The sequence below is a fragment of the Chromobacterium phragmitis genome, from assembly GCF_003325475.1.
GTDB lineage: Bacteria > Pseudomonadota > Gammaproteobacteria > Burkholderiales > Chromobacteriaceae > Chromobacterium > Chromobacterium phragmitis.
The window spans coordinates 1,293,766-1,406,877 of record NZ_CP029495.1; the positions used below are offsets into that span (position 1 = coordinate 1,293,766).

General features: G+C 63.1%; 110 protein-coding genes, 1 other RNA gene and 2 pseudogenes (1 of these 113 only partly in view). 38 read left to right on the top strand and 75 right to left on the bottom strand.

The genetic code is table 11. From position 1 onward, the window contains the following. The 4 genes in view from DK842_RS06130 to DK842_RS06145 are tightly spaced (at most 35 nt apart) and all read left to right on the top strand, a layout consistent with a single transcriptional unit that may run on beyond the window. Positions 1–1,225, top strand: the 3' portion of a protein-coding gene (locus DK842_RS06130) for an ABC transporter ATP-binding protein (RefSeq protein ID WP_114060670.1). The gene continues 536 nt to the left of window position 1, outside the view; only the last 1,225 of its 1,761 coding nucleotides appear in the window; the start codon falls outside the window, past its left edge; the stop codon is at positions 1,223–1,225. Next, positions 1,222–1,761, top strand: a complete 540-nt coding sequence (locus DK842_RS06135) for an NUDIX domain-containing protein (RefSeq protein ID WP_198414643.1) — start codon at positions 1,222–1,224, stop codon at positions 1,759–1,761. Before DK842_RS06130 ends, DK842_RS06135 begins: the two co-directional genes overlap by 4 nt. A gap of 35 nt (positions 1,762–1,796) precedes the next feature. Then, positions 1,797–2,480 carry a hypothetical protein gene (locus tag DK842_RS06140; protein WP_114060671.1) on the top strand — a complete coding sequence of 228 codons (684 nt, stop codon included), beginning with the start codon at positions 1,797–1,799 and terminating at the stop codon, positions 2,478–2,480. After that, positions 2,468–3,268, top strand: a complete 801-nt coding sequence (locus DK842_RS06145; protein WP_114060672.1) for a TatD family hydrolase — start codon at positions 2,468–2,470, stop codon at positions 3,266–3,268. The genes DK842_RS06140 and DK842_RS06145 overlap by 13 nt, the downstream gene beginning before the upstream one ends. A 61-nt stretch (positions 3,269–3,329) precedes the next feature. Here the strand turns inward: DK842_RS06145 and DK842_RS06150 are convergent, their stop codons facing one another. From DK842_RS06150 to DK842_RS06255, 22 genes are all read right to left on the bottom strand, one after another. Beyond that, positions 3,330–4,961 (bottom strand): methyl-accepting chemotaxis protein, encoded by a 1,632-nt coding sequence (locus DK842_RS06150; protein ID WP_114060673.1) that lies wholly within the window; start codon positions 4,959–4,961, stop codon positions 3,330–3,332. 201 nt (positions 4,962–5,162) lie between these two features. Then, the gene (locus DK842_RS06155; RefSeq protein WP_114060674.1) at positions 5,163–5,510 is read right to left on the bottom strand and encodes a DUF2069 domain-containing protein; all 348 of its coding nucleotides are present in this window, start codon (positions 5,508–5,510) and stop codon (positions 5,163–5,165) included. Further along, positions 5,507–6,250, bottom strand: coding sequence for a twin-arginine translocase subunit TatC (gene tatC / locus DK842_RS06160; protein WP_114060675.1), 744 nt, complete (start codon positions 6,248–6,250; stop codon positions 5,507–5,509). The genes DK842_RS06155 and tatC overlap by 4 nt, the downstream gene beginning before the upstream one ends. Next, the gene (gene tatB / locus DK842_RS23565) at positions 6,247–6,771 is read right to left on the bottom strand and encodes a Sec-independent protein translocase protein TatB (RefSeq protein WP_198414644.1); all 525 of its coding nucleotides are present in this window, start codon (positions 6,769–6,771) and stop codon (positions 6,247–6,249) included. The genes tatC and tatB overlap by 4 nt, the downstream gene beginning before the upstream one ends. Positions 6,772–6,786: 15 nt before the next feature. Then, positions 6,787–6,993: a Sec-independent protein translocase subunit TatA gene (gene tatA / locus DK842_RS06170; protein WP_114060676.1), complete on the bottom strand. Its 207-nt coding sequence runs from the start codon at positions 6,991–6,993 to the stop codon at positions 6,787–6,789. Between the two features lie 35 nt (positions 6,994–7,028). Then, positions 7,029–7,352 carry a histidine triad nucleotide-binding protein gene (locus DK842_RS06175; RefSeq protein ID WP_114060677.1) on the bottom strand — a complete coding sequence of 108 codons (324 nt, stop codon included), beginning with the start codon at positions 7,350–7,352 and terminating at the stop codon, positions 7,029–7,031. 16 nt (positions 7,353–7,368) lie between these two features. Beyond that, positions 7,369–7,695: a phosphoribosyl-ATP diphosphatase gene (locus DK842_RS06180; protein ID WP_021478414.1), complete on the bottom strand. Its 327-nt coding sequence runs from the start codon at positions 7,693–7,695 to the stop codon at positions 7,369–7,371. Positions 7,696–7,808: 113 nt separating this feature from the next. Continuing rightward, positions 7,809–8,192 carry a phosphoribosyl-AMP cyclohydrolase gene (gene hisI, locus DK842_RS06185; protein ID WP_114060678.1) on the bottom strand — a complete coding sequence of 128 codons (384 nt, stop codon included), beginning with the start codon at positions 8,190–8,192 and terminating at the stop codon, positions 7,809–7,811. Further along, positions 8,189–8,953, bottom strand: coding sequence for an imidazole glycerol phosphate synthase subunit HisF (gene hisF, locus DK842_RS06190; RefSeq protein WP_114060679.1), 765 nt, complete (start codon positions 8,951–8,953; stop codon positions 8,189–8,191). The genes hisI and hisF overlap by 4 nt, the downstream gene beginning before the upstream one ends. 69 nt (positions 8,954–9,022) lie before the next feature. Further along, positions 9,023–9,763, bottom strand: a complete 741-nt coding sequence (hisA, locus tag DK842_RS06195) for a 1-(5-phosphoribosyl)-5-[(5-phosphoribosylamino)methylideneamino]imidazole-4-carboxamide isomerase (RefSeq protein WP_114060680.1) — start codon at positions 9,761–9,763, stop codon at positions 9,023–9,025. A 21-nt stretch (positions 9,764–9,784) separates the two neighbouring features. Further along, complete coding sequence (gene hisH / locus DK842_RS06200; protein ID WP_114060681.1) at positions 9,785–10,423, bottom strand: imidazole glycerol phosphate synthase subunit HisH; 639 nt, start codon at positions 10,421–10,423, stop codon at positions 9,785–9,787. Next, complete coding sequence (gene hisB / locus DK842_RS06205) at positions 10,420–11,013, bottom strand: imidazoleglycerol-phosphate dehydratase HisB (protein WP_114060682.1); 594 nt, start codon at positions 11,011–11,013, stop codon at positions 10,420–10,422. The genes hisH and hisB overlap by 4 nt, the downstream gene beginning before the upstream one ends. Positions 11,014–11,017: 4 nt before the next feature. Then, on the bottom strand, positions 11,018–12,088 hold the full coding sequence (hisC, locus tag DK842_RS06210) for a histidinol-phosphate transaminase (RefSeq protein ID WP_114060683.1): 1,071 nt from the start codon (positions 12,086–12,088) through the stop codon (positions 11,018–11,020). 79 nt (positions 12,089–12,167) lie between these two features. Continuing rightward, on the bottom strand, positions 12,168–13,154 hold the full coding sequence (locus DK842_RS06215) for an ABC transporter substrate-binding protein (RefSeq protein ID WP_114060684.1): 987 nt from the start codon (positions 13,152–13,154) through the stop codon (positions 12,168–12,170). A gap of 88 nt (positions 13,155–13,242) precedes the next feature. Further along, a complete protein-coding gene (hisD, locus tag DK842_RS06220) occupies positions 13,243–14,535 on the bottom strand; it encodes a histidinol dehydrogenase (protein ID WP_114060685.1) in 1,293 nt (430 codons plus the stop codon). A gap of 87 nt (positions 14,536–14,622) precedes the next feature. Further along, a complete protein-coding gene (gene hisG, locus DK842_RS06225) occupies positions 14,623–15,264 on the bottom strand; it encodes an ATP phosphoribosyltransferase (RefSeq protein WP_114060686.1) in 642 nt (213 codons plus the stop codon). Positions 15,265–15,301: 37 nt separating this feature from the next. Beyond that, on the bottom strand, positions 15,302–16,069 hold the full coding sequence (locus tag DK842_RS06230) for a flagellar brake protein (RefSeq protein WP_232538607.1): 768 nt from the start codon (positions 16,067–16,069) through the stop codon (positions 15,302–15,304). Positions 16,070–16,114: 45 nt separating this feature from the next. After that, positions 16,115–16,693: an SCO family protein gene (locus DK842_RS06235; protein ID WP_114060687.1), complete on the bottom strand. Its 579-nt coding sequence runs from the start codon at positions 16,691–16,693 to the stop codon at positions 16,115–16,117. Continuing rightward, positions 16,693–17,592, bottom strand: coding sequence for a heme o synthase (locus DK842_RS06240; RefSeq protein ID WP_114060688.1), 900 nt, complete (start codon positions 17,590–17,592; stop codon positions 16,693–16,695). Before DK842_RS06240 ends, DK842_RS06235 begins: the two co-directional genes overlap by 1 nt. Further along, entirely contained in the window at positions 17,589–18,623 is a 1,035-nt protein-coding gene (locus DK842_RS06245; protein ID WP_114060689.1) for a COX15/CtaA family protein, read from the bottom strand. The genes DK842_RS06240 and DK842_RS06245 overlap by 4 nt, the downstream gene beginning before the upstream one ends. A 48-nt stretch (positions 18,624–18,671) precedes the next feature. Continuing rightward, positions 18,672–19,181 carry a hypothetical protein gene (locus DK842_RS06250; RefSeq protein WP_114060690.1) on the bottom strand — a complete coding sequence of 170 codons (510 nt, stop codon included), beginning with the start codon at positions 19,179–19,181 and terminating at the stop codon, positions 18,672–18,674. Continuing rightward, complete coding sequence (locus DK842_RS06255; protein ID WP_168194824.1) at positions 19,168–19,887, bottom strand: SURF1 family protein; 720 nt, start codon at positions 19,885–19,887, stop codon at positions 19,168–19,170. The genes DK842_RS06250 and DK842_RS06255 overlap by 14 nt, the downstream gene beginning before the upstream one ends. On the opposite strand from DK842_RS06255, the gene DK842_RS06260 reads away from it, so the two are divergent. Then, complete coding sequence (locus tag DK842_RS06260; protein ID WP_114060692.1) at positions 19,886–20,083, top strand: DUF2909 family protein; 198 nt, start codon at positions 19,886–19,888, stop codon at positions 20,081–20,083. The two genes, DK842_RS06255 and DK842_RS06260, sit on opposite strands and share 2 nt — an antisense overlap. 9 nt (positions 20,084–20,092) lie before the next feature. Here the strand turns inward: DK842_RS06260 and DK842_RS06265 are convergent, their stop codons facing one another. From DK842_RS06265 to DK842_RS24065, 7 genes are all read right to left on the bottom strand, one after another. Beyond that, positions 20,093–20,950 carry a cytochrome c oxidase subunit 3 gene (locus DK842_RS06265; protein WP_114060693.1) on the bottom strand — a complete coding sequence of 286 codons (858 nt, stop codon included), beginning with the start codon at positions 20,948–20,950 and terminating at the stop codon, positions 20,093–20,095. 10 nt (positions 20,951–20,960) lie between these two features. Continuing rightward, positions 20,961–21,137: a DUF2970 domain-containing protein gene (locus tag DK842_RS06270; protein WP_114060694.1), complete on the bottom strand. Its 177-nt coding sequence runs from the start codon at positions 21,135–21,137 to the stop codon at positions 20,961–20,963. Next, positions 21,134–21,700, bottom strand: a complete 567-nt coding sequence (locus DK842_RS06275; protein WP_232538608.1) for a cytochrome c oxidase assembly protein — start codon at positions 21,698–21,700, stop codon at positions 21,134–21,136. Before DK842_RS06275 ends, DK842_RS06270 begins: the two co-directional genes overlap by 4 nt. Continuing rightward, a complete protein-coding gene (gene ctaD / locus DK842_RS06280; protein WP_114060696.1) occupies positions 21,681–23,327 on the bottom strand; it encodes a cytochrome c oxidase subunit I in 1,647 nt (548 codons plus the stop codon). The genes DK842_RS06275 and ctaD overlap by 20 nt, the downstream gene beginning before the upstream one ends. Positions 23,328–23,339: 12 nt before the next feature. After that, entirely contained in the window at positions 23,340–24,455 is a 1,116-nt protein-coding gene (gene coxB / locus DK842_RS06285) for a cytochrome c oxidase subunit II (protein WP_114063642.1), read from the bottom strand. A 176-nt stretch (positions 24,456–24,631) separates the two neighbouring features. Continuing rightward, positions 24,632–25,264 carry a dethiobiotin synthase gene (gene bioD / locus DK842_RS06290; protein WP_114060697.1) on the bottom strand — a complete coding sequence of 211 codons (633 nt, stop codon included), beginning with the start codon at positions 25,262–25,264 and terminating at the stop codon, positions 24,632–24,634. A 4-nt stretch (positions 25,265–25,268) separates the two neighbouring features. Further along, a complete protein-coding gene (locus DK842_RS24065; protein WP_114060698.1) occupies positions 25,269–25,916 on the bottom strand; it encodes a CatB-related O-acetyltransferase in 648 nt (215 codons plus the stop codon). A gap of 206 nt (positions 25,917–26,122) precedes the next feature. Here DK842_RS24065 and DK842_RS06300 point away from each other — a divergent pair, with 206 nt between their 5' ends. Together DK842_RS06300 and DK842_RS06305 are read left to right on the top strand one after the other, a co-directional pair. Beyond that, positions 26,123–26,566: a hypothetical protein gene (locus DK842_RS06300; protein ID WP_114060699.1), complete on the top strand. Its 444-nt coding sequence runs from the start codon at positions 26,123–26,125 to the stop codon at positions 26,564–26,566. Between the two features lie 132 nt (positions 26,567–26,698). Next, positions 26,699–27,142 carry a hypothetical protein gene (locus tag DK842_RS06305; protein WP_114060700.1) on the top strand — a complete coding sequence of 148 codons (444 nt, stop codon included), beginning with the start codon at positions 26,699–26,701 and terminating at the stop codon, positions 27,140–27,142. Positions 27,143–27,384: 242 nt separating this feature from the next. On the opposite strand, the gene DK842_RS06310 is transcribed toward DK842_RS06305, so the two are convergent. The 3 genes from DK842_RS06310 to DK842_RS06320 form a co-directional block, all read right to left on the bottom strand. Next, positions 27,385–29,172, bottom strand: coding sequence for a 2-isopropylmalate synthase (locus tag DK842_RS06310; RefSeq protein WP_114060701.1), 1,788 nt, complete (start codon positions 29,170–29,172; stop codon positions 27,385–27,387). Positions 29,173–29,357: 185 nt separating this feature from the next. After that, entirely contained in the window at positions 29,358–30,674 is a 1,317-nt protein-coding gene (locus DK842_RS06315) for a sensor histidine kinase (RefSeq protein ID WP_168194825.1), read from the bottom strand. Positions 30,675–30,717: 43 nt separating this feature from the next. Continuing rightward, a complete protein-coding gene (locus DK842_RS06320) occupies positions 30,718–31,374 on the bottom strand; it encodes a response regulator (RefSeq protein ID WP_046156262.1) in 657 nt (218 codons plus the stop codon). Between the two features lie 205 nt (positions 31,375–31,579). Between DK842_RS06320 and DK842_RS23350 the strand changes: the two genes are divergently transcribed. From DK842_RS23350 to asd, 3 genes are all read left to right on the top strand, one after another. Further along, positions 31,580–31,747, top strand: coding sequence for a hypothetical protein (locus DK842_RS23350; protein ID WP_168194826.1), 168 nt, complete (start codon positions 31,580–31,582; stop codon positions 31,745–31,747). A 35-nt stretch (positions 31,748–31,782) separates the two neighbouring features. After that, entirely contained in the window at positions 31,783–32,565 is a 783-nt protein-coding gene (locus tag DK842_RS06325) for a DUF2860 family protein (protein ID WP_232538663.1), read from the top strand. A gap of 216 nt (positions 32,566–32,781) precedes the next feature. Next, positions 32,782–33,624 carry an archaetidylserine decarboxylase gene (asd, locus tag DK842_RS06330; protein WP_114060704.1) on the top strand — a complete coding sequence of 281 codons (843 nt, stop codon included), beginning with the start codon at positions 32,782–32,784 and terminating at the stop codon, positions 33,622–33,624. Between the two features lie 132 nt (positions 33,625–33,756). On the opposite strand, the gene DK842_RS06335 is transcribed toward asd, so the two are convergent. The 4 genes from DK842_RS06335 to ilvB form a co-directional block, all read right to left on the bottom strand. Then, complete coding sequence (locus tag DK842_RS06335) at positions 33,757–34,119, bottom strand: hypothetical protein (protein ID WP_114060705.1); 363 nt, start codon at positions 34,117–34,119, stop codon at positions 33,757–33,759. A 178-nt stretch (positions 34,120–34,297) separates the two neighbouring features. Beyond that, positions 34,298–35,314 carry a ketol-acid reductoisomerase gene (gene ilvC, locus DK842_RS06340; RefSeq protein WP_114060706.1) on the bottom strand — a complete coding sequence of 339 codons (1,017 nt, stop codon included), beginning with the start codon at positions 35,312–35,314 and terminating at the stop codon, positions 34,298–34,300. A 45-nt stretch (positions 35,315–35,359) separates the two neighbouring features. After that, positions 35,360–35,851: an acetolactate synthase small subunit gene (ilvN, locus tag DK842_RS06345; RefSeq protein WP_114060707.1), complete on the bottom strand. Its 492-nt coding sequence runs from the start codon at positions 35,849–35,851 to the stop codon at positions 35,360–35,362. 10 nt (positions 35,852–35,861) lie between these two features. Continuing rightward, the gene (ilvB, locus tag DK842_RS06350) at positions 35,862–37,628 is read right to left on the bottom strand and encodes a biosynthetic-type acetolactate synthase large subunit (RefSeq protein ID WP_114060708.1); all 1,767 of its coding nucleotides are present in this window, start codon (positions 37,626–37,628) and stop codon (positions 35,862–35,864) included. 193 nt (positions 37,629–37,821) lie between these two features. Here ilvB and DK842_RS06355 point away from each other — a divergent pair, with 193 nt between their 5' ends. The 4 genes from DK842_RS06355 to DK842_RS06370 are packed head-to-tail and all read left to right on the top strand — an operon-like array spanning position 37,822 to position 39,668. Beyond that, positions 37,822–38,388 carry an RNA polymerase sigma factor gene (locus tag DK842_RS06355; protein ID WP_114060709.1) on the top strand — a complete coding sequence of 189 codons (567 nt, stop codon included), beginning with the start codon at positions 37,822–37,824 and terminating at the stop codon, positions 38,386–38,388. Then, positions 38,385–38,765 carry a DUF3619 family protein gene (locus tag DK842_RS06360; protein ID WP_114060710.1) on the top strand — a complete coding sequence of 127 codons (381 nt, stop codon included), beginning with the start codon at positions 38,385–38,387 and terminating at the stop codon, positions 38,763–38,765. The genes DK842_RS06355 and DK842_RS06360 overlap by 4 nt, the downstream gene beginning before the upstream one ends. Continuing rightward, the gene (locus DK842_RS06365; protein ID WP_114060711.1) at positions 38,758–39,156 is read left to right on the top strand and encodes a DUF3106 domain-containing protein; all 399 of its coding nucleotides are present in this window, start codon (positions 38,758–38,760) and stop codon (positions 39,154–39,156) included. Before DK842_RS06360 ends, DK842_RS06365 begins: the two co-directional genes overlap by 8 nt. After that, complete coding sequence (locus DK842_RS06370) at positions 39,153–39,668, top strand: RDD family protein (protein WP_114060712.1); 516 nt, start codon at positions 39,153–39,155, stop codon at positions 39,666–39,668. Before DK842_RS06365 ends, DK842_RS06370 begins: the two co-directional genes overlap by 4 nt. A gap of 1 nt (position 39,669) precedes the next feature. Here DK842_RS06370 and DK842_RS06375 read toward each other — a convergent pair whose 3' ends face one another. After that, positions 39,670–40,563 (bottom strand): LysR family transcriptional regulator, encoded by an 894-nt coding sequence (locus DK842_RS06375; protein WP_114060713.1) that lies wholly within the window; start codon positions 40,561–40,563, stop codon positions 39,670–39,672. Positions 40,564–40,661: 98 nt separating this feature from the next. Here DK842_RS06375 and DK842_RS06380 point away from each other — a divergent pair, with 98 nt between their 5' ends. Beyond that, entirely contained in the window at positions 40,662–40,928 is a 267-nt protein-coding gene (locus tag DK842_RS06380) for a DUF2798 domain-containing protein (protein WP_114060714.1), read from the top strand. Between the two features lie 4 nt (positions 40,929–40,932). Then, positions 40,933–41,361 carry a carboxymuconolactone decarboxylase family protein gene (locus DK842_RS06385; protein ID WP_114060715.1) on the top strand — a complete coding sequence of 143 codons (429 nt, stop codon included), beginning with the start codon at positions 40,933–40,935 and terminating at the stop codon, positions 41,359–41,361. Positions 41,362–41,894: 533 nt separating this feature from the next. On the opposite strand, the gene guaD is transcribed toward DK842_RS06385, so the two are convergent. Beyond that, positions 41,895–43,205 carry a guanine deaminase gene (guaD, locus tag DK842_RS06390; RefSeq protein WP_114060716.1) on the bottom strand — a complete coding sequence of 437 codons (1,311 nt, stop codon included), beginning with the start codon at positions 43,203–43,205 and terminating at the stop codon, positions 41,895–41,897. Positions 43,206–43,442: 237 nt separating this feature from the next. Here guaD and DK842_RS06395 point away from each other — a divergent pair, with 237 nt between their 5' ends. Continuing rightward, a complete protein-coding gene (locus tag DK842_RS06395) occupies positions 43,443–43,940 on the top strand; it encodes a MarR family winged helix-turn-helix transcriptional regulator (RefSeq protein WP_114060717.1) in 498 nt (165 codons plus the stop codon). A 141-nt stretch (positions 43,941–44,081) separates the two neighbouring features. Here DK842_RS06395 and DK842_RS06400 read toward each other — a convergent pair whose 3' ends face one another. Continuing rightward, positions 44,082–44,723, bottom strand: a complete 642-nt coding sequence (locus tag DK842_RS06400) for a lytic transglycosylase domain-containing protein (protein ID WP_114060718.1) — start codon at positions 44,721–44,723, stop codon at positions 44,082–44,084. Then, on the bottom strand, positions 44,723–46,429 hold the full coding sequence (locus DK842_RS06405) for a proline--tRNA ligase (RefSeq protein WP_114060719.1): 1,707 nt from the start codon (positions 46,427–46,429) through the stop codon (positions 44,723–44,725). The genes DK842_RS06400 and DK842_RS06405 overlap by 1 nt, the downstream gene beginning before the upstream one ends. A gap of 303 nt (positions 46,430–46,732) precedes the next feature. Between DK842_RS06405 and kup the strand changes: the two genes are divergently transcribed. After that, a complete protein-coding gene (gene kup, locus DK842_RS06410; protein ID WP_114060720.1) occupies positions 46,733–48,598 on the top strand; it encodes a low affinity potassium transporter Kup in 1,866 nt (621 codons plus the stop codon). A gap of 68 nt (positions 48,599–48,666) precedes the next feature. Here kup and DK842_RS06415 read toward each other — a convergent pair whose 3' ends face one another. Beyond that, complete coding sequence (locus DK842_RS06415) at positions 48,667–49,236, bottom strand: phosphohydrolase (RefSeq protein ID WP_114063643.1); 570 nt, start codon at positions 49,234–49,236, stop codon at positions 48,667–48,669. A gap of 449 nt (positions 49,237–49,685) precedes the next feature. Between DK842_RS06415 and DK842_RS06420 the strand changes: the two genes are divergently transcribed. From DK842_RS06420 to DK842_RS06435, 4 genes are read left to right on the top strand one after another with little or no spacing between them, the layout of a single operon-like run. Further along, on the top strand, positions 49,686–50,177 hold the full coding sequence (locus DK842_RS06420) for a helix-turn-helix domain-containing protein (RefSeq protein WP_114060721.1): 492 nt from the start codon (positions 49,686–49,688) through the stop codon (positions 50,175–50,177). Continuing rightward, a complete protein-coding gene (locus DK842_RS06425; protein WP_114060722.1) occupies positions 50,174–50,917 on the top strand; it encodes a VUT family protein in 744 nt (247 codons plus the stop codon). The genes DK842_RS06420 and DK842_RS06425 overlap by 4 nt, the downstream gene beginning before the upstream one ends. After that, positions 50,914–52,233 (top strand): chorismate-binding protein, encoded by a 1,320-nt coding sequence (locus DK842_RS06430; RefSeq protein WP_114060723.1) that lies wholly within the window; start codon positions 50,914–50,916, stop codon positions 52,231–52,233. Before DK842_RS06425 ends, DK842_RS06430 begins: the two co-directional genes overlap by 4 nt. Next, entirely contained in the window at positions 52,230–52,685 is a 456-nt protein-coding gene (locus tag DK842_RS06435) for a hypothetical protein (protein WP_114060724.1), read from the top strand. The genes DK842_RS06430 and DK842_RS06435 overlap by 4 nt, the downstream gene beginning before the upstream one ends. Before the next feature lie 2 nt (positions 52,686–52,687). Here the strand turns inward: DK842_RS06435 and ampD are convergent, their stop codons facing one another. Further along, positions 52,688–53,233, bottom strand: coding sequence for a 1,6-anhydro-N-acetylmuramyl-L-alanine amidase AmpD (gene ampD / locus DK842_RS23840; RefSeq protein WP_232538664.1), 546 nt, complete (start codon positions 53,231–53,233; stop codon positions 52,688–52,690). 54 nt (positions 53,234–53,287) lie between these two features. Then, positions 53,288–53,707, bottom strand: a pseudogene (locus tag DK842_RS23845) (GNAT family N-acetyltransferase); the annotation flags it as partial. A 157-nt stretch (positions 53,708–53,864) separates the two neighbouring features. On the opposite strand from DK842_RS23845, the gene DK842_RS06445 reads away from it, so the two are divergent. Further along, positions 53,865–54,422, top strand: a complete 558-nt coding sequence (locus DK842_RS06445; protein ID WP_232538611.1) for a hemerythrin domain-containing protein — start codon at positions 53,865–53,867, stop codon at positions 54,420–54,422. Positions 54,423–54,541: 119 nt separating this feature from the next. On the opposite strand, the gene tal is transcribed toward DK842_RS06445, so the two are convergent. From tal to phoB, 3 genes are all read right to left on the bottom strand, one after another. After that, positions 54,542–55,603 (bottom strand): transaldolase, encoded by a 1,062-nt coding sequence (tal, locus tag DK842_RS06450; RefSeq protein WP_114060727.1) that lies wholly within the window; start codon positions 55,601–55,603, stop codon positions 54,542–54,544. Between the two features lie 94 nt (positions 55,604–55,697). Beyond that, a complete protein-coding gene (gene phoR / locus DK842_RS06455; RefSeq protein WP_114060728.1) occupies positions 55,698–57,005 on the bottom strand; it encodes a phosphate regulon sensor histidine kinase PhoR in 1,308 nt (435 codons plus the stop codon). Continuing rightward, positions 57,005–57,694, bottom strand: coding sequence for a phosphate regulon transcriptional regulator PhoB (gene phoB, locus DK842_RS06460; protein WP_114060729.1), 690 nt, complete (start codon positions 57,692–57,694; stop codon positions 57,005–57,007). Before phoB ends, phoR begins: the two co-directional genes overlap by 1 nt. A gap of 418 nt (positions 57,695–58,112) precedes the next feature. Between phoB and DK842_RS06465 the strand changes: the two genes are divergently transcribed. Next, entirely contained in the window at positions 58,113–58,556 is a 444-nt protein-coding gene (locus DK842_RS06465) for an Lrp/AsnC family transcriptional regulator (protein WP_114060730.1), read from the top strand. A gap of 68 nt (positions 58,557–58,624) precedes the next feature. Here the strand turns inward: DK842_RS06465 and gap are convergent, their stop codons facing one another. The 6 genes from gap to DK842_RS06495 all read right to left on the bottom strand — a co-directional run bounded on the left by gap (position 58,625) and on the right by DK842_RS06495 (position 67,043). Further along, the gene (gene gap, locus DK842_RS06470) at positions 58,625–59,623 is read right to left on the bottom strand and encodes a type I glyceraldehyde-3-phosphate dehydrogenase (protein WP_114060731.1); all 999 of its coding nucleotides are present in this window, start codon (positions 59,621–59,623) and stop codon (positions 58,625–58,627) included. Positions 59,624–59,851: 228 nt separating this feature from the next. Continuing rightward, positions 59,852–61,525, bottom strand: coding sequence for an N-acetylglucosamine-specific PTS transporter subunit IIBC (gene nagE / locus DK842_RS06475; RefSeq protein WP_114060732.1), 1,674 nt, complete (start codon positions 61,523–61,525; stop codon positions 59,852–59,854). A 76-nt stretch (positions 61,526–61,601) separates the two neighbouring features. Further along, complete coding sequence (gene ptsP / locus DK842_RS06480; protein WP_114060733.1) at positions 61,602–64,097, bottom strand: phosphoenolpyruvate--protein phosphotransferase; 2,496 nt, start codon at positions 64,095–64,097, stop codon at positions 61,602–61,604. Between the two features lie 90 nt (positions 64,098–64,187). After that, positions 64,188–65,210, bottom strand: a complete 1,023-nt coding sequence (locus DK842_RS06485; RefSeq protein WP_232538612.1) for an SIS domain-containing protein — start codon at positions 65,208–65,210, stop codon at positions 64,188–64,190. Next, the gene (gene nagA, locus DK842_RS06490; RefSeq protein WP_114060735.1) at positions 65,191–66,312 is read right to left on the bottom strand and encodes an N-acetylglucosamine-6-phosphate deacetylase; all 1,122 of its coding nucleotides are present in this window, start codon (positions 66,310–66,312) and stop codon (positions 65,191–65,193) included. Before nagA ends, DK842_RS06485 begins: the two co-directional genes overlap by 20 nt. Then, entirely contained in the window at positions 66,309–67,043 is a 735-nt protein-coding gene (locus DK842_RS06495; RefSeq protein WP_114060736.1) for a GntR family transcriptional regulator, read from the bottom strand. Before DK842_RS06495 ends, nagA begins: the two co-directional genes overlap by 4 nt. Before the next feature lie 440 nt (positions 67,044–67,483). Here DK842_RS06495 and DK842_RS06500 point away from each other — a divergent pair, with 440 nt between their 5' ends. Further along, positions 67,484–68,626: a lytic polysaccharide monooxygenase gene (locus tag DK842_RS06500; protein WP_114060737.1), complete on the top strand. Its 1,143-nt coding sequence runs from the start codon at positions 67,484–67,486 to the stop codon at positions 68,624–68,626. A gap of 52 nt (positions 68,627–68,678) precedes the next feature. Here the strand turns inward: DK842_RS06500 and yedA are convergent, their stop codons facing one another. The 4 genes from yedA to DK842_RS06520 form a co-directional block, all read right to left on the bottom strand. Further along, positions 68,679–69,542 carry a drug/metabolite exporter YedA gene (gene yedA, locus DK842_RS06505; RefSeq protein ID WP_114060738.1) on the bottom strand — a complete coding sequence of 288 codons (864 nt, stop codon included), beginning with the start codon at positions 69,540–69,542 and terminating at the stop codon, positions 68,679–68,681. A gap of 61 nt (positions 69,543–69,603) precedes the next feature. Beyond that, positions 69,604–70,272: a protein TolQ gene (tolQ, locus tag DK842_RS06510; RefSeq protein ID WP_114060739.1), complete on the bottom strand. Its 669-nt coding sequence runs from the start codon at positions 70,270–70,272 to the stop codon at positions 69,604–69,606. 26 nt (positions 70,273–70,298) lie between these two features. Further along, on the bottom strand, positions 70,299–70,880 hold the full coding sequence (locus DK842_RS06515; protein ID WP_198414645.1) for an L-threonylcarbamoyladenylate synthase: 582 nt from the start codon (positions 70,878–70,880) through the stop codon (positions 70,299–70,301). Positions 70,881–71,015: 135 nt separating this feature from the next. Further along, entirely contained in the window at positions 71,016–71,234 is a 219-nt protein-coding gene (locus DK842_RS06520) for a hypothetical protein (RefSeq protein WP_145963980.1), read from the bottom strand. A gap of 438 nt (positions 71,235–71,672) precedes the next feature. On the opposite strand from DK842_RS06520, the gene DK842_RS06525 reads away from it, so the two are divergent. The 10 genes from DK842_RS06525 (at position 71,673) to DK842_RS06565 (ending at position 84,161) form a co-directional block, all read left to right on the top strand. Further along, entirely contained in the window at positions 71,673–72,509 is an 837-nt protein-coding gene (locus tag DK842_RS06525) for a KpsF/GutQ family sugar-phosphate isomerase (RefSeq protein WP_232538613.1), read from the top strand. Further along, positions 72,506–73,285: an ABC transporter permease gene (locus DK842_RS06530; RefSeq protein ID WP_198414646.1), complete on the top strand. Its 780-nt coding sequence runs from the start codon at positions 72,506–72,508 to the stop codon at positions 73,283–73,285. The genes DK842_RS06525 and DK842_RS06530 overlap by 4 nt, the downstream gene beginning before the upstream one ends. Continuing rightward, on the top strand, positions 73,282–73,953 hold the full coding sequence (locus DK842_RS06535; protein WP_114060742.1) for an ABC transporter ATP-binding protein: 672 nt from the start codon (positions 73,282–73,284) through the stop codon (positions 73,951–73,953). The genes DK842_RS06530 and DK842_RS06535 overlap by 4 nt, the downstream gene beginning before the upstream one ends. Further along, entirely contained in the window at positions 73,937–75,100 is a 1,164-nt protein-coding gene (locus tag DK842_RS06540) for a hypothetical protein (protein WP_198414647.1), read from the top strand. Before DK842_RS06535 ends, DK842_RS06540 begins: the two co-directional genes overlap by 17 nt. A 1-nt stretch (position 75,101) precedes the next feature. Next, on the top strand, positions 75,102–76,763 hold the full coding sequence (locus tag DK842_RS06545) for a polysaccharide biosynthesis/export family protein (protein WP_114060743.1): 1,662 nt from the start codon (positions 75,102–75,104) through the stop codon (positions 76,761–76,763). 15 nt (positions 76,764–76,778) lie between these two features. Then, entirely contained in the window at positions 76,779–78,965 is a 2,187-nt protein-coding gene (locus DK842_RS06550; RefSeq protein WP_168194827.1) for a capsular polysaccharide export protein, LipB/KpsS family, read from the top strand. Then, positions 78,965–79,576 carry an acyltransferase gene (locus DK842_RS22905; RefSeq protein ID WP_145963981.1) on the top strand — a complete coding sequence of 204 codons (612 nt, stop codon included), beginning with the start codon at positions 78,965–78,967 and terminating at the stop codon, positions 79,574–79,576. Before DK842_RS06550 ends, DK842_RS22905 begins: the two co-directional genes overlap by 1 nt. Positions 79,577–80,141: 565 nt before the next feature. Then, positions 80,142–82,178, top strand: coding sequence for a capsular polysaccharide biosynthesis protein (locus DK842_RS06555; protein WP_198414648.1), 2,037 nt, complete (start codon positions 80,142–80,144; stop codon positions 82,176–82,178). A gap of 20 nt (positions 82,179–82,198) precedes the next feature. Continuing rightward, entirely contained in the window at positions 82,199–83,521 is a 1,323-nt protein-coding gene (locus DK842_RS06560; RefSeq protein WP_114063647.1) for a capsule biosynthesis protein, read from the top strand. A gap of 154 nt (positions 83,522–83,675) precedes the next feature. After that, complete coding sequence (locus DK842_RS06565; RefSeq protein WP_145963982.1) at positions 83,676–84,161, top strand: hypothetical protein; 486 nt, start codon at positions 83,676–83,678, stop codon at positions 84,159–84,161. A 47-nt stretch (positions 84,162–84,208) separates the two neighbouring features. Here the strand turns inward: DK842_RS06565 and galE are convergent, their stop codons facing one another. The 6 genes from galE to rnpB all read right to left on the bottom strand — a co-directional run bounded on the left by galE (position 84,209) and on the right by rnpB (position 90,347). Continuing rightward, the gene (gene galE, locus DK842_RS06570) at positions 84,209–85,216 is read right to left on the bottom strand and encodes a UDP-glucose 4-epimerase GalE (RefSeq protein WP_114060746.1); all 1,008 of its coding nucleotides are present in this window, start codon (positions 85,214–85,216) and stop codon (positions 84,209–84,211) included. 108 nt (positions 85,217–85,324) lie between these two features. Beyond that, positions 85,325–86,602, bottom strand: a complete 1,278-nt coding sequence (gene purD, locus DK842_RS06575) for a phosphoribosylamine--glycine ligase (protein WP_114060747.1) — start codon at positions 86,600–86,602, stop codon at positions 85,325–85,327. Positions 86,603–86,763: 161 nt separating this feature from the next. Beyond that, positions 86,764–88,341 (bottom strand): bifunctional phosphoribosylaminoimidazolecarboxamide formyltransferase/IMP cyclohydrolase, encoded by a 1,578-nt coding sequence (purH, locus tag DK842_RS06580; RefSeq protein ID WP_114060748.1) that lies wholly within the window; start codon positions 88,339–88,341, stop codon positions 86,764–86,766. 72 nt (positions 88,342–88,413) lie between these two features. Continuing rightward, the gene (locus DK842_RS06585) at positions 88,414–88,650 is read right to left on the bottom strand and encodes a helix-turn-helix domain-containing protein (RefSeq protein ID WP_011134100.1); all 237 of its coding nucleotides are present in this window, start codon (positions 88,648–88,650) and stop codon (positions 88,414–88,416) included. A gap of 46 nt (positions 88,651–88,696) precedes the next feature. Then, a complete protein-coding gene (gene dusB / locus DK842_RS06590) occupies positions 88,697–89,755 on the bottom strand; it encodes a tRNA dihydrouridine synthase DusB (protein ID WP_114060749.1) in 1,059 nt (352 codons plus the stop codon). 132 nt (positions 89,756–89,887) lie between these two features. Beyond that, positions 89,888–90,347: RNase P RNA component class A (rnpB, locus tag DK842_RS06595), an RNA gene on the bottom strand. Positions 90,348–90,452: 105 nt separating this feature from the next. Between rnpB and DK842_RS06600 the strand changes: the two genes are divergently transcribed. After that, a complete protein-coding gene (locus tag DK842_RS06600; RefSeq protein WP_114063648.1) occupies positions 90,453–93,614 on the top strand; it encodes a bifunctional diguanylate cyclase/phosphodiesterase in 3,162 nt (1,053 codons plus the stop codon). On the opposite strand, the gene DK842_RS06605 is transcribed toward DK842_RS06600, so the two are convergent. From DK842_RS06605 to DK842_RS06630, 6 genes are all read right to left on the bottom strand, one after another. Next, positions 93,611–94,564: a hypothetical protein gene (locus DK842_RS06605; RefSeq protein WP_114060750.1), complete on the bottom strand. Its 954-nt coding sequence runs from the start codon at positions 94,562–94,564 to the stop codon at positions 93,611–93,613. The two genes, DK842_RS06600 and DK842_RS06605, sit on opposite strands and share 4 nt — an antisense overlap. Beyond that, complete coding sequence (locus DK842_RS06610) at positions 94,564–95,136, bottom strand: cysteine hydrolase family protein (RefSeq protein ID WP_114060751.1); 573 nt, start codon at positions 95,134–95,136, stop codon at positions 94,564–94,566. Before DK842_RS06610 ends, DK842_RS06605 begins: the two co-directional genes overlap by 1 nt. Before the next feature lie 31 nt (positions 95,137–95,167). Next, entirely contained in the window at positions 95,168–95,590 is a 423-nt protein-coding gene (locus tag DK842_RS06615) for a MarR family winged helix-turn-helix transcriptional regulator (protein ID WP_232538615.1), read from the bottom strand. Between the two features lie 124 nt (positions 95,591–95,714). Further along, positions 95,715–99,530: a translocation/assembly module TamB domain-containing protein gene (locus DK842_RS06620; protein ID WP_114060753.1), complete on the bottom strand. Its 3,816-nt coding sequence runs from the start codon at positions 99,528–99,530 to the stop codon at positions 95,715–95,717. Between the two features lie 5 nt (positions 99,531–99,535). After that, positions 99,536–101,302: an autotransporter assembly complex protein TamA gene (locus tag DK842_RS06625; RefSeq protein WP_168194828.1), complete on the bottom strand. Its 1,767-nt coding sequence runs from the start codon at positions 101,300–101,302 to the stop codon at positions 99,536–99,538. 235 nt (positions 101,303–101,537) lie between these two features. Continuing rightward, entirely contained in the window at positions 101,538–102,206 is a 669-nt protein-coding gene (locus DK842_RS06630) for a TetR/AcrR family transcriptional regulator (RefSeq protein WP_198414649.1), read from the bottom strand. Between the two features lie 32 nt (positions 102,207–102,238). Here DK842_RS06630 and DK842_RS06635 point away from each other — a divergent pair, with 32 nt between their 5' ends. Continuing rightward, entirely contained in the window at positions 102,239–102,781 is a 543-nt protein-coding gene (locus DK842_RS06635) for a DinB family protein (protein WP_114063650.1), read from the top strand. On the opposite strand, the gene DK842_RS06640 is transcribed toward DK842_RS06635, so the two are convergent. Then, positions 102,769–103,278: a GNAT family N-acetyltransferase gene (locus DK842_RS06640; protein WP_114060754.1), complete on the bottom strand. Its 510-nt coding sequence runs from the start codon at positions 103,276–103,278 to the stop codon at positions 102,769–102,771. The two genes, DK842_RS06635 and DK842_RS06640, sit on opposite strands and share 13 nt — an antisense overlap. A gap of 235 nt (positions 103,279–103,513) precedes the next feature. Between DK842_RS06640 and DK842_RS06645 the strand changes: the two genes are divergently transcribed. Continuing rightward, positions 103,514–104,707 carry a GGDEF domain-containing protein gene (locus DK842_RS06645; protein WP_168191833.1) on the top strand — a complete coding sequence of 398 codons (1,194 nt, stop codon included), beginning with the start codon at positions 103,514–103,516 and terminating at the stop codon, positions 104,705–104,707. A gap of 9 nt (positions 104,708–104,716) precedes the next feature. Here DK842_RS06645 and DK842_RS06650 read toward each other — a convergent pair whose 3' ends face one another. The 6 genes and pseudogenes from DK842_RS06650 to aceF all read right to left on the bottom strand — a co-directional run bounded on the left by DK842_RS06650 (position 104,717) and on the right by aceF (position 113,068). Then, complete coding sequence (locus DK842_RS06650) at positions 104,717–105,412, bottom strand: HAD family hydrolase (protein WP_114060756.1); 696 nt, start codon at positions 105,410–105,412, stop codon at positions 104,717–104,719. Between the two features lie 243 nt (positions 105,413–105,655). Beyond that, the gene (locus DK842_RS06655) at positions 105,656–106,504 is read right to left on the bottom strand and encodes a type 2 periplasmic-binding domain-containing protein (protein WP_114060757.1); all 849 of its coding nucleotides are present in this window, start codon (positions 106,502–106,504) and stop codon (positions 105,656–105,658) included. Positions 106,505–106,848: 344 nt separating this feature from the next. Beyond that, positions 106,849–107,073: pseudogene (locus tag DK842_RS06660) on the bottom strand (dihydrolipoyl dehydrogenase); the annotation flags it as partial. Positions 107,074–107,720: 647 nt separating this feature from the next. Then, on the bottom strand, positions 107,721–108,467 hold the full coding sequence (locus DK842_RS22910; protein ID WP_145963983.1) for a hypothetical protein: 747 nt from the start codon (positions 108,465–108,467) through the stop codon (positions 107,721–107,723). A gap of 996 nt (positions 108,468–109,463) precedes the next feature. Beyond that, entirely contained in the window at positions 109,464–111,263 is a 1,800-nt protein-coding gene (lpdA, locus tag DK842_RS06665) for a dihydrolipoyl dehydrogenase (protein ID WP_114060758.1), read from the bottom strand. 158 nt (positions 111,264–111,421) lie between these two features. Next, a complete protein-coding gene (gene aceF / locus DK842_RS06670) occupies positions 111,422–113,068 on the bottom strand; it encodes a dihydrolipoyllysine-residue acetyltransferase (protein ID WP_114060759.1) in 1,647 nt (548 codons plus the stop codon). Between the last annotated feature and the right edge of the window lie 44 nt (positions 113,069–113,112).

Sequence of the window (113,112 nt, forward strand, 5' to 3'; positions counted from 1 at the left end):
CGCCACCTTCGCCATCGTCTGGCTGTACCAACGGCTGAGCGCGCCGTCGGTGGCCCGCGCCCGCGCGCTGCGCAGCGACATCAACGCCCAAATGGCGGAATCCATTTCCGGCATCGCCGTGCTGCAGGCCAGCAATGCCGAGAGCCGCTTCGTCGGCCGCTTCGACGACACCAACCAGCGCTACTACCAGGCGCGGCTGCGCGAGCTGCGCGCCAATGCCTGGCTGCTGCGTCCGGCGCTGGACCTGCTCAATGTGCTGCTGCTGGTGGCGGTGATCCACAGCTACGGCCAGCGCCCGCTGGACGGGCTGGAGATCGGCGTGCTGTACGCCTTCGTCGGCTACATCGGCCGGGTGGTGGAGCCGCTGATCCAGATCACGCTGCAATTCGGCCAGCTACAGCAGGCGGTGGTGGCCGCCAGCCGCGTCAGCCAGCTGCTGGCCGAGCCGGCCGCGCCGCAAGCCTTGGAAGCCGGCCATATCGCTGACGGCGCGGTCAGCTTCCGCGGCCTACGCTTCGGCTACCAGGCCGAGCATCCGGTGCTGCACGATCTGAGCCTGGAGATTCCAGCCGGCGGCTTCATCGGCATCGTCGGCCACACCGGTAGCGGCAAATCCACGCTGCTGTCGCTGCTGCTGCGCTTCTACCGGCCGCAGCAAGGCGAAATCCTGGTCGACGGCCAGCCGCTCTACGCCATCGGCGACGCCGCCTTCCGCGCCGGCGTCGGCCTGGTGCCGCAGGACCCCTTCCTGTTGGCCGCCAGCGCGCGCGAGAACATCGACATGGGCCGCGGCCTGCCGCAAGCTCGGATAGAGGACGCGGCCCGTGCCGCCGGCGTGCACGAGCTGATCCTGTCGCTGGAAAACGGCTACGACAGCGATATGGGCGAAAGCGGCGCGCGGCTGTCCAGCGGCCAAAAGCAGCTGATCGCCATCGCCCGCGCGCTGGCCGGCCAGCCGCGCATCCTGCTGCTGGACGAAGCCACCTCGCACATCGACAGCGAAACCGAGCAGTTGGTGCAGCAGGCGCTGGCCAAGCTTGCCGGCCAGATCACCCTGATCTCCATCGCCCACCGCCTGTCCACCATCCGCGACGCCGACACCATCGTCGTGCTCAACCATGGCCGCATCGCCGAATCCGGCAACCATGACGCGCTGATGCGGCAGGGCGGCATCTACCACAAGCTCTACCTGCTGCAACAACTGCAGCCGGAGGAGCAGGATTGAGCCGAGCGCTGCGCGCCGCCATTCGCGCCGAAATATCCTCCATCATCCCGCTGGACGCGCTGGAAGCGGAGCACCTCCAGGCCACGCTGGCCTGGATAGATTCCGGCGCAGAACTATGGCGGCGGGAAAAGCCGGCCACGCCGCCGGAGCATCTATCGACCTACTTCGCGCTGGTAGATGGATCCAGCCTGCTGCTGGTGGACCACAAAAACGCCGGCCTGTGGCTGCCCACCGGCGGCCATGTCGATCCCGGGGAGCACCCGCGCGATGCTGTCGCGCGCGAGCTGCTTGAGGAGCTTGGCGTAAGCGGCTTGCCCGTGCCCGCCGCCTCATTTCTCACTCGCACCGAAGTCGCTGGCCATCATCTGGACGTGACGCTGTGGTACGCGCTGTCGGTTTCACGGACCTTGCCGCTGCGCTACGACCAGACGGAGTTCAATGAAGCGCGCTGGTTCGATTTCGACCAGTTGCCTTATTCTGATAGCGATCCACACCTGGCCCGCTTCATCGCCAAGTTGGCTAAGATGAGCGCTTGAAACGGGCCGCGCGCCCAGATCCTACCGGAGCCCCGATGCCACGCCCTTTCCTCCTCTCCGGCCTGTGCGGCCTGCTGCTCGCCGTCCCGCCCTGCCATGCCGACGACGGCCAGGCTCTCGACCTGTCCATCAGCACCGAACTGATGACGCGGCAGACGTCCTACGGCAACTCCTCGCGGCTGCAACCCAGCGTGGACCTGCAATACCGCACCCGTTTCGGCGCCCTGTACGTGCAGGACGGCGAAGGCGGCTGGGCGCTGCCGGCGCCGGGCGGCTGGGTGTCGCTGGGCGTGGCCTCGGAGCCAGCCTGGAGCCTGGGCGGCGGCGTGTCGCAGAGCCTAGCGCTGGCGCGCTACGGCTTCGACCTGCCGCGCGACGGCAGCCTGTCCTTCGGCTACGCCAGCCGCATCGGCGACAGCCATCCCGGCCAGTTGCTGGTAGCCACGCTGAACGCGCCGCTGGGCGACTGGATGGGCCAGAAGTTTTCAGTGCTGGGCTGGGCCAGCCTGGCCAACCAGAAACGGCGGCGGGGTTTGAACCATCATGACGGCGGTTCCGGCTGGCAGTTGGAGCAGAGCAACCTCTTGCTGGTGATGTCGCATCCGCTCTCCCGCCGCTGGACACTGGACGTCGGCGCGGGCAGCCGCTGGGCGGCGGAGAACACCGGCGAACACACTGCCGGCTGGCAAACGCTGCTGGGGTTCACATGGAAGCTGTGACGCGCTTCGATCCGCTGCCGGCGGAAGATTGCCTGATCGACAGCCACTGCCACCTGGACGCGCCGGAGCTGGCGGCGGACGTGGACGGCGTGGCGGCGCGCGCGCGCGCGGCCGGCGTCGGCCAGTTGCTGGTGCCGGCGGTGACGGCCGGCGCCTTCGCCGACGTGCTGGCGATGCGCGAGCGCTATGGCTGCTGGATCGCCCTGGGGCTGCATCCCATCTATCTGGACCGGCACCTGGACGATCACCTGGGGCTGCTGGACGCGGCGCTGGCCGCGCACGCGCCGGCGGCCGTCGGCGAGATCGGCCTGGATTTCTACCTGCCGGAACTGGACCCGGCGCGGCAGGAGGCGCTGTTAGCGGAACAGCTGAAGCTGGCGCGCAAGCACGGCCTGCCGGCGGTGCTGCACGTCCGGCGCTCGGTGGACCGCGTGCTCAAGCACTTGCGCGAGCAGAAAGTGGAATGCGGCATCGCCCACGCCTTCAACGGCAGCGAGCAGCAGGCCCAGGCCTTCATTCGCCAGGGCTTCAAGCTGGGCTTCGGCGGCGCGATGACCTACAGCGGCTCTCGCCGCATCCGCGCGTTGGCGGCCAGCCTGCCGCTGTCCAGCCTGGTGCTGGAAACCGACGCGCCGGACATCCGGCCGGAATACGCGCGGGACATGCCCAACGAGCCGTTCCAGCTGGCCCGCTTCGTCGAGCTATTGGCCGAGTTGCGCGGCATGGAGGTCGCCCCGCTGCGCCGCGCGCTGCGCGACAACACGCTGGCGGCGCTGGCCCTAAGCTGAGCGCCGGAAAAACGAAAACCCCGGCGCACCGCCGGGGCTTTCGTCTCGCCGCGAGCCGGCCTCAGGTGCGGAAACGCTGCAGACAGGCGTCCAGTTCCTCTGACAGCGCGCTCAGCTCGGTGGCCAGCTTGCTGGCCTCGCCGGCCGCCTCGGTGGTCTGGCCGTTCAACTGCGCGATCTGCTCGACATTGCGCGCCACCGACTGGCTAGCCTGGCTCTGCTCCTTGATCGCGTTGGCGATATCGGCGATGCGCTGCACCGACTGCGCCGCCAGGTCGCGGATCTGCAGCAGCGCGTCCGCCACGCTTGAGGCGCTGACCACGCCGCTCTCGATCCGGCTGTTGGCCTGCTGCATGCTCTGGTAAGCGCGCTGGGTGTCGGCCAACACGCCGTCGATATGGCTGGAGATTTCAGTGGTGGCCTGGCTGGTGCGCTCGGCCAATTTTCTCACCTCGTCCGCCACCACCGCGAAGCCGCGGCCCATCTCGCCGGCGCGCGCCGCCTCGATGGCGGCGTTCAAGGCCAGCAGATTGGTCTGATCGGCGATGTCGTGAATTACCCGCACAATGTCGCCGATGTCGGCCGAACGCTGGTTGAGCCCGTCCATCATCGTCGAGGTTTCGGTGATGCTGGTGGCGATCTGGCGGATCTCGCCGGCCGCCTTCTGCGCCAGCTCGCTGCCGGCGGTCGCCTGCTCCATGGTCAACCGCGCCTGGCGCTCCACATCCTGGGTGCTGTCGGCCACCAGGTTGATGCTGACCGACATTTGCTCGATCGCCGCCGCGCCGCTGGAGGCGGATTCGGACTGGTGCGCCGACGCCGACGACACATGCTCGCTGACGCCGGACAGTTGATTGGCCGCCCGCGCCAAGCTGGAGGAGTGCTGCTGCGACTCCACCACCACCGAACGCACGCTGTCCACCAGCTTGCCCAGCGAGCCGGCCACGCTGCCCAGCTCGTTCTGGCCGAAGTCAGGCAGCCGCAGCTGCAGATTGCGCTGGTCGGCCAGCTCCTGGCTGGCGTCGCGCATTTTCAGCAGCGGCTGGCGGATCGACGAGATCACGTACCAGGCGAACAGGGTGGCGACCACCAGCGCCAACAGGATCTCGGTCAACAGCTGGGAACGCACCGCCGACGAGGTGGCGTCGATCTGGTCGTTCAACTGGCTCACCGCGTCGGCGGCCGCCTTGGCCAGCTCTTCGGACGCGCCCTCCATCTGGTGGATATTGTCCTTGTACTTGTCCAGCTCGTGGTTGGCGTCGGCAGTCGCGGTGACCTGCCTGGCCTCCACCATCGCCGACACCTTGCCGAAGCCGTCGGCATAGCCGGACAGCAGCGTGGACAGTTTGCCCAGCTTCTGGTTGGCGCCGTCGTCCAGCGGATGCGTCGTCGCCTGCTGGATGGACTTCTGAGCGCCGGCCAGCGCGCCCTTCCACTTGGTCTGGTATTCGGCGCGCTTGCCGTCGTTGGCGATATTGATGAAATAGTCTTTCTCGAAGCGGCGCAGGTTGCCCATGTTCCGCTGCAATTCGACGATGTCGGTATAGAACACCAGCTCGTGCGAGCTGACTTCCGCCACCCGCGTGGCGATCTTGCTCAAGCCCAGCTGCGTAAGCAGCCCGGTGAGCACCAGGGCCGCCAACAGCAGCCCGAAGCCTAGGGTAATCCTGGCCGCGATGGACAAATTCCGCATTGTCACTTCCCCACACCCGATGAGATAGATAGTGGCCGGGCTGAGCCCGATCCGTTGTGTGCTGCGATTCTAGATGAGCGCCTTCCCGCCCCGCCAGAGGCGGCATTCTGAACGGTTAAATTCACGCCGAACCAGTGGCAAAAAGCTCAAAAAAAGACCGGCATCATGGGATGCCGGTCTTTTCCTCAAGCTCTAGCCGTCTCAAACCTTGAGCTTTTTGAAGCTCCTGGCGTACCCCAATACACAGATGAAGAATAGTGTACTGATCAGCACTTCACACCATGCCAATCGCTGCGACAGGCCATGGTCGCCCCAGCCTCGCATCACGCCCTCGATGAAGAAGCCCAGGATGAACATGCTGGACCACTGGTAGGTGTAAAGCCGTCCAGCCAGGATGCCACGCAGCGGCAACAACAACAGCAAGGCCTTGAATGCCAGGAAAGAGCCGCCCGGCCGCAGCGGCGCCAGCCACAGCTCCCAGGCCAGGGTCAGCGCGATCAGCGATATCAGCGCGGCGGACGCGCCGGCGCGGCAGGCTTCGCGGCTCATGGCGCGGACTCCGCATGCTCCCGGGCGCGGGCTTTGCGCTCCATCAGGCTGGCCACCAGCACCCCGACTTCGAACAATAGCCACAGCGGCACCGCCAGCAGCGTCTGCGACAGCACATCCGGCGGCGTGACGATGGCGGCGATGACAAAGGCGCCGACAATCACGTAAGGCCGCGCCTCGCGCAGCTTGGCCACCGTCACCACGCCCATCCGCGTCAGCACCACCACCAGCACCGGCACCTCGAAAGTGGTGCCGAAGGCCATGAACATGCCGAGGACGAAAGACAGGTATTTGTCGATGTCGGTCATCATGCTGACGCCGGCCGGCGTCACCGCCGACATGAAGTGGAACACCACCGGGAACACCAGGAAATAGGCGAAAGCCATGCCGACCAGGAACAGCAGCAGGCTGCACAGCACCAAGGGCAGCACCAGCTTCTTCTCGTGGCTGTACAGCCCGGGCGCGACGAAGGCCCAAACCTGGTACAAGGTGTTGGGCAACGACACCAGGAAGGCCACCAGCATGGTCACCTTCATCGGCACGAAGAAGGTGGAAGTCACCTCGGTGGCGATCATGCTGCCGCCCTGCGGCAGCGCGTCCAACAAGGGCTTGGCCAGCAGGTGGTAGATGTCGGACGACCAGTGGAACAGGCCTAGAAAGACCAGGGCGATGCCCAGGAGAGCGCGCACCAGCCGGGTGCGCAGCTCGATCAGGTGCGCGAGCAGCGGTTGTTCGTTCATTCGCGAGCTTGTGATGCGGTAGGTTGGGAAACGGGCGCGCTCGGCGGCAAGTCGTCGAACAGATCCAGCTGGTTCTCGTCGCGGGCGGGCGGCGCGCTGTCTGGCGCGGCCGGCGCGTCAGGCAGCGGACGGTTTTCCTCGGCCAGCGCCTGCGCTTCCGCGTCGGGCTCCCGCGCGCCGTGTATCGTTCGATCGGCCTCCTGGAACGGCTCCGCCGCCTGCTCGGCCAGCGCGCGCGCGTCGGCGGCGTTCTGGTCTATCGCGTCGCGCACTTGCCGCACCTCGGATTCCAACTGGCCGCGAAAGCTGTGCGCGGCGTCCTGGATGTCCTGGCGCAGGCTGTCCAGCCCTTGCAGATTGGCCTGCTGCTGCATGTCCGCCTTCATGGTGGCGACGAAGCGCTGCGCGCGCGCCAGCAGCGCGCCGACGGTGCGCGCCACCGTCGGCAGCCGCTCTGGGCCCAGCACCACCAGCGCCACCGCGCCGATCAGGACGAATTCGCCGAAACTGATGTCAAGCACGCCGCGTCACCGTGTTTATTTCTTGTCGGCTTCGCCGTCGATGATGCGGCCGGCGTCCTTGGCCGGCGGCTGGCCGTCCTTGGCGCCTTCGTTCATGCCTTCCTTGAAGCCCTTGACCGCGTTGCCGAGGTCCTTGCCGATGTTCGGCAGCTTCTTGGTGCCGAACACCAGTACCACGATCAGCAGCACGATCAGCCAGTGCCAGATGCTCAGAGAACCCATTGTGACTCTTCCTTATGAAAAAACGGTAGCCGCGCTCAGCCCTTGTGGCCAAACACGTGCACATGCAGGTGGAACACTTCCTGGCCGCCGCCGCGGCCGGTGTTGATGCCGGTCTTGAAACCGGACGCCAGGCCCTGCTCCTTGGCCAGCCGCGGAGCCAGCGTCAGGATCTTGCCCAGCACCGCCTCGTGTTCGGGGCCGCAATGGGCCAGCGAGTCGACGTGCAGCTTGGGAATGATCATGAAGTGCACCGGCGCGATCGGACGGATGTCGTGGAAAGCCAGCACATCGTCGTCTTCGTAAACCTTGTTGGCGGGAATCTGGCCCGCCACGATCTTGCAGAAAAGGCAGTCGCTCATCGTGTTGTTCCGTTGTTCAGGCTGTGGGTTTGCGCGCGGCCTTCTCGTCCAGGCCGGAAATGCCCTCGCGGCGGTGCAGCTCCATCACCACGTCTTCCGGGCGCAAGCCATGATATGTCAACAGCACCATGGTGTGGAACCACAGATCGGCCACTTCGCGCACCAGGTGCAGCTTGTCCTTGTCCTTTGAGGCCATCAGCGTCTCCGCCGCCTCTTCCGCCACCTTCTTCAGGATGGCGTCCTCGCCCTTGTGGAACAGCGAGGCCACGTAGGAAGACTGCGGCGCCGCTTCGCGCCGGGCTTCCAGCGTATCGGCGATGTTCTTCAACACATCCGGTGTCATAGCGTTATCCTTTGGCCCGCCAGCCTTGCAGTATAAGGCGCGGGCATGACATTCTGGCAAAGCCGGCCGCCATTGTAACCCGGCCGGCCGCGGCGGCGTTGACCGGCCGCAATTCAGGGATGGTAGATGGTGCTCGGGTCTTTCAGCACGGCGTCCACCGTCGTCCAGCCGCCGTTCTCGAAGCGGCGGTAAAAACAGCTCTCCCGCCCTGTGTGACAAGCGATGCCGCCGATTTGTTCGATCTGCATCACGATGACGTCGCCGTCGCAGTCCAGCCTCAGCTCCTTCACCGTCTGCAGATGGCCGGACTCCTCGCCCTTCTTCCACAGTTTTTGCCGCGAGCGGCTGAAGTAGTGGGCGATGCCGGTGTCGGCGGTCAATTGCAGGCTCTCGCGGTTCATCCACGCCACCATCAACACGCGGCCGCTGGCCGCGTCCTGGGCGATGGCGGCCACCAGGCCTTTGTCGTCCCACTTCACTTCGTCCAGCCAGCTCATAGCCTCACCTCGATGCCGGCGTCGCGCATGGCCTGTTTGGCCTCTGCCACCGTGTATTCGCCAAAATGGAAGATGCTGGCGGCCAGCACCGCGTCGGCATGGCCTTCTTTGACGCCATCCACCAGATGCTGCAGATTGCCGACGCCGCCGGAGGCTATGACGGGAATGCTCACGGCGTCGGACACCGCTCGCGTCAGCGGCAGATTGAAGCCGGCCTTGGTGCCGTCGCGGTCCATGCTGGTCAGCAGGATTTCGCCGGCGCCCAGCTCCTGCATCTTGCGCGCCCATTCAACGGCGTCCAGCCCGGTGCGGTTGCGGCCGCCATGGGTGAAGATCTCCCAGCGGTCGTTCTCCGGCGTCACCGCCTTGGCGTCCAGCGCGACGACGATGCACTGGTTGCCGAAGTGCTCGGATGCCTCGCGCACGAACTCGGGGTGGGTGACGGCCGCCGTGTTGATGCTGACCTTGTCCGCGCCGGCGTTGAGCAGGCGGCGGATGTCGGCGACGCTGCGCACGCCGCCGCCCACCGTCAGCGGAATGAATACCTGGTCCGCCACCGCCTCGATCACATGCAGGATGATGTCGCGCTGGTCGGAACTGGCTGTGATGTCGAGAAAAGTCAGCTCGTCGGCGCCCTGCTCGTTGTAGCGGCGGGCGATCTCCACCGGATCGCCGGCATCGCGCAGGCCCAGGAAGTTGACGCCCTTGACCACGCGGCCGGCGGTCACGTCCAGACAGGGGATGATGCGTTTGGCAAGCATGTGCGTTTCCAGAATGCTACAGGCGCGGCGAGCGGCGGGCTTGCCCGCCGTTCGCCGCAGTCAGCCGGCTCAGCCGGCCAGTTCGTCCGCCAGATTCTGCGCGGCGGCGAAATCGATGCTGCCTTCGTAGATCGCGCGGCCGGTGATGGCGCCCTCGATGCCCTCGTCTTCCACCGCGCACAGGGCGCGGATGTCGTCGAGATTGGTCAATCCGCCGGAGGCGATCACCGGAATGGTCAGCGCCTGCGCCAGCTTGACGGTGGCTTCGATGTTGACGCCGGTCATCATGCCGTCGCGGCCGATGTCGGTGTAGATCACCGAGTTGACGCCGTAGTCTTCGAAACGCTTGGCCAGATCGATCACGTTATGGTTGGTGATCTTGGCCCAGCCGTCGATCGCCACCATGCCGTCCTTGGCGTCCAGTCCGACGATGACCTGGCCGGGAAAGGCGTCGCAGGCATCGTGCAGAAAGCCCGGCGTCTTGACCGCGGCGGTGCCGATGATCACGTAGGACAGGCCCATGTCGAGGTAGGCCTCGATGGTGTCCAGGTCGCGGATGCCGCCGCCCAACTGCACCGGCATGTCGTCGCCGACTTCGCCTAGGATGTCGCGGATCACCGACAGGTTTTTGGGTTTGCCGGCGAAAGCGCCGTTGAGGTCCACCAAATGCAGGCGTCGCGCGCCCTGGTCGCGCCAGTGGGCGGCAACCTTGACCGGATCGTCGGAGAAGATGGTGGCGTCGTCCATCGCGCCCTGTCTCAGGCGCACGCATTGACCGTCTTTCAGGTCTATCGCGGGTATCAGCAGCATGGTGCTAAATCGAAACGTGAGTTAAACATTGCCGTCCCAGGCCAGGAAGTTCTTCATCATCTGAAGTCCGGCCCGGTGGCTCTTTTCGGTGTGGAACTGCGTGGCGAATATATTGCCACGCCCGACGATGCAGGCAAACCGCTCGGGATAATCTGTTTCCGCGAGCGTCAGCGCCGCGTCGGCCGGCGCGAAATGGTAGCTGTGGACGAAATAGAAGCGCTCGCCGTCGGCGATGCCGGCGAACAAGGGATGGGACCGGCGCTGGTAAACCTGGTTCCAACCCATGTGCGGCACTTTGAGCCGCTCGCCCGCGGCGGCGAGATCGTCCGCGAAACGCACCACCTGGCCCGGGAACAGCCCCAAGCCGGCGGTATCGCCCTCTTCGCTATGTTCGAACAATAGTTGCGCGCCGACGCAGATTCCAAAAAACGGCTTGTTCTGCGTAGTTTCACGCACCGCGTCGGCCAGGCCGTGGCGGTTCAGCTCGCGCATGCAATCGGGCATCGCGCCCTGGCCGGGGAAGACCACCTTGTCGGCCTTCACCACGGCTTCCGGATCGCGGGTCAGGAAAATATCGGCGCCGTTTTCGTTGACGGCCTGCAGGGACTTCAGCACCGAGTGCAGATTGCCCATGCCGTAATCAATCACTGCGACTTTCATGCGGAGAGCGTCCCCTTGGTGGACGGCGTGATGCCGGCCATCCGTTCGTCGCGCTCGCAAGCCATCCGCAGCGCGCGGCCGAAAGCCTTGAAGATGGTCTCGGCCTGGTGATGGCTGTTGTGGCCGCGCAAATTGTCGATATGCAGCGTCGCCATGCTGTGGTTGACGAAGCCGTGGAAAAATTCGGAGAACAAATCCACGTCGAACTGGCCGATGCTGGCGCGAGTGTAATCGACGTTGTAAACCAGGCCGGGACGGCCGGACAGGTCGATCACCACCCGGCTCAAAGCCTCGTCCAGCGGCACGTAGGCGTGGCCGTAGCGGCGGATGCCCTTCTTGTCGCCGATGGCTTTGGCGAAAGCCTGGCCCAGCGTGATGCCGATGTCTTCCACTGTGTGGTGGGCGTCGATATGCAGGTCGCCCGCCGCCTGGACATCGAGGTCGATCAGGCCATGGCGGGCGATCTGGTCCATCATGTGGTCGAGAAAGGGCACGCCGGTTTCAAAACGGCCGACGCCGGTGCCGTCCAGATTCAAGGACACCGTGATCTGGGTTTCCAGCGTGTTGCGGGTGACGGTTGCGGTTCTCATGGCTTCAAGCGAAAAAACGTTGGATGGCGGACAGCAGCGCGGCGTTTTCATCCGGACTGCCCACGGTCAGGCGCAAGCAGTTTTCCAACAGCGGGTGGCTGCCATGCAACTGCTTGATCAGAATGCCGGACGCCTTCAGATGCTGGAACAGCGCCGGCGCGTCCGGCGCGCGGACGGTGACGAAGTTGGCTTCGGACGGGAACGTCGTCAAGGCAGGCAAGGCGGCCAGCGCCTCGAACAGCCGCGCGCGCTCGGCGCGCAGTTCGGCGGCCTGGCTATTGAACACCCCCAGGTGCCTGAGCGCGAAACGGGCGGCAGCCAGCGTCAGCACATTGACGTTGTAAGGCGGCCGCACCTTGTTGAGCTCCGCGATCCAGGCCGGACTGGCGGCGGCGTACCCCAGGCGGATGCCGGCCAGGCCCAGCTTGGACAGCGTGCGCATCACCAGCAGGTTGTCCAGCTCGCCGGCCAGGTCCATGAAACTGTCGGAAGAAAAGCTCTGATACGCTTCGTCCACCACCACCAGGCCCGGCGCGGCGCGGCAGATGGCCATCACCTCGTCGCGGGCGTAGCGCGGCCCGGTGGGATTGTTGGGGTAGGACACGAACACCGTCGCCGGCCGTTCCCGCTCGATGGCGGCGAGCGTGGCCGGCAAATCCAGCGTGAAGTCCTCGCGCAGCGGCACGCCGACGTACTGCAGGCCGGAGAACAGCGCGTTCATCTTGTACATCACGAACGAGGGCTCCAGCGCCAGCAGCTTGGCGCCGGGGCGCGCCAGCGCCTGGGCGATCAGCGTGATCAACTCGTCCGAACCGTTGCCTAGGAGGATGTCGGCGGCGGCGGGGATGGAGAACGCGGCGCGCAGATCGTCCTTCAGGCCGCCGCCGTTGGCGTCCGGATAGCGGTTCAGCGCCACCTGGGCCAGTTCGGCGGCCAGCTCGTGCTGCAGCTCGATCGGCAGCGGCCACGGGTTTTCCATCGCGTCCAGCTTGATCAGGCCCTGGGCGTCGGCAACGTGATAGGCGCCGATGGCGGCGATTTCCGGCCGCACCAGTTGTTGCACAGTCAGTTTCATTTCTCTTTCTCGTCCCATGCCGATCGCGCGGCGCGCGCCAAGCCGGAACGTCCATCCTACAAGTTTCGCCGGCTTTGGGCTACTCGACCCAATGCGCCTTGCGCGCCACCGGCGGCGGCAGCGTCAGACCGGCGCGCGACAGCTCGCTGCGGCTGAACAGGTATTCGCCCTCCGACGGCGTGACCGGAAACAGAGAGGATAGGTTGCGATTCTCGAACAACACCGCCTTGGCCATCCGCGCGGCCTCCAGGCCCTGCTCGCGCCCGGTCAGCACTCTGCCGCCTATGGTCTTGCCCTTGCCCACCGCGAAGTTCCAGAACGCGAACATCGGCAGCTTGCTGTTGGCCGCGGTCCAGCGCATCACCTCGTCGCTGGGCACCACCTTGCCGCTGTCGTCGCGCAGGGTGAAATACAGGCCCACCCAGATCGCCTGGTAGCGTTGCGGCGCTTGCAGGATGCGCTGCTGCCACTCGGCGAAAGTGGCGGGCTGGGCGATGTCGACATCGATGTTTCCCAGACGGATGCTGTCTCGGCCGATGAAGGTTTCGTCGCGGATGATGCGCGAGGTCAGATCGCTGTCGAACATGGCCAGCGCGCGCTTCAGGCCGGGGACGATATGCCCCAGCTCGAAGATGTTGCGCAAGATCAGCGGCCGCTCCAGCACCCCGCTGAGATTGCTGGGCGTGGACTGGAAATAATTGCGCGGATTGTTGTTGATGCCGAGGTAAATCACGGGCATGCCGGACTCTGCCAGCTTGCTGCCTACCAGTTGTAACGCGGCGTCGTCGCCTACGATGACAAGATCCGGCTGAAACGCCGCGATCCGCTTGCGCGCCTCGTCGGCGCGGACCAGCACCTGCTCGCGCGGCAGGCGCTTGCTGTCCAGCGTGTATACCGCCAGCTCGCAGCGCGGCGACAACTTCTCGAACAAGGCGGCGCGGTAATCGTGATCCCATTGGTAGTCGCTGTGGTAACTCTCCAGCAGAAACACCTTCTTTTCCGCGCCGAACGCCGCCGCGGCCAGGCACAGCAGGCCTGCCGCCAACCAGACCAGTCCTTTTGCCATCTCCACCCCTCCGCCGGTTCATCCAGCTTTCAGGGTAGAAGACCGGCGGCGAAACCGTCAGCCTGAGCGCTACGCCGTCAGCGGCGGCTCAATCCTCTAGCCGCAGCTCCGCGGCGCGGGCATGGGCGCTCAGCCCTTCGCCGCGCGCCAGCAGGCTGGCGATGCGGCCCAGCTTCTGCGCGCCGGCCTGCGACACGCGAATCAGGCTGCTGCGCTTCTGGAAGTCGTACACGCCCAGCGGACTGGCGAAGCGCGCGGTGCGGCTGGTCGGCAGCACGTGGTTGGGACCGGCGCAGTAGTCGCCCAGGCTTTCCGAGGTGAAGCGGCCCATGAAAATGGCGCCGGCGTGGCGCAATCGCGGCAGCAGGGCAGCGGGATCGGCCACCGACAATTCCAGGTGCTCCGGCGCGATATAGTTGCTGATCTCGCAGGCCTCGGCCAAATCGCGCACTTGGATCAGCGCGCCGCGGTTGCCCAGGCTGGCCTCGATGATGGCGCGGCGCGGCATGGACGGCAGCAGCCTGGCGATGCTGGCCTCCACCTGGGCAATGTAGTCCGCCGACGGACACAGCAGGATGGCCTGGGCGATCTCATCGTGTTCGGCCTGGCTGAACAGGTCCATCGCCACCCAGTCCGGATCGGTGTCGCCGTCGCAGATCACCAGGATCTCGGACGGGCCGGCCACCATGTCGATGCCCACCACGCCGAACACGCGGCGCTTGGCGGCGGCGACGTAGGTGTTGCCCGGCCCGGTGATCTTGTCCACCTGCGGCACGGTCTCCGTGCCATAGGCCAGCGCGGCCACCGCCTGAGCGCCGCCGACAGTGAACACCTTGTCCACGCCGGCGATATAGGCCGCGGCCAATACCAAGTCGTTGCGCTCGCCTCCCGGCGTCGGCACCACCATGATGATTTCGCCCACGCCTGCCACCTTGGCCGGCATCGCGTTCATCAGCACAGAACTGGGATAGGCGGCCTTGCCGCCCGGCACGTAGATGCCGACGCGGTCCAGCGGCGTGACTTGCTGGCCCAGCAGGGTGCCGTCTTCGTCCTCATAACTCCAGCTGTGCGCCAGCTGCTTCTCGTGGTAGCGGCGCACGCGCTCGGCGGCGGCGGACAGCGCGTCGCGCACATCGGCCGGCAGACGCCCCCAGGCGGCTTCCAACTGCTCGCGGCTGAGCGTCAAATCGGCCATGCCGGCCGCCTGCATGCGGTCGAAACGGTTGGTGTGCTCCACCAGCGCCGCGTCGCCGCGATGATGGACATCGGCGCAGATGGACGCCACGGCGGCGTCCACGGCAGGGTCCTGCGCGGTTTCAAAAGCCAGCAGCGCGTGCAGGCGCTCAGCGAAGTCGGGCTGGGAGGAGGACAGTTTCAACATGGTGGTTCTCTGACGTAAAGCCTGGATATTGGCCAACGCCGGCCGCCCTATCCTGGTTGACCGGCATGTCGGGCCACGGGAGAGCGATCAGGCTGGCACCGCGCCGGCGAAAGCGTCCAGCACCGGCTGGATCGCGTCGTACTTGAGCTTCAACGCGGCCTGGTTCACCACCAGACGCGAACTGATGTCGATAATGTGTTCGACCGCCGCCAGCTTGTTGGCGCGCAGCGTGCCGCCGGTGGACACCAGATCGACGATGGCGTCGGCCAGGCCGACCAGCGGCGCCAGCTCCATCGAGCCGTACAGCTTGATGATGTCGACGTGCACGCCCTTCTTGGCGAAGTGTTCGCGCGCGATCTGCGGATATTTGGTGGCGATTTTCAGCCGCGCGCCGCGCCGCACCGCCGCGTCGTAGTCGAATCCTTCCTGCACCGCCACCATCATCTTGCACTTGGCGATGTTCAGATCCAGCGGCTGATACAGGCCCGCGCCGCCGTGCTCGATCAGCACATCGCGGCCGGCGATGCCGAGGTCGGCCGCGCCGTATTGCACATAGGTGGGCACGTCGGACGCGCGCACGATCACCAGCTGCACCTCGGGGTGGTTGGTGCCGATGATCAGCTTGCGCGACGACTCGGGATTTTCCGCCGGAACGATGCCGGCCGCCGCCAGCAAGGGCAGCGTTTCTTCAAAAATGCGGCCCTTGGACAGGGCGATGGTCAGCTTCATGATGTTCAACTGCTAAAAGAATTCTGTTAAGACGGGATCAACCCACCATTGCGCGGCGCTCGCGCTCAAGGAAGCCGACATAGCGCTGGATCATGGTTTCCATCGGCGCGGTCAGGTTCAGATAAGAGCAACCGATACGCATCGCGTCGTTGCCGTTGCGCATGCGGGCGGTCAGCCTGTGCCTCACTTCCAGACCCAAGCTGAGCGTGCCGTAAGACTTCAGGTCTATCGAGCATTGCCGGTACTGTTGGCCGATATCGAAGCCAGGCGTGTCCAGTCCAGGCAACCACAGGCTCATCCCGCCTAAGCTGATGTCGAACAGCGCCAAGTCGATCGCTCGCTGGCCGTAATCGCCGAAGTGGCAGAATACCGGCGAGCTGAGCGGCGTCTGGATGCGGAAGAATTCGCGCCGCTGCAGCTTGATCACCTGTTCCGGCAGCTTGCACTGAAAAGCCGGCCGTCCCTCCAGCATCACTTTGCCAACCTGGCCGGTGACGAACTGGGTCTTGACGCCCTCAGGCGAACAAACGAATACATTGCGCTCGCTGTTCAGCAGTTGGGCGTTGGTTTCCTCTTCCGAGCCCCAATCGAAGGTGAACAGACCCATCTGGTAGTCCACCTCCAGCAGCCGGGTCAGGATGAAATTCTTCCCCTTATTGGCGAACACCGTCACCATGTGGCCGTGTTTGGCGATACCGGACAAGTGCTGCGCGATTTCGGCCGGCGAACTCAGGGTGAACTTGGCCAGATCCAGCGGCTGGTGCGAGCTTGCCGGCGCGCCGCCAGGCATATTGTCGTTGCTCACGATATTCCGGCTTTCATGTCTGCGAGGTTGAGTGATACGCCAAGTTTAGCGTAACAACTGCCGGATATCATAAGCAAGGTTGGCCGCTGGCGTGCCGTACGCCTCATACACTCGCAGCTTGCCTTCCTTGTCCAGCAGATAAGAGCCGGCGCTATGATCGACAGTGTAGCCGCCCTCCTCATTCTTCACCTTCTGCGCCACCACTTTATACTGTTTCATCACCTTCTCGACCTCCGCCTCGCCGCCGCTCATACCGATGAATCGCTTGTCGAAGTGGGGCACGTAGCCGGCCAATACCTGCGGCGTGTCGCGTTCAGGATCCACGCTGACGAAAAGCACCTGCACCTTGTCGCCATCGGTCCCAAGTTGCTTCATCACCGACGCGTACTCCAGCATCGTGGTCGGACACACATCCGGACAGTTGGTGTAGCCGAAGAACAGGGCCACCACTTTGCCGCGGAACTCAGCCAGGCTGCGCGGCTTGCCATGGAAGTCCGTCAGCGTGAAATCCCCGCCCATCGAAGCGTCTTCGATGGAGGTGCCCTTGAAATCGATTTTCTGCGCGCAGGCGGACAGGACCAACGCGGCGAACAAACCTAGCAAACACTTCAGGAATCGGGACATCAGCTCAATGGAATCAGATAGTAATGGTCGAATAAAAGCGCCGCGAACAACCAGGTCAGATACCAGATAGACCAAGCGAACAGGCGGCGCGCCAATGCGTCAGCATACTGGCGATGCAACCGCGCAGCAAGAAACAGCATCCTGCCGTCCAGCAGCAAAACAGCGGCCAGATATATTGCACCCGCCTTGCCCAACGCCACAGGCAACAAGGTGATCCCGCTCAGCAACAGGCTATACAGCACGATGGACAGCGTGGTGTAACGCTGCCCATGCGTAACTGGAAGCATGGGCAGGCCGGACCTGGCGTAATCGTCTCTTCGATACAGCGCCAGCGCCCAGAAATGCGGCGGCGTCCAGGTATAGATGATCAGAAACAGCACCAGCGCAAACGCGCCGATCTCGCCATTCACCGCCGCCCATCCCAACACCGGCGGCATCGCGCCGCTGGCGCCGCCGATCACGATGTTCTGCGGAGTATTCGGCTTCAGCAACAAGGTGTAGACAACCGCGTAGCCTACAAAAGTTCCCAGCGTCAGCCACGCGGTCAGCGCGTTGCAGCAAGCCAGCAGCAAGGCCAGCCCCATTCCGCCGATGGCCAGCGCCACCAGTAGCGTCTCCCAAAAGCCGACTTGGCCGGTGGCCGTTGCGCGCCATGCGGTGCGCCTCATCCGGATATCAACGCCGCGCTCGACCAGGCAGTTGACCATCGCCGCCGCGCCCGCCACCAAAGCGATGCCCAGCGTGGCAGGCACCACCACCACGGCATCCGGAATGCCCGGACTCGCGAGAAACATGCCTATCACCGCGCAAAACACGATCAGCGCGACCACCCTGGGCTTGGACAGCTGCCACAACGCGTGCGCGTGTTGTCTCCAATGCGGCAGGCCGACGGCGCTCATCGTCCCTCTCCCGGCCGCCTGAAACGCTCCGGAGGAAGATAGCCAAACCTCGCCCAAGCCCCGCTCGGTCCCAACTGCGTCTCTCCCGTTCGCAGCCTGGCCCGCAACAGCAGCGACACCGCCATCAGCAGGGCCGCTCCGGCATTGTGAGCCACCGCCAATGGCAAAGGCAGCTGCAATAGCACGTTGGCGACGCCAAGCGATGCCTGCAGCGCCCAGACAGCCACCAAACATGACAAATGCCCGCGCAACGCGCGTTCCGCCCATCCTCGCGACACGACTGCCAACAGAAGCAGCGACACCAGCAAAGCGCCCAGACGATGCAGCCAGTGGATGGTCACCAAGCTGGCGAAATCCAGCAGGCTGCCATCCGGAGCCTCGCCCAAGTCGCGAGACAGGTGAAAAGCGTGATCGAAGCGCAGCGCCGGCCATGCCTCGCCGTTGCAGCCTGGAAAACCCTGGCAGGCCAAAGCGGCGTAATTGCTGGACACCCAGCCGCCCAGCGCCAGTTGCAGGCCCGTCGCCGCCGCCAGCAGGCCGGCCAGCCAGCCGATACTGCCGGACGCGGAAATCTGCACCAACCTCGGAGACAACGCCATCCAGACCAATATTTGCAGCACGGCCATGCCGCCGAGCAAATGGGACGTGACGATGACGGGTTTGAGCAGCTGCGTGACGGTCAGCATGCCCAGCATGCCCTGCATGCCGACCACGGCCACAAGCAGGGAGGCTGGCAGCCTCTGGCGGCGCTCTCGCCAAGCCCGCCATGCGATCAACGCGATCAGCGCGCCCAGGCCTCCGGCCAGATAGCGATGCGCCATCTCGCGCCATGCCTTGCCCAGACTGACCGGACCATCCGGCGACATCGCCTGCGCCTCGCGTATGCTGTCGGCCGCGTGAGCCGGCGACAACTGGCCATAGCACCCTGGCCAATCCGGGCACCCCAACCCGGCGTGTGACAGCCTGACATAGGCGCCGAAAGGCACCACGATCGCGGCCAACAGCAAGGCCAGCCAAACCAGTCTTCGCATGGCAAGCTCCCCCTTCTGCGCACATCGCGTCCGCCGGCCTGCGCCGGCTCAGCCCAATCCGTTGTTCACCTTCAATACTTTGGCCACTTCGTCGATCACCTGGCGCGGATCGGCGCCATCGCGATAGAACATAACCTGATTACCCAGGGGGTCGATTAGATAAAACCCCTGGTTTCCGGCCGGCAACTCCGTTTCCGCCTCATGCGGCAGGCTGTGAGGCACCTCCAGCGGCGCAGATCGATCCGCGACCTGTAGTGCCACTCTGGTCATCCTCGCGGTAGCCTCGCCCTGCGCTCTCTCAATCTGGCGCATAGCATGCCAGCGTTGCTGGCAACGGCCGTGGCATTCCGCGCCCAGCACCGCTGTCAACACCCATTTACCGCGCGGCCACCCCGGCTGCACCGCGGCGGTGAACGGGCGGGTGGGCAGCAACTGGCCGTAACTGCGCCCGCCTTGCGGCGGTAGCAACCAATAGGCCAGCCAAGCGGCCAATACCGGAGCCAAACACAGCAAGCCCATCGCCAGCAAGGCCGCGCGTCCGCGATTAATGGATTTCATGCCTACGCCTCCAGATCAGCCAGCTTGCGCCGCTGATGCATATGCCCAGCAACAGCCATTGCAACGCATAGGCGTAGTGGCGGTCTGGCATGAACTCGGGTACCACTGGCCAGTGCAGCAAAGGCGCTGGGGAGTTTTCCAAGACCACCACCCCCTGGAACCAATGGCCTGGGTAGCGCTTGCGCAATGCGTCTTCGTCCACCTGGTCTACGGGCCCCTCTGCGCCTTTTGTCGCGTCGGAAAGTACGAAATGGCGAGGCGTCGGCATCCGGTACCCCTGCGCGACAATCTGGTCTGACCGAAAGTCAGGCAAACTTGCGCCATCGACTAGCCAGCCCAAATCCAGCAGCACCATAGAGTGGTCCGCTCCCTGCCGCCACGGCTGCAGAATTCGACGCCCGCTCTGCCCCGCCAAATAACTGTTGCGCAGCTCGATCACCGGCCCCACTGGCTCGCCATGATCCAGTCTGACCCGGGTAAATTCAGGAGGCGGCTCGGCATCCCGGAACACCAGCTCCACCGGCGCGGTACTCATCGCGCTGGTCAACGAGCGCAGCAGCACTTCCTTGTCTTGCCCCCTTTGCCACTGCCATACTCCCAGTACATATGGTAATAAGTTGATTACCAATAGAAACAGCCATAGCAGCCGCCGCCATCTAGACTGTGGCTTATGTTCCGGATCAGTATGCGTGGAGGATACGGTCATGAAACTCGTCATCCTGTTGTTGCTCGTCTGTATCGTACTGGCCCTGTTCTGGGGGCTAACTGGGCTGATGAAGGCCGAACACGGCTCTCAGCGCCTGGTCCGCTCGCTGACTCTGCGGGTTGGGTTGTCCATAGGATTATTCCTGCTGCTGCTACTGGGAGCGCTATTCGGCTGGTGGCGCCCGCACCATGTCTGAACGCCCGTCTCATAACCAGTAAACGAAGATGAATAGCAAAAGCCACACCACATCCACAAAGTGCCAATACCAGCTGGCCGCCTCAAAAGCGAAATGATGCTTGGGATCGAAGTGGCCGCTCATGCTGCGCAGCCATACCACGAACAAGATGATGGAACCCAGCAGCACATGCAGGCCATGGAAGCCGGTCAGCATGAAAAAGGTCATGCCGTAAGCGCCCGAAGCCAAGGTCAAATTCAATTTGCTGAAAGCGTGGCCGTATTCATGCATCTGTAAGCTCAGGAAAGTGCAGCCCAACAGCACGGTCAATAGTAGCCCCAGCTTGAACTGGCGCCGTTTTCCCTGCAGCAGCCCCCAATGCGCCCATGTGACGGTGGCGCCCGAGCTGAGCAGAATCAGCGTATTCAGCGATGGCAGGCCCCAAGCTTCCATCGCCTGGTAAGCCTGGGAAATGCCGGGGCCGGTGGATAATGGCCATGACGCTTCGAAATCCGGATACAACATTTTGTAGTCCAACGACCCCAGTTCCGGCACCGATACCATCCTCACCCAGAACAGCGCGCCGAAAAAGGCACCGAAGAACATCACTTCGGAAAAAATGAACCAGCCCATGCCCCAGCGAAACGACATGTCCTCCCGTCCCAGATAGACGCCCAAGCGGCTCTCGCGTATCACGTCGCCGAACCACCCGACCAGCATCACCACCAGGATAAGCGCGCCCACCCCCAGCGACACCTTGCCCAACAACATGCCGTTGACCGCGAACGCGGCGCCCAAGCCGATGCAGAACAGCGCCAGCGACCCCACCATTGGCCAGCGCGACGGCGACGGCACGAAATAACGGTTCTGCTCTTCCACGCTTGCCATGTCACTCCTCCTAACGGGTCACCCAGGACACCAGCAATAACAGGGCGACGATCAGCCCTCCCGCCAGCGCCAGCGCGGTCACGATCAACTGCCACGGTTTGAGCGCCTGATCCGCCTGCGAGGCGGTGCCCCTGCGCACGCCGATGAAAGCGCCCAACACCGCCTTCATGCCTTGTCCCCAACTCATGACGCTCCTCCCTGGCCCGGCACGTCGAACACGGTGTACGCCAAAGTGATGCTGGTGATCGAGGCCGGCAGCTTGCGGTCTATCACGAACACCACCGGGAAGGTTCGGGTCTCCCCCGGCTGAAAACGCTGCTGGGTAAAGCAGAAACACTCCAGTTTCTTCACGTACTCGCCGGCCTCCGCCGGCAAATAGCGCGGCAGCGCCTGCCCCACCACCGCATGCGGGCTGGCATTGGTGATGCGATACTGCACCTGGACGAAAGTGCCGGGTTTGACTTTCAGATGCGTGGTGAGGGGCTGCACCTGCCAAGGCAAGCCGGCCTGCACCGTGGAGTCGAAAGTCATCCGAACCTCACCATCGCCGGCAATCAGATCGCCATGCTGCAAAGCATCCGCCTTGACGATGTCGTTGAGGCCGATCTGATCGCAGACGATGCGGTACAGCGGAATCATCGCCCAGGCAAAGGCGAACATCAGCGCGACAATCAGCGTCAGCCGCCTCACCAGCCTCAGATTACGCCGCCGCATCGCCATCGCGTCCATGTCATTCCCCCGGGTGGGCATGCCCCGATCCGGTGTCTTGGCAGGACAGGATCACGCCGTTCTCACCGACCTCAAGCTTCGGAGCCTGCTCGAAACTGTGATAAGGAGCAGGCGTAGGCAGCTCCCATTCCAGCGTGTTGGCCCCCTCCCAAGGCTTGTGCGGCGCCTTCTCGCCATGCCGCAACGAATGCAGGATGTTGTACAAGAAGATCAATTGCCCCAAGCCGAACATGAAGGCGCCCACGCTGGCGATGCGGTTGAAATCTGTGAACTGCAACGCGTAATCGGGAATCCGCCGCGGCATGCCGGCCAGGCCCAAGAAATGCATGGGGAAGAAGGTGACGTTGAACCAGATCATCGACCACCAGAAGTGCAGCTTGCCAAGCTTCTCGTCGTACATCCGGCCGCTCATCTTGGGGAACCAGTAGTAAATGGCGGAGAACAGGCTGAACAGCGCGCCGGCCACCAGCACGTAATGGAAATGCGCGACCACGTAGTAACTGGCATGCAGCTGGATATCCACAGCCGCCACGCTGAGCGTGATGCCGGACAGGCCCCCGATGGTGAACAGCAGGATAAAGCCGATGGAGAACAGCATCGGCGTTTCGAAGCTCATCGCCCCCTCCCACATGGTGGCGATCCAGTTGAACACCTTCACGCCGGTAGGCACCGCGATCAGCATCGTCGCGTACATGAAGAACAACTGGGCGGAGGCCGGCATGCCGGTGGCGAACATGTGGTGCGCCCACACCATGAAAGACAGGATGCCGATGGAGCTGGTGGCGTACACCATCGAGGTGTAGCCGAACAAGGGCTTGCGTGAGAAGGTGGGAATCACTTGGCTGACGATGCCGAAGGCCGGCAACGCCATGATGTAGACCTCGGGGTGGCCGAAGAACCAGAACACGTGCTGGTAAAGGATGGGGTCGCCGCCGCCGGCCGCGTTGAAAAAGTGGGTGCCGAAGTGGCGGTCGGTCAACACCATGGTCACCGCGCCGGCCAGCACCGGCATCACCGCGATGATCAGATAGGCAGTGATCAGCGACGCCCAGGCGAACATCGGCATCTTCATCATCGTCATGCCTGGCGCGCGCAGATTGAGTATGGTGACGATGATGTTGATCGAGCCCATGATGGAGCTGATGCCCAGGATATGGATGGCGAAGATGGTCAGATCCATTCCCACGCCCAATTGAGTGGACAGCGGCGCGTAAAGCGTCCATCCCGCCGCCGCCGCGCCGCCGGGCACCGCGAAGGACAGCAGCAACAGCGCCGCCGCCGGCGGCAACAACCAAAAACTCCAGTTGTTCATCCGGGCGAAAGCCATGTCCGGCGCGCCTATCATCATGGGCAGCATCCAGTTGGCCATGCCGGTGAAGGCTGGCATGATGGCACCGAACACCATGATCAGGCCATGCAGCGTGGTCAGCTGATTGAACAGCTCCGGCTCGAAAAAGCGCAACCCGGGGCTGAACAATTCTGCGCGTATGCACAGCGCCAACACGCCGCCAGTCAAAAACATCGTGAACGAGAACCACAGGTACATCGTGCCGATGTCCTTGTGATTGGTGGCCATCAGCCAGCGAGCCAAGCCATGGGGCTTGCCGTGATGCGCCCCCCCGGCGTGGGTGGTTTCCGCGATTGCCATGAGTCCGACTCCTTATGCCGCCTTGCCGCGCGCAGCCTTCACTTCCCTGGGCTGCACGACCTGGCCGGTATGGTTGCCCCAGCTGTTGCGCTCATAGGTGATCACCGCCGCGATGTCGGTATCGGACAATTGCTTGCCCCAAGCCGCCATCGCCGGATTCTTCTTGCTGCCGAACAGCACGATCTGGATATGGCCTGCCTTGTCGCCGGTGACGATGGGAGATCCGTCCAACGCGGGGAAGGCGCCTGGCAAGCCCTTGCCATTCGCCTGGTGACAGGGTACGCAGTTCTGCGCATACACCTTTTCGCCTCGCGCTTTCAAATCCTCCAGTTTCCAGAGCTTGCTGGGGTCGTCGGCGGCGGCGGCCATCTGCTTGAGCTTGGCGGCTCGCCACTTGTCGTATTCCGCCGGCGACTTCGCCTCCACCACGATGGGCATGAAGCCATGATCCTTGCCGCACAGTTCCGAACACTGGCCGCGATAGACGCCGGGTTTTTCGATCAGCATCCAGCTATCGCGCAGGAAGCCGGGAATGGCATCCTGCTTGACGCCGAGCTGCGGCACCCACCATGAGTGGATCACGTCGTTAGCTGTCAGGAGCAGCCGTATCTTGCGTTCGGTCGGCACCACCAGCGGCTCATCCACTTCCAACAGATAGTTCGCGGGCTTCTGGGCCGCGCCCTCTATCGCCTCGCGCGGGGTGGCGAGGTGGCTGACAAAGCCGAAATTGTCGTCAAGGTAGTCGTAGCGCCATTTCCATTGATAACCGGTGATCTTGATGGTCATGTCCTCGCTGCGCGTGCTTTTCTGTGCCAGCACTGCCCGCGTGGCGGGCACCGCGATGATTACCAAAATCAACAGCGGCACCACGGTCCAGATGATTTCCACCGTGGTGTTTTCGTGAAATTGCTTGGCCTCGTTGCCGACCGATTTCCGGTGGTGGAAGATGGAGTAGAGCATCACCAGAAACACCACGGCGAAGATCACGCCGGTCACGATCAACAGCATGGTGTGAAGGTGATATTCGGTGCGCGCGAGTGGAGTGACTGGCGGCTGCAGGTTGAACTCGGCCGCGGCCGCGCCCTGAGCGGCCAGCAGCAGGCATAGCGGAATGCGCAAACAAGACATGTTGCCCCCTAAGGTCGGAACGACCGACACAATGCACTGCATGCACAAGCACCGGCTTGCCGCCGGCATGCTTTCATCGTAGGAGCAATGTCAAGAAAAACAAGAAGACGTCATGACGCGCCGCAATGCGCGGAGACATGAGCATGGAGGGCCGGCGCCGTCCGCCCGGAGGGCGCTCAAGCCGCCGGTTGGTAGGGAATTTCCAGCAGCAGCGGAGCCGGAATGTGGCGCTTCAGCGTATCCAGATTTGCCGTGTAGGCCGCCTGCGGCGGCTGCGCGCAATTGGCCACCCAGCCCGCCAGCTCCAGCCCGCTGTCGCACACAGCCTTCGCCGTCAGCAAGGCGTGGTTGATGCAGCCTAACCGCATCCCAACGACAAGGATCACCGGCAATCCCAAAGAACGCGCCATGTCAGACATGAATAGGCTATCGGACAATGGAGCCAGCCAGCCGCCCGCGCCCTCCACCAACACGATGTCGGCTTGTGTTTGCAAACGCCGATAATGATCGACGATACGCGGCAGTTCGATTTCCACTCCGGCTTCGCGCGCGGCGATATGCGGCGACACCGGCGGCAGAAAACGGTAGGGATTCATCCATTCCAGATCGGTCTGTCCCGTGGCGGCGGTCAGCCTTGCCACATCGTCGTTCCACCAACTTCCGTCTGGCAAGATCTCGCAACCCGACGCCACCGGCTTCATCGCCAGCACCCGCTTGCCTTGCTCCTGGTACAACCGTATCAGCGCGACCGCAGAATGGGTTTTGCCTATTTCGGTATCGGTGCCTGTGATGAAAAATCCTTGGCTCATCTGATTACCCATGCCTTTGATCATAAGCGAGGCTGGCCGCCTCCAGCTTTTCGATATCCGCGGCGCACACCGCATCGCGCAACGCCTCGAACTTGCCTTCCGGCCATGCGTAAATGTCCAGCGCCCGCAGTCGGGAGACCACCTCGGGAGCGAACCGATGGCGGATCAGCCCCGCCGGATTGCCGCCGACGATGGCATAGGGTTCGACATCTTGGACCACCACGCTGCCAGCGGCGACAATCGCGCCCTCGCCTATCGTGACGCCGGGCATGATCATGGCTCGCATACCTATCCAGGCCCCGTCTCCAATCACGGTATCGCCCTTGCCCTTATATGCTTCCACGATGCGGTCCGCAAAAGGATAGAGGCTGAACCAGTCGGCTCTATGAGTATGATTGCCGCCCATCAGGATCACCGCCTCGGCGCCGATGCAAACATAGTCGCCGATATGCAGTTGATCGATCGGCCATTGCGGCTGCCAGGTTCGCAGGCTGTAGCCGTCGCCATAGAGATAGCGGACCACTGAAGCTTCGAAACCCTCATCCCAGGCGCCGCTGTAGTAGCTGTGCGTCCCTTTGACCTGGATATTGGGATTGCGAACAGCCTGATGAAGCAGTTCCATCTTGGACCAATGTTTATCTTGCTGCGCCATCTGCCTGACCCAAACTGAAGAACAGCCTGATGTTCTACACCAGCCCGCGCCATTCTTCCAGCCTAACCCTTTGCCTCAGGCCGAACGCCGGCGCGAGGCGAAAATCGAACAGGCGGATTTAGTCATAAAGATCAGTCGCTTTCGCGATAAACCATGCCGCAGGCATGGCAAAATCGAGATTCCACAATTCTGCTTGGGAACTCGCCATGAAAGAAAGCGAAGCTTTGGCCGCGCTGGCCGGCATGGGCATCATGGTACTGGTAGTGGTAGGCGCGTTGATGCTGGCGGTCAGCATCTTTTACTTCATCACCCTGCATCAAACGATGAACGCCATCGGCGAAACGCGCCGCCCCTTCGCCGGGGGCTTGATCTGGCTGGCGCTGATCCCAGGATTGGGCCTGTTCTGGTATATGGCCTACATTCTGCTGCTGTCCAGCGCGCTGAAAAAAGAGCTGGCGGAACGGAGGCTGACCGGCGACGGCGCGTTCGGCATCAGCCTCGCCCTAGTGATCCTGCAAGCGCTGTGCCTCATTCCCTACGTCAATCTTCTGGCCGCCATCCCGGCCTTGATACTCTGGATCGTCCACTGGGTGAAGATGGCCGGCTATCGCAGGCTGCTGCAACCCAGCCAAGCGGCGTTGGCTGCATAAGGCCGCGCGCGTTTCTCAAGCGGGGCGCCTGCGCCCCGCCGGGAAAATGCCAAAAACAACCACAAACAAACATTTAAAAACCATTGCCATGGTAAACTGAAAAGTTTTTGCGACCTCATCTGGAGACTACACATGGCAGAGGACGATATCCTCACCCTCATCGCTGGCATGGGCATCATGGCGATGTTGATGATCGGCATCCTGGCGCTGATCGCCCAAGTATTCTATTTCCTCACTTTGCACAAGACCATGGACGCGGTCAGCGAACAGAACCGTCCCTTCACAGGCGCACTGATCTGGCTGGGCCTGATTCCGCTCCTTGGACTGGTCTGGTGGATGGTCTACATCCTGCTGCTGTCGACCTCCATCAAAAAAGATCTGAGCGCCCGCCAGATCCCCGGCGACGGCGGCTTCGGCATCACGCTGGCGCTGGTGATCCTGCAGGGACTGTGTTTCATTCCTTATCTCAACCTGCTGGTCTTCATCCCCATGATCGTGCTGTGGATCATCCACTGGACCAAGATGGCCGCATTGCGCAAGCAGCTGCAGCCGCCGCAATCTTTCCAGTTTTCCTGACCGTGGGAGCCGCGCCCTCGACGTGCCAACGCCGACCTTGTGGGTCGGCGTCGTGCCGTCGGCCTTGTGGGCTTGGGCGCGATAAGTTCGGCCGGGTAGGCCTGCGCAGGATTTCACGCGGGATGGGGTGAAAGCCTTTTGGCTTGGCGGCCCAAGCCGCGGGGCGCAACGACAAGAACGGGATGGAAAACCTTGCCGCCTCCCCGCGGCGATGGGCTGCCGCACCGGGAACTTCAGATGGATCAGACCACGGCCTGGGCGCTCACTTTCTCTTCAACCGTCAGTTTGTTCAACGCCGACAGATAAGCTTTGGCGCTGGCGACGATGATGTCGGTATCGGCGCCCTGCCCGTTGACGATGCGGCCGTCGATGGACAGCCGCACGGTCACCTCGCCCTGAGACTCGGTGCCCTTGGTGATGGCGTTGACCGAATACAGCTCCAATTCGGCTCCGCTGGCGGCGACAGCCTCGATCGCCTTGAAGGCCGCATCCACCGGACCAGAGCCGCTGGACTCGCCGTGGCGCTCTTCGCCGTGCTCGACGAACACGATGCTGGCCAACGGCGGCTCGCCGGTCTCGCTGACGACTTTCAACGACACCAGCTTGTAATCCTCGCGCTCGATGGTGACCATCTCGTCGGACACCAGCGCGTGCAGGTCTTCATCGAAGATTTCGCGCTTCTTGTCGGCCAGCTCCTTGAAACGGGCGAAGGCGGCGTTCAACGCTTCCTCGCTGTCCAGCACGATGCCCAGCTCGGCCAACTTGGTCTTGAAGGCGTTGCGGCCGGACAACTTGCCCAGAGTCAGGCGGTTGGCGCTCCAACCCACGGACTCCGCCGACATGATCTCGTAGGTTTCGCGGTGCTTGAGCACGCCATCCTGATGAATGCCGGACTCGTGGGCGAAGGCGTTGGCGCCGACGATGGCCTTGTTCGGCTGCACCGGGTAGCCGGTGACGGTGGACACCAGTTTGGACGCCGGCACGATCTGGGTGGCGTCGACGCGACTGTCCACGCCGAACACGTCGCGGCGGGTCTTCACCGCCATCACGATCTCTTCCAGGCTGGCGTTGCCGGCTCGCTCGCCCAGGCCGTTGATGGTGCACTCCACCTGGCGCGCGCCGCCCAGCACCGCCGCCAGGCTATTGGCCACCGCCATGCCCAGGTCGTTGTGGCAGTGGGCCGACCAAACCACCTTGTCGCCGCCCGGCGTGCGGGCGATCAGTTCGCGGAAGAAGGCTTCGGTCAAACGCGGCACCGCGTAGCCGACGGTGTCCGGCACGTTCAGCGTGGTGGCGCCGGCCTCGATCACCGCGCCGAAGATGCGGGCCAGGAAGTCGATGTCTGAGCGCAGCGCGTCCTCGGCGGAAAATTCGACATCGTCGGTGTATTCGCGGGCAATCTTCACCGCTTTCACCGCCGCGTCGACCACCTCGTCCGGGCTCATCCGCAGCTTCTTCTCCATATGGATGGGGCTGGTGGCGATGAAAGTGTGGATGCGGCCGCGCGCGGCCGGCTTGATCGCTTCGCCGGCGGCGCGCACATCGCGCTCGTTGGCGCGCGCCAGGCTACAGACGGTGGAGTCCTTGATCGTTTCGGCGATGGCGTGGATGGCGTCGAAATCGCCTGGGCTGGCAGCGGCGAAACCGGCTTCGATGATGTCCACGCCCAGCCGCTCCAACTGGCGCGCGATGCGGATTTTCTCTTCCTTGCTCATCGAAGCGCCCGGCGATTGCTCGCCGTCGCGCAAGGTGGTGTCGAATATGTAGAGGCGGTCGCCCATGTCGATAGTTCTCCCAGCTCCCTGTGCCGGCTCGCCGACCAGATAGTCGTTGAAATCAAAGCGCCGGCCTTGTCCAGCGGCTAGTTGCGCCAACCGGCTCAATTGGGTCAGCGGCAGGCTGCCGCGCTCTCTCCATTTGTATATCGCTGCCCGGCTCACCGGCTCGTCGGGGAACAGACGGTTCAGTTCGTCGGCCAGATGGCTCGGCCCGCCGAAGTCCGCGACCAGTCGTTCAATATCCACTTGCATCAATGTGCTCCTGCAGCATGTTTCGAACCAGACTACTCAAACATGAGACACAAGGTCAAATTTGATAGAAAAAATCTGTATCAAATTCGTCACACCGCATGTCTAACTTTATTTTTTAGACAAATTGTAGAATTCAATCGCAAAAAAAGACGCCCCCAGGCGCCCGCACAACCGCGGTAAAGCATCTAACTTGGCGACAGCCAGGGCAGACTGACATGAAACGCCACGCCCCGGCCCTCCAACCCCTCCGTCATCCGGATGCGGCCGCCCTGCGCTCGCACCGCCTGCCAAACAATGGCGAGACCCAGGCCGGAACCCGGAGCAGACGTCGCCTTGCCCCGGTAAAAACGCTCGAACAGATGTGGTTTGTCCTCGACGGCAATGCCAGGCCCATCATCCGTCACCGCCAACTCTATCCGTCCATCGACGGCGGCAAGGCGCACCCGGACGCGACCGCCGGCTCGGCCATACGCCACCGCATTGGACAGCAAGTTATCCACAATGGAGAGGAAGGAAACCAAGGCCAGGCTAGCCAGCAAGCCATCTGGCGACTCCAGTTCCAGCTCCATGCCCTTTTCTTCCGCTCGCGGCAACAAGCCGATCAAGGCATTGCGCGTCACCTCGACCAGATCGACCTGTTGCCGGCGCTCGCTCTCCACGCCTTCCAGCGCCGCCAGTCGCAACAGCTGCTGCACCAAATGGGAATGGCGGGCCACCGCCTGCTCCAAAGCGGCCAGGTTTTGCTGCCTGGCCTCGGCATCCTCCTCGCGGGCCAAGGCATGCGCCTGCGTGGAAATCACAGCCAACGGCGTGCGCATCTCATGGGCGGCATCCTGCACGATGGTGCGCTCGCGAGCGATGCTGTCGCGGCTGCGCCTCAGCAACTGGTCCAGCGCCTGGACAATGGGCTTCAACTCCCGGTAGGGCAAGCGCATGGACAAGGGAGAGAAATCATCGGAAGCGCGACGGTTCAGATAATCCGCCAAGCGCCTCAGCGGCAGCAGGACTAATGAAAAAGAGATGGCCAGGGGCACAATATATCGCTTAGTGAGAAAAGGCAGCACTTCCTCGTCTGGAATCAGCGGCTCGAACACGGTCAAATATCCAGCAGGATAGAGACGCCCGGCCACCCGATACGCTTTTCCTTTCAGCTGAACCACGCCCTTATTCAAATCGCGCGCAGGTAGCGCGGTGGCCGGGACGCCCGGCGAAGCGTAGATCCGCTCGCCTTGCCGCGTGCGCGCGGAAATCAACAAATCGCCCGGGTGATCGATCTCGACCTTGGCAGCCACGTTGATGCGCCGCGATGTGTTGAACAAACGATCCGCTGTCTGCAAGGCTTGCCGATTTTGCTCCATACGGCCAGGCGACAGCACCTCGGAAAGCAGATCGGTCACGTTCCACAAAACTTGGCGGCGGGATTCCGACGACCTGGACTCCTTGTATTCCCACCCGACCAGCGCCAGCCATATCAAGGCGAAAGCCAGCAACAAAACTAGCAACACCCGCTTCGTCAGCGACGGCGCCAAACCGTCCGCCAGCCGCTTAAACCACATACTGATAGCCCACGCCGCGCACGGTGCGGATGCGTTCGGCGCCTATCTTACGGCGCAGATTGGACAAGTGCACCTCTATCGTCGCGCCGTCGACAATATCGCCAAGCGGCTCCAGACGTTGCCCCAGCACCGTTTTCGACACGATGCGGCCAGGATCGCGCGCCAGCTCCACCAATAATCGGAATTCGCGAGGCGACAAGTCCAACGCCAGACCGTCTAGCCAAGCCAAGTGCACGCGGGGCTTGAGGCTCAGCGCGCCCAAACTCCAGACTTCGCTGGCCTGGCGGGCGCTGCGGCGGCATACCGCCCGCACTCTCGACACCATTTCCGACACCGCGAACGGCTTGCACAGATAATCATCGGCACCATCATCCAGACCCGCCAATTTATCGTTCAAATCGGCGCTGGCCGTGATCATGATCACCGGCACGGCGATCTGTCTGGCCCGCCAGGCGCGCAATAACGCCAAGCCGCTGCCGTCCGGCAGGCCCAAGTCCAACAATACGCAATCGAACCGGTCCGGCTCGAACAGGGCGTCCGCATCCGCCAGCTGGCGCACCCATTCGGTCGTCACCGCTTCGGCTTTCAACGCGGCTTGCAAAGCCCGGCCCAGATCCAAGTCATCCTCAACGATCAATAGATGCATTTTCGTTTTCACCGCAACAATCTTTGGCTTAGCAAAAGGTTGGCATACGCATACTTGCGCCATGCGAACGGGATGCCCTCTCTTTGCGCTTGCCATGGAGTATATGGTCGCGCGCTCAAGACAGACAATCGGCTGGCCATCCAAACCCAGGATGAATTGCCCGCCCGGCGACCCGCCCTTTTCACTCCACCCAAAGGAATATCCGATGAAACAGCATGCCGTATTGATACTGCTCGCACCTTTGCTGGCAAACGCCGCAGAGAATGAACAAGACGGTTTTGCCGGAACCCTCCAGCTAGGCGTCAGCCACTATCAACTGGCCAGCAATTTCCTCAAGGCGCCGAACGGCGTCCCCCCAGCGCCGCCAGCCTGACGCAATCGCCGGCCTCGCAATCCGGCACCGCCCCCCTGTTCGAAGGCGAATGGAGCTATCGCTTCGCCGGCACAGGCACCCAGCTCTTCATCTCGCCTTCCAATACCAGCACTTTCGCTACGGGAGGCGGCATGCAGTTCGGCGCGCGCCAGAAGCTGCCGCAAGCCGGCTCGGTGTCGGCGGCGCTGACGTATGGCGAAAGCGAGGTCTGGCTGGACCCCTATGCTTTGAATGCCTCGCGCCAGGACGGCAAGCTGAAAAGCGCGGGTCTGGCGCTGGGCTGGTCGAACATCCTGAATACGCCATTCAGCGCCGACCTCAGTTACGCCAGGCAAAAGCTGGGCAATGAGCGAAGCGGAGAGGCTCAAGGCTTGACGCTGGCCGATCAAGCCCTGCTGCAACGCAATGGCAACAACTACGGCGTCCAAGCAGCTTATGCCTGGAAATTGGACAAACAGGGCGCGCATACGCTGACCCCCGGCCTGATATACGCGCGCGCGGATCTGGACGGCAAGGCGATGAGCACCCGACGCTACGGGATGCAATTGGCTTACGCCTACCAAGGCGCTGACTGGGGCGCGACGACCTCGCTCGTCGCGCTCCGCACCCGCTATCAAACCGGCAATCCGATCTTCGCCGGCCAGAAAGCGGATAGCCGCAACACTTTGCTCAGCCTGGGCCTGACCCGGAAAAACCTGTTCGGCGCCAAGGCCTGGTCTGCCTTTATCAGCGGCAACTATGGCCGCTCCGACTCGGACATCGCTTATTTCAACGAGCATATCCGGGAGGTTTCCATCGGCATGGGCTACCATTTCTGATCCAGCCGAAACGCGCGGCGATCGTCGCCAAGGCGCACGCTGGCGGCCCGCCATTCAGCGCGGCGCCAGATGGCTGCGACGCCTCCTGTCGCGCGCTCGGCCACTAAGGGAAACCGGCGGGGCGCGCGCGAAAGCGCCGCGTCATCGGCAGACGGCGGGCCAGCTGCGCTTAGCTGCGATATAATGGGCGGTTAAACTCATCATCAGGAAATGCCCGTGTCCGAACGCCTGTTCGTGCTGTTGCAGCACGCGATGCCCAAGCTGGCGCTGACCCGGTTCGCCGGCTGCTTCGCCAGTTGGAAGGGCGGCAGCATCACCACGGCCGCCATCCGCCGCTTCATCGCGCGCTACCACGTCGACATGAGCGAAGCCGCCAGCAGCGATCCGGCCGACTACGCCACCTTCAACGACTTCTTCACCCGCGCGTTGCGTCCCGGCGCGCGGCCGCTGGCCGACGCCCGCCTGGTTTGCCCGGTGGACGGCGCGGTCAGCCAGCTGGGCCCGATAGACAGCGGCCGTATTTTCCAGGCCAAGGGGCGCGACTACAGCGCCACGGCGCTGCTGGCAGGCGATGCCGAACTGGCAGCCCGCTTCGCAGACGGCCATTTCGCCACCATCTATCTCAGCCCGCGCGACTACCACCGCATCCACATGCCCTGCGCCGGCAAACTGCTGGAAATGACCTACGTGCCCGGCGAGCTGTACTCGGTGAACCCCGCCACCGCCCGCGGCGTGGAGCGGCTGTTCGCGCGCAACGAGCGCGTGGTGTGCGTATTCGAAGACGAGCAGGGACAACCGTTCGTGATGGTGCTGGTGGGTGCCACCATCGTCGGCAGCATGGCCACCGTCTGGCATGGCGTGGTCAATCCGCCGCGCCGGCCGGCAGTGGAAAAATGGGATTACCGCGGCCAGAACATCCGCCTGGCCAAGGGCGAGGAGATGGGCCGCTTCCTGCTCGGCTCCACGGTGGTGCTGCTGTATCCTGCCGGCCCGCTGAAGTTCAATCCGCAGTGGCAAGCCGCCAGCCCGGTGCGGATGGGCGAGGCGATGGCATCGTAGAGCCGCGCCTGGGATCGGAACGCAAAACGGCTGTCCCTTGCACGCAGCTCCCACTGCGAGACGGACAGCCGTTTTTCCAATCCGCGGCAGCGGGCCAAGGCCGACAGGACATACGCGAAGCGATGCCTTAGCTTACTCGCACTTGCATTGCAGCGTGACCTTGTAATCTTCATCGCCGCCGCGGGAGACGATACCCAGCGTGCCCAGCTTGAGCATGATGTCGGTGGCGGTTTTCGCCGCCTTCATCACCTCGCCGTCCCCCTGGTCTTTGGACTCTTCCTTCCGATCCAGGATGACCAGCTTCTTGTCTTGCTTCTTGCAAACCTCGCCGGCCTTGCCGACTGCGTTTTCTACCGCATCCTTGTACGAAGCCGCGGTAGCCACCGCGGTAAAGCTGCCTTCCTGCTGCGGCAGGATCGTGGCTTTAAAAGAAGAGCATGCCGACAACCCTGCGACGACACCCAGCAACAACGGCAAACAGATTTTGTGTTTCATGAATTTATCTTGGTTTTCAACAGCTTTTCAGCAGTAGATCAATTACTCGGAATCTACAATATTAATGAAAACTAACATTTACTACAAAGTTTATTTCTAAGCTTATTTCTTTATGTTATTTACGTAAAAAAGCCGGGCTTGCGCCCGGCTTCGTCATCAACAACCAACCGTTGATCGATCAGTTCTTGGACTGGTCCACCAGCTTGTTCTTGGCGATCCACGGCATCATCGCGCGCAGCTCGGCGCCGACCTTCTCGATCGGGTGGGCGGCGGTCAGGCGGCGGCGGGCGGTCATGGATGGGTAGTTGGTCTTGCCTTCCAGGATGAACATCTTGGCGTACTCTCCGCTCTGGATGCGGTACAGCGCCTTCTTCATCGCTTCCTTGGTGGCGGAGGTCACCACTTCCGGGCCGGTCACGTACTCGCCGTACTCCGCGTTATTGGAGATGGAGTAGTTCATATTGGCGATGCCGCCTTCGTACATCAGGTCGACGATCAGCTTCAGCTCGTGCAGGCACTCGAAATAAGCCATTTCCGGCGCGTAGCCGGCTTCCACCAGCGTTTCAAAACCGGCCTTCACCAGCTCCACGGCGCCGCCGCACAGCACGGCCTGCTCGCCGAACAGGTCGGTCTCGGTTTCCTCGCGGAAGTTGGTCTCGATCACGCCGCCCTTGGTGCCGCCGTTGGCCGCGGCGTAGGACAGCGCCACGTCGCGCGCCTTGCCGGACTTGTCCTGGTAGACGGCGATCAGGGTCGGCACGCCGCCGCCCTTCAGGTATTCGGAGCGCACGGTGTGGCCCGGACCCTTCGGCGCCACCATGATCACGTCGACATCGGCCGACGGCACGATCTGGTTGTAATGAATGTTGAAGCCGTGGGCGAAGGCCAGCGCCGCGCCCTTCTTCAGATTGGGCGCGATGTCCTTGTGGTAGACATCCGGCTGGGATTCGTCCGGCAGCAGGATCATCACCACGTCGGCCTTCTTCACCGCCTCGGCCACTTCCTTGACCTTGTGGCCGGCCGCTTCGGCCTTCTTCCACGACGCGCCGTCCTTGCGCAGGCCGACGATGACATCGACGCCCGATTCCTTCAGGTTCTGCGCGTGCGCATGGCCTTGCGAGCCGTAGCCGATGATGGCTACCTTCTTGCCCTTGATGATGGAGAGGTCGGCGTCTTTGTCGTAATAAACTTTCATTTCTTTATCCTTGGTATTGGTTTGCTAAGGGACTTGCAGCCCTGCTCAGATTTTCAGAACCCGCTCGCCTCGACCGATGCCGGATGCGCCGGTACGGACCGTTTCCAGGATCACTGTGCGGTCCACCGCCTCGATAAAGGCGCCGAGCTTCTCGCTCGTACCAGTCAGCTCGATGGTGTAAGTCTTTTCCGTCACGTCGATGATGCGTCCGCGGAAGATGTCGGCCATCCGCTTCATCTCCTCGCGGTCCTTGCCTACGGCGCGGACCTTGATCAGCATCAGCTCGCGTTCGATGTGTTCGGATTCATTGAGGTCTATCACCTTGACCACCTCGATCAGCTTGTTGAGCTGCTTGGTGATCTGCTCGATGACTTCGTCGGAACCGTGGGTGACGATGGTCATCCGCGACAGCGTCGGGTCCTCGGTGGTGGACACTGTCAGCGAATCGATGTTGTAGGCGCGGGCCGAAAACAGCCCCACCACGCGGGACAAGGCGCCCGCTTCATTTTCCAGCAAAATGGATAGGATATGTCGCATACCGGCCGCCTCAGCACATATTGCCGTAATCACGGTTGTTCTCGAAAGGCACCTGCTGGATGTCGCGCATGTGCGGCGGCAGGTCCATCTGATCCAGCCCCTTGCCGTTCTGGATCATCGGGAACACGTTTTCCGACTGGTCGGTGCGGAAGTCCAGGAACACCAGACGCTCCTTCAGCTTGTCGCTGAAAGCCTCCCGCAGCGCCGGCTCCACGTCTGCCGGGCTCTCCACCTTGAGGCCGACATGGCCATAGGCTTCGGCGATCTTGACGAAATCCGGCAGCGCGTCCATGTAGGACTCGGAATAACGGGTGCCGTAGAAGAACTCCTGCCACTGGCGCACCATGCCCAGATAGCGGTTGTTCAGCGCCAGCACCTTGACCGGCGTATGGTACTGCTTGGCGGTGGACAGTTCCTGGATGTTCATCTGGATCGAGCCCTCGCCGGTGATGCAGGCCACCTGCGCGTGCGGATTGGCCAGCTGCGCGCCGATCGCCGCCGGCAGGCCGAAGCCCATGGTGCCGAGGCCGCCGGAGTTCAGCCATTGCTTGGGCCGGTCGAACTTGTAGTACTGCGCCGCCCACATCTGGTGCTGGCCGACGTCCGAAGTGACGATAGCCTGGCCGCCGGTGATGTCGTACAACGTCTGCACCACCATCTGCGGCTTGATCAGCTCGTCGGACGGCGCGTACAGCAGACAGTCGTGGCCGCGCCATTCCTCGATCCGCTTCCACCACGCCTCCAGCGCCGCGCCCTCCGGCTTCTGGCCGGACTGCTTCAGTTGCTCCAGCATTTCGCGCAGCACCAGCTTCACGTCGCCGACGATGGGTATGTCGGCCTTGACGCGCTTGGAGATCGAAGACGGATCGACGTCTATATGGATGATCTTCTTGGGCTGGCTGAGGAAATGCGACGGCACGCTGATCACGCGGTCGTCGAAACGCGCGCCCACTGCCACCAGCACGTCGCAATACTGCATCGCCATATTGGCTTCGTAGGTGCCGTGCATGCCGGGCATGCCCAAGAACTGTCGATCCGAGCCCGGATAGGCGCCCAGGCCCATCAGGGTGTTGGTACACGGCAGGTTCAAGGACCGCACCAGCTCGGTCACCTCGGCCTCGGCGCGGCCTTGGACTGCGCCGCCGCCTACATAGATGAAAGGCCGCTTGGCTTCCAGCAACAGGTTTACAGCCTTCTTGATCTGCCCGCTATGGCCGCGGGTAGCCGGCACATAGGAACGGATATGCACGCTGTCCGGATAGCGGAACTCGGCGCGCTGCTGGGTGACGTCCTTCGGAATGTCCACCACCACCGGGCCGGGACGGCCCGATTTGGCGATGTAAAACGCCTTCTTGATGGTGGCCGCCAGTTCGCTCACATCCTTGACCAGGAAGTTGTGCTTCACGCACGGCCGGGTGATGCCCACCATGTCCACTTCCTGGAACGCGTCCAGGCCGATGGCCGGAGACGGCACCTGGCCGGAGATCACCACCATCGGGACGGAGTCCATGTAGGCGGTGGCGATGCCGGTGACGGCGTTGGTCGCGCCGGGACCGGAGGTCACCAATGCCACGCCCACCTTGTCGCTGGAGCGCGAATAGGCGTCGGCGGCATGCGTCGCCGCCTGTTCGTGCCTCACCAGCACGTGTTTGAACTTGTCCTGCCGGAAGATGGCATCGTAGATTTCAAGTACCGCGCCGCCCGGGTAGCCGAAGACAAATTCGACCCCCTCTTCCTGCAGGCAGCGGACTACTATTTCGGCGCCCGATATCTGCATATCGCCTCTATTTCGTGTTGATTTCATCCCGTTTGCTCAAAGACCTTATCGTATTGCTCAAAGCACGGTCAAGTGATTTTGTGCAGGTGCAAAATCGCGCTAAGCCACGGTTATTTCAGAAGAAAAACTCGCACTAGCCTAGCGAATCATGCTCTGCTAACATCTTCGGTTGGCATCAACCTGAAATGCACAGATGGCAAGCCGCAAGGAAATGGCCGACTTCCTCGAGTCGGTGGAGAAGCGCGCCTTCAAGCAGGCGCTATACGCGGTGAGGCAGGAAGACAATGCGCTGGACATCGTGCAAGATTCGATGATGAAACTGGCCGACCGCTACGCGCACGCGCCCGCGAACGAGCTGCCGCTGATCTTCCAGCGCATCCTGCAGAACACCATCCGCGACTACTATCGCCGCAGCAAAGTGCGCAGCTTCGTCAGCACGCTGCTGTCCTCGTTGATTCCCACCCATGCCGAGGACGATGCCCTAGATCCGCTGGAAACGCTGAACGTCGCCGCCGACGAGGCCCATACCAATCCGGAACAGTGGTACCAACGCAAGGAAGTGGCGCTGATGATAGACGCATCGCTGCAACTGCTGCCCGCCCGTCAACGGGAGGCCTTCCTGCTGCGTTATTGGGAAGGACTGGATGTCGCCGAAACCGCTCTGGTCATGGGTTGCTCCGAGGGCAGCGTGAAAACGCACTGCTCCCGCGCCAATCACACCCTGGCGGCCATTCTTGCGCAAAAGGGAGTCATGCTATGAAACACGCCAACGACGGGCAGGGAGAGCATTTTCCCGTCCATATCGCCCGCATTCTGAACAATCCCCATTCCGAACCCAGCCCGCGGCAAATGGCCCGCCTGAAAACAGCCCGCGCCGAGGCGATGCGGCGTTTCGAACAGCGCGCCGCCGAAAATGTCAGCCTGCAGGAAAAAATCTGGACCTGGGCGCAGCGACACACCCTTCTGCTGAAACGGGGCAGCGCCGCGCTCGGCTTCGCAGTGATCACCGGCGCCGGCCTGATGCTGGTGGAAGGCCTGATGGCCGAAAGCGACGCGGTGGACGCCACCGTGCTGTCGCAAGACATGCCGCTCGACTCTTTGCTGGAGCCCCATTTCAGCCGGGGGCTGCATGAGTAAGGCAAAGTGGCTGGCCGGCGCCTTCAGCCTGGCCTGCCTGCTTACCCCACGCGTCTCACTCGCCACGCCGCTGGCCGATCCGCGCTGGGAGCAATTGAATGGCGAGCAGCAGCAAGTGCTGGCGCCGCTGGCCTCCGATTGGAACCGCTTCGCGCCAGACAAGAAGCAAGACCTGCTGACCATCGTCCCCCGCTTCGCCGAACTGACGCCCAGCCAGCAGCAAAGGCTGCAACGCCGGCTCAAGGCCTGGACCGAGTTGAGCGAACAACAGCGCGACGAAATCCGCGCCAATTGGAAAAAACTGCAGCAGCTGCCGCCGGAACAGCGCGAGCAAGCGCTGCGCCGCCTGCGCGCCCGCGCCGTGAAACCCACCTCCGCCTCCGCCCCATGACCGAGCTTCCCGTACCCGGCCTCGCCCGCTGCCTGGCCAGCCTGTTCTACGAATCGTTGCTTATCGTCGCCATGCTGCTGATCGCCAGCGCCGCGCTGACCCCCTTGCAATTGCTGCTGGGACAAGACTCCGGGCTGCTGCATGGCCTGATCCAATTGGCCGCCGCCGGCGTGCTGTTCGCCTATTTCGGCTACTGCTGGACACGCAGCGGCCAAACCGCGGCGATGAAGACCTGGCATATCCGGCTGGTAACCGCCGACGGCCGCTTGCTGAGCTGGCCGCAGGCGCTGATGCGCTTCGCCGTCGCGGCGATGCTGTTCGTCGGCTTGCCCATCATTTCCTACCTGGGCTGGCTGCGCAGCTACGGCGACCACCCGGCCGCCAAGTGGCTGGCGCTGATCTGGTGGCTGGTGCCTTTCCTGTCCCGCTACTACGACAAGGAACGCCGCCACCTGCACGACCGCCTGTCCGGCACCCGGCTGGAGCTGCTGCCCAAGCCCGCGCGGAAGTAGCTCAGGCCTGCAGCAGCGGCTCCTCTGCCGCGAATTCCAGCAAGATGTCCAACAGCGCCCGCACCCGGGCCGGCATCGCCCGGCGCTGCGGCCATACCGCGTACACCGGGCGCGGCGGTATCCGCCAGTCCGGCAGCACCCGCTCCAGCCGGCCATCCGCCAGCTCGCGGTGGCATTGGCTGAGCGGACACAGCACCACGCCGCAGCCCGCCTCCGCCATCCTCACGCCCAATTGCATGTCGTTGACCAGCAGCCGCGCGCCATCCGGCAGCGCCCTCTCCTCGTCGCCGCCGACGCGACGCAGCTTCCAGTTTTGCAGCGGCGTGGTCAGCAGCAGATCATGTTCCGCCAGCTGTTCGAACGCCTGTGGCCGTCCACGCTCTGCTAGATACGACGGCGCCGCCGCCAGCAGCGCGCTCACCTGGCCCAGCTTGCGCTGGCTCAACTGCGAATCCGGCTGCGGCCCCACCCGTATCGCCAGGTCGCCGCCCGTCTCCCACACATCGTCCACGCCATTGCTCAACGCCAGCTCCAGCCGCACCGCCGGATGCCGCCTCAGCAGCCGCTGCCATACCGGAAGCAGCAGGCTGTTGGCCATGCTCACCGGCGCCATCGCCCGCACCACGCCCTCCACCCGGTTCAGGGTCGCGTCCAGCGAGTCCGCGGCCTGCCTCAGCGCCGACAGCAAAGGCTTGCACTGCTCGTAGTATTGCCAGCCTTCGTTGGTCGGCACCAGCCGGCGCGCGCTGCGATTCAGCAATTTGCAGCCGAGCTTGGCCTCCAGCGCTTGCAAGCGCCGGGTCAGCGTCGCCGCCGGCATGCCCTGCCGCTGGGCGGCCGCGCTCAGGCTGCCGGCATCCACAATCGCCACGAATAAGTCCAGATCGTCCAGCATGATTGCAAAAATGGAATTTGAAATTGATTTTTTGATTCTATTTTCATAATGCGCTTTTGACTAGACTCGCCTCATCGTTAACCGAATGGAGCGCCATCATGAGTCCCGCCCTGCGCCAACGCTTGTTGTTCTCGCTGCTGATGTCGGCGGCGATGTCTTTCCTGATGACCGCCTGGGTCAGCTGGCTGAATCTTGGACTGCGCCCGGACCTCCTCGCCCGCTGGCTGCATGCTTTCGTTTCCGCCTGGCCCGCCGCCTTCGCCGCGGTGCTGCTGCTGGCGCCGCCCATTCACCGCCTCACCCAGCGCCTGCTGAACGGGCGCGCTCAAACCGTTGGCAAGCCCGCCCTGAACCCAAAAGGATGAAATCATGAGACTCGACTACACCCAGCTGTCGCCCAAGGCCTACCAGGGGCTGCTCGCCTGCAAGAATGCGCTGGCGGAAAGCAGCCTGGGCCTGCCGCTGATCGAACTGGTCTACCTGCGCGTGGCGCAGCTCAATGGCTGCGTGTTCTGCCTGAAATTGCACAACCACGCGCTGCGCCGACGCGGAGAAAGCCAGGACAAGCTGGACATGGTGGGCGGCTGGGATGTGGCGGAGGACGGCGTGTTCTCCCCGCGCGAGCGCGCCGCCCTCGCCTGGACCGAAGCGGTGACCCGCGTCGCGGAAAGCCGCGCGCCGGACAGCCTCTACCAGCCGCTGCGCGAACATTTCAGCGAATCGGAGATTTCCGACCTGACCTTGGCCATCGCGCTGATGAACGCGTTCACCCGGATAGCGGTGGCAGTGAGGCAATGACGGCAAGCCACTGACAAAAACCGCCAACTGGAAGGCATAGTCTCGAGCCCGCATCCGCCTGGAGACGAGACATGCCTTTCCCCCATCGCGATGGCGCCCATCTGTCCAAATGAGACTGCCGGCGCGGCGCAGCGCTGCCATGCCAGGCTCTCTTCTGGCCACTTCGCGCACGCGATGGCGCATCAATCTGTTTCTGCTGGAAACCGCGCGCCACAGGCGCGGCGAGGCCACCGCGAAAGCGTGGCGATGGAATCCAGAATCCAAGCTTTCCTTGCGATGGCCAACACGCTGGCCAACGGCTGTCTGTCAGATTATCGCCGCCAGGAGCCCCACGACGCCTGAGCCGCCGAAAACGCTTGCGGCTGGGGAGCGAGACGCATCAACCGGACGACGCTAGCCGGATGGAAAGCCGAGAGAATGCAAAGCGCTGGCCATCCAAGCTTATCCACACCTTCTCCGCCCAGCCGGATTTATCCACACGCTTAGTCCACAAGCTCGCCCAGCGATTGCGTCAACCGGAAAAGCCGCTCCGCTCAGGCCGCCTCTCTGGCGTAGACCTTTTCCCCGGCGGCGTAAGTCGCGGCGACCGCGCGGTCATCGCCCAGCATCATCTGGATGAACAAGGCTTCGGAGAGGTCGCGCGCATAGCGCATGCGGAAATCCAGCAAGGGCGTCGAGCGCAGGTTCAGCACCGCCAGGTCCGCCTCCAAGCCGGGCGCGATGCCGCCTACCTTGTCCTCGATGCCTAAGGCCTCGGCCCCGCCTCGGGTGGCCAAATAAAAGGCCTGGACCGCGGTCAGCGGCTTGCCATGCGTCTGCGACGCCATATAGGCGGCATGCATGGTCTGCAGCATGGAGAAACTGGTGCCCGCGCCCAGATCGGTGCCCAGGCCCAGCTTCACCGGCTTGGCGCCATCGACGCAATGGCGCAGGTCCAGGCTGCCGGAGCCCAGGAAGAAATTGGAAGTGGGACAATGCGCCAGCGCCGCGCCGCTGTCGTGCAGCATTTCCCGCTCCGCCTCGGACAAGTGGATGCCGTGGCCGTATACCGCGCGCGGCCGCAACAGGCCGTAACGCTGGTAGATGCTGGCGTAGTCGCGGCAGCCCGGGAACAGCCGCTTCACCCAATCGATCTCGGCCTGGTTTTCCGAGATATGGGACTGGATGGCCACATCCGGAAACTCCGCCGCCAGCGCACCCAGCATTTCCAGCTGGCCATGGCTGGAAGTGGGCGCGAAGCGCGGCGTGATCACGTACTCGGCGCGCCCCTTGCCATGCCAGCGCTCGATCAGCTCCCGGGATTGCTCGTAGGCGGTCAGCGGCGTGTCCAGCAGCGCCTCCGGCGCGTTGCGGTCCATGCACACCTTGCCGGCCAGAATGCGCAGCTTGCGCGTGGCCGCGGCTTCGAACAAGGCATCCACCGACGCCGCGTGCACGGTGCCGAACACGCAGCCGGTAGTGACGCCATTGCGCAGTTGCTCGGTCAGGAACACTTCCGCCACTTCGCGCGCGTGGCCGGCGTCGGAAAAGCCCTGCTCGGTGACAAAGGTGTAATGGTTCAACCAATCCAGCAGCTGCTCTCCGAAAGCGGCCATCATCTCGGTTTGGGGATAATGGACGTGGCAGTCGATGAACCCCGGCAGAATCAGGTGGTCTGGATAATGATCGACAGCCGTCCCGGCCGGCAGCGACGGCAGCAGCTCAGCCGCCGGCCCCCAGCCTGAAATGCGGCCATCTTCCATCACCACCAGCGCGTCGCGCTGGAACGCCAGGCAGTCGCGCTCGGCCTTCCGGAACGGATTGCCATTGAAAGTCAGCGCGTCGCCGCGAACCGCAGTTATCACATTCCCTCCCCGCCGCGCGGCGGCGAAATCGCCATCGCGCAGAATTTATCTTCACATAAAGAATCTTCAAATATAAATATAGTTCCGATTGCACTCGTAAGCAAGTCAGCCCCGGGTAAAGGGACAGGAACTGACGCAAGGCAATTGTCTTTAGATGAAGATAGTATATTTTTAAGTCGTGATACTCTTGCGCCCGACTGGATTTGCCGCATTTACCTTTGCTCAGGAACCCGCAGCATGCAGCACGCACCCGACCAGATTGACCGCATCGTCGCCCTTTGGAACGAAGTCCGCCCCGACCTGGACACCTCAGCCACCCAGGTCATCGGCCGCATCGTGCGGATGGAGTACTTCATCACCCGACGGGTTCTTCAGGATTTGGCCCGCCATAATCTCAATGTAGGCGAATTCGACGTGCTGGCGGCGCTGCGCCGCGGCGGCGAACCGTACCAGCTGTCGCCCAACCAGCTGCAGGGCATGGTGCTGATCTCGTCCGGCGCGCTGACCAACCGCATCAACCGGCTGGAAGAAGCCGGACTGGTCAGCCGCTCGCCGGATCCGGACGACCGCCGCGGCGTGATCGTCACGCTGACGCCCAAAGGCCTGCAGGTGATCGAGGATGCCGCCGGCCACCACCTGGCCGCCGAGGCGGAATTGATCGAAATGCTGGACGCCGACGAGCGCCAGACGCTGGCCCGCCTGCTGAAGAAAATGTTGCAAGCGCAGGAAGACTGATAGACCAAGCCGCCTCCGGGCGGCTTTTGTTTTGCCCATCGATCGGGGGCCGCGCAGGTCGCCGTTGACCTCACGGCGCGGGGAAGGGAAAACATGGGATGCGCCGACGGGGTTGTTCATCCACCGCCAGCATAGCGCGCCTCAGCGGGCGCGCGGAAGATGATCGCCAGTCTGCTGCAGCGCAGGCGGCGCGCTCCACGCCCAGTGGCGCTTCCATGCCCCCACCACCAGATCGGGATAGCCCGGCTTGCCCAGGCTGCCGTTGTAGCGGCCCAACGCGCGGAACAGATTGCCGCGCTCCACGTCCAGGTAGTAGCGCAGGATGGTGCAGCCGTAGCGCAGATTGGTGCTGAGATCGAACAGATTGTGCTGCGAGGTGCCGATGTGGCGGGTCCAGAACGGCATCACCTGCATCAGGCCGCGCGCGCCGGCGCCGGACACCGCGTACTTGTTGAAGCCGCTTTCCACCTGGATCAGGCCCAGCACCAGTTGCGGATCAAGGCCGGCCCGGGTGGATTCGTACTGGATGGCGGTGAGCAGGCGCTCGCGCACCCAGGCGTCGGGAATCTTCTTTTGCAGCCGGGAGGACATCTCCGCCAGCCAGGCCTGGCCGACGCGCGGGTCGTCGAACACCAGCCTGGGCGCATTGACGTCGGAGATGGAACGGCTCATCGCCGAAGCGACGTTGGCCGACAGCGCCTCCTCCTTCTGCGCGCCGGCCCATGCCGGCGCATGCGCCAGCGCCAGGCACAACGATAGCGGGAGGAGGAGGCTCGTCTTCATCAGGCCAGCTTGGAGAGGACATGCTCCAGAATAGCATCGGCGGCGACGGCGGTGGCTTCGCTGTCGCGGCGGTGCTGGTATTCGACCTTGCCTTCCTTCAGGCCGCGATCGCCGATGGTGACGCGATGCGGCGCGCCGATCAGCTCCCAGTCGGCGAACATCGCGCCCGGGCGTTCGCCGCGGTCGTCCAGGATCACGTCGACGCCCTTGGCGGTCAGATCAGCGTACAGCTTGTCGGCCGCGTCCTTCACCGCCTCGGAGCGGTCGTAGCCCACCGGGCACAGCGCCACCACGAACGGCGCGATGGCGTCCGGCCAGATCATGCCCTTGTCGTCGAAGTTCTGCTCGATGGCGGCGCCCAGGATGCGGGTGACGCCGATGCCGTAGCAGCCCATCTCGAACGGTTTCGGCTTGCCGTCTTCGTCCAGGAAGGTGGCGTTCATCGCAGCGGAGTACTTGGTGCCCAGATAGAACACGTGGCCCACTTCGATGCCGCGCTGGATGGCCAGCACGCCCTGGCCGTCCGGCGACGGATCGCCTTCCACCACGTTGCGGATATCGAACACTTCCGGCTCGGCGCAGTCGCGGCCGAAGTTGGCGCCGGTATAGTGCTGGTCGTCCTCGTTGGCGCCGATGACGAAGTCCGCCATCTTGGCCACAGTGCGGTCGGCGATGACGCGGCCCTTGAAGCCCACCGGACCCAGGGAGCCCGGATTGGCGCCGAAGGCGTCGCGGATGGCGGCCGGGCTGGCGAAGGCCAACGGATTCTTGATGCCGGCGATCTTCTGCGCCTTCACTTCGTTCAGCTCGTGGTCGCCGCGCACCAGCATCAGCACCGCTTCGCCCTCTACGCCCTCCACTACCACCGCCTTGACGGTCTGTTTGATGTCGATCTTCAGGAAGTCCACCAGCTCGGCGATAGTCTTGACCTTGGGCGTATGCGCCTTGCTCAGCGCGGCGGAAGCGGCGGCGCGCTCGCCGGCCGGGGCCACGGCTTCGGCCAGTTCGATATTGGCCGCGTATTCCGATTGCGGGCAGTAGACGATGGCGTCTTCGCCGGTATCGGCGATCACCTGGAATTCATGCGAGCGGTCGCCGCCGATGGCGCCGGTGTCGGCCGCCACCGCGCGGTAGCTCAGGCCGAAGCGGTCGAAGATGCGGCGGTAGGCGGCGTACATATTGTCGTAGCTCTTGCCGGCGTCTTCCGCGCTGCGGTCGAACGAGTACGCGTCCTTCATGGTGAACTCGCGGCCGCGCATCACGCCGAAGCGCGGGCGGCGCTCGTCGCGGAACTTGGTCTGGATCTGGTAGAAGTTTTTCGGCAGCGAGCGATAGCTGCGCAGCTCGCGGCGGACGATGTCGGTGATCACTTCCTCGGCAGTCGGCTGCAGCGCGAAATCGCGCTCGTGGCGATCCTTGAAGCGCAGCAGCTCGTCGCCCATGGCGTCCCAGCGGCCGGTTTCCTGCCATAGTTCGGCCGGCTGCACGACCGGCAGGCTCACTTCGATGCCGCCGGCGCGGTTCATTTCCTCGCGGATGATGGTTTCAACCTTGCGCAGCACGCGCAGGCCCATCGGCATCCAGGAATAGATGCCGGCCGCCTGCTTGCGGATGAAGCCGGCGCGCATCATCAGCTTCTGGCTGGTGATGTCGGCGTCGGCGGGAGCCTCTTTCAGGGTGGAAATGAAAAACTGCGATGCGCGCATGATGCGTCCTTGAAAATTCAGCTAAATGAAGACGATTGTAGCGTCGTCACCGCCCACCGGCCAAGCTCGTCCCTGTCCCGCGGACGCTTTTCGCCAGTTGTTGCAGTACAACAATCCTGCGCACAGCCTTCCGCGCTGTACTTGGCGGCCCTCGCGCACTGGAGTAACCTGCGCCCTGCCGAGCTTTATGGCTTTTTTATTTTGCCCATGTCATCGACAATGAGAGGGCATCCCGCCATGAACTATCCGGACCCCCGCCGCTGCGCCCTCTCCGGCAGCGGCGCTCAACCGTAATGGAATCTTATGCAGGATCACAACAAAAAGGCGATGGCAGGCCTGACCCTGGCCGCCCTCGGCGTGGTCTACGGCGATATCGGCACCAGCCCGCTGTATACCTTGCGCGAGTGCTTCGTCAGCCAGAGCCTTCCTACCACGCCCGACAACATCTTCGGCATTCTGTCGCTGATATTCTGGTCGCTGATATTCGTGGTGTCGATCAAGTACGTGGCCTTCGTGCTGCGCGCCGACAACCGCGGCGAAGGCGGCATCATGGCGCTGATGGCGCTGGCGCGGCACTACACCACTCACGCCGCGCGCTGGAAAATCGTGCTGCTGGGACTGTTCGGCGCGGCCTTGTTCTACGGCGACGCCATCATCACACCCGCGGTGTCGGTGCTGTCCGCCGCCGAAGGCCTGGAAGTGATCTCCTCCGGCATGGAGGCTTATGTGCTGCCGATGGCCATCGGGGTGCTGGTCGGCCTGTTCCTGCTGCAGCGCCACGGCACCGCCAGCGTCGGCCTGATGTTCGGTCCGGTGATGATGGTCTGGTTCGCCATCCTGGGCGCCCTGGGCCTGCACCAGATCATCCAGCAGCCCGCCGTGCTGCAGGCGCTGAACCCCTGGCACGCGGTGTCCTTCCTTAGCCAGCACGGCTTCCACGCCTTCCTGACCCTGGGTTCGGTGGTGCTGGCGCTGACCGGCGCCGAGGCGCTGTACGCCGACATGGGCCACTTCGGCAAGTCGCCGATCCGCCGCGCCTGGTTCAGCCTGGTGCTGCCCGGCCTGGCGCTGAACTATTTCGGCCAGGGAGCGCTGTTGATGGACAACCCGGGTGCGATCAAGAACCCCTTCTTCCTGCTGGCCCCGGACTGGGCGCTGCTGCCGATGATCGCGCTGGCCACGTTGGCCACGGTGATCGCGTCGCAGGCCGTGATTTCCGGCGCCTACTCGCTGACCCGCCAGGCCATCCTGCTGGGCTACTGCCCGCGGCTGGAAGTGCGCCACACCTCGGAACGCGAAATCGGCCAGATCTACATGCCCTTCATCAATTGGGCGCTGCTGGTCGCCGTGCTGGTGGTGGTGCTGACCTTCAAGACCTCGTCCAGCCTGGCAGCAGCCTACGGCATCGCCGTCACCGGCACCATGCTGATCACCACGGCGCTGTTCTTCGTCGTCGCCCGAGTCAACTGGCGCTGGCCGCTGCCGCTGGCGCTGGGCATCACCCTGCTGTTCGCGGTGATCGACACCGCCTTCTTCGCCGCCAACATCCACAAGGTCGCCGACGGCGGCTGGCTGCCGCTGGTGATGGGCATGGCCATCTTCACGCTGATGAGCACCTGGAAACAGGGCCGCGACATCCTGTTCAAGCGCCTGCGCGAACAGGCGCTGCCGCTGGACGACTTCATCCACAACCTGGAAGCCTACCCGCCGGCTCGGGTGGAAGGCACCGCGGTGTTCCTCACCAGCACGCTGCACGGCGTGCCGCACGCGCTGCTGCACAACCTCAAGCACAACAAGGTGCTGCATGAGCGCGTCGTGCTGATGACGGTGCGCACCGAGGACATTCCCTATGTGGCGGAAGACGAGCGGCTGGAAATCGTGCAGATGTCGGCGTCGTTCTGGCGGGTGATGGCCCGCTACGGCTTCAAGGAAGAGCCCAATGTGGTCCAGGTGCTGGAAATGTGCGCGGAGGAGGGCTTCGAGATGGAGCTGATGGACACCTCCTTCTTCCTGTCGCGGGAAACCATCGTCTCCACCGGCCATCCAGGCATGGCGCGCTGGCGGCAGAAGATTTTCCTGTGGATGAGCAAGAACGCGCTGCGCGCGACCGACTTCTTCCAAGTGCCGACCAACCGCGTGGTGGAACTGGGCGCCCAGGTGGAGCTGTAAACGCCATTCGCATGCCGCCAGACCAAAGCGCGCCGAGCGGCGCGCTTTTTTCTTCCCGCCCATGCTCGTCAACGCCGCGCGGACGGCCTCACCTGAATCTGCGCGGAAGCGGACGACCATGTCCGGCATTGCTCGTACATCGAGCAGAACCCCGCCAGCGCCTGGCTGATGGTCATCGGCCAGATGCGCTCCGGCAATGGCTGCACGCCAGTCAGAATCGGCCATTCGATATTGTCCGGCGGCATCAGGTCGCGCCGCTCGGTCGCCAGCAAGCGAGCGTCCGCCATCGCCAGCTCCGCCCTGTCGTCCCCGGACAGATGCAGGCCGAAACGCGCTTCCACCGCAGCTGTCAGCCGGTGCTGCAAAGGAAGCGCTTCCTGCGCGTCCGCCCTGACCACTTCTCCCGCATAGGCCTTGGCCGCGCCGTACAGCAAGCCGGCCAGTTGCAGCCTAGGCGGCAGCAGTTGCGCCATCCGCATCGCATGCTCGGCTTCGCTGTAATACTGGCGGCAGGCGCCGCCGAAACGGCAGACATGCGCCAAATGATGGGCGATGTCGGCAATGTCGATATCGTCCGGCTGCGGGTCCAGCACATTCAGATACCGCCCCGACACCGTTTGTATGAATGCGCCTCTCATCGTCCCGCCCTCCCGCAAAGGCTCGCTCTGGCGCGCCTCCATTCTGCAATCACTGGTTTCATCCCTGTCACCCCTGCACCCGCAATTATTTCGACTTGATCGTTGATCAAATCAATTTCAAAAGCATAAAATCGAAAACCGATCAGGACGAGTCGTTAGCCGGATCGATTTTTTATTTAACGGCCAACCCCCTCGATATTCCAGCAAGTGAATCCAGCCAGAACAGTCTGGATTTATCTCTTTCAAAACAACAACTAAACAGTGGAATATGACATAGATCATAAGAACCCAAATCTAGCACAGCGCGCCAGTCTTTTTCCAGAAAAAAACACGGAGCTCCCAATTGATTTAGGCGCAAATAAATATATCAATAGTGTGAATATTTAAATAAGGACAAATAGGCAAGATCGAAAATGCCGGCTAAGAATCTATTCAAATCTCCATCTGTATTGGATGAATTCAAACTCAATGCCTTGCGGCGAATCCGCGACCGGAAACTATCCATCAGCGAGCTTGCCCGCATCACCGGCATCAAACAGTCAACACTGCATCGCGGACTGTACGAGGACCGCGAGCTGACCTTCAGCAACGCCCATGCGATAGGCCACGCGCTGGATATCAATCTTGACGGCAGCATCAATGGCGGCATGGCGCCGGTCATCGCCAGCTTCGGCCAATTGAGCGCGCTGAGCGAAGGGCGCCAGCCAGTGTGGGATGAGTTCATCCTGATGGAGCCCGCGCTGGACGATTCGACGCTGGCCGTCGATCAGGCGCTGTTCCTGCAACGCGTGTTCCCGCCTCGCGCGGTCGTGCTGCTGCGCACCCGCCTCCCCAGAACCGGCCGCCTGGTCTATCCCGACCGAGGCTCGCTCAGCCTGGAGGACAACGGCCACGCCGCCATCGGCGAGGTGGCCGGCATCATTTTTCGGAAAAACGCATGAAATTCTTCAAAGACATGATTCGCCGCGCGCTGTCCTGCGTCGATCCCATCGTGATCCTGTCCTTTTTGATCCTGATCTCGGCGATCGCCTCCAATCTGACATCGTACAAAGTGGTCCAGGTGTTCGGCACCGAGGCCAGCCTGGGCACCTTCACCATGCCCATCATCCTGATGCTGCTCAACCCCATCGCCGAGGTATACGGCAAGCAGCGTTCCAATCAGATCCTGTTCGCCACTTGCCTGGCCGAGATACTGTTCGCCGTAGCCTTCACCGCGCTCAGCCAGTCGCAACGGGACTGCGGCCTGCTGCCGCTGGCCGATCGCGGCCGCTGCGAGGCCCTGAACCAGAGCTATGTGCTGATCAGCGAACACATCGTGCGCGGCTCGATCTCGTTCGCGATCGGCTGCCTGATCGGCAGCCAGTTCAATACCCGTTTCCTGCTGTATCTGAAGAGCTTGTGGTCCAGCCGGCTCTATTTCATCCGCGACATCTTCTCCTCGGTGATAGGCGAGGTGGTATACACCGCGATCTGCTTCATGATCGCCTTCTACGGCGTATTCCCCTTCGCCACCATCCTGAAAATCTTCGCCTTCAGCCTGATGTTCAAGTTCTCGTCCACCGTGGTCCTGTCCTGGATTTCGCAATACATCGTGCTGCTGCTTTACCGCTACCAGGCCTGGAGCCAGGACGCGGCAGGCGGCCGCAAGGTCAAATTCTCGTCCCGGTACCTGCAAGTATGAAACCGCTCGCGCTACACGTTCTGCCCGCTCCGCCAAACAACGCCGCCGCGCCGCTGTTCGCGCTGCGATGCAACTACGACTACACCGCCAAGCACGCATGCCATGTCCGCGCCGTCGAGCGCGCCGCGCTGAGCGTGCTGTTCTTCGCCGACCGCATCGTCCTGTTGCCGCGCAGCCGCAACGGCGCGCGCATCGCCGAGGCGCTGGCGCAGCGGCTGGATCTGGCAGCAGAGTCCGGCGCGCTCCGGCTGCCGCTGAACCCCGCGTCGCCGCTGCCGGAGCGGCTGCGGACATTGCTGTCTCTCCCAGGCCAGTTCGACGCCGATCCCCGCTTCGGCCTGTACGGCTTCTTCTGCTACGAGCTGATCCATGCCAAGCTGGGTCTGGACGCCGGCCTGCTGGGGGTATTCCACCTGCCGGAACGGCTGAGCGTAGACGGCGAAAGCGTAGACTACCTGCTGGACCCGGCCGACGCCGGAGGGGAGACCTGGCCGCTGGCGCTGGGGCCCATGCTGGAGAGCGGCGATTTCGCCGCCGGGAGCGGCCTGCCCTACGGGCGGATGTACGATCTCGCCCTGCGGCGCATCGCCGACGGCGAACTGCGTTCGGTCAACCCCAGCTTCGCCATCCAGCGGCCCTGCGCGCGAGACGGCTACCGCATCCACCAAGACCTGCTGGCGCGCAATCCCGCGCCGTACAACTTGTATTTCGACGGCGGCGATTTCCAATTGGCGGGCTCCTCGCCGGCGATGTTCCTGCGCCTGCGCGGCGGCCGGCTATCCACCAGTCCGATCTGCGGCACCATCGCCCGCGGATGCGACGCGGCCGCGGACGCGCTGCAGGTGGCTACGCTGCTGGCCTCGGACAAGGATAAATTCGAACTGGAGGAATGCGTGCGCGCCGACATGCTGGCCAAGGAGGCCAGTTGCGAGGACATCCGCGTCGACGCGGAGCGGGAGGTGGAGCGCTTCGCCAATGTGTTCCACACTTCGGCCAGCGTCAGCGCGAGGCTGCAGCCGGGCAAGACGCTGGCCGATGCCATCTGCGACCACCTGTGGCCGGCCACCGTCGTCGGCACGCCGGTGGATGCCGCCGCGCGGCTGCTTGCCGAGCACGAGTCCCGCCGCTGGTACGCCGGCGCCTTCGGCTATCTGTGCGCGGACGAGGCCGAGCTCGGCACGGTGATCCGCTCCGCGCTGCTGGCGGACGGCATGGCCACCACCCGGGTGGGCAGCACGCTGAGCGCCCACTCCAGCCCGCAGCTGGAGCGCGGCGAACTGGAGGCCAAGGCCTCGCTGATCCTGGGCGCGCTGTGAACGAGCTGACCATAGAGGATATCGACGCCGACGCGATCACGATCCGGCTGGTGAATACCGCCAAGACCTACCGCGTCGGGCTGGACCGGGCGATAAAACGGGAGGTCCTGCGCGGCCTGCCTCGCGACGAGATCCTGCTGGCGGGCGTGGTGGCCGGCAAGGTGGCGCGCAAGCGCCCCGCGCTGCTGGCGCAATACGACTTTTCCGACGTCGCCATCGCCGGCGCGTTCCGGCCGCAGCACGTGGTGTTCGAACACAGCGTCGGCTTCGTCGAAAACGACGAGGCCAGGATCAAGCTGCCGTTCCGCGAGCTGCTGGGCAACCTGGACGCCATCTCGCGTCTGAGCGACGCGGCGGCGTTCTATCTGGGCTTCAGCTACGCGCTGTTCGCGCTGCCGGGCGAGGCGCTGGCCTTCGACGACCATCCCCGCCCCTATCTGAAGCTGAAATAGCCTCAGAAGCCCAGGCCGCTGTCGGCTTGGGCCCGCTTCCAGTCGAACCAGGGACCGGGGTCGGTCTTGCGCCCCGGCGCGATGTGCTCGTGGCCGGCGATGGCCGACAAGGGCAGCGCGCGGCGCAGCTCTCTGGACAATGCCCCCAGCGTCCGGTATTGCGCCTCGCTGAAGGGCTCGAAGTCGCAGCCCTCCATCTCCACCCCGATGGAGAAATCATTGCACTTTTCCCGCCCTCGCCAGCTGGACACCCCGGCATGCCAGGCCCGCTTGCCCACCGGCACGAACTGCAGCAACTGGCCGTCGCGGCGAATGAAGAAATGCGACGACACCCGCAATTGGTAAACGCCCTGATAGTAAGGATGCTCGGCCGGATCCAGCCGGTTGGAGAACAGCTGCTCGACGCCGGAACCGCCATAACGGTAAGGCGGCAGGCTGATATTGTGTATCACCAGCAACTCCGGCGCGCTGCCAGGCTCGCGCTCGTCGCAGTTGGGCGACGGCGTCTGGCGCGCGCCGCGCACCCAGCCGTCCTCCCCCAATGCCAGAGCCGGCGGCGCCGCCGGCCGGTACACCAGCCGCCACAAGGCCAGGCCGTCGGTGGTGTGCCAGCGCTGCTCCAGCACGAAGCCGGCCTTGTGGTACAACGCGATGGCGGCTCGATTCACCTCGGCGGTATCCACGCTGACGCTGTCCTCGCCCTGCAGCGCGCGATTCAGCAGCCGGTAACCCCAGCCCTCGCGCAACCGCGCCGGGTCCACCACCACTCTTTCCACATGCATGCCGCTGTCGGATCGGCGCGAAGCCACCAAGAGGCCGCGCAACTCTCCACCTTCGAAAGCGGCCAGGATGAGGTCCCTGCATGAATGCAACGCCACCAGGTCAGGCCACAACAGCGGCAGTTTCGGATAATCCAGCCACTCCGCCTCCAACCGATGCGCATCCAGCTGCAGTCTCAGGGCCCGCTGCGCCAGATTTGCGTCGCCCCGATCCAGCTCCCTCACCTCGAATGGGCACTCCATTTCATTCCCTCGTCATTTTAAGATGGAATCCTCTCGTACAATTTCGGCTTGTGTTCCATCGCGCAAAGCGGTATCAAGAACTTGCGCCGCGCAGACCGGAGCATAGCGTTCCGCTTGAGCCGCATCATGTCCACGGCCCTGGCATGGCGGCACAATCATGCCAGCCCCCACGCAGGAGACCATCTTCATGCTGACACTCGACACCTTGGGCAGCGCCGCCGCGCCCAGCTTCGAACAACCGCTGGAAATGCTGCAGGCCTGTCACGACAAGATCCGCCGCTTCTGCGATCAACTGGACAAGCTGCCGCCCTATATCGAGGAACACGGCGTCGACGACGCCGCTCGCAACACCATAGACGATGTCGTCCGCTATTTCGACATCGCCGGCCCTGCCCATCATACCGACGAAGAGGAGGAACTGTTCCCCCTGATCGAGGAACGGGTGCCTGCCGCCGCCTCTCGGCTGGAGCAGCTGTCGGCCGAGCACGGCTATCTGCACTCTTGCTGGAACGCGATCCGAGATGACCTGCTCGCCCTGCGCGACGGCCGCATCAAGCAGATCAGCAAGAACGAACTGCAGGAATTCGCCCGCCAATACCGCGAGCACGCGGCCGCCGAAGAGGAATGGCTGTTCCCTGCAGCCGCCAGCGCGCTCAGCGCCGAGGAGCTGCGCCAGGCCGGCGCCAACATGGCCAAGCGCCGCCAGGCCGGCTGATCGCCTGCGCGCGCGACGCGCCCGCTCTCCCTGCCGCGGCTGGATCCGCGGCCCTCGATAAAGCCAAACGGGTTGCCCGCTCTCGCCGGCAACCCGTTCTCGTTCCCCCGCGCCTAGACTCAGGCGGTCAGCTTCAGCAACTGGGCGAACGCGTCTTCGAACAGCTTCAGGCCGTCCCGCTGCAGTTTCTCGCCGGCGGCGGCCAGATCGATGCCGGCGGCCTCCACCTCGGCCAACAGCGCCTTGGCTTCATCCATGCTCTGCGGCAGCGTCAGCGCGGCGTCTCCATGGTCGCGGAAAGCTGCCATGGTGGCGTCCGGAACGGTGTTGACGGTTTCGTCGCCGATCAGGCTCTCCACATACAGCACGTCGCGGTAAGCCGGGTTTTTGGTGCCGGTTGACGCCCACAGCAGGAATTGCGGACGGGCACCGGCAGCGCGCAGCTTGGCGAACTCTTCGCCATGGAAGCGCTCCTGGTAGCGCGCATAGGCGGCCTTGGACAGCGCGATCGCCACCTTGCCTTGGTGCGGCTCGGCCACTTGCGGATCCAGCAGGCTGTCGACGCGCGACAGGAAGAAGCTGGCCACCGCCTTGACGCCGGCCACCGGCTTGCCGTCGGCCAGGCGAGCGGACAGTCCGGCGACATACGCGTCCCAGACTGCTTCCACTTGCGGCAGCGAGAACAGCAGCGTGATGTTGACGTTGACGCCTTCGCGGGTCAGCGCCTGGAAAGCGCGGATGCCTTCGGCGGTGGCCGGGATCTTGATCATCGCGTTGGCGCGGCCGATCTCGGCCCACAGACGGCGCGCGGCGGCCAGGGTGCCGGCTTCGTCGCGCGACAGCTCGGGCGACACTTCCAGGCTGACGTAGCCGTCGTTGCCCTGGCTGGACTCGTATTGCGGCAACAGCAGGTCGCAGGCGGCCTGGATGTCGGCCACCACCAGCTTTTCGTAGCGGGCTTCGGCGGACAGCGACGCGTCCTGCTTCAGCACGGCCAGTTCGCCCTGGTAGCTCGCGTCGGAGCTGATCGCCTTGTAGAAGATGGCCGGATTGGAGGTAACGCCGGCGATGCCGTCGTCGGCCAGCAGACGGGCCAGTTCGCCGGAGGCGATCAGTTCACGGGACAGGTTGTCCAGCCAGATGCGCTGGCCGAAGGGTCGAATGGCTTGCAAACGGTTCATGGTGAGGCGTCCGGGTATTGCTTGAGGTAAAGAATCCATCCTACCCCGCCGAAGCCGCCGCGCCAAGGGGATTGTCGCGGCGGTTTGCGCTGGCTCAGGCGGCCTGGCTGTCGCAGCGCCGCTCCCGCGGAAACACCACGCTGAAGGTGCTGCCCTTGTCCGGCTCGCTCTTGATTTCCAGCCTGGCGTGGTGGCGCGCCAGCACGTGCTTGACGATGGCGAGACCGAGTCCGGTGCCGCCGCTGCCGCGAGAACGGCCTCGGTCGACACGGTAGAAGCGCTCGGTCAGCCGCGGGATGTGCTCGCGCGGGATGCCGATGCCGGTGTCGGCGACGGAAAAGCGCAGCTGTTCGCCCTCATCTTGCCAAGACAGCGTGATGCTGCCGCCCTCCGGGGTGTAGCGCACCGCATTGGACACCAGATTGCCGAACGCGGAATGCAGTTCCTGGCCGCTTCCCCACAGGCCGGCGTCGCAGCAGCGGGCCAGCCTCACCTGATGGCGGCCATGGGACAAGCCCTCGGCCTCCACCATCAGCGTGTCCAGCATCACCCGCATGTCCACCAGTTCGGAATTCACCGCCTTAGGGCTGTTCTCCAGCCGGGACAGCGTCAGCAAATCCTCAACCAGGCTCTGCATCCGCCTCGACTGCTCCATCATCATCGGCAGGAACTGGCGGAACATCTGGTCGCTCACCTCCGGCATGTCCGACAGCGTCTCCAGAAAGCCGCCGACCACCGTCAGCGGGGTGCGCAGTTCGTGCGAGACGTTGGCGACGAAGTCGCGGTGCACGGTCTGCACCCGCTCCAGCTGGGTGATGTCTCGGGTCAACAGCAGCTTGCGGGTGGAGTCGAACGGCACCAGCTGCAGCGAGATCACCAGCTCGCGCGGCTGGCTGAAAGTCAACGTCAGCGGCAAGCTGAAGCTGGCGTTCTTCATATAGGTATGGAAGGCCGGCTGGCGGATCAGGTTGAGAATCTGGTTGCCGACATCGCGCTTGCGGTCCAAGCCCAAGTGCTCCACCGCCATCGGGTTTACCCACTCGATGCGGTCGTGCTCATCCAGCACCACCACGCCATCCGGCATCGCCTCTCCGGCGTTGATGAAGCGTTCCAGCGCGTGGGTCAGCTTCTTCTTGCTCTGGCTCTGGTTGCGCATGGTGCGGTACAGCGTCATGAACACCGAATGCCAGACGCCGAAGCCGTCCGGCACCCGCTCGGGCACCGGATGGCGCAGCCAGCGCAACAACAGCGCGATGTGGTAGAGATTGAATGCCAGCCAGGCGCCCAGCGAGATGGCCAGCACCAATAGCGCGTCGGTTGCCGACGACAGCGCCCAGAAACCGGCGCTGACCAGCAGGATGGCCGTCAGCCACAGCGCCGTGCGTTGCAGGAGCTCTCGCATTACTGCTGCACGGAAAAGCGGTAGCCGGTGCCGCGCACGGTCTGGATCAAACCATCATGCCGGGTGCCTTCCAGCGCGCTGCGCAGGCGGCGGATGTGCACGTCCACGGTGCGCTCCTCGACGAAGACATGGTCGCCCCACACCTGGTCCAGCAACTGCGCGCGGGAGTGGACGCGTTCCGGATGGGTCATGAAGAAGTGCAGCAGGCGGAATTCGGTGGGGCCGAGCTCGATCACGCTGCCGTTGCCGGTGACGCGGTGGGTCACCGGGTCCAGCCGCAGGCCTTGCACGTCGACCGCGTCGTCGGTCATCTGCGGCGCGCGGCGGCGCAGCACGGCCTTGATGCGGGCCAACAGCTCGCGCGGCGAGAACGGCTTGGTGATGTAGTCGTCGGCGCCGGTTTCCAGGCCCGCGACCTTGTCCTGCTCGTCGGAGCGGGCGGTCAGCATGATGATGGGGATATGGCGGGTGCGCTCGTCGGCGCGCAGGCGCTTGGCCACATCGATGCCGCTGGCGCCCGGCAGCATCCAGTCCAGCAGCACCAGGTCGGGCAAGGCGTTCCTGACCAGCGTCAGCGCCGCCTCGGCGGTGCCCGCGCGCAGCACATGGTGTCCGGCCTGGGCCAAATTGAAGGCGATCAGCTCCTGAATCGCCGGTTCGTCTTCGACAAGCAGTATGTTGGCGGCCATGTGGCTATCCTCGGGTTTGATTTTGCGGCAAGCATACAAACGCCAGATGACACTAATATGACATGTCTTGGAAAGTTCCCGCGCCGCGATTTTCCCGCAAAGCGCCCCCGCGCGCCAGACCAAAAAAAAAACGGGCCTGCCTATCAGGCAGACCCGGAATGGTCGTCGTCAAAAACATTGATCTGACAAGAGACCAGGGACAAAGAGATCACCAGGACAGTCTCAAATGAGGGGGTCGAGCGACTCGCTCATCCGCAACAATCTTGGACGGAGCAAACGGCGGGACGTGCCGCTTGTTCCAGATACGGGCTGCATTCTACGTAGCAAATCCACTACGATGGCAAGGTAATTATAGGATTTTTGGCCATATCGCCTTATTATCTATCTTTATTTCGTCATATTTCCTTTGATTCGAAAAATGGATAGATTCGACCGCAAAATCCTCGCCGAACTGCACGAAAATGCGCGCATCAGCTTCGCCGAACTGGCGCGGCGGGTAAACCTGTCGGCGCCGGCGGTGGCCGACCGAGTGGCCAAGCTGGAGCAGTCCGGCGTGATCACCGGCTACCACGCCCGCATCGATCCCAACCGCGTCGGCCTGCCCATCGCCTGCCTGATCGAATTGACAGTCAAGCATCTGGAGTACTACGTGGTGATAGACGAGATCCGCAAAACGCCCGAGGTGATAGAGTGCGCTTCCATCACCGGCACCAGCGGCCTGATGATACGGGTGGCGGTGGACACCATGCCGGCGCTGCAGGCGCTGATCGCGCGGCTGATGCAGTTCGGCGACACCAAGACCTCCATCATCATCGACATGCCGGTGCCGCCGCGGATGCCCGCCTTGCAGGAAGAGGAATGAAAAAACGGCCAGAGCCCCTAGGGGCGCTGGCCGGCACAGAGAACAACTCTCCCTTACAGCGTAGCGGTTCAGCCTGCCACGTGCTTGACGAAGCGCAGCATGTTGCAGGTGTAGCCGTACTCGTTGTCGTACCAGGCCACCACCTTGATGAAGGTCTTGTCCAGCGCGATGCCGGCGTCGGCATCGAAGGTGGACGGCGCGGTGTTGCCGACGAAGTCGGTCGACACCACTTTTTCATCGGTGTAGCCCAGCACGCCCTTCAGTTCGCCTTCGGCGGCGGCCTTCATCGCCTTGCAGATGTCGGCGTAGTCGGCTTCCTTCTCCAGCTCCACGGTCAGGTCGACCACGGACACGTCGGAAGTCGGCACGCGGAAGGCCATGCCGGTCAGCTTCTTGTTCAGCTCCGGGATCACCTTGCCCACGGCCTTGGCGGCGCCGGTGGACGACGGGATGATGTTTTCCAGGATGCCGCGGCCGCCGCGCCAGTCTTTGGACGAAGGGCCGTCAACGGTCTTCTGGGTGGCGGTGGCGGCGTGCACGGTGCTCATCAGGCCGCGCTTGATGCCCCAGTTGTCGTGCAACACCTTGGCCACCGGAGCCAGGCAGTTGGTGGTGCAGGAAGCGGCGGAAACGATGGTTTCGCCGGCGTATTTGTCATGGTTGACGCCGTAGACGAACATCGGGGTGTCGTCCTTGGACGGCGCGGACTGCACCACTTTCTTGGCGCCGGCGTCGATGTGCTTCTGGCAGCCTTCCTTGGTCAGGAAGAAGCCGGTGCAGTCGATGACGATCTCGGCGCTCACCTCGTTCCACTTCAGATTGGCCGGGTCTTTCTCCGCGGTCAGGCGGATGGTCTTGCCGTTGACCACCAGGCTGCCGCCCTCGACCTTGACGTCGCCCTGAAAGCGGCCGTGCACGGAGTCGTACTTCAACATGTAGGCCAGGTATTCCGGATCCAGCAGGTCGTTGACGCCGACCACTTCCAGCTCGGGGAAATCCTTGGCGATCGCGCGGAACACCATGCGACCGATACGACCGAAACCGTTGATACCGACTTTGATAGCCATGATGAAGTCTCCTTGTCAGCTTGTGACAGCACAATGAACGATTCGATGGTGGGAACCACGCCATCGAAAAATGCGAATTCCGCGGGTGGACGCCTGTTCCGATGCGGCCGGATCCAGGCCGCGCCGAATGAAAACAGCGCAGGCCGTTTTCCGCCCTGCGCTGCCACTTTCCACTGATTTGCGCTTGTAATCAACACGCTACATCAAGTGTTTGCGATTTAACCCGCCTCAGCCTTGCAAAACCGCCGCGTATGGCGCGGCGTCTCCCTGCAGCACCACGTGCAGCAGGCTGGAGGACACCGCGGTGACGCCGCTGGCGCCCAGCGCTTGCAGCGCGGCCTGGTCCACCAGCGACGCGTCGGCCACCTCCACCCGCAGCCGGCTGCCTGCCACCGCCTCGATCTTGCGGACATTGGCGGCCCCGCCCAACGCGGCCAGCCAGCCCGCCTTGTCTATGCTGGCGCCGCTGGCCGCGGCCACGGACGCCAGCGTCTCGGCCACCGCCGGCTCGGCTTCAGCGCCGCCCAACGCGTTGCGGATCTCGTCGGCGATCAGATCGGCCTCCGGCCCCAGCACCACCTGCACGCTGCCGGCGGCGGGCTTGATCAGGCCGCGCGAGCCCAGCGCCTTCAGCGCGGCTTCGTTGACCTTGTCGTTGCTGGCCACCTGCAGACGCAAACGAGTGGTGCAGGCGTCAACCGACTTGAGGTTGGCGGCGCCGCCCAGCGCGTCGATAAAGGCGCGGGCGCGGCCGGTGCCGGCCTTGACCTCGACGGCGGCCACAGCCACGTCTTCGCGGCCCGGGGTCTTCAGATCGAACTTCTTGATGAAGAACACGAACAGGCCGTAGTACAAGGCGAAGTAAGCCGTGCCCACCGGCAGCAGATACAACGGATTGGTGGAGATGCCGTAATTGATCACGTAGTCGAACAGGCCCGCGGAGAAGCCGAAGCCCAGCTTGACGTTGAGCAGGTGCATGATGGCCATGGACAGGCCGGTCAGCACCGCGTGGATCGCGTACAGCGCCGGGGCCAGGAACATGAAGGCGAATTCCACCGGCTCGGTGACGCCGGTCAGCATCGCGGTCAGCGCCAGCGAGAACAGCAGGCCGCCGACGGCCGCGCGGTTTTCCGGCTTGGCGGTGCGGTACATCGCCAGGCAGGCGGCCGGCAGGCCGAACATCATCACCGGGAAGAAACCGGCCATGAACAGGCCCGCGCTCTTGTCGCCGGCGAAGAAGCGGGTCAGGTCGCCGTGCACCACCTTGCCGGCGGCGTCGGTGAAGTCACCGAGCTGGAACCAGAAGATGTTGTTCAGGATATGGTGCAGGCCGGTGACGATCAGCAGGCGGTTGAGCACGCCGAAGATGAAGGCGCCGACCTCGCCCAGGCCGATCAACCAGTGGCCGGTGCTGCCGATGGCGTCCTGCACCGGCAGCCAGACCCGCCCCAGCACCGCGGCCAGCACCAGCGCCGAAAAACCGGTGACGATCGGCACGAAACGCTTGCCGCCGAAGAAGGCTAAGTAGCTGGGCAGCTTGATGTCCTTGTAGCGGTTGTACAGATAGCCGCCCAACAGGCCGGACAGAATGCCCGACAGCACGCCCATGTTGATCTTTTCGTCGATCACCTTCAGCACCGCGGTCAACACCAGGTAGCCAATGGCGCCGGCCAGGCCGGCGGTGCCGTTGTTGTCCTTGGCGAAGCCGACGGCCACGCCGATGGCGAAGATCAGCGCCAGGTTGCCGAAGATGGCGTCCCCGGCCTGGGCCATGATCTTGATGTCCAACAGGTCGGGCTGGCCCAGCCGCAGCAGCAGGCCGGCCACCGGCAACACGGCGATCGGCAGCATCAGGGCGCGCCCCAGCTGCTGGATGCCGGCAAACTTGTTAAGAGTACTCACAACATATCTCCCAGGTTAATTCTGGTGCCGTCTTGTCCGATGGCGGCTCCCCAGCACTTCGCACCGATGCCCGCCGTCACGCGCCGGGCCACAGTTCCGTCACTCGGCCGCGCACCGCCTGCGGCGAGGCCAGCGTCAGCAAACGCCGCGCTTCTTCTTCGCAATGCCGGCGCGACAGGCCGCGCACCAGGCTCTTCACTTCCGGCACCAACCGCGGGCTGACCGACAGCTCGGCGACGCCCAGGCCGATCAGCACCGGCACCGCCTGCGGGTCCGACGCCATCGCGCCGCACACGCCCACCCACTTGCCATGCTGTTTCGCGCCGTCCACCGCGATGGCGATCAGCCGCAGCAGGCCGGGATGCAGCGAGTCGATGCGCGCGGCCAGCGTGGCGTTGCAGCGGTCCATCGCCAGCGTGTACTGGGTCAGGTCGTTGCTGCCTATCGACAGGAAATCGGCATGCTTGGCCAGTTGGTCGGCCAGCAGCGCGGCGGACGGCACTTCCACCATCACGCCCAGCTGCGGCCGCTCGGAAAGATTCATTTCGCCGGCCAGTTGCTCGATGCGCTCGCGCAGCCGGATCAACTCGCCGACATCGGCGATCATCGGCACCAGGATGCGCAGCCGCGACAGCGGCTTCACCGCCAGCAAGGCGCGCAGCTGGGTGTCCAGCATGTCCGGGTAGGCGAAGCCGGTGCGGATGCCGCGCAAACCCAGCGCCGGGTTCGGCTCCGGCGGCAACTGCAGATAGGGCACGTCCTTGTCGCCGCCCACGTCCAGCGTGCGGATGATGGCGTTGCGGCCGTCCAGCGCGTCCAGCACCGCCTGGTAGGCGGCGGTTTGCTCGGCTTGGTTCGGCGCGTCGCGGCGATCGATGAACAGGAATTCGGTGCGCAGCAGGCCCACCGCGTCCGCGCCGTGGGCCACGCCCTCGCGCGCGTCGTCGGCGTTGGCGATATTGACCGCCACCTCGATCGCCACCCCGTCGACGGTGATGGCCGGCGCGTTGGCCGAGGCCTGCATCATGCGGCGTCTGGCTTCCAGCTTCTCGATCTCGGCGCGGGCGGCCGCCAGGTCGGCCGCGCCAGGCCGCGGATGGGCGAGGCCGGCGCGCGCGTCCAGCACCAGGGTTTGCCCCTGCCCCAGCGCCAGCGCCGACGGTCCGCACGCCACCAGCGCCGGAATGCCCAGCGACCGCGCCAGGATGGCGACATGGCCGCTGGCGCCGCCGGCTGCGGTGATGATGCCGGCCACCTTGCCGCGCGGCAGCCGGGTCAGCGCCGACGGGGCCAAGTCCTCGGCCACCAGGATGGAGGCGTCGAACAGCTCGGGCCCCTGCTCCGGCTCGCCATACAGCGCCACCAGCACCTGGCGCTCGATGTCTTTCAGATCGGCCACCCGCTCGGCCAGCAACTGGTTGCCCAGGCCCGCCAGGATCGCGCACTGCGCGCGCACCGCTCGGCGGAAGCCGAAGCCCGCGCCGCAGCCGGCGGCGATGTCGTTCTCGGCTGCGGCCAGCAGCTCCGGGTCGTCCAGCAAGGCGAGGTGGGCGGCAAAGATGTCGCTCTCGGCGGTCGCGCCGCGGCGCAGCGCCGAGTCGATGCCGGACGAAATCTGATCCCTCACCTTGCCCAGCGCCGCCGCCAGCGCCACGCGCTCGGCGGCGATGCCCGCGCCCTGTTCCGGCAGCGGCATGTCGAAAGCGTCCAGCCGCACCGCCTGGCCGATGGCCAGCCCCGGCGCGGCGGCCACTCCGGCCAGATAACCCGCCACCTGCGGCGTCGCGCCGGCGGCAGGCTCGGCGGCATGGCCGGCAGAACTGCGGGTTTCCAGCGCCGCGGTCACGGCCGCCAGCGCGGCGTCCGCGCCGGCGCCGCTGGCGATCACCGCCACCCGGTCGTTCTCGCCCGCCCCCAGGCCCATCAGCGCCACCACGCTGCGGGCGTTGGCGCGCTTGCCGGAAAATTCGATGAACACCTCTGCCGCGCCCTGCTTGGCCGCCTGCTGCACCAGCGCCGACGGCCGCGCGTGCAGGCCGCCCTCATGGCGCACCGTCGCCTCGCCGCGGCATTCCGGGCCGCCGGCGGACTCGCGAGGGGAGACAGCCTCGCGAGCCGCCAGGGTCAGGAAGCGCGAACGGCCCGCTTCGAGCAGGCCTTCCGCGCGGCGGGGGAAACTGAACTGGTCGGAATTGGCGATCACCACCATGGTCTGCAGCGAAGGCGCCTGGCGCGCCACCGCGTCCAGATCCACTTCGATCAGCGGCTGGCCGGCTTGCACGCTGTCGCCGACGGCGACCAGCGGACGGAAGCCTCGGCCTTCCAGCTTGACGGTGTCGATGCCGATGTGGATCAGCACCTCGGCGCCATTCTCAGCCAAGAGGGTCAGCGCGTGGCCGGTGCGCGCCAGCTGCGCCACCGCGCCGCTACAGGGCGCGAGCAGCGTGGAGGACAGCGGTTCGATCGCCAGTCCGTCGCCCATCATCAGGCTGGCGAACACCGGGTCGGGCACGCGGTCGAGAGCGATCGCCGGCCCGGTGAACGGGGCCAGCAATTCGAGCGTTGCGGTCATCGAGAGTCCTTATTCTGTCGATATCGTTGTCGGCGGGCCGCGCTTGGCGGCCGCCGGGGCGGTCTTCGCCGCCTATCGATGCGTTCCCGGTCAGCGGGTGCGGGTCACCTTGGACAGGTGGCGCGGCACGTCCGGATTCAGGCCGCGCGCCTCTGACAGGCGGGCCGCCATCAGGTAGAAGCTCTGGATCGCCAGCAGCGGGTCCAGCGCCTCGTCGTCGGCCACCGCCAGCGTCAGGTCGCGGCTGGCCACATTGTCCGGCGCGGCCAGCAGCACGCGCGCGCCCCGGCCGCGCATTTCCTCGGCCAGATCGATCAGGCCCTGCTGCTCCGGACCGCGCGGCGCGAAGATCAGCAGCGGGTAGCCGTCGTCGATCAGGGCCATCGGGCCGTGCTTGATCTCGGCGCCGGAGAAGGCTTCGGCCTGGATGGCGCAGGTTTCCTTGAACTTCAGCGCGGCTTCCAGCGCGACGGCGAAGCCCAGGCCGCGGCCGACCACCATGATGCGTTCGGCCGGCTGCAATACCTCGATCGCAGCTGACCAGTCATGAGCGGCCGCCTCGTGCAGGCGCTGCGGCAGGTTTTCCAGCGCGGCGAGCAGCTTGTCGTCGTTGTGCCAATGGGCGACCAGGCGAGCGACGGCGGACAGCGACGTGATGTAGCTCTTGGTGGCGGCGACGCTCTTCTCCTCGCCGGCGCACAGCGGCACCGCCCAATGGCAGGCTTCCGCCAACGGCGATTGCTGCTTGTTGACCAGCGCCACGGTGTGGGCGCCGGCGGCGGACAGGGCTTTCATGGTGTCCACCAGGTCCGGACTCTGGCCGGATTGCGACAGCGCCACGGCCAACTGGCCCTCCACCGCCAGCGGCGACTGGTGCAGGGTGACCAGCGACATCGGCAGCGACACCACCGGAATGCCCAGCCGCTGCATCACCAGGTAGGCGAAGTAGCTGGCGGCATGATCGGAACTGCCGCGGGCGACGGTGAGCGCCAGGCGCGGACTGATGCGGGACAGCTCGCGCCCCAGCGCGGCCAGCCCTTCATCTGCGTACATGTGTTGCGCGGCGACCGCTTCGGCGGAATACAGCGCTTCCTCAAGCATCAACGAGGCCAATTTTCTCTCCCTCTACAAAGACTTGCTGCAAATTGAGATCCGCGTCCATCACCACGATGTCGGCCCAAGCGCCGGCCTCCAGCCGGCCTCGGTCGGCCAGGCCCAGATAGTCCGCCGGGTACAGCGACAGGCGATGCGAGGCGTCCGCCAGCGGCAGGCCGATGGACACCAGGTTGCGCAGCGCCTGATCCATGGTCAGCGTGCTGCCGGCCAGGGTGCCGTCGGCCAGGCGAACGCCGCCCATGCACTTGGTCACCGAGTGCGAGCCCAGCTTGTACTGGCCGTCCGGCATGCCGGCCGCGGCGGTGGAATCCGTGACGCAATACAGCCGCGGAATGGCGCGCAAGGCCGTGCGGATGGCGCCGGGATGGACGTGAAGCAAATCGGGAATCAGCTCGGCGTATTCGGCATGCGCCAAGGCCGCGCCCACCACGCCCGGCTCGCGATGGTGCAAGCCGGTCATGGCGTTGAAGAGGTGAGTGAAGCCGGAAGCGCCCTGCTCCAGCGCGGCCACCGCCTGCTCGTAGCTGCCGAGGGTGTGGCCCATCTGCATTCTGACGCCCTGGGCGCTGAGCTGGCGGATGATCTCCAGATGGTTGGGGATCTCCGGCGCCAGCGTGATCAGCGAGATCGGCGCCAGCGCGCGGTAGGCGTCTATCTGCCCCATCGCCGCCTGACAGGCGTCGTCGGGCTGGGCGCCCAGCTTGCCGGGATTGATGTATGGACCTTCCAGGTGCACGCCCAGCACGCGGCTGCCGCCCGGCGCCCGCTCCCGGCTGCAGCGGCCGATGTCCGCCAGCACGCGGGAGATTTCCTCGGGCGGCGCGGTCATGGTGGTGGCCAGCAAGGAGGTGGTGCCGAAGCGCGCGTGCAGCCGGGCCACATGGTTGACGGCCGCGCCGCCCTCCATGATGTCCACGCCGCCGCCGCCGTGCACGTGCAGGTCGATGAAGCCGGGCAGCAAGTAGCGCTCCGGCTGCCGGCCCGATGCCAGGCTGGCGTCTATCGCTGCGATGCGGCCGTCGGCCGCCAGGCGCACGGCGCCGTCCATCCAGCCCGCGGCTGTCAGGATGCGGCCCTGCAAGGTCTGCGTTTCAATCATCGTTTCAGTTCGGCTACAAAGTCGTAATAATCGTTGCGGCAATAGGTGTCGGTCAGCTCGATCGCCACGTTGTCGGCGTTGAAGCCGATCCGCGTGATCAGCAACATCGCCTCGCCGGGACGGATGCCCGCAAGCTGGGCCACGTCGCCCGAGGCGTTCACCGCCCGGATATGCTGCAAAGCCCGCACCACCGAATGGCCGGCCGCGTCCAAATGGGCGTACAGCGAAGTGCCCACCGCCTGCGGATCCGGCAAGTACGCCACCGGCATCGTGCTCATTTCTATCGCCATCACCACGCCGTCGGCGAGGCGCTGGCGCTTCAGCCGCGCCACCATCGAGGTCGGCGACAGCCCCAGCTTGATCACTTCTTCATTGCTGGGCGCGAACACGCCGCGCTCCAGCCACACCGAGGACGGCACGAAGCCGCGCAGCCGCAGCTGCTCGGTGAAGCCGGTCAGCCGCGACAGCGGTTGCTCCAGCCGGGGCGTGATGAAGGTGCCTGAACCCTGGCGCCGGCGGATCATGCCCTGCTCCAGCAGCACGTCCATCGCCTTGCGCGCGGTCACCCGCGAAATGCCCAGTTCTTCCGAAAACGTGCGCTCGGACGGCAGCGCCTCGTCCGCCTGCCACCAGCCGGCGTTGATCGCGTCGGCCAGTTTGCGCGACAGCTGCAGATACAGCGGCGTGCTCAGGTTTTCATCCGGTTTCAATGCTTGCCAGCGGTTTTCCATGATCGTCTGCAAGTGGTCTGAAAACTCCAGTGTAAGCCCAGTCCCGCGACGCCGGTATCCCGCCGCGGAACCATGCCGCGCGTAGTTGTCCCGTTACAGCTCGAACGGTAATACCACATTAATACCACGTCAATACCAATTATCAAGCTGCAAGCAATTCACGCATTGCGCATGGCAACAAAGCGACAGCAGAACAAAGAAAGGGAAGATTCGAAACGCGGATAAAACGCAAAGCGACCAAGTGGACAGGTTTCTCCGGCAGAGATCCTTGTCAGAATCAGCGATTCCGGTCTAAGCGAGAGGAATTGGTATTAACACCAATTTGTAAACTTATATTTAAATTATTGATCGGATTTTCAATCATCAAGCCGAGGCAAGGGCGATTTCCGCCCTGGCTGATGACCATGCGCTTGCATACCACTACCCAACAAGGAGTCCGCATGAAACTGCATTGGCATCTTCCCGCCGCGTTGACCCTGAGCTGCCTGGCCGTCCCGCTTTGGGCCCATGGCACCATGGAAGTCCCGATCAACCGCACTTACAGCTGCTTCCTGGAGGGCCCGGAAGCGCCCAAGACCGCCGCCTGCCAGGCCGCGAAGCAAGTGGGCGGCACCCAGGCGATGTACGACTGGAACGGCATCAACCAAAATCCGCAAGGCGACAATCACCAGGCCGCGGTGCAGGACGGCACCCTGTGCGGCGGCGGCAAGTCCGAGTTCAAGGGCTTCAACCTCGCCCGCAGCGACTGGCGCAGCACCAGCATCGTGCCTGACGCCAGCGGCAACTACGAATTCGTCTACAAAGCCACCGCTCCGCACGCCACCAAATATTTCAAGTTCTACGTCACCCGCAATGGCTGGAATCCATCCATGCCGCTGAAGTGGTCCGACCTGGAGCTGTTCGGCACTTACAACGGCACGCCGCCGCTGGACGCCAGCAAGCGCTACAAGATGACGATGAAGCTGCCCGCCGGCAAAACCGGCCCCCACATCATCTTCAATGTCTGGAAGCGCTCCGACAGCGAAGAGGCCTTCTACTCGTGCTCCGATGTCCGCTTCGGCGGCGACCCCGCGCCGCCGGCCGCCAATCCGTGGAAAGAAATCGGCAACGTCGCCGCGCGGGAAAACCTGCCGGCCGGCAGCAGCGCCACGCTGCGCGTGTTCGACAGCCAGGGCCGCGACGCCGAGAAGCACACGGTGGCACTGAACGCCGCCGGCGGCCAGACCGCCAACTGGCCGTACGAGCTGGCCTTGAAGGTGAACGCCGCCTCACCGTCCATCCGCATCGGCGTGATGAAATCGCAGCAGCGCGCCGTCTCCATCGTTCCGGTGAAAGACGCCACCGCCAATCGCGTCTACCTGAACGACAGCTACAAAGGCTACAGCTTCACCATTGACCTGAAGAAGGGAGACGGCGGCGCGCAGCCGCCGGCCGCCAACGCCTGGAGGGAAGGCGGCCAATACGCGGCCGGCCAGGTCGTCGGCTACCAGGGCAAGTCTTACCGCTGCCTGCAGGCGCACACCGCCTGGGCCGGCGCGGGCTGGACGCCGTCCACCCAAGCCACGCTGTGGCAGCCGCTGTAACAGGCAGCCGCCCATGAAAAACGCCGCCCTGATGAGCGGCGTTTTTCTTTACTCAGCGGCGCCAACTGATCAGCACCACCGCCGTCACGATCACCATCATGGCGAGCATTTCGTGAACGCCGACATGCTCGCCCAAAAATACCGCGCCCAGCAGCACCGCGATCACCGGATTGACATAGGCGTAACTGGTAGCCGCCGCCGCCGACACCGTCTTCAGCAGATGCAGATACGCGCTGTAGGCGATCATCGAGCCGAACACCGTCAGATACAGCAGCGCGGCCCAGCCCTCGACGCCGGGCCAGGCGGCCAGGCGCTCTCCGACTGCGAAGCTTGAGGCCACCAGCGCCAGGCCGCCGCAGATCATGATCCAGGCGCTGCCCATCGCGCCTGCCGGCTGCGGCAGCTTCTTGCTCCAGGCCGAGCCCAGCGCCCAGCCGGCCGAGGCCAGGATCAGCAGCGCCGCGCCGCGCGGGCTGGCGCTAAGGCTGGAACCCAGATTCAGCAGCGCGATGCCCAGCACCCCCAGCGCCATCCCCGCCCACTCCAGCGGCCGCGACCGGTGGCCGAACCAGCGGGCGAACAGCAGCGTGAACAGCGGCACCGTGGCGATCACCAGCGCCGCCGCGCCGGACGACACCTCGCGCTCGGCCACCGTCACCAGCCCATTGCCTATCGCCGGCATCAGCACGCCCAGCAAGGCCGCGCCGCCCAGCTGGCGCGCATTCGGCCACGGCGTCCGCTTCCAGACGAGATAAGCCAGCACCAAGCTGCCGGCCAGCAGGAAGCGGATGCCCGCCATCAACAGCGGCGGCCAGGATTCGACGCCGATGCGGATCACCAGATAAGTGGAGCCCCAGACGACATAAAGCGCGAGAAAGGCGGCCAGCGTCAGCGGCGCGAGGCGTGAAAAAGGCATGGCTCAGTCCGTAAATTTCGAACTCAAACCATGCCGTATGCAAGCCGAAACGGCAAGCGTCTTAACGCGTCGCCAGCCGCTGCAAGATATTGGAGAACTCTTCCATATAGGTGTCGAAGCGGGTGGCGAGGCGGTCGACGTCGGTGGCGAAGCGGTTGTACGCCACCACCGCCGGGATCGCCGCGAACAGGCCGATCGCCGTGGCCACCAGCGCCTCGGCGATGCCCGGCGCCACCGTGCTCAGCGTCGCCTGGCCGGCGTTGCCCAGGCCGATGAAGGCATGCATGATGCCCCACACCGTGCCGAACAAGCCGATATAAGGGCTGACCGAGCCGACCGTGGCCAAGAAGGAGGTATGGCTGTCCAGCGCATCCAGCTCGCGCTGCGCCGCCGCCCTCATCGCGCGGCGGGAGCCATCCATGATGTCGGACAGCTCGGCGCCGCTGCGGCCGCGCTGCTTCAGGAATTCGGCGAAGCCGGACTGGAAGATGCGCTCCATGCCCACGGTGTCGCTGCGGCGGCACACATCCTCGTACAGGCGGTTCAAATCCGCTCCGCTCCAGAAATTGCGCTCGAACTCCTCGCTGTGGCGCTTGGCGGCCCGCAGCACCGAGACCTTGTTGAAGATCAGCGCCCAGGACAGCACCGACGTCAGCGCCAGGCCGGCCATCACCAGCTGCACCAGCAGGCTGGCGTTCAGGATCAGGCTGATAAAAGAAATCTGTTGCACGTTTTATTCCTCAGTTCACACACGGCCTAGCGCAATACGCGGCCGCTCTCCAGATCGATGATGGTCGATGGCTTGCGCCGCTTGCCGATGCGGCCCGGCAGCGTCAGCACCTTGTCCTTGAAAGCCATTCGACAGGCTCGCGCCGTCTTCAGCGACTTCTGCCCCGCCCGGTTGGCCGAGGTGGACACCAGCGCCGTGCCCAGGCGCCGGCACAACGCCGCCGCCTCGCCATGGGCGGTCACCCGCACCGCGATCTTGTGATGCCTGCCGCGCAAAGCCGGCGGCACCCGCCGCGACGCCGGCAGCAAAAAGGTATATGGACCGGGCCAATAGCGCGCCAGTTCCGCGCGCTGCGCGGCGGACAACGGCTTGACCAAGTGGCGGATCTGCTCGACATCGGCGGCGATGACGATCAAACCCTTGTGATTGGGGCGCGCCTTGATCGCCAGCACCCGGCGTATCGCCCGGGCATCCAGCGGGCGGCAACCCAAACCGTAACAGGATTCGGTGGAATAAGCGATGACGCCGCCAACGCGCAACTGCTTGCGGGACCGTTGCTGCAGGCGGCTGCCTGGCAGGCGCGGCAAGGGGCCGGAACCGGACTTCATGATGGATCGGACTAGATGAAAACGGGAAACCGCCATTGTAGCGGCAACGGCGCAAAAACACAGACGCAAATATGGAACAAGAACAGAAAACGACGCCGGAGCGGCCTCCCGGCACGCTCCGGCAGCGGACACGCGTCAGAGCAGCAAGTGCTCATGGTCTTCCGGCGGCGATTCCGGCGCGGCGCGCCAGGCATAGCAGCGCGCGGGCACGCCGGCGTCTGAGCTGAACTGCTTCAACCAATAAGCCAACCGGCGCCAGCAACGCTTTTCATGGCTGAGAAAACGCAATAGCCGGCGGCGACTTCCAGGCTCCGGATCTGCCGGCAGGCCTTGCTCGGTAATCAATGTGGACATGATGGCTCGCTCCAGGATGGGGACTTGCATCGGACTGATGAGCGAACTGTAGCGGGCAGGACGTCAACTTCCCGTGAAGATAACCGCCGCGGATATCAAATTTTCATAAATGCCTGACTGGAGTGCCAACAAGGCTAGAATGCACGCACACTCTTTTACATTTCAAAATGTAAAAACCCTGCCCATTCATGAGCATAAAATTTCTCAACTGCAATTTGTAAACGAATTGAAAACGAATTAACTAAAAATTATTGGCATAAAAAATCATCGGCTGGCAAAATTATACAAGCGGATACATTTTCAGATACCAAACAATACCAAAAGGCAAGAGTAATGCCCCTGCATGCGCGCATCGGCTCGGCTGTTTTCGCGGAACAAGCCCGGGCCCTACAAACTCAGGCGGATGAGCTGTCCAGCGACTTCAGCCAGGCTGTAGAAATGATTCATGCCACGCAAGGCAAGCTGATCGTCTGCGGCATGGGCAAATCCGGCATCATCGGCCGCAAAATCGCCGCCACCTTCGCCTCCACCGGCACCTCCAGTTTCTTTGTCCATCCCGGAGAGGCCTTTCATGGCGACCTGGGCATGATCAGCCCGCAAGACAGCGTGCTCTTGCTGTCCAACAGCGGCGAGACCGAGGAAGTGCTGCGCCTGCTGCCCTACCTGAAACACATCGGCGCGCCGGTACTGGCCATCACCGGCAGAAGCGACTCCACGCTGGCCCGCGAGGCGGACTGCGCGTTGCTGGTGCCCATCGAGCGCGAAGCCTGCCCTCACAATCTGGCCCCCACCACGTCAACCACCCTGACACTGGTAATGGGCGATGCGCTGGCTGTGGCCTTGATGGAACTGCGCCAGTTCCAGCCCACCGACTTCGCCCGCTTCCATCCCGGCGGCTCGCTGGGCAGAAAGCTGCTGACCCGCGTCCGCGATGTGATGACGCCAGGCATTCCCAGCAATCACCCGGGCGACAACTTCAAGCAAGTCGTCAACAGCATGACCAAGGGCTGTCTGGGCCTGACCGTGGTATTGGGCGATGAGGGGAATCTGCTAGGCATCGTGACCGATGGCGATCTGCGCCGGGGCATGGAGCGCCACGAATCGCCGCATGCGCTGCAAGCCCGGCAACTGATGACGCCCGCTCCCCTGACGATTTCCTGCGACGCGATGTTTGCCGAAGCGGAAGAGCTGATGCTGAAACGCAAGATCACCTCTCTGGTCGCGGTAGACCAATACGACCGCCCCGTCGGCATCATCAAGTATTTCGACCTGTGACGGCGCACCATGGCTGGGGCGTGATGCGCAGTTCGGTGCACGCGCTGTTTCTGAGAGAGCTGAAAACCCGCTTCGGCGAATACCGCCTGGGCTACCTGTGGGCCTTGCTGGAGCCGGTTGCCCACATGGTGGTGATGCTGGCGATCATCGGCTATCTGCTGCATCGCACGATGCCCGACATCTCGTTCCCGATTTTCCTGCTGTGCGGCATCGTGCCCTATGCGCTGTTCTCCAATATCGCCACCCGTTCGCTGAACGCGGTGGAGGCCAACCGCGGCCTGTTCAGCTATCGGCCGGTTCACCCGGTAGACGCGGTCTTGGCGCGCAGCCTGCTGGAATGCCTGATCCAGACATCCTGCTTCGCCGTGCTGCTTCTCATCCTCTGGCTGCTAGGGGAATCCATGCGGCTGAACGACATCCCTGGCCTGATCGCCATCTGGCTGGCGCTGGCGCTGTTGTCGCAAGGCATTGGATTTGTCTTCATGGTGTTGGGCCATGCGTTCAAGGCGGCGGACAAGATCCTGCCCATCTTGATCAAGCCCTTGTACTTCGCCAGCGGCGTGATGTTCTCTTTGCACATCATTCCCGCCGAATACCGCTGGCTGGTGGACTGGAACCCGCTGCTGCATGCCTTTGAACTGATGCGCCATGCGGTGTTTCCCGGCTACCCGCTCTACGGAGTCAGCCTTTCCTATCTCTGGCTGTGCGCGCTGGCCATGTCCTTTGTCGGGCTTCTGCTCTACAAGGCCCGCGAGCCGGCCATCCTACGCTCATGATACAGATCCGCAATCTCAGCAAGTCCTATCGCACGCCGGCCGGCCGGCATTACGTGTTCCGGGACCTGGACCTCGACATTCCATCCGGCGTCAGCGTCGGCCTGATCGGCCGCAACGGCGCCGGCAAGTCCACCTTGCTGCGTATTCTGGGCGGCATGGACCGGCCCGACTGCGGGCAGGTGCGCGCCACCGGCCGCATCTCCTGGCCGGTCGGCCTGGCAAGCGGCTTCCAAGGCAGCATGACCGGCCGCGAGAACGTCAAGTTCGTCGCTCGCCTCTACGCGGCCAAACACGAACTCGCCGAAAAAGTGGCCTTCGTCGAGGCCTTCGCCGAACTTGGCAAACACTTCGACATGCCGATCAAGACCTATTCCTCCGGCATGCGCTCACGGCTGGGATTCGGCCTGTCGATGGCCTTCGACTTCGACTACTACCTGGTCGATGAAGTCACCGCCGTCGGCGACGCCAGCTTCAAGGCCAAGAGCGCCCGCATCATCGAACAGAAACGGAAACACAGCCAGTTCCTGATGGTTTCCCACAACCTGGCCGAGATCAGGCGTTTCTGCGATGCCGCCCTGCTGCTTGGCCGCGATGGCGTCCGCTACTTCCCCCTGATAGACGAAGCCATAGCGGCTTACCAGAAAGACGAAGATGTTCAAGTGGTTTGAAAAACTCCAGGCCGACGGCTCCGCAGCCATGCCCGCATCTGCCTTGCCATGGCAGCGCCTGCTCAAGCGCGACAAGCTGGCCGCGCTGCTGATCGCGCTGCCGCTGCTGCTGACCAGTCTGTATTTCCTCACCTTGTCCCAGGACCGCTACGTCAGCGAAGCGAAGGTCGTGGTCAAACGCGGCGCCGACGACAAGGCCGGCAGCCTGGACCTGGGCATGCTGCTGGGCGGCGGCGCGTCGACGCTCCGCGAAGACGCCATGCTGCTGCAGCAGTACATCCACTCGCCGGACATGCTGGCCCGCCTGGACCAGACGCTGAATCTGAAGCAGGCTTTCGGCGTCCCCGCCGGCTGGGATTGGTTGTACCGGCTCCCCGCAGATGCGACGCGGGAAGACTTCCTAGATTACTACCGCAACCGCGTCGACATTCAATTCGACGATAAAACCTCCTTGCTGGCCATCCGCAGCCAGGGTTTCACCCCTGAGTTCTCCCAAAAGCTCAACCGCGCCATCCTGGCCGAAAGCGAGCGCTTCATCAATGAGCTGTCGCACAAGATCAGCCGCGAGGACATGGCCTTCGCCCAGCGCGAAGTCGACAACGCGTACGCGGAACTCCGGCAGGCGCGCGAGAAGCTGCTCACCTACCAGAACCGCCATGGCCTGATCGACCCCCAGGCCCAGGCCCAGGCCACCGGCCAACTAGTAGCCGAACTGGAGGGCAAACAGGCGCAAATGGAAGCCGAGTTGCGCAATCTGCAAAGCTATCTGCAGAACGACTCACCCCAAGTGGTGTCCGCCCGCAACGCCTTGGAGGCACTGAAAACCCAGATCGCGCGGGAAAAAACCAAACTCACGTCGGCCGAAGACGACAAGCTCAACCGCAAGGCGTCGCAATTCCAGGAAATACGCGCCTGGGTGGAGTTCCGCACCGACCTGTACCGACTGGCGCTGACCGCGCTGGAAAAGGCCAAGGTGGCGGCCGCGCACAAACAGAAAAGCCTGGCCGTGATCAGCTCGCCGCAACTGCCGGAGCTGGCGGAATATCCGCGCCGCCTCTACACGCTGGCCTCGCTGCTGCTGGTCGCTTCGCTGCTGTACGGCACTATCCGGCTGGCTCTCTCCATTATTGAAGATCACAAGATTTGACATGCGACCGACCCCTATCGCTCTGACGCTCGTATCGAGCCTGACGCTCGCCATGCCTGCCGCTCATGCAGGCCCAGGAAATAGCCAAGCCGATCCGGCCCAACTGGCCGTCATGAAACCGGGCAAGCCCGCAGCGGAACTGCCGCAAGCCGCCACCGCGCCGCAAGTACCGGTGCAGGCGCCTGGGCGGATGTTCGGTTCCCAGCTGTTCGGCGGCGCCTTCCGCCACAGCGCCGGCAGCGGCTTCAATCCCGATTACCAGATCAGCATCGGCGACCGCGTCTCCTTGCGCCTGTGGGGCGCCTTCCTGTTCGACGGCCAACTGATGGTGGACCCACAGGGCAATATCTTCGTGCCCAATGTCGGCCCGGTGATGGTGGCCGGCGCCCGCAACGGCGAATTGAACCAACTGGTCGGCAACCATGTTCGCAGGGTGTACAAGGCCAACGTCAATGTCTACGCGGCGCTTGACGTCGCGCAGCCGGTCAAGGTCTTCGTCACTGGCTTCGTCACACAGCCCGGCCTTTACGGCGGCATCGCCGCCGACAGCGTGCTCAGCTACCTGGACAAAGCCGGCGGCGTCGACCCCGACCGCGGCAGCTACGTGGATATTTCCATCCGCCGCGGCGACACCATCCGCAAACGCCTCAGCCTGTACGACTTCCTGCTCAAGGGCCGGCTGGACCTGGCGCAGTTCTCCGACGGCGACGTGATCGTCGTCGGCCCCCGCCAGCACACCTTCGCCATCTCGGGCGAGGTCTACAACGCCTACGACTTCGAATTCGGCCAATCCCGCATCAGCGTCAGCGACGCGCTGGCGATGGCCCGCCCCAAACCCGGCGCCACCCACGTCAGCATCATCCGCCGCCAGGGCAGCGAAAAGACCAGCGAGTACTACCCGCTGGCCCAGGCCGGCGATGTGCAACTGAACGACGGCGACCAGCTCACCGTCACCGCCGACCGCTACGCCGGCACCATCCAGGTCCGCGTGGAAGGCGCGCACTCCGGCGAGCACGCCATCGTGCTGCCCTATGGGGCGACGATGGCCGACGTCTTGGCCAAAGTCCGCTCCAACAGCATGTCGCAAACCGACTCTATCCAGTTGTTCCGCAAGTCGGTGGCCGAACGCCAGAAAACCATGCTGGCGCTGTCATTGCAAAAGCTGCAGGAAACCGCCTTCTCCGCCCGCTCCTCCACCAAGGAGGAGTCCGAGCTGCGCACCCGCGAAGCCGAGTTGATCGAACGCTTCGTCGCCAAGGCCGGCAAAGTCGAGCCCAAGGGCCAGGTCGTGCTGAACGAAAAAGCCCTGCAAACCACCCTGCTGGAAGATGGCGACGTGATCCGGATACCGGAAAAAACCAGCGTGGTCATGGTCCATGGCGACGTGCTGTTCCCCAATGCGGTCAGCTGGCAGTCGGGACTGAACGTGGGCGACTACGTGGAACAAGTGGGCGGTTACAACCAGAGCGCCGACAAATCCCGCCTGGTTCTCATGAAACAGAACGGCGAGGCGCTGCCCGTCAGCGAACGCGCCAAAGTAGCAGCCGGCGACGAAGTGATGGTGATGCCGAAGATAGACAGCAAGAACATCGAAGTCACCCGCGGGATTACTCAAATTCTTTATCAAATTGCAGTAGCGGCCAAAGTTATTCTTGATCTATAAATGAAAGAAAATCACATGTCCATAATGACTGTCATTATTCCTATTCGCATTTCCCCTGAGCGTATTGATGCCATAGAGCGCCTTGATTACATATCACTTGATCAAGAATGTCCGACATCAATTGAATTCATGATCGTTGATGATGGCTCTCCTAAATATTTATCAGAAAAATTAATTGAGAAGTGTCGCTGCATTGGTGCAACATATCTAAGGATTGAATCAGAAACATCTCTTTTCTCCATAGGCCGCGCTCGAAATTTTGGCGCACAAAATGCAAATGGGAAATATATATTATTTCAAGACGTAGACTTAATGCCATACAATGGATTTTACAATGACGCAGTAAATGAATGTTCTATTCAAAAATTAGATAAATTTGCCGACAACTTTATTATGTTTGGCGTTATATATCTCACTCAAGATGCAACATCAGAATTTATTGAAACACCGCACTTAACAAGAAAATCAAAATTTATTCAATATCTTATTGAGGACAATAAAGATAAAATAGAAAAATTCTCCACCGGGACATCGGTCACTATTTGGAGAAAAGATCACTATTTATGCACAGGTGGAAATGACCCCGAGTTTGAGGCATGGGGCTTTGAAGATCTTGAATATACTTGTCGAGCATTTCGCCGAAATAGAAAATTCCCGCTGCCAAGTGATGCGCAACTAGATTATAGTAATTTCTCTTCAATACAAGAATACAAAGGTTGGAAAAGTATTTACCGTTTATTTGGCGACATTACCTTCAAAAAGGGGATGGTAATGTTCCATGCATGGCATCCTATTGAGCACAACAGTAATTATATTCAAGGAAAGTCTGAAAACAAAAGGAAATTTGAAAAAAAAATCGCCGACTTTGCAAGAACAGGGAAAGAGCCCGAAGCTTTGAAAATGATTTCCAGCGGCAAATCTATAATATTCAGAAGTAATCCGTGGGTATACAATAAGTGGACCTCACCATTTTTTGGAGAACTAGTTTTACTGGATGAGTGTGAGTTTGATGGGATTGATATAATTAAATATATCGAAATCAATCAAATTGATAGAGTAATATTTCACAACCCTTACGCCTCGGAAAAGATGCACAGCATCTACAATGTCATTCGGGAAAATTTAGTTCCATATTACGTTTGCGAGAGAGGCGCATTGCCAGACTCAGTTTTTATTGATAGCAATGGCTTTAATTATGATAGCTCAAGTTACTATCCCAAAAATTGGGATTCCCCCCTAACAGAGCAACAAAGAAAAGATTGTTTAAAATATATAATTAACGAAAAAAACTCTCAAAAATATTTAGAATTACAGCCTGAAAAAATTACACCTTACAGCTTGAAAAATACTCTGCAATTAAACCCTCTTGATAAAATATTATTTATTCCACTGCAAAGACCAACCGATACTGTCATCCAACATTTTTGCGGGCCCATTGGCTCCTATGAAAACTTCATTTCACTCATAGAAGAACTAGTGGAAGCATTACCCTCCTCTTGGAAAGTTGTAATTAAAAAACATCCACTAGAGGATAGTGCCCCAGATATACCTGGGGCTTATTATGCAAATAATTTCAACATTACCAGTTTGATAGAGGCATCAAATGCTGTTCTATTAATCAATTCTGGCGTAGGGGTAACTGGCCTTATCCATGAAAAGCCAGTGTTTGTCGCAGGGAATGCTTTTTATAACCACCCAGGTCTTTGCAAAAGTGTCACAACAGCCGCCGAGCTAATTAGTAGCATAGAAAATTTCAAACCATGCCAAGAGAAAGTAATTAGATTTATAAAATATCTATCGCAAGATTTTTATTCATTTGCCAATTTCAAAACTCGACTTGTCGACTGGACAGATGGAAGCAAAATGACTGCAACCACTGCGATTGACTATTACATTCTAAGAATCCCAAATTTTGAAGAAATGGTTTTAGAAAGGTCTACCGCACCTAAAATTCAAACATCATCCATACTATTTGACCGATATAGAAACCAAGGCGGAATTATTAGAACGGGGGCGCCAAAAAACACTTCCTCCACTAGTAATCATTCACAAGAACACAAGCAAAATCAAAACAAATACAGTATCGAACAAAAAAAAATAATCCGTAAGAGAAAATTTAAAAAATTAATCGAAACACCTGGAAAATTTTTCAGGGACTCGCAACATGGAATCTTTAAAATCCTAGGGAAGGTAATTAAATAATGGATCAAAATATTACCATATCGGGAGAGGGAAATTGCATTACATTTCAAGAGACAAAAAATAATCAGCTAATAGGCGGCGAGATAAAGATAAAAGGAAGTAATAACAAAATTACAGTTATGAAAGGCTCGTTGCTTAACAATTTCTCCATACTAATTGAGAGCGATAACAATGAAATACTTATAGGGGAGAATTGTTGCTTGAGCGGGAAATTAATAATGAAGCTTACCGATGGGAACCGGTTTACCATAGGAAATAAAACTACTATTGGCGGAGCTAATTTTATATGCGGCGAGGGTAAGTCAATATCTATCGGCGAAGACTGCATGATAGCTTGGGGCATCGAATTCAGAACAACAGACTCCCATGCAATAATTAACATAGAGAGTAACGAGAGAATTAATTTTGGGGAGGATATAGTTGTACATAATCATGTCTGGATCGGTGCCCATACAACAATATTAAAAGGTGCCAGCATAAACGAAAATGCAATCATAGGAATCAGATCTGTTGTTCCATCTGGGGAATATAAGGGCAATTGTATTTATGCTGGAGCACCTGCAAAATTAATCAAAACCAATACGACATGGGACAGAAAGCTTTTAGGATAATGTAAAGATGCTTCTAACCCAACAGGCAAGCCATCTTGGCATAAGCCGATTAATAAAGATTTCAATGAAACAACACAATCAAGAACAGTCTTTTCACCACAGGCCGCCACCAGAAAACCTCCTGCCAGAGTGGCCCGCTTGTGAAAATTAATGAGCAACATCAATGCCATCTCTCACGGAAAATACCAACAAGGCCTCTATACGCGACAAAATGGTGGGCCGGCTTGTCAAAACCAAGATGTTCCGCCTCAAATTATTCAGCGAAAAAAACAGCGCAACGCTTTTACTATAGAAATAACAGAGTTACCCATAATAAAACTATTTTAATTTCTTTCAGCAATTTGAATCTGCACATGAGAAGTGTCGCATAAGCCATTGGGAAATTATTCCACTTTGGTTTTGACTACCGATCCTCAATCGCTATGATTTACCAACTTTCATTCAGAATGGTGGAAATTCAAAACTCATCATCCCTAAATAGAATGGGAGTATTTCATGAGAAAACCTAGTCTTGCAAGATATTTTCCGGGCAGGAATTTATCTCAATATTGAATAGGCTGATAAAGTGATCGCCATTTTGTCCTCAGGTATTGCCCGCATCCCGTACCTAGCGGCCCTTCTCGGCTCGCCAGTACGGCGCATTCACAACCACTTGGCATTTGATATAACCACGCTAACCGCAGTTGCCGGCTGGGGTTTACGGCCATCATCCCTACGCGCGCAAACATTCTCCCGCATGCACTCGCTACCCTATTGGTCGCTGGAGGACGGTTTTCTCCGTTCCTTGGGATTAGCGGTGTATGGCACGCCACCATTATCCATCGTCCAGGACGACATCGGGATTTATTACGATGCCAACCATCCTTCTCGACTGGAACAAATGCTGAACACCAGTCCATTATCGGATGAGTCGATACGGAATGCCGCCAATGGCTTAGCCTGGATCAAGCGATACCGCTTGTCCAAATACAACCATGCACCGGCTACAGAGTTGCCGCTACGAGCAGGACGAATGCGCGTACTGGTACTGGATCAGACTGAAGGCGATATATCAGTTCAGTTAGGTGGCGCGGATGCTCAGGCCTTTCAAACAATGCTTGCTGCCGCCCGCAATGAGCATCCTGATGCTGAAATATGGGTGAAAACCCATCCCGATGTAGTCGCGCGCAAGAAGCGAGGATATTTGCCTCAGGCTCTAGAGGGTATACGGCTACTGGCCGAAGACATCTGTCCGCAGTCTCTGCTGTCCCAAGTCGATATCGTCTACACCGCCACCTCCCACATGGGCTTCGAAGCGTTGATCGCCGGCTGCAAGGTGGTGTGCTTCGGCATGCCATGGTATGCCGGCTGGGGGTTGACCGACGACCGCCATCCCGACATGCCCAAGCTGAGCGAACGGCGCCAGCGGCGCTGCACTCTGGAAGAGCTGTTCCACGCAGCCTATCTGCAATATGCCCGTTACATTCATCCGGAGACAGGCCAGCCAGGCACCTTCTTTGACGTTGCGGAATGGATTCGGCTGAACCGGGAACTGCGGGAGCAAACGAATGGGACGCTCTGGTGCGTGGGCATGAGCTGGTGGAAACGGGCGGCGGTCTGGCCTTTCCTCAAGACGCCGGGCAACCACCTGCGTTTCATTTCCAGACCAGACAAGCTGCCCGCCGCCTTGCCGCCGGACAGCAAGCTGGTGGTTTGGGGCATGCGGCCGGATGTCGCCGAATGGGCGAAGCAACGCAGCATGCCCTTGCTCAGAATGGAGGATGGCTTCCTGCGCTCGGTCGGCCTCGGCTCCCACCTGATGCCCCCGATGTCGCTGGTGGTGGACCGCGGCGGCCTGTACTACTCGCCGCATTCCGGCTCCGACCTTGAGCGCTTGCTCGACACGCTGCAGCTTGATGATTGGCAAGTCGCGCGCGCGGCGCGTCTCAGGCAGCAGTTGGTCGAGTTGAAGCTCAGCAAGTACAACGTAGGCGGCAGCTTCCAGCTGCCCGCGGAAGCCGCGGGCAAAACCGTGGTGCTGGTGCCGGGGCAGGTGGAAGACGACGCCTCGATCCGCGAAGCCTCTCCGAAGATGCGCGGCAATCTTGAGCTGCTGCGCGAGGCGAGGCGGCTGCGTCCGGATGCCTGGCTGATCTACAAACCGCATCCGGACGTAACATCCGGCAACCGCCGCGGCGCGGTGCCTGCCAGCGATCTGGCCGAATTGGCCGACCAGGTGGCTACCGCGGCCGACATCGCCGACTGTCTGGCGGCCGCGGATGAAGTCCACACCATGACCTCGCAGGCGGGTTTCGAGGCGCTGCTGCAAGGGAAAACGGTGCACTGCTACGGCATGCCGTTTTACGCCGGCTGGGGCTTGACCCAGGACCGGCAGCCGCTTCCCCATCGTCGGCGCGTGCTGACGTTGGACGAGCTGGTCTATGGCACGCTGATCGCCTATCCCCGCTATGTCATCCCCGGACACGATGGTTTCGCCCGCGCCGAGGCGGTTGTGGAATATTTGCGTCGGCAGAAGACCGGCAACCATGCAAACTACGCGGCGAACCACTGGTTTGCCCGTCAATGGCGCAAAGGACGCGGCCTGCTGCGGACGCTGCGCTGAACAATCCTGTAGATATCGCGATGCTCGCCGCCCAACCTTTGCTCAAACACCGCCGGTTGCTGCTATTGCAGGGGCCGATGGGTCCGTTCTTCAACCTGCTCGCCGACTGGCTTGGCAGGAACGGGGTCGCCGTTCACAAGCTCAACTTCAATGGCGGCGACAGGCTTTATCATCGACGGCTCCCGCATACCGACTATCGCGGACGACTGGAGGATTTCGCGCCTTGGCTCATTCAGTTTCTTCAGGCCAGGCAGATAGACGGCGTGATCTGTTTCGGCGATTGCCGCCGCTATCATCAAATAGCGGCCGAAGTCTGCCGTAGCCAGGATCTCGCTTTCTATGCTTTCGAAGAAGGATACTTGCGCCCCGATTACGTCACGCTGGAGCCGGGCGGAGTCAATGCCTACTCGAAACTGGCTGATGATCCTGTCGCCATTCTGGAGCATGAGCCCAGCAGCTTTGCTCCACCGCTACCCACCAGGCCCTCGTTCCGCAGAATGGCGCTGACCGCGATGGGCTACTACGCCGCGGGTTGGCTATCGCGGCGCAGCTATCCCCACTACCGTCACCACAAGGATTTTTCCCCATTCCGCGAGTGCGGATTATGGCTGCGCTCCGGTTGGCGCAAACAGTGGTACCGGATCTGCGAGCGCGGCGTTGAGCGGCGCCTATCGACCAGTCTGAAGCATGATTATTATCTGGTGGCGCTGCAGGTCTTCAACGATAGCCAGATTCTGCACCACAGCCATTATGGAGATGTCGCGGAATTCATCGAGGAGGTCGTCGCCTCCTTCGCGCGCCATGCTCCCGCTCACCGCCATCTGGTTTTGAAACACCATCCAATGGACCGCGGCCATCGCAACTATCGCCATCTTATTCAACGATTGGCGCGGCAAACCGGCATCTCGGACCGAGTCCACTATCTGCACGACGCGCATCTACCCACCTTGCTGAAACAAAGCCAGGGCGTCGTCGTCGTCAACAGCACCGTCGGCCTGTCCGCTCTGCATCACGGCAAGCCGCTGGTTGTGGCCGGACGCGCGCTGTACGACATGAACGGCCTGACATTCCAGCACGGGTTGGATCGTTTCTGGCGAGAATGCCAGCCTCCCCAGCGCGAGCTATACGGCAAGCTGCGTTCCTATTTGCTCAAGCACACCCAGCTGAACGGCGCTTTTTTCGGCATATCCCATTGGCTGCCCCCATCGCCAAAGAGCCTCCCGCTCAGACCCGCCCTCTCTTCCTTGCTGCTCTCGCTGATGACGATTTTCCTCATCGAGGCAGACGAGGCCGCCGAACTTTCGTCTCTGTTGGAATGGTTGGCCAGGCTGTGGCCGGCATGAACGGGAAATTTACCGGATAGACCAGGCAGCGCATGGCGCGCCGCCGGTGTGGATTCATGTAAAAATGAAATTACATGCTCTTCATTGCCATAAAAGTAAAAAATACTTACTGTTTTCCGGCAAGAGTAAAAAATAATCCATCCGGAGCCAATAGATGTCTACCCGTTCCATGCTGTTCGCCGCGCTGTTGTTTTCAGCGCTTCCCGCTGTCGCGGATGTTTCCTTGCTCGTTCCCTTCGCATCCAAGCACTACGGCTGCAACAGCAGCAAGCATCATTGCGATTTCGAGCAGTTCAATCCCGGGCTGGGCGCGGAATGGTCGCCTCAGGAATACCCATGGGGCCGTCCAATCGTGCGTGGCGCGGTATATCGCGACTCCGCCAAGCAAACCGCGTACTACGCCGCCGCGGGATGGCGCAAGGATTTCAATGTGGCGGGCGACTTCAAAATGGGCGTGGGCATTTACGGCGGCTATCTGAACGGCTCCGATCATAACGGTTTCGCCGCCCTGCCCTTCGTATCGCTAGGCTACAAGAAACTGTCGTTCGAGGTCGGCTACGGCGACTCCAAGCTGGGCCACCACAAGCACAAGGAAAACGTGGATCACGTGCTGACGTTCAACGCCCGCTACGATTTCTAAGCTATGCCGGCATAAAAAATGGTCCGACAATGCCGGACCATTTTCATTTATGGAAAACCCACCGGATTCCGGCTCTGCCAGCGCCAGCTATCGCGGCACATTTCTTCCAGACCCTTTTCAGCCCTCCAACCCAGCAAATGCTCGGCGGCGGCTGGGTTGGCCCAGCACTCGGCGATATCGCCCGGGCGGCGCGCGACGATCTCGTGCGGTACGGCCACTTCATTGACGCGCTCGAAAGTCTTCACCATGTCGAGCACCGAGTATCCCTTGCCCGTGCCCAGGTTCGCCGTCAACAATCCCGGCTGCCTGTGTAATGCCTGCACAGCCTTCACATGGCCGACGGCAAGGTCCACCACATGGATGTAGTCGCGCACGCCGGTGCCGTCATGAGTGGGATAATCATTGCCGAACACCTTCAGGCAAGCTTGCTTGCCGCTGGCGACCTGGGTGATGAAAGGCATCAGATTATTCGGGATGCCGTTCGGGTCTTCGCCGATATCGCCGCTCTCGTGCGCGCCGATCGGATTGAAATAACGCAGCAGCGCGATCCGCCATTCCGGCTCCGCCTTGGCGAAATCGCGCAGCATGTCCTCGACGATCAGCTTGCTGCGGCCGTAGGGATTGGTCGCCGACAACGGAAAATCCTCGGTGATCGGCGTGCTGGCCGGATTGCCGTAAACGGTGGCGGAGGAGCTGAACACCAGCCGGTTCACGCCATGGCGCTTCATCGCGCGCAGCAGCGCCAGCGTGCCGCTGACATTGTTCTCGTAATACTCCAGCGGTTTGGCCACCGATTCGCCTACGGCCTTCAAACCCGCGAAATGGATCACCGCGTCGATGGGATGGCGGAACGCTTCATTCAGCGCCGCCTCATCGCGGATGTCGCCATGGATGAAAGTCAGCGGCTTGCCGGCTAACGCCTGCACTCGCCTCAGCGCTTCTTCCTTGCTATTGCAAAGATTGTCCAACACCACCAGCTCATGGCCGGTCTCCAACAATTTAACGCAAGTATGGCTGCCGATATAGCCGGCGCCGCCAGTCACCAAGATCATCATTTCTTCCTATTTTTTTTGAGCGCGCCACCATTGTAGGGAAAGATAAAGAGCCCTGTCCAAAGCAAAACAGCGTCCGGATGGACGCTGTTTCATTGCCGGGCCAAGCGATCAGTGCTTGCGCCCGATCGCCCGCGCGCCGATGTCGCGGCGGTATTGCTTGCCGGCGAACTCGATCGCGTCGGCCAATTGGTAGGCCTTGCCCTGCGCCATCTTGACGCTGTCGCCCAGGCCCACCGCGCACAGCACGCGGCCGCCGCTGGCGCGCAGCTGATGCTGCTCGTCGAACGCGGTCCCGGCATGGAACACGATGCCGTCCTCGCTCTCGGCCGGGATGCCGTGGATGGCGTCGCCCTTGCGCGGCGCATCCGGGTAGCCGGCGGCGGCCAGCACCACGCCCAAGGCAACGCGGCGGTCCCACTCGGCTTCCACTTTGTCCAGTTTGCCGTTGACGCCGGCGTCCAGCAGCTCGGTGAAGTCGGTTTTCAGCCGCGCCATGATGGGCTGGGTTTCCGGGTCGCCGAAGCGGCAGTTGAACTCGATCACCTTGGGATGGCCGGCCTCGTCTATCATCAGCCCGGCGTACAGGAAGCCGGTGTAGGCGTGGCCGTCCTTCTTCATGCCCTGCACCACCGGCTGGATGATTTCGCGCATCACGCGGTTATGCACCGCCGGCGTCACCACCGGCGCCGGGCTGTAGGCGCCCATGCCGCCGGTGTTCGGCCCCTGGTCGTGGTCCAGCAACCGCTTGTGGTCCTGGCTGGTGGCCATCGGCAGCACGTGCTCGCCGTCCACCATCACGATGAAGCTGGCTTCCTCGCCGGCCAGGAAGTCCTCGATCACCACCCGGCTGCCGGCATCGCCCATCTTGTTGCCCAGCAGCATGTCGTCGATGGCCGCGTGCGCCTCGTCCAGCGTCATCGCCACCACCACGCCCTTGCCTGCGGCCAGGCCGTCTGCCTTGATCACGATGGGCGCGCCCTTGCCGTCCACATAGGCGCGCGCGGCGGCGGCGTCGGTGAAGGTCTGGTAGTCCGCGGTGGGAATGCCGTGGCGCTGCATGAAGGCCTTGGCGAAGTCCTTGGAGCTTTCCAGCTGCGCGCAGTACTGCGTCGGGCCGAACACCTTCAGCCCCTCATTGCGGAAGGCGTCCACCACGCCGGCGGCCAGCGGCGCCTCCGGGCCGACCACGGTCAGGTCGATCTTCTCTTCCTTGGCGAAGGCCAGCCACTCGGCCACGCCGTTGGCCGGGATATTGGTCAGGTTCGCGTCCTGCGCGGTGCCGGCGTTGCCCGGCGCGACAAACACCTTGGACACGCGTTTGGACTTGCCGATGCGCCAGGCCAGCGCGTGCTCGCGGCCGCCGGAGCCGATCACGAGAACTTTCATGGTTTTCTTCCGTTACGCGAAGCGCCCCGCGGGGCGTTTCGTCTGCAATGATTATCGTCGAAGACGGGCAAAACCGCCCCTCTTCCCGGCCCCTCCCCCCTCAAGGGGAAAGGTGTCGGCGCGCGGGCGTCATTCGCCCGCGCGCCGAATCAAATACTGCATCAATGACGGAAATGGCGCACGCCGGTCAACACCAGCGCGATGCCGTGCTCGTCGGCGGCGGCGAACACTTCTTCGTCGCGCATGGAGCCGCCCGGCTGGATGATGGCCTTGATGCCCTGCTCGGCGATGACGTCGATGCCGTCGCGGAACGGGAAGAAGGCGTCAGACGCCGCCACCGCGCCGGCCAGGCTCAAGCCGGCGTCCTGCGCCTTGCGCGCGGCGATGCGGGTGGAATCCACCCGGCTCATCTGGCCGGCGCCGATGCCGGCGGTCTGGCCATCCTTGCAGAACACGATGGCGTTGGACTTGACGAACTTGGCCACGCGCCAGGCGAACAGCAGGTCCGACATTTCCTGCGCCGTCGGCTGGCGCTTGCTGACCACGCGCAGCTCGTCCAGGCCCACGTTGCGGATGTCCGGCGTCTGCACCAGCACGCCACCGCCCACGCGCTTCAGCTCGAAGCGGTTGGCGCCGGCCTGCAGCGGGATCTCCAGCACGCGCACGTTCTTCTTGGCGGCGATGATGGCCTTGGCCTCCTCGGTGAAGGACGGCGCGATCAGCACCTCCAGAAACTGGCCGGTCACGGCCTCCACCGTCGCCGCGTCCACCGGGCGGTTGAAAGCGATGATGCCGCCGAAGGCGCTGGTGGTGTCGGTGGCGAAGGCCAGCTTGTACGCGGACAGCGTGTCCGGGCCGACGGCCACGCCGCACGGATTGGCGTGCTTGACGATGACGCAGGCTGTTTGCTCGAAGGTCTTCACCGCTTCCCAGGCGGCGTCGGCGTCGGCGATATTGTTGTAGGACAGCTCCTTGCCCTGCAGCTGCTGGTAGTGGGCGATGCTGCCGGCGGCCGGGTCCAGATCGCGGTAGAAGGCGGCGGCTTGGTGCGGGTTCTCGCCGTAGCGCATGTCCTGCACCTTGATGAACTGGGCGTTCAGGCGGTTCGGGAAGGCCACGCGCTCCGGCTTGCCCGCCACCACGCCGTCGGCCAGGCTGGTCAGGTAGTTGGAGATCGCGCCGTCGTAGGCGGCGGTGTGGGTGAAAGCTTTCTTGGCCAGCTCGAAGCGGGTGGCCTTGGCAAGCCGGCCGTCGTTGGCCTTCAATTCTGCCGCCAGCGCCGGGTAGTCTCCGCTGTCGGTGACGATGGCGACGTGGGCCCAGTTCTTGGCGGCGGAGCGCACCATGGTCGGGCCGCCGATGTCGATGTTTTCGATCGCGTCCTCCAGCGAACAATCCGGATTGGCGATGGTGGACTCGAACGGGTAGAGGTTGACGCAGACCAGGTCGATGTTGCCGATGCCGTGCTCGGCCATGGTGGATACGTGCTCGGGCAGGTCGCGGCGGCCCAGGATGCCGCCATGCACCTTCGGATGCAGCGTCTTGACGCGACCGTCCAGCATTTCCGGGAAGCCGGTGTAGTCGGACACCTCGGTCACTGCCAGGCCCGCGTCCTGCAACAGCTTGGCGGTGCCGCCGGTGGACAGGATGTGCACGCCCAGGGCGGACAGTTCCCTGGCGAATTCCAGCACGCCGCTCTTGTCGGACACGCTGATCAGCGCTCGTTCGATCTTGGTCATGTTTCTCTACCGCTTTGGCTATGGATAAACACAAAAAAACCGGCCATCCTGTTACGGTATGGCCGGTTATCTTCAAATCAAATCATACGACTTCATCTTTTTGCGGAGGGTGTTGCGGTTCAAGCCCAGCAACTCCGCCGCTCGCGTCTGGTTGCCTTGGGTGTGTATCAGCACCACCTCCAATAGCGGCTTTTCCACGCAGGCGAGCACCATGTCGTAGATGGCGGACGGCGCCTCGCCGTCCAGATCGCGAAAATACTGTTCCATCGCCAGCCTCACCGACTGCGAAATGTGATCGTTGTTTTGCATATTGTTATTGCTATCCAGATCCAGGGGTCCCCATGAGGCCGCGCGCTCAAGCGCAGCGTGCCTCGCCCTCCGCCACGGTCCCGCCGTCGCGGTCCAACTTGTCCTCATCCTCGACTACATAGCTTAGACGATCGCCTGCCTCGCCAAGTCGGGAGAAATACTGATCCACCGCCAGTCGCTGCTGATCGGTGCTTTCCAACTGATACATCTGCTGGCGGAAGGCGTTGCCGCCAACCAGGCCCTTGGTGTACCAGGCGATGTGCTTGCGCGCGATGCGGCAGCCCGAGTATTCGCCGTAAAAGCCGTACAGCTCGTCCAGATGGCCCAGCATCAGCTCGCGGATCTCGCCCACGGTCGGCGGCGGCAGCGTCTCGCCAGTGTCCAGATAATGCTGGATCTCGCGGAAGATCCACGGCCGGCCCTGCGCAGCGCGGCCTATCATGATCGCGTCGGCGCCGGTGTAGTCCAGCACCTGCTTGGCCTTGGCCGGCGAATCGATGTCGCCGTTGGCGAACACCGGAATCGAAATCGCGCGCTTCACCTCGCGTATCGTGTCGTACTCCGCGTCGCCGCGGTACATGTCTTCACGGGTGCGCCCGTGCAAGGCCAGCGCCGCGATACCGGCTTCCTCGGCCATTTTAGCCACCGCCAGCGCGGTCTTCACTTCGCGGCTCCAGCCGGTGCGCGTTTTCAGCGTCACCGGGACATCCACCGCCTTGACCACCGCTTCCAGGATGCGGCCGACGTTGTCCAGATCGCGCAGCAGCGCCGAACCGGCCGCCACATTGCATACTTTCTTCGCCGGACAGCCCATGTTGATGTCGATGATCTGCGCGCCATGCTCCACGTTGAGCCGGGCCGCGTCGGCCAGCATTTGCGGCTCGCCGCCGGCGATCTGCACCACGATGGGCTCAACCTCGCCTTCGTGGTTGGCGCGGCGCAGCGTCTTGGGCGTGGTCCACAAGGCCTTGTTGGCGGTGATCATCTCCGACACCGCCATTCCCGCACCCAGCCGCTTGCACAGCATGCGGAAGGGCCTGTCCGTCACCCCGGCCATCGGCGCCACGATCAGCCGGTTTTTCAGTTGGTACGGTCCTATCTGCATGACGAATAAATTACGGGTAATGACTGGGAAGGGTCGGTATTGTATAGCGATTTGCGTCGGACGGGAAAAATTTTTGCTTATTTTTTAAGCAGAGGCGATAGCCGCGAGTAATCGCGGCCCTATCGGGAATGGGGTGGGAGTCGGCCGATAAGCCGGGTTCTGTCGTTGGACAATCATTCCTCTAGGCCTGCCGTTGCCGACAGGCTCAAGCAACCTACCCGGGGACAACGCGAGCCACGTTGGCGTCCCCCTATTTGGTCTTGCTCCGGATGGGGTTTAGCCTGCCGTCCGTGTCGCCACGTCCGCGGTGCGCTCTTACCGCGAGCGGGTTACCCCGCCCGTCCAGGCCGGCTTGCGCCTCCCGGTACACCTTTTCACCCTTGCCTGATCCGCCCTTGCGGGTTTTTCCGGGGCAAGCCCCGGAAAAAGACTTAGTCGCCCTTGCGGTCGACAAGTCCGGCCATCGGCGGTTCAGCTCTCTGTTCCACTTTCCGTCGCCTCGCGGCGCCCGGCCGTTAGCCGGCATCCTGCTCTGCGGAGCCCGGACTTTCCTCCCCGTCCTTGCGGACGCGGCGATTGCCTGGCCAACTCCCGGGCGCGATTTTAACGGAATTTGAATTGCGCCGCCTGACAATTTTTCATGACATTCAGGATAATCCCGTATACTGACCATCCCTTTTCGAAGCCCGAGATCGTGATGGAGTGGAATCCAGCCCGGCTGTCGCGTCTGCAGCTGTTCGGCACTCTGGCCATCGTGTTCGCGCTGGCGCTGACCCTGGCCAGCTACTTCCTGATGATGAGCTGGCACGACTTCCAATCCGGACGACAGAACATTGAGCAGGAGGCGGACGCGCGCGCGCGCGACGGCCTGCAAGCCTACGCCGACCACGCCGCGTTGCTGCTGTCGGCGCTGCGCGAACGCACCAACGACACCATGCGCCACCAACTGCGCGAGCAAGTGGATCAGGCCTGGAAGCTGGCCGACGCCATCTGGCGCCGCGAGCACGCGCGCCAGAGCCCGGCGCAGGTGCGAAAGCTGATCGTCGAGGCGTTGCGCCCGCTGCGCTATTTCGATGGCCGCGGCTATTTCTTCATCGACACCCTGGACGGCCGCTGCGTGCTGCTGCCCACCGCGCCCGAACGCGAAGGCCGCTCGCTGCTGGACAACCGCGACGACCATGGCCGCTACATCATGAAAGGGCTGATCGAGTCGGTGGACAACGCCTCCGGCCGCGGCTTCTCCGCCTATCGCTGGTATCTGCCCGGCGCCGGCCGCATGGACGACAAGATCACCTACGCCCGCCGCTTTCCCCGCTACGGCTGGCTGATAGGCAGCGGCGAATACATCAGCAATGTCGAGGCAGCGCTGCAGCAGCAGGGCCTGGACACGCTGGCGCGGATGCGAGCCAGCCAAACCGGCGGCGAGCTGATGATCATAGATCGCCAGGGCATCATCCGGTTCTACCCCACCCGGCCGGCGCTGGTGGGCAAGCCTTACCGCAAATTGCCCGCCGCCGAACGTGCCCGCGCCGAACAACTGACCCAAATGGCGAAACGCGGCGGCTTCGTCGAGTACAGCCAGCTGGATGATTCCGGCCAGGCCGCCGACAACTACCTCGCCTACGCCCGCCAGCTGCCAGGCTGGGACTGGACCCTGGTCACCAGCGTCAAGGTGCAGACCATACGCGACGACAGCCTGCGCGCCGCGCAGCGGCTGAAAGGCAGGCTGGCCGAACGCATCCTGGCCACGCTGGCCATGACCCTGGTCGCCATGCTGTGCGCCGGCCTGCTGTCCTGGTATTTCGTGCGCTGGATGGGCGCGCTGGTGCGCCGCTATCAGCAAGACCTGGCGCAAAGCCACCTGTCGCTGAAAGAGCAAGCGCGGCAATTGCGGCTCAGCCACTTCATGATCGACAACGCCACCGAGCTGGTGGCGCTGCGCAACAGCCTGGGCGAGGTGGTGTACTGCAACCAGGCGCTGAGGCAGGCTCCGGAGCTGGTCGACGCGCTGTTCCGCCACCCGCCCGGCGATTATCCGCTGACCTTCGAAATCCAGAACGGCGCGGAGGCCGGCGAACGCTATCTGGAAGTCACCATCAATCAGCTCGGCTACCAAGGCGACGTCTATCTGTGCGCCACCGCGCGCGACATCAGCGCCCGCCGCCAGGCCGAGCGCCAACTCCGCCTGGCCGCCCGGGTGTTCGAATCCAGCAACGAGGCCATCCTGGTGTCCAACCCGGACAACCGCATCCTCACCGTCAACCGCGCCTTCACCCTCATCACCGGCTACGACGAGGCCGAAGTCCGCGGCCAGAAACCGTCGCTGCTATTCTCCGAGCGCCACGAGCCGGCCTTCTTCCAGCAAATGTGGCAGACGCTGCAGCAACGCGGCCAATGGTCGGGCGAAATCTGGAACCAGCGCAAGAGCGGCGAGCACTTCCCTTGCTGGGTCAACATCAGCGTGCTGCTAGACGCGCGCGGCGAGGTCAGCCACTTCGTCGCGCTGTTCACCGACATTTCCGAGCGCAAGGAGCAAGAGGCGCGGGTTCAGCACATGGCCGAATACGACGCGCTGACAGACCTGCCCAACCGGGTGCTGGTCAACGACCGCCTGCACCAGGCGATCCGCCAGGCCGAGCTGCAGCATAGCCAACTGGCGGTGTTGTTCGTCGATCTCGACCACTTCAAGAACATCAACGACACGCTGGGACACTGCGCCGGCGACGAACTATTGAAGGAAGTGGCCCGTCGGCTGGCCGGCGCGGTGCGCGGCCTGGACACCGTGGGCCGCACCGGCGGCGACGAGTTCGTGCTGATCCTGCCGGCGATCAACCAGCCCGGCGAAGCCGCGCAGATCGCCGAACGCATCCTGCGCACCATCCAGCAGCCCTTCCAGATCGGCGAGCACTCGCTGGTGGTCGGCTGCAGCATAGGCATCAGCCTGATGCCGGATGACGGCAGCGACATCCAGACCCTGCTGATGAACGCCGACCTGGCGATGTACCACGCCAAGGCCCATGGCCGGAACACTTTCCGCTTCTATACCCGCGAGATGAACACACAGGTGGCCGAACGACTGCTGATGGAAAACCGGCTGCGGCGGGCGATGGAGCGCGAACAGCTATACCTGGTCTACCAGCCGCAATACGACATGGCCGGCCAGCGGCTGCTGGGCTGCGAGGCGCTGCTGCGCTGGCGCGATCCGGACGAGGGCCTGATCATGCCCGGCCGCTTCATCCCGGTGGCCGAGGACACCGGCCTGATCGTGCCCCTGGGCCGCTGGGTGCTGGACCAGGCCTGCCGCCAGGCCAGCCTGTGGCTGCGCGCCGGCCTGGCCCCGATGCGGGTGGCAGTCAACGTGTCCGCTCACCAGTTGATGCGGCACGACTTCATCGACGACGTGCGCGAGGCGCTGCAGCGGCACGCGCTGCCCGGCCATTGCCTGGAGCTGGAAGTGACGGAAAGCACGCTGATGGCGGACGCCGACCTGGCCTCGCGCCAGCTGGCGGTAATCAAGGCGATGGGCGTGCGGCTGGCGATAGACGATTTCGGCACCGGCTACTCCAGCCTCGCCTACCTGAAGCGCTTCGCGCCGGACGTGGTGAAGATAGACCGCTCCTTCATCAGCGATCTGCCCGGCGACGAGGAGAACGCCGCCATCGTCAGCGCCATCGTCCACCTGGCCTGCGCCTTGGGCATGGAAACGCTGGCGGAGGGCGTCGAAAACGAAAACCAGCAGCGCTTCCTCCAGACGCTGGGCTGCGAGGCGATGCAAGGTTACCTGCTGGGCAGCCCCTTGGCCGAGGAAATGATGACCCGGCGGCTGGAACAGCAGCACAAGCCTCTGGAGGCGGTTTAGCGCCGGCTACCGCCGGCGACATCCCGTCCGTCCGCAAGCCAGCCGCCGACGGACAGCACCAGCAATACCAGCGCGGCGGCGGCGGCGACATCCAGCACCCGAGCCAGTCCCAAGCCACCCAGCAGCGTCAGGTGCGCGGCCGCCAGCGCGCTGCGGGCGGCGAAGGCGGGGCGATAGGCGCGGAACAGCGCCAAGCTCAATATGCCAGCCGCGCCCAACGCCGTCGCCTGCGCAAAACCGCCGCTCAGCAGCCCCGCCAGCGCCATGCCGCACGGCGCGCCGATCAGGGCCGCGCTGACGCGTTGCCAGCTCTTGTCCCGCGCCGCGGCCCAGCCGCCGACGCAAACGCTGGCGCCGGACCACACCAGCCATTGACCGTAAGGCAAACGATTGGCTGCCGCCAGCCACGCCAACAGGCCGACGCAGGCGAAAGCCACGCCGAACGCAGGCCTGCCGCCGGGCCTCGCCTCCGCGCCATCGCGCCGCCCCGCCAGCGCGTGCAGCGCCCAAGCCGCCAGCGCGCCGCCGGCCAGCCAAGGCAGCTCGCGTCCAACCGATGCGCCGCGCTCGGCCATTTCATAACCCAGATACAAGGCCGGGATGAGAGTGAAATTGGCGGCCGAGCGCCAAGCGGCGCGGCGGCCGCCAAGCCGGCACGACCATTCCGCCGCCAGCGCGCAAGCCAGCGCGAACCCCGCCGGCCATTTCCACAGCCAGGCCAGCAACGCGCTGCCTAACACCGCCAGCGACGCCTGCGCCAAGCCTGCCCGCCCGCTGAGCCGGCCTTTCTCCATCGCGATCAGGCAGCACGCCGCCAGCATGCCGCCGCTCAGCCAGCGCGCGTCCTCCGTCGCCAGACCGGCAGCCAGAAACGGCGCCAGCAGCATCGTGACGCGGGCAGCCAGGTAACCATTGAAATGCCGGCCCAGCGCGCGCGCGATCGATGCCATCACAACGCCTCCAACTGCTCCTGCGTGACGATGCCGGCGATGGTAGCCAGTTGCCGCATCGACATCTGGTGCTCCTCCTCGCTGGCCGCCGCGCAGGCGGGCTCCAGCACCAGCACGCGGTAGTCGCGGTCGTGCGCGTCGCGCGCGGCGGCCTGCACCGCCCAGGTGCTGCTGACGCCGGCCACCACCAGCCGCTCGATGCGCTGCGCGCGCAATACTGCTTCCAGGCCGGTGGCGTAGAAGGGGCTGACCCGATGCTTGGCGACTATCGCGTCCTCCGGACGCACGTCCAGCTCAGGATGGAAGGCGGTGCCGTCACCCTGCAGATTCAACGCCTGCAACTCTTGCGCGCGGCTGAACATGGCCGATCCCTGCGGCATTTCCACATAGGACGACGAAAAGCCAACCTTGACATGAATCACCGGCCAGCCGCGCGCGCGCGCCAGCGCGATCGCGCGGTTGGCCTCGGCGATCACGGCGCGCTCGGCGGCGTGGCCGGCGCAACGCGCCACCCGGCCTTGCGGATGCATGATGTCGATGATGTAGTCCAGCGTCAGCAATGCGGTTTTCATGCGTGCTCCTTGCTCGTCTATCTAATGAAAATCAGTCCTCATCTGCTGCGGCGAGCCGCTCCAGCAACTCGCCTGCCCGCCGCAGCAGTTCCCGCTCCTCGGCGCTCAGCCCTTGCAACGACCGCTGCAGCCAGCCGTCGCGCAGTTGGCGGTTGCGCCGCAGCGCGGCCGCGCCCGCTTCGGACAGCCCGACCCGCACCCGGCGGCCGTCGTCCGGGTCCTGAGTGCGGCGGATCAGGCCGGAAGCGTCCAGTTCGCGCAGCGCGCTGGCCAGGTTGGACGAGCGCAGGCTCTCGCGGCGCGCCAACTCGGTCGGCGTGATGTCGCCGCCGGCGCGGTCGATCGCGCCCAGCACCGTCAACAGCCCGAAAGACAACGTGTCCTTGCTGCCCTGGCTGCGCAGCCGGCGCGTCATGGCCATCAGTTGCTGACGCAAACGAGTCGCTTCTTTCATATTCGGATTATTTCTTTCCATTTATCTATTATTATATAGCTATGCAAATATAGCAATTTTTCTCGCATGGATCAAAAAAGCCCGGCGATGAGCCGGGCTTTTCTTCCATCACCTCGAACGGCATCTAATCGAACCGCAGCGTGTAGCGCGACTCCGCCGACATCGCGGTGCCGGCGCGCAGAATCACCGACCAGCCCTTTGACAGCTGATAGGCCAGCTTCACTGCCTGGTCGGCGCTGCTGATGCCGTACTCGTAGCCCAGGTAAAGCTCGCGCGTCAACTGGCGGCCCACCGTCACCACCTGTTCGGCCGGGCTGACCGTGCCGTTGGACAGCGTCTTTTCCTTGCGGCTGGACACGCCCAGGTCGTCGAACAGGCCGATGTGGTCGTTGATCGAGCCGGCCAGCATCATGCCGGCCGAGGCGGCCAGGTCGTTGTTGTCGCGGTCGCCGCTAGCGGCCCGGCCCAACACCAGCCAGGCCAGCCTGTCCTTTTCCGCCATCGGCTCGTCGCTGGTCAGCCTCACTTTCGGGGCCGCCACCGAACCGCTGACCTCGACGCCCGCGCCCACCGGCGACAGCCGGCGTTTGGCTTGAACGTTGAGCAGGGGATTGTCCAGAGGTCCGTTAAAGGTGATCACGCCGAAGGCGATGTCCAGATCCTGCCCATAGGCCTTGTAACGCCCCTTGACCACCCGGACCTGGCCTCGCGCCGCCGGCGCTTCGCCCGGATTGGCGCTGACATGCACCAGACCGGACAGCTCCACGTCCAGACCCTGGCCGGTGAAGCGGAAGCGGTCGCCCAAATCCAGATCCAACGCCACCGTCAGCGGCATGCTGGCGAAGGCCGAAGGCTCGGGCGGCTGCCGCCCCACCACCACCACATCGCCACTCAAATCGGGCGCGCCCAGCTTGGGCAGGCCGATGCGGCCCTGATCGGCCCGGATTCGGCCGACCAAGGACAACTTGCCGCCGACGAAGGCCAGCTCGCTCTGGCCAGACACCACCAGCCGGCGTCCCGGCCGGTCGAATACGCTGAAGCTTTGCAGCGCCACCTTGATCCGCGCATCCGGCAAATCGTCGCTGAGGTCCAGCGAGCCGCTGGCGGTGACATCGCCTTTGCCGCTGACGAAGCGCAGTTGCTGCAGCGTCAGCCTGCGGCCGTCGATGCGGGCTTGCAGCGTGCCGTCGCCCAACGCGACGCCGGTGCGGCGGTCGGCGAACTTCAGTTGCTCGCCGCGAATCTGGCCCAGCGCCTGCGGCGCCGCCAACGGGCCGCTCAGATCAAGGCTGGCATGCAGCTGGCCGCCCAGCTCCAAGCCCGGGCCGGACAATTCAGCCAGCGTGGACAAGGCCGGCAGGCTGGCGCGCAGCGTGCCGGACACGGGCGTGCGGCCGTCGATATGGCCGCCGTTCCACGGCAGGCTGCCCTGGCCCTGCGCCTGGGCGAAGCGGCTGTCCAGGTTGAGCTTGAACGCCAGCCGGCGGCCATCCAGGTCCAGGTCCACCCGCGCGGCCTTCAAGCCCAGCGGCACCGGCCGGCCCTTGCTCTGCGGCAGCAGCGCGTCGCCGCCGCTGCGCCACAGCGCCAGTTGCCCCTGGCCGGACGGCGACAGCCCCCAGTCGGCGTCGAATTGCAGGTTGTGTTCCACCGGCAGCTTCAGCAACGGTCCCAGCTCGGCCAGCCGGATGCCGCGCGCGTTGCCGTGGCTGCTGAGCGCGCCATTGGCCTGGCGGGTGAAGTCCGCCAGACTCAGGCTGCCGCCCAGCAAGGCCAGCCGGGCCGCGCCCAGCTTCACCATGCCGTCCGCGCCTAGCTGCAGCGCGGCCGGGGCCTGCAGGCTGAGCCCCGGCTTGCCGCTCAGGTCCAGTTTCTGCACGCTGCCTTGCCAACCGCCGGCATCGGTCAACCCGCCGCTGGCCGCCAGCGCCAGCCCGTAATTGAGTTCGTCGACGCGGAAGCGGCCATCCAGCTGCAAACCGTGGCGGGCGCGGGTGCCGGACGCGCGGGCGCGCAGCTGTTCGGCGCGCACGCCGCCGGCCTGCAGCGCCGCCACGTCCAGGCTGAGCTGGAAGGGGCTGGATTGATCGGCCTTGATGTTGCCGGCGAATTGCAGCGACTGCAGCGCCACGCCGCCCGGCAGCTTGAGCTTGTCGGCCTGCAGCTTGGCATTGAGCAGCGGCGCCTTGGGCACGCCCGCCAGCTCGCCCTGGCCCTGGATGGTGCCGGCGAAGCCTGGCCCCAGCAGCGACAGATTCGGCGCGTTGATCGCCAGCTTCAGCTTGTCGCCGGCGACCCCGTAGCTGCCATTGGCCTGCAGCCGGTTGTCCGCCAGGCGGATGTCCATCAGCAGTTGCTTCAAACGGCGCTGATCCAACAACACGTTGGCGCTGCCGGACAGCGGCGCGCCGGACAGCCGGCTGGGCGCGAATTGCAGCTTGGCGCCCACTTCCAGCGGCTCGGCCAATTGGCCGGCCATTTTCAGGGTGGCGTTCAGGTCGCCCTTGGGCAGGCTGGGCTGCAGCCTGGACGGATCGGCGCGGGTCAGCGTGCCGTTCAATTCGAACAGCTGGCGGCCGGACAGGCCCAGCTTGCCGTTGACGCTGATCGCGCCGCCGCCGGTGCCCAGCTCCAGCTTTTTCAGCAGCAAGGCCTGCTGCTTGCCCTCGGCCAACTCCAGCAGCGCGTCGGCGCTCAGTTGCCGGCCCTTCAGTTGCGCGGCGACGCGCGGCGAGCTCGGCGCGCCCTCAACGGAGATCCTGCCGCCTATCGCCTCATCCGGCGCGGCCTCATGCAACTGGCGCAAAGCCACCCCGCGCAGGTCAGCCGCCAGCTTGATCGCGCCCGGCTTGACTTCGCCGGACAGATCCACCCGCCCGCCGGCCGCTTCGGCATGGCTGTCGTACAGCTCCAGCGCCTTGTCGTCGGCTCGGAACTGCCCCACCAGCAGCGATAGCGGCAGCTTGTGCGCCGACAGCGCGCCGGGCTCGGTGTTGATCAGGGTCAGCCCGCCCTTGACCCGCTGGCCGGCGTCCGGCTCGGCGAACACCGCGAAGCTGAGCCTGCCCTTCGGCCAGGACGGCAGGATGGCCTGCGGATTGATGTTGCCGACCCGGGCATCCAGCCGCGCCAGCCGGTTGAACGGATTGGCGTCGAACGGACGCGCGGCGCCGGACAGCTCCACGCTGAGCCCCTTGCCGTCCATCTGGCCGCTGAAGGCCGGCTTGAGCAGATCGCCTGACAGCTTCAGCCTGGCCCGTACCGCCACCTGCTCCAGTTCGCCATGAGCGGCCAACTGGCCGGACAGCGCGAACGGCGACGCCGACGCCAGCTCCAGGCCTGCGTCGACGCCGCCCCATGGCGTCTCCAGCCGCCGCAGCTGCAACCGATGGTGCCCGCCGTCGTAGTCATAGCCGGCTTGCAGCCGGTACACATTGAGCTGGGCCGGCTCCAGCGTCAGGCTGGCCAGCGACAGCTCGCCCACCCGCACCTGGAGCGGCAGGGCCAGCGAACGCGGCGCCTCCAGCGGCGTCGGCTTCTCCTCGGGCTTGGGCCGGCTCAGCACCCGCACATGGCCCAGCGCCAGCCGGTCGATGTCCAGCTTGCCGCGCCACAGCGCCGCCGGCTGCCAATCCAGCTTCAACGATTCGATGTCCACGTCGTCGCCGGCGCTGCGGACCCGGACGTCGCGCAAGGCGAAGCCTTGCCACAGCGAGCCCTCTACCGCGCCGACGCTGAACAGGCCGCCGCTGAGGCGGCCGGCGCCGTGCAGCGCCCAGGCGAAGCCGGCCGGGCTGGCGCTGAGCCAGCCCAGCGCGGCCAGCAGCAGCGCGAAAAACAGCGCCAGCGCGCCGAAGAAAACGCGCCAGCGGCGCGGCCGGCGCGGGGGAGTGGGCGCCTGCTCCGGCGCCTCGTTCATGGGAATGTGCTTGTCGCTCATGGGAATCAGAAGGCCAGGCCCAGGCTGAGGTTCCAACGGATCTTGCCGTCGCGCTCGGCCTTGGCGATATCGAAAGACAGCGGCGCCACCGGGCTCATCCAGCGCACGCCGACGCCATTGGCGTGCTCGGGCTGGAAGCCCTTCCAGCTGTCGCCGGCGTTGCCGGCGTCGGTGAACAGCGCCAGATACCAGTCCGGCTTGATCGGAATCTGGTATTCGAGGCTGCCGGAGGCCACCACCCGGCCACCCAGCACCGACCCGTTCGGGCCGGACAGGCCCAGGCTCTGGTATTCATAGCCGCGCACGCTGTTGGCGCCGCCGGCGCGAAACAGCAGCGTGGACGGCACCTGGGCGCCGTCTCCCGCCCACACCTGGCCCACTTCCAACCGGGTGACCAGGGTGCCGTATTTGGGGAAAGGCGACCAATAGCCGACGGCGCGGCCGTAGGCGCGCACCAGCGAAGTGGTGGAGCCGAACTGCCCCAGCGAGCCGGACAGCCTGCCATCCAGCAGATAGCCGCTGCGCGGCCGCATCGGATCGTCCACAGCGCGTTGGGTCCAGCCGTACACCAGCTGGGTGACATGGGTGTCGCTGCTCAGCACGCCGCCGGCTTCGGAGCTTTCCTTCAGGAACTCCACCCCCATCCGCGCCTCGATATTGCCGCGGCTGCGTATCCGCCACACGCCGGCATCCACGCTGTCGGTCTTCAGACCTTGCACCGTTTCGGACTTGAACGCGCTGGTCACCGAGTGGGAATAGCCGTCCGACTGGCGCGGGAACCCCAGGCCGAAACTCACCGCCTGCTGGTTCCGCTTCCAGTCCAGCAGCAGCGAGCCGGTGTAGCCGCGGCGGAAAATATTGTAGTGGTCGTAGCCGACCCGCACGCCGGGGCCTTCCTCGGAGTCGTAGGTCAGGCCCAGCTCCACTTTCTGGCGCGGCATTTCCACCACGTCCACCGTCACCGGCACGCGGTTGTCGGCGATATGGTCGAAATCGGCACTGACGATCACCGACGAAAAATGCGGATCCTGCTCCAGCGCGGACTGATACGCCAACAACTTGTCCTGGGTGAACGGCGAGCCGGGATTGAAGTCCGCCATGCCCAACGCCACCTTCTGCGGGTAGCGCTTCATGCCGTTGACGGTGATCTTGCCAAAACCGATGGCCGGGCCACTGTCCAGCTTCACTTCCAGCGTGGCGAGCCGGGTGGCGGGGTCTATCCTGGCCTCGCTGGACACGATGCGCGCCCTGGGGAAGCGATCCGCCTGGATTCTGCGCAGCACCGCGCGCTTGCCCGCGTCCCAGTCCGATTGGCGATAGGGCGCGCCCATCGGCAGCGTCCACGCCTCCAGCACCTGGGCCAGCCGCTGCTGGTAATCGCCCTGCTGTCGTATGTCGCCGTCCAGCCGGATAGTGACGTCGTCGATCAGCACCGGCTCGCCGGGGCTGACCTTGACCCGCACCCGGTTGCCGCTCTCCAGCGAGGCGTCCACCTTGGCGCCGAAATAGCCCTCGGTCTCCAGCAGCTTCTTCGCCTCGTCCGGCGTGCTCTTCACCAGCGCCTCCAGCCATCCCAGGTCCACATCCGGGTCTTTCTGGCTTTCCGTCAGCTCCAGATTGTCGCGCAGCAGTTGCGCCAAGTCGGACGGCGCGTCGATTTCCACCCTGTATTCAACGCCGGCATGGGCCTGGGCCGCCAGCAGGCAGGCGGCCAGCATCAGCCCTCGGCAAGGGGCGTAAGCGCGCGGCGGCAGGAAGGGAAAACGTGGCATGGTTCGATTCAAAAGGGGATGTCGCATGGTAACGGAAGTCAGCGGGGCTGGCGACCGGCAAACGATTGTCAAACAAGGGATGTCTGACCATGTCCCCCCGCTCAAGTTCACTTCCGCCTATCCATGCGCAAGGCATCAAACCGGCCAAACCGGCGCATGCGAATATCGTTCGGCCCTACGCCTGCCGCGCAGCCCTGCCAAAAACCATCGGGATGCGCCAATCGATCGTCGCCACTCAACGCCCGGCACCCGGCGCGGCACACCCGGCAGGCGTGACGGCGATGTCCAGATACGCGCAGATCAGGACAAGCAGCTCGCGCCTCAGGCCGGGCTCGGCCAGCAGGCCGCGCCGCGCCGCGTTGTGGATCACGCCCTCGATCGCCGACGACAGCAGGTGGGCGGCGAGGCCGTCCGCGTCATCCGGTCCGCGATGCCTGGCCACGACGACGCCGTACAGCCGCAGATATTCGTCCAGGAACGCTTGGTGCGCCGCCTCGCTCGCATAGGGATTGGGCAGATCGAGCAGGACCCGGTGCAAGGCCGGAAAATCGCGGTGGATGGCGATCATCCCGTCCACCAGCGCCTCGGGCGCGGCCCGGCCATCGATAGCGCTACGCAGCACCGCCAGCACCGCGTCGAAGTGGCGGCGGCGGATGGCGTCGACCAGCGCGGTCTTGTCGGGAAAGTATTGATACAGCGAGCCGATGCTGACGCCGGCGACGCCCGCCACCTCGTTGGTGGTGAAGCCGGCCCAGCCGCGGGCGTCCAGAACGCGAGCGCCGGCCTCGACGATCGCGTCCACCATCGCGCGGGAACGCGCCTGGCGCGGGGCCTTGCGCATGGCCGCCGCGGCGCCGGGAATGCGAGTGGACACGCCTGCCTCCTCGGAAAACAATTCAATCATGTCTACATAGCATGAATGGAGAGGCCGGCACCATGAGCGCGAATCGACTATTGACGCGGATGTTCCGCTACCAGGCATGGGCCAACGAGGAAATGTTGGCGGCCATCGCCGGGCTAGACTGCGAATGCCACGCCGAGGAGCGCCGCCTGGCGCTGCGGCTGATGAACCACTGCCTGGTGGTGAACCGGATCTTCGCCGCCCATCTGCAAGGCATTCCGCATGGTTTCGCCGCCGACAACACGCCGGATACGCCGGAGCCGGAAGCGCTGCGGCGGGAGACCGCGGCGCTGGACCGCTGGTATCTGGACTACGCCGCCGGCGCCGCGCCGGCGACGCTAGCGCAAGCCATCCCCTTCGCCTTCACCGACGGCGACAACGGCCATATGACGCGCGAGGAAATGCTGACCCACGTCGTCACCCACGGCGGCTACCACCGCGGCGAAGCCGGCCGGCTGCTGACCCAGGCCGCCGCGCGCCACCCGCTGGGCGTCGAACTGCCCTGGGACACCTACGCGGTGCATCTGCATCGGACCGAGCCCGCGCGCCGGCGGCAAGGCGATATTCAATCGGCCTGAGGCCGGGTGGCTTGGAAAACCGCTTGCGCCAACGGCAGGCTGAAGCGCGCGCGGTGCTGGCCGGGGCCGCTGTAGTCGAGCGCGACCGGCACGCCCTCCTCCACGCCATCGCCCTCCAGCAGCGCGAAGCCCATCCGCTGGTGAAACGCGATGGACGCCGCATTGCCCGGCGAGGTGATGGCTTGCGCCTCCAAGCATCCCCGCTCGCGCGCCGCCGCGAAGAAACGGCGGTACAAGCTGCGCCCAATCTCCTTGCCGCGGGCCGCCGGCGACACGCCGACAAAATGGATGTAGCCGATCTCCGGCCGCGACTGGGACTGGAAACCCACCAGGAAACCGACGATCTCCTCCCCCTCCACCGCCGCGAAGCCGGTATCGGAGAAATGATCGAAGAACATGCGGTGCAACAGATGGCTCACCTGGCGCCCGCCCCACCAATCGTCCATCACCGAGGAAATGAACGCGAAGTCGCTGGGTTGAATCTGTCGGATCAGCATGCGGCACGCCTTTCTGTGGCGATCGTCGGCCGGCCTCCCGCTCCGCGGCTGGCAGCAGGTGAATGAATGCGGGAGCCTCGGCCAAAACCGCATTATGCCATTGATATTTCCGCTTAAAACAAACCGGTCTCGCAATGGCTACGTGTTTGTTCGTACCAAAACCATCTATCTTGAAACAGGGTCGCTTCCGCTCCCCGCGCTTGCGATCCCCCCTCTGCATCCTGGCAAAACAATCATGTTCGACAGAAGCGACAAAGGCATCATGCTGAAGGCCATCGTGGTGGCCGCCCCCATCCTGCTGTGCATGGGCCTGCTGCCCGTGTTGTCCTTTTATATCGAAAAGCTGCAGGAGCGGGGCCGAACAGAAATCGTCGAGTACATTTCGATCGCCCAGGCGGCGATGGAGGTGAAGTTCGACGCCGCCGACCTGAACGGCTGGCAAACCGGCTACGCCTTCGACATCGTGCGCAAGGTGGAAGGCGCCACCAGCGACAACGCGCAAGCCCGGTCGGAATTCCTGCGCTCGGCCGACAACTTCCGCCGCGACATCCAGACGCTGCGGGAGATGCCGCTGGCCGCCGACCAACGCGACCTGCTGGACGGCGTGCAGCGCGATTTCAACGCCTTCATGGAGCGGGACCGCGACATCATCGCCCTGTACCGCTCCGGCCTGCCCGCCGAGCGCGACAAGGCATCCAAGCTGGTGATGGGCGAAGAGATCCAGATCTTCACCCATATTTCGCAAAACACCAACGCGCTGGCGGTAGCCATCACGCTTGAACTGATGAAGAAAGTCGCGCAGTCCAACTCCTATGGCATCGTCGCGCGCTGGATCATGCTGGTGATGTGGATCATCGCCAGCGCGATGGCCATCCTGCTGGTGCGGCTGCTGCACAAGTGGCTGGGACAGATGCGCGGCCTGATGGAAAAGCTGGAGGCCCTGGCCGGCACCGACGAACTGACCCAGCTGCCCAACCGCCGCACCTGGGACATCCAGATCGAAATGATGCTGGCCACCGCCCGCCGCTACAACCAACCCATCGCGGTGGCGCTGTTCGATCTAGACCATTTCAAACAATTCAACGACAGCTACGGCCACCCAGAAGGCGACCGCCTGCTGCGCGAGGTGGCGGTGCTGATCAAATCAAGGATGCGGCAGTCGGACCTGTTCGCCCGCTTCGGCGGCGAGGAATTCGTGCTGGCGCTGATGGACTGCGACCTGCCCCAGGCGGTGATCCGCATCGACTCGCTGCGCCGAAACCTGCCGGACAACCAGACTTTCTCGGTCGGCGTCACCTTGTGGATGGAAGGCGAGCGGATACACAGCACGCTGGCGCGGGCGGACAAGGCGCTGTACCTGGCCAAAAACGGCGGCCGGGACCGGGTGGTGAGCGTGGAGCCGCCGGCGGGAAAGGGCGAGGAGCGCTAGGCAACCTAGCTAGACCAGCCGCTCAGCCAATTGAACCAGCGAAGATATCCGGCGTGATGGCTGCGTCATGCCGTCCGGCCAGGGATGAAAGCCGCTCAGCCACACCGGCGTCATCCCGGCGCGCGCCGCACCCAGCACGTCATTGACCGGATGGTCGCCGACATACCAGCAATCCTCTGGCCTCACCCCAAGCGCCTCGGCCGCCAGCTGGAAAATCGCCGTATCCGGCTTTTTCACGCCGGCCGATTCGGAGCTGACCGTCAATTCGATAGCCGACGCGAACGGCAACCGCGCCACTTTCTCCAACCGGGTGCGGTGGCTGCCGTTGGAAATCACCCCGATGCAGACGCCCTGCGCCAGAAGAGCGGCAACCGCCTCCGCCGCGCCGGGCATCGCCGCGGTGCAAACCGCGTTCCAGCGCTCCCAATGCGCCAGCAGCGCCTCCTGCTCCACATCTTGCCGCCAAGCCATCTCGGTTTTCAGACCATGGGAAACCGCCTGCTTGATCGAGGCGAAGGGCGAGCCGGCCGGCAGGTAGCCGCCGTTGTCGCAACGCTTGATCACCTCTGCCACCCACTCTTCTCCGCCGGAAGCGATGGCATGGCCAAAGTCGCGCCAGAACCGCTCCGCGTACAGGTCTATGCTGGCGGCGCGATGCACCAGGGTGTTGTCGAGGTCGAAGAAAACGGCTTGCGGCAGAGTCATAGCGGAAACTAGAGGTTAGGTGGGAACGATGGCAAGTGCGCGGACCGCGGCACCTCCGACTCTACATGCCATTGACTTATCAACCAATCACCCCCACGCCTAGATCAGCCAAACGGCTCCCCTAGCGGCGCGCACGTGCTGGCACCACCTGCACCCACTGGGGCGCGCGGCGGCCCCATTCAAGTAATCCCGACAATCAAGCATGTATTAGGATGCCGTGGCGTCGCCAACTTGCCGCCTCGCCTATGGGACAAACCAGAGACGACGATCCCCTAACGGCGTATGCGCGGGCAGGGCGGGATTGACCAGCCGGACGATGCGTCGGCGGGCCAAACCGGCCTGTTCAATACTTGATCGGTTGTACCTCCAAAAAATGGCATCGAAACTGCCGTCGTTCAGCATGCGCTCAAGGCCTGCGGTCAAACGACTGGCCAGCCTGGGCGAGGACGGACTCACAAAAAAGTAAAACGGGTACGGGTAGTACAGTAACAAGTCTTGCTCGATGACTATGCCTTGCTTGGCCAGCTGGAACGCTTGGTATTCGGTGAAAACTTCATTGACTCCGCGAGAGTAAAAATCAAAACGGCCTGCCGCAAGCATCTTGAAAAGCTTCTCATACGGATCAATCCATATCGTCAGGCCCGCATGGCGGTAAATGGGAATATCTCCCCAGCCCGGCCCCAGCCCGAAAGAAAACTCCTTCAGATCATCCACGGTTCGCACCCCGGAAAATCTGGCTTGGTCGCCTGCTCGAATCAACCCCACCCGATAGCCAAGCAGCCCCTTGCCCAGCGGGATGCGGATTGGAATCAGCTTCCTCTCCCTCTCTTCCGAGGTCGCGCCCCATACCAGATTGACCCGCTGGCCAGACACCGCCTCAGCCATGAAACGCGGCTCGTTCATTTCCTCCGCGGGATGACGCATTGCATAGGGCCCATACTCAGGAACCGTCTTATCCAAGGCCATGCGCAATAGCTCGATATATTCCTGATAGCGCGGCGCATCGCTGATATACCGCACTTCCATCAAGCCTTCCGCCGCCGCTTGCCAAGAAAAAAGCCCCATCCATAGCCATAGCATCACCGCGCGCATCTCGAATCTCCCGTCCCGGCATGAACGCAGTATAGAAGACCCACTTGGTGCGTAACGCAAATGGGCCGGCCCCGCCGCCATCCCAGATCGCGCACCGATGAAACGGACACCATACCGATAATGCCTGGACCGCGGAACGGCCTAGGGTCTTACGTCGCCGATAAAACCTCATGAGAGCGCCTGAACCAAGGCGCGCCGACGCATCCCAACATAAACGGTGCGCCGCCCCTGAGAGATTCCGCACTGCGAAACTCAATCGCCATATCCGCCAGCCGAAATAAAAAGGGCAAGCCCCTAGGCTTGCCCTTTCTTCGTCTGACGGCGGTCAACCCGCCGATCAAACCTTACTTCTTGCGTTGCGGCGGCAGGTCCGTGCAGGTGCCGTGCGCCACTTCCGCCGCCATGCCGATGGACTCGCCCATGGTCGGGTGCGGGTGGATGATCTTGCCGATGTCGGTCGCGTCGCAACCCATCTCGATCGCCAGACACACCTCGCCGATCATGTCGCCCGCGTGCGGGCCTACGATGCCGCCGACGATGATCTGGTGGCTTTCGGCGTCGAAGATCAGCGCGTAGGGTGCGTCACCCTGCAGGGGCGACGCACCGTTCATTCAGCCGGTCAATGGCTCATAAATTGGTATGCACAATGGTGCGTCGCCCCTTTGGGGTGACGCACCCTACGGGGGGATCGAACCGACGCGCCCTATATTCCCATCAGCGCAAGCCGGCTTCGAAGCCATTTCCAAGGTTTTAAGCCGCCGGCTGTTCGACGCGGGGCGACGTTAACGCCCTACCGCTGAGCGAATCCAAGATTCGCACGCATGTAGTTCCGGCGGCTCCTTGGAAATGGGTTTGGAGACGGGGTTTCGCAGCGCTGTTGGGGCAGCCTGGGATTACCAAGGGGCTGGCCGCACAGCCCCTGGCCCGTTCGCCGGGCGGAACCGGCACCAAAATCAATCGTCCGCGAAGCTGACACAAATGCATTGTCGTCGCAACGGTGCATCGCCCCTGCGGGGTGACGCACTCTGCCTGTTGTTTGGGAAAACGGAAGATATGCCCTGCCATTGATTAATGCAATAGAGTGCCTCCCCGCATAAAAACCGCCTAGTGGTGGGTGGGTTAAAAATTACGGGGCAGTGTTCAAACGTCAAATGAATAAAAAAGCCCACCAACTGGCGGGCTAATGAACCTTAGATATTGGCTGATAATCCATAAATTAAAAAAACATACCAGCCCCTTCCATAGCACCGGCACCAAATCCGCCGCCATTAAACTCACCCAACGATCCAAAGCCTATTTTCATATAAAAAAGAGCGGCCAGCAGCGAAAATCTAGAGCCCTTCCCTTTGATTTCTTGTGGAGAGTAACTTGACGAAAAATTACCTATTGAAGCACCTACGATTGGCCAACCACCACCAAATATCTGCGTTGAGCGAAATGCAATGGAAGGCGAAGAGCTTATCGCACAAACTAATTGATTTTCCGTTTCCCAAGAGACAAAGTTGCAATTTGTGAACCAAGAATTATTAGCATCTGGAGAGAGTTTATACAATTTCGAGCTTGCAGCCTTTCTTACTCCGACACGATCAAAATCAATAGTGTAATTCACAGATCCAACAGCACCATCTGTTGAAGGAGACTGATCACTCATGTTATCTTTTTTAACTTCCAGAGAAATATTACTTAACTGCCGCCCCTTCTCAAAATGCGTTACCCACTTCTCTTCTTTTGATTTTTCCAGCCATAAACTACCCATGCCGTCATCGACATTTTGATTGACTTCAAAAACATTATTCCCTGGGTAAACAGTTCCAAGAAGAATCCAATCATTACCCGTTGCCAGCCTTATCTTAGCAGTATACACGTCAGCATGCGTACTTTGATTTGATATGTTGATTTTAACATGCTGAGCATATGAAGCCGCTGAGAAACCTACCAAAACCATGGCAGCAATGATTTTCATAAAATATCTCCTTTTCTGATTGGTGAATTCCTGCATGGGAAACAAACACTCACTCAATCTCACCCATGCACAACACGGAAAGTAAATCTTACTTAATTGCACCAATCATACTAAGTGATTTATGTAACCGCTCTTGCGCTATAGCTTATATCAGGCATATTAGCCTCAGCACACGCGACAAAAGCACATAAATATTTACTTACAAAATGCCATAATGCTACTGACATTTTGCCGTGTGCGCGTATGCTGAAACGGTTCAAGTGCGTAGGGTGCATCACTTCAAAAAGGAGAAGCCGATTAGACGCAATTTGATATGGAAAATGGTGCGTCGCCCCTGCGGGGTGACGCACCCTACGAATGGGACCGAACCGATGCGCCCCAATCCCCCATCAGAGCAAGCCGGCTTCGAAGCCATTTCCAAGGTTTTAAGCCGCCGGCTGTTCGACGCGGGGCGACGTTAACGCCCTACCGCTGAGCGAATCCAAGATTCGCACGCATGTAGTTCCGGCGGCTCCTTGGAAATGGGTTTGGAGACGGGGTTTCGCAGCGCTGTTGGGGCGGCCTGGGATAGCCGCTGCGTGCGAATCTTGGATTCGCTCAGCGATAGGGCTGGCCGCACAGCCCCTGGCCCGTTAGCCGGGCGGAACCGGCACCAAAATCAATCGTCCGCGAAGCGGACACAAAGCCGCGGCACCACAACGGGTGCGTCGCCCCTGCGGGGTGACACACCCTACCCGCACAGCGTCCTGACCTGCCTGGCGGGCAGCCCCGCTGTCAAAATCCATCGTCCGCGAAGCGGACACAAAACCGCGACACAACAACCGGTGCGTCGCCCCTACGGGGTGACGCACCCTACAAACGGAGGCGGAACGCCCTCAGGCCGGCTTCCGCCCTGCGAAACTCAATCATCATATCATCCGACCAAAACAAAAAGGGCAAGCCCCCAGGCTTGCCCTTTCTCCATCTGATGGCGATCAATCAACCGCCGATCAAACCTTACTTCTTGCGTTGCGGCGGCAGGTCCGTGCAGGTGCCGTGCGCCACTTCCGCCGCCATGCCGATGGACTCGCCCATGGTCGGGTGCGGATGGATGGTCTTGCCGATGTCGGTCGCGTCGCAACCCATCTCGATCGCCAGACACACCTCGCCGATCATGTCGCCGGCGTGCGGGCCGACGATGCCGCCGCCGATGATCTGGTGGCTTTCCGCGTCGAAGATCAGCTTGGTGAAGCCTTCGTCGCGGCCGTTGGCGATGGCGCGGCCGGAAGCGGCCCACGGGAACACGCCCTTCTCGATCTTCAAGCCTTGCTTCTTGGCTTCGTCTTCGGTCACGCCCACCCAGGCCACTTCCGGATCGGTGTAGGCCACGCCCGGAATCACGCGGGCATCGAAGTAGGCCTTCTGGCCGGCGCAGTTTTCCGCCGCCACATGGCCTTCATGCACGCCCTTGTGCGCCAGCATCGGCTGGCCGACGATGTCGCCGATGGCGAAGATGTGCGGCACATTGGTGCGCTGCTGCTTGTCCACCTGGATGAAGCCGCGGTCGGTCACCGCGATGCCGGCGTTTTCCGCGCCGATCAGCTTGCCGTTCGGCGCGCGGCCGGTGGCGTACAGCACCAGGTCGTAGCGTTGCGGCTCCTTCGGGGCTTGCGCGCCTTCGAAAGTCACCCACACGCCGTCTTCCTTCGGCTCCACGGCCACGGTCTTGGTGTTCAGCATGATGTTGTCGAAACGGTGGGCGTTCCACTTCTGCCATACCTTGACCAGGTCGCGGTCGGCGCCTTGCATCAGGCCGTCCAGCATTTCCACCACGTCCAGGCGCGCGCCCAGCGTGGAGTAGACGGTGCCCATTTCCAGGCCGATGATGCCGCCGCCGATGATCAGCATGCGGTCGGCTACGCCCTTCAGCTCCAGCGCGCCGGTGGAGTCCACCACGCGCGGGTCGTTCGGGATGAACGGCAGCTTCACCACGCGGGAGCCGGCGGCGATGATGGCGTTCTTGAACTTGACGATCTTCTTCTCGCCCGATTCTTCGCGGCCCTTGCCGGTGGTCACCGAGACTTCGATGTGGTGCGGATCGATGAAGTGGCCGTTGCCGCGCACGATCTCCACCTTGCGCGCCTTGGCCATGCCGCCCAGGCCGCCGGTCAGCTTGGCGATGACCTTTTCCTTGTAGCCGCGCAGCATGTCGATGTCCACTTCCGGCTTGCCGAACTTGATGCCGTTGGCGGCCAGGTGGCTCACTTCGTCGATCACCGCGGCGTTGTGCAGCAGCGCCTTGGACGGGATGCAGCCCACGTTCAGGCACACGCCGCCCAGGGTGGCGTAACGCTCGACGATGACCACCTTCAGGCCCAGGTCGGCCGCGCGGAAGGCGGCGGAGTAACCGCCGGGACCGCCGCCCAGCACCATCACGTCGCACTCGATGTCGGCGCCGCCGCTATGGCTGGCGGCCACCGGGGCGGCTTGCGGGGCGAAGCCGGCTTGGGTGGTGGCGGAGGCGACTCCGGTGGTTTCCACCGGTTTCACTTCGGCCGGAGCCGGGGCGGCTGCGCCGGCGGCTTCCAGGATGACCACCAGGTCGCCTTCGGACACTTTGCTGCCTACGGCAACGCGCACTTCCTTGACGGTGCCGGCGGCTTCAGCCGGCACTTCCATGGTGGCTTTGTCGGTTTCCAGCGTGATCAGGCTGGCTTCTTTTTCGATCACGTCGCCCGGCTTGACGAACACTTCGATGACGTCCACGTTGTTGTGGCCGCCGATGTCCGGGACTTTCAATTCGATCAGATTGCTCATGGCTTTCCATCCGCAATATTGGGAGGCCGGCGCGAGGCCGGCCGCCTCGAGTCTGGGCTTGATGCCGTAGGGCGGAAGCCCGCCAAGCGGGCGTTCCGCCTACCTATCCGGTAACAAATGGCGGAACGCCTCGGCTTGCCGAGGCTTCCGCCCTACGGTTACAGGATCAGACGGCGCACGTCGGTCAGCAGCTTGCCCAGGTGCACGGTGAAGCGCGCGGCGGCCGCGCCGTCGATCACGCGGTGATCGAAGGACAGGGAGAGCGGGCACATCAGGCGCGGCGCGAATTCCTTGCCGTTCCACACCGGCTTGATCTGCGATTTGCAGACGCCGAGGATGGCCACTTCCGGCGCGTTGACGATAGGCGTGAAGCTGGTGCCGCCGATGCCGCCCAGGGACGAGATTGTGAAGGTCGCGCCCTGCATGTCGGTCGGCTTCAGCTTGCCTTCGCGGGCCAGCTTGGACAGGTCGGTCAGTTCCTGGGCGATCTGGCGCAGGCCCTTCTTGTCCGCGTCCTTGATCACCGGCACCACCAGGCCGTTAGGCGTGTCGGCGGCGAAGCCGATGTGGTAGTACTGCTTCAGCACCAGGTTGTCGCCGTCCAGCGAGCTGTTGAAGTTCGGGAAGGCCTTCAGCGCTTCGGCGGCGGCCTTGATGATGAAGGCCAGCGGGCTGATCTTCAGGCCGGACTTTTCCCATTCCTTGCCCACGGTCTTGCGGAAGTCTTCCAGCTCGGTGATGTCGCACTCGTCGTTGAACGTGACGTGCGGGATCATCACCCAGTTGCGCGACAGGTTGGCGCCGGAGATCTTCTGGATGCGGGACAGCGGCTTGGTTTCGATCGGGCCGAACTTGGCAAAGTCCACCTTCGGCCACGGCAGCAGGTCCAGACCCACGCCGGAGCCGGCCGGCGCGGCGGCCGGGGCCAGCACGGCCGGGTTCTGCATCACGCCCTTGACGAAGGCCTTGACGTCGTCTTCGGTGATGCGGCCCTTGCGGCCATTGCCCTTCACCTTGCCCAGGTCCACGCCCAGCTCGCGCGCCAGACGGCGCACGGACGGACCGGCGTGGGCCTTGGAGAAGGCGATTTCGTCGATGGCGGCGGACACGGCGGCGGCGACCGGCGCCACGGCCGGAGCGGCTGCAGGCGCGGCGGCGACCGGGGTCGGGGCTGCTGCCGGAGCCGGCGCAGCAGCTGCAACCGGAGCGGAAGCGGCGACAGCGCCCTCTACTACCACGATCAGGTCGCCTTCGCTGACCTTGTCGCCCACCTTGATCTTCACTTCCACCACCTTGCCGGCGGCAGTGGCCGGCACTTCCATGGTGGCCTTGTCGGTTTCCAGCGTGATCAGGCTGTCGTCGACGGCGATTTCGTCGCCCACTTTGACAGTCACTTCGATCACGTCGACGCCGTTATGGCCGCCGATATCCGGCACGCGGATTTCGCTGCGGCCGGATGCGGCAGGCGCGGCGGCGGGAGCGGCGGCTACCGGAGCCGGGGCAGCGGCCGGGGCGGCTGCGGGCGCCGGCGCGGCGGCTGCCGGGGCCGGAGCGGACGCGGCGGCGCCCACTTCGATGATGGCGATCACGTCGCCTTCGGAAATCTTGCCGCCCACGACGGCCTTCACTTCCTTGATCACGCCGGCGGCTTCCGCCGGCACCTCCATGGTGGCCTTGTCGGTTTCCAGGGTGATCAGGGAGTCGTCCACGGACACGGTCTGGCCCGGGGCGATGAATACTTCGATGATGTCTACGTTGCTGTGACCGCCGATGTCGGGCACTTTCAGTTCGATCAGATTGCTCATGAGCTTTCCATTCGTAGGGCGGAAGCCCCTCTCGGGGCATTCCG

Coding starts and splice junctions, on each gene's coding strand:
- purD (WP_114060747.1), bottom strand. CDS start 86,602: ATGAAAGTTCTCGTGATCGGCTCCGGCGGCCGCGAGCACGCGCTGGCC.
- DK842_RS06365 (WP_114060711.1), top strand. CDS start 38,758: ATGAGTAAGGCAAAGTGGCTGGCCGGCGCCTTCAGCCTGGCCTGCCTG.
- DK842_RS06400 (WP_114060718.1), bottom strand. CDS start 44,723: ATGAAGACGAGCCTCCTCCTCCCGCTATCGTTGTGCCTGGCGCTGGCG.
- DK842_RS06560 (WP_114063647.1), top strand. CDS start 82,199: ATGCTCGCCGCCCAACCTTTGCTCAAACACCGCCGGTTGCTGCTATTG.
- DK842_RS06310 (WP_114060701.1), bottom strand. CDS start 29,172: ATGCAAGTGGATATTGAACGACTGGTCGCGGACTTCGGCGGGCCGAGC.
- DK842_RS06545 (WP_114060743.1), top strand. CDS start 75,102: ATGCGACCGACCCCTATCGCTCTGACGCTCGTATCGAGCCTGACGCTC.
- DK842_RS06175 (WP_114060677.1), bottom strand. CDS start 7,352: ATGAGCGACTGCCTTTTCTGCAAGATCGTGGCGGGCCAGATTCCCGCC.
- DK842_RS06305 (WP_114060700.1), top strand. CDS start 26,699: ATGGCAGAGGACGATATCCTCACCCTCATCGCTGGCATGGGCATCATG.
- DK842_RS06630 (WP_198414649.1), bottom strand. CDS start 102,206: ATGATTGAATTGTTTTCCGAGGAGGCAGGCGTGTCCACTCGCATTCCC.
- DK842_RS06550 (WP_168194827.1), top strand. CDS start 76,779: ATGTCCATAATGACTGTCATTATTCCTATTCGCATTTCCCCTGAGCGT.
- ilvC (WP_114060706.1), bottom strand. CDS start 35,314: ATGAAAGTTTATTACGACAAAGACGCCGACCTCTCCATCATCAAGGGC.
- DK842_RS06465 (WP_114060730.1), top strand. CDS start 58,113: ATGGATAGATTCGACCGCAAAATCCTCGCCGAACTGCACGAAAATGCG.
- tatA (WP_114060676.1), bottom strand. CDS start 6,993: ATGGGTTCTCTGAGCATCTGGCACTGGCTGATCGTGCTGCTGATCGTG.
- DK842_RS06215 (WP_114060684.1), bottom strand. CDS start 13,154: ATGGCAAAAGGACTGGTCTGGTTGGCGGCAGGCCTGCTGTGCCTGGCC.
- DK842_RS06535 (WP_114060742.1), top strand. CDS start 73,282: ATGATACAGATCCGCAATCTCAGCAAGTCCTATCGCACGCCGGCCGGC.
- DK842_RS06355 (WP_114060709.1), top strand. CDS start 37,822: ATGGCAAGCCGCAAGGAAATGGCCGACTTCCTCGAGTCGGTGGAGAAG.
- galE (WP_114060746.1), bottom strand. CDS start 85,216: ATGATGATCTTGGTGACTGGCGGCGCCGGCTATATCGGCAGCCATACT.
- DK842_RS06430 (WP_114060723.1), top strand. CDS start 50,914: ATGAAACCGCTCGCGCTACACGTTCTGCCCGCTCCGCCAAACAACGCC.
- hisC (WP_114060683.1), bottom strand. CDS start 12,088: ATGAAACTGACTGTGCAACAACTGGTGCGGCCGGAAATCGCCGCCATC.
- kup (WP_114060720.1), top strand. CDS start 46,733: ATGCAGGATCACAACAAAAAGGCGATGGCAGGCCTGACCCTGGCCGCC.
- DK842_RS06275 (WP_232538608.1), bottom strand. CDS start 21,700: ATGCCCACCCGGGGGAATGACATGGACGCGATGGCGATGCGGCGGCGT.
- DK842_RS06405 (WP_114060719.1), bottom strand. CDS start 46,429: ATGCGCGCATCGCAGTTTTTCATTTCCACCCTGAAAGAGGCTCCCGCC.
- DK842_RS06515 (WP_198414645.1), bottom strand. CDS start 70,880: ATGAAGTCCGGTTCCGGCCCCTTGCCGCGCCTGCCAGGCAGCCGCCTG.
- gap (WP_114060731.1), bottom strand. CDS start 59,623: ATGGCTATCAAAGTCGGTATCAACGGTTTCGGTCGTATCGGTCGCATG.
- DK842_RS06270 (WP_114060694.1), bottom strand. CDS start 21,137: ATGAGTTGGGGACAAGGCATGAAGGCGGTGTTGGGCGCTTTCATCGGC.
- coxB (WP_114063642.1), bottom strand. CDS start 24,455: ATGTCTTGTTTGCGCATTCCGCTATGCCTGCTGCTGGCCGCTCAGGGC.
- DK842_RS06640 (WP_114060754.1), bottom strand. CDS start 103,278: ATGCTGATCCGACAGATTCAACCCAGCGACTTCGCGTTCATTTCCTCG.
- DK842_RS06500 (WP_114060737.1), top strand. CDS start 67,484: ATGAAACTGCATTGGCATCTTCCCGCCGCGTTGACCCTGAGCTGCCTG.
- DK842_RS06655 (WP_114060757.1), bottom strand. CDS start 106,504: ATGCGCGCGGTGATGCTATGGCTATGGATGGGGCTTTTTTCTTGGCAA.
- phoR (WP_114060728.1), bottom strand. CDS start 57,005: ATGCGAGAGCTCCTGCAACGCACGGCGCTGTGGCTGACGGCCATCCTG.
- DK842_RS06320 (WP_046156262.1), bottom strand. CDS start 31,374: ATGCATCTATTGATCGTTGAGGATGACTTGGATCTGGGCCGGGCTTTG.
- DK842_RS06300 (WP_114060699.1), top strand. CDS start 26,123: ATGAAAGAAAGCGAAGCTTTGGCCGCGCTGGCCGGCATGGGCATCATG.
- lpdA (WP_114060758.1), bottom strand. CDS start 111,263: ATGAGCAATCTGATCGAATTGAAAGTCCCGGACATCGGCGGCCACAAC.
- hisA (WP_114060680.1), bottom strand. CDS start 9,763: ATGCTGCTGATACCCGCGATAGACCTGAAAGACGGTCAATGCGTGCGC.
- DK842_RS06180 (WP_021478414.1), bottom strand. CDS start 7,695: ATGACACCGGATGTGTTGAAGAACATCGCCGATACGCTGGAAGCCCGG.
- DK842_RS06150 (WP_114060673.1), bottom strand. CDS start 4,961: ATGCGGAATTTGTCCATCGCGGCCAGGATTACCCTAGGCTTCGGGCTG.
- ctaD (WP_114060696.1), bottom strand. CDS start 23,327: ATGGCAATCGCGGAAACCACCCACGCCGGGGGGGCGCATCACGGCAAG.
- DK842_RS06360 (WP_114060710.1), top strand. CDS start 38,385: ATGAAACACGCCAACGACGGGCAGGGAGAGCATTTTCCCGTCCATATC.
- DK842_RS06335 (WP_114060705.1), bottom strand. CDS start 34,119: ATGAAACACAAAATCTGTTTGCCGTTGTTGCTGGGTGTCGTCGCAGGG.
- DK842_RS06540 (WP_198414647.1), top strand. CDS start 73,937: ATGTTCAAGTGGTTTGAAAAACTCCAGGCCGACGGCTCCGCAGCCATG.
- hisD (WP_114060685.1), bottom strand. CDS start 14,535: ATGTTGAAACTGTCCTCCTCCCAGCCCGACTTCGCTGAGCGCCTGCAC.
- DK842_RS06370 (WP_114060712.1), top strand. CDS start 39,153: ATGACCGAGCTTCCCGTACCCGGCCTCGCCCGCTGCCTGGCCAGCCTG.
- purH (WP_114060748.1), bottom strand. CDS start 88,341: ATGACCAAGATCGAACGAGCGCTGATCAGCGTGTCCGACAAGAGCGGC.
- DK842_RS06265 (WP_114060693.1), bottom strand. CDS start 20,950: ATGGCAAGCGTGGAAGAGCAGAACCGTTATTTCGTGCCGTCGCCGTCG.
- DK842_RS06620 (WP_114060753.1), bottom strand. CDS start 99,530: ATGAGCGACAAGCACATTCCCATGAACGAGGCGCCGGAGCAGGCGCCC.
- DK842_RS06240 (WP_114060688.1), bottom strand. CDS start 17,592: ATGAGCGCCGTCGGCCTGCCGCATTGGAGACAACACGCGCACGCGTTG.
- aceF (WP_114060759.1), bottom strand. CDS start 113,068: ATGAGCAATCTGATCGAACTGAAAGTGCCCGACATCGGCGGTCACAGC.
- DK842_RS24065 (WP_114060698.1), bottom strand. CDS start 25,916: ATGGCGCAGCAAGATAAACATTGGTCCAAGATGGAACTGCTTCATCAG.
- DK842_RS06645 (WP_168191833.1), top strand. CDS start 103,514: ATGTTCGACAGAAGCGACAAAGGCATCATGCTGAAGGCCATCGTGGTG.
- DK842_RS06145 (WP_114060672.1), top strand. CDS start 2,468: ATGGAAGCTGTGACGCGCTTCGATCCGCTGCCGGCGGAAGATTGCCTG.
- DK842_RS06625 (WP_168194828.1), bottom strand. CDS start 101,302: ATGCCACGTTTTCCCTTCCTGCCGCCGCGCGCTTACGCCCCTTGCCGA.
- tatC (WP_114060675.1), bottom strand. CDS start 6,250: ATGAACGAACAACCGCTGCTCGCGCACCTGATCGAGCTGCGCACCCGG.
- DK842_RS06495 (WP_114060736.1), bottom strand. CDS start 67,043: ATGGAAAACCGCTGGCAAGCATTGAAACCGGATGAAAACCTGAGCACG.
- DK842_RS06260 (WP_114060692.1), top strand. CDS start 19,886: ATGAAACTCGTCATCCTGTTGTTGCTCGTCTGTATCGTACTGGCCCTG.
- DK842_RS06565 (WP_145963982.1), top strand. CDS start 83,676: ATGTCTACCCGTTCCATGCTGTTCGCCGCGCTGTTGTTTTCAGCGCTT.
- DK842_RS06585 (WP_011134100.1), bottom strand. CDS start 88,650: ATGCAAAACAACGATCACATTTCGCAGTCGGTGAGGCTGGCGATGGAA.
- hisG (WP_114060686.1), bottom strand. CDS start 15,264: ATGAAGCTGACCATCGCCCTGTCCAAGGGCCGCATTTTTGAAGAAACG.
- ptsP (WP_114060733.1), bottom strand. CDS start 64,097: ATGACCGCAACGCTCGAATTGCTGGCCCCGTTCACCGGGCCGGCGATC.
- DK842_RS06445 (WP_232538611.1), top strand. CDS start 53,865: ATGCCAGCCCCCACGCAGGAGACCATCTTCATGCTGACACTCGACACC.
- DK842_RS06650 (WP_114060756.1), bottom strand. CDS start 105,412: ATGACTCTGCCGCAAGCCGTTTTCTTCGACCTCGACAACACCCTGGTG.
- ilvN (WP_114060707.1), bottom strand. CDS start 35,851: ATGCGACATATCCTATCCATTTTGCTGGAAAATGAAGCGGGCGCCTTG.
- DK842_RS06140 (WP_114060671.1), top strand. CDS start 1,797: ATGCCACGCCCTTTCCTCCTCTCCGGCCTGTGCGGCCTGCTGCTCGCC.
- ilvB (WP_114060708.1), bottom strand. CDS start 37,628: ATGCAGATATCGGGCGCCGAAATAGTAGTCCGCTGCCTGCAGGAAGAG.
- DK842_RS06375 (WP_114060713.1), bottom strand. CDS start 40,563: ATGCTGGACGATCTGGACTTATTCGTGGCGATTGTGGATGCCGGCAGC.
- DK842_RS06605 (WP_114060750.1), bottom strand. CDS start 94,564: ATGGCATCGATCGCGCGCGCGCTGGGCCGGCATTTCAATGGTTACCTG.
- nagA (WP_114060735.1), bottom strand. CDS start 66,312: ATGATTGAAACGCAGACCTTGCAGGGCCGCATCCTGACAGCCGCGGGC.
- dusB (WP_114060749.1), bottom strand. CDS start 89,755: ATGCAGATAGGACCGTACCAACTGAAAAACCGGCTGATCGTGGCGCCG.
- hisI (WP_114060678.1), bottom strand. CDS start 8,192: ATGAGCTGGCTGGACGAAGTGAAGTGGGACGACAAAGGCCTGGTGGCC.
- DK842_RS06520 (WP_145963980.1), bottom strand. CDS start 71,234: ATGTCCACATTGATTACCGAGCAAGGCCTGCCGGCAGATCCGGAGCCT.
- DK842_RS06415 (WP_114063643.1), bottom strand. CDS start 49,236: ATGAGAGGCGCATTCATACAAACGGTGTCGGGGCGGTATCTGAATGTG.
- DK842_RS06235 (WP_114060687.1), bottom strand. CDS start 16,693: ATGTCCCGATTCCTGAAGTGTTTGCTAGGTTTGTTCGCCGCGTTGGTC.
- DK842_RS06155 (WP_114060674.1), bottom strand. CDS start 5,510: ATGAGCCGCGAAGCCTGCCGCGCCGGCGCGTCCGCCGCGCTGATATCG.
- DK842_RS06250 (WP_114060690.1), bottom strand. CDS start 19,181: ATGAAATCCATTAATCGCGGACGCGCGGCCTTGCTGGCGATGGGCTTG.
- hisB (WP_114060682.1), bottom strand. CDS start 11,013: ATGAGAACCGCAACCGTCACCCGCAACACGCTGGAAACCCAGATCACG.
- DK842_RS22910 (WP_145963983.1), bottom strand. CDS start 108,467: ATGAAAATCATTGCTGCCATGGTTTTGGTAGGTTTCTCAGCGGCTTCA.
- DK842_RS06385 (WP_114060715.1), top strand. CDS start 40,933: ATGAGACTCGACTACACCCAGCTGTCGCCCAAGGCCTACCAGGGGCTG.
- DK842_RS06615 (WP_232538615.1), bottom strand. CDS start 95,590: ATGAAAGAAGCGACTCGTTTGCGTCAGCAACTGATGGCCATGACGCGC.
- DK842_RS06525 (WP_232538613.1), top strand. CDS start 71,673: ATGATTCATGCCACGCAAGGCAAGCTGATCGTCTGCGGCATGGGCAAA.
- DK842_RS06245 (WP_114060689.1), bottom strand. CDS start 18,623: ATGCGAAGACTGGTTTGGCTGGCCTTGCTGTTGGCCGCGATCGTGGTG.
- DK842_RS06380 (WP_114060714.1), top strand. CDS start 40,662: ATGAGTCCCGCCCTGCGCCAACGCTTGTTGTTCTCGCTGCTGATGTCG.
- tal (WP_114060727.1), bottom strand. CDS start 55,603: ATGAACCGTTTGCAAGCCATTCGACCCTTCGGCCAGCGCATCTGGCTG.
- DK842_RS06635 (WP_114063650.1), top strand. CDS start 102,239: ATGAGCGCGAATCGACTATTGACGCGGATGTTCCGCTACCAGGCATGG.
- yedA (WP_114060738.1), bottom strand. CDS start 69,542: ATGCCTTTTTCACGCCTCGCGCCGCTGACGCTGGCCGCCTTTCTCGCG.
- hisF (WP_114060679.1), bottom strand. CDS start 8,953: ATGCTTGCCAAACGCATCATCCCCTGTCTGGACGTGACCGCCGGCCGC.
- DK842_RS06395 (WP_114060717.1), top strand. CDS start 43,443: ATGCAGCACGCACCCGACCAGATTGACCGCATCGTCGCCCTTTGGAAC.
- DK842_RS22905 (WP_145963981.1), top strand. CDS start 78,965: ATGGATCAAAATATTACCATATCGGGAGAGGGAAATTGCATTACATTT.
- bioD (WP_114060697.1), bottom strand. CDS start 25,264: ATGAGCCAAGGATTTTTCATCACAGGCACCGATACCGAAATAGGCAAA.
- DK842_RS06425 (WP_114060722.1), top strand. CDS start 50,174: ATGAAATTCTTCAAAGACATGATTCGCCGCGCGCTGTCCTGCGTCGAT.
- DK842_RS23350 (WP_168194826.1), top strand. CDS start 31,580: ATGAAACAGCATGCCGTATTGATACTGCTCGCACCTTTGCTGGCAAAC.
- phoB (WP_114060729.1), bottom strand. CDS start 57,694: ATGGCCGCCAACATACTGCTTGTCGAAGACGAACCGGCGATTCAGGAG.
- hisH (WP_114060681.1), bottom strand. CDS start 10,423: ATGAAAGTCGCAGTGATTGATTACGGCATGGGCAATCTGCACTCGGTG.
- DK842_RS06600 (WP_114063648.1), top strand. CDS start 90,453: ATGGAGTGGAATCCAGCCCGGCTGTCGCGTCTGCAGCTGTTCGGCACT.
- DK842_RS06610 (WP_114060751.1), bottom strand. CDS start 95,136: ATGAAAACCGCATTGCTGACGCTGGACTACATCATCGACATCATGCAT.
- DK842_RS06255 (WP_168194824.1), bottom strand. CDS start 19,887: ATGACCGTATCCTCCACGCATACTGATCCGGAACATAAGCCACAGTCT.